This is a genomic window from Serratia sp. GW822-FHT06D09 (assembly GCF_058799515.1).
Map to the genome: position 1 here is coordinate 624,817 of NZ_JBXALO010000002.1, position 112,800 is coordinate 737,616.

115 protein-coding genes, 3 tRNA genes and 1 pseudogene (2 of these 119 cut by a window edge) are annotated in these 112,800 nt (G+C 53.8%); 62 read left to right on the forward strand and 57 right to left on the reverse strand.

Annotated elements, in window-relative coordinates; translation table 11 throughout:
- From AC1RKG_RS06675 to AC1RKG_RS06695, 5 genes are all read right to left on the reverse strand, one after another.
- Positions 1 to 660: the start of a hypothetical protein gene (locus AC1RKG_RS06675; protein WP_493182426.1), read on the reverse strand. It extends 1,365 nt beyond the left edge of the window; the window shows 660 of its 2,025 coding nt (coding positions 1–660); it begins with the start codon at positions 658 to 660; its stop codon lies off the left edge, out of view.
- A complete protein-coding gene (locus AC1RKG_RS06680; RefSeq protein WP_493182428.1) occupies positions 647 to 1,636 on the reverse strand; it encodes a glycosyltransferase family 2 protein in 990 nt (329 codons plus the stop codon). The genes AC1RKG_RS06675 and AC1RKG_RS06680 overlap by 14 nt, the downstream gene beginning before the upstream one ends.
- On the reverse strand, positions 1,633 to 2,019 hold the full coding sequence (locus tag AC1RKG_RS06685; protein ID WP_493182430.1) for a GtrA family protein: 387 nt from the start codon (positions 2,017 to 2,019) through the stop codon (positions 1,633 to 1,635). The genes AC1RKG_RS06680 and AC1RKG_RS06685 overlap by 4 nt, the downstream gene beginning before the upstream one ends.
- A 1,314-nt stretch (positions 2,020 to 3,333) precedes the next feature.
- Complete coding sequence (locus AC1RKG_RS06690) at positions 3,334 to 3,564, reverse strand: biofilm development regulator YmgB/AriR family protein (protein WP_020826240.1); 231 nt, start codon at positions 3,562 to 3,564, stop codon at positions 3,334 to 3,336.
- 245 nt (positions 3,565 to 3,809) lie between these two features.
- Positions 3,810 to 4,952: a MurR/RpiR family transcriptional regulator gene (locus AC1RKG_RS06695; RefSeq protein WP_198639803.1), complete on the reverse strand. Its 1,143-nt coding sequence runs from the start codon at positions 4,950 to 4,952 to the stop codon at positions 3,810 to 3,812.
- A gap of 402 nt (positions 4,953 to 5,354) precedes the next feature.
- Between AC1RKG_RS06695 and AC1RKG_RS06700 the strand changes: the two genes are divergently transcribed.
- From AC1RKG_RS06700 to eptB, 5 genes are all read left to right on the forward strand, one after another.
- Positions 5,355 to 5,660, forward strand: a complete 306-nt coding sequence (locus AC1RKG_RS06700; RefSeq protein WP_122078544.1) for a PTS sugar transporter subunit IIB — start codon at positions 5,355 to 5,357, stop codon at positions 5,658 to 5,660.
- 109 nt (positions 5,661 to 5,769) lie between these two features.
- Positions 5,770 to 6,096, forward strand: coding sequence for a PTS lactose/cellobiose transporter subunit IIA (locus AC1RKG_RS06705; protein ID WP_493182432.1), 327 nt, complete (start codon positions 5,770 to 5,772; stop codon positions 6,094 to 6,096).
- Positions 6,089 to 7,390, forward strand: coding sequence for a 6-phospho-beta-glucosidase (locus AC1RKG_RS06710; protein WP_130015522.1), 1,302 nt, complete (start codon positions 6,089 to 6,091; stop codon positions 7,388 to 7,390). Before AC1RKG_RS06705 ends, AC1RKG_RS06710 begins: the two co-directional genes overlap by 8 nt.
- Before the next feature lie 54 nt (positions 7,391 to 7,444).
- The gene (celB, locus tag AC1RKG_RS06715) at positions 7,445 to 8,806 is read left to right on the forward strand and encodes a PTS cellobiose transporter subunit IIC (protein ID WP_493182433.1); all 1,362 of its coding nucleotides are present in this window, start codon (positions 7,445 to 7,447) and stop codon (positions 8,804 to 8,806) included.
- A 232-nt stretch (positions 8,807 to 9,038) separates the two neighbouring features.
- Positions 9,039 to 10,691, forward strand: coding sequence for a kdo(2)-lipid A phosphoethanolamine 7''-transferase (gene eptB, locus AC1RKG_RS06720; protein ID WP_493182435.1), 1,653 nt, complete (start codon positions 9,039 to 9,041; stop codon positions 10,689 to 10,691).
- Between the two features lie 67 nt (positions 10,692 to 10,758).
- On the opposite strand, the gene AC1RKG_RS06725 is transcribed toward eptB, so the two are convergent.
- The 5 genes from AC1RKG_RS06725 to etsA form a co-directional block, all read right to left on the reverse strand.
- Positions 10,759 to 10,893: a hypothetical protein gene (locus AC1RKG_RS06725; RefSeq protein ID WP_020826247.1), complete on the reverse strand. Its 135-nt coding sequence runs from the start codon at positions 10,891 to 10,893 to the stop codon at positions 10,759 to 10,761.
- Between the two features lie 260 nt (positions 10,894 to 11,153).
- Positions 11,154 to 12,656, reverse strand: a complete 1,503-nt coding sequence (gene proP, locus AC1RKG_RS06730) for a glycine betaine/L-proline transporter ProP (protein ID WP_020826248.1) — start codon at positions 12,654 to 12,656, stop codon at positions 11,154 to 11,156.
- 406 nt (positions 12,657 to 13,062) lie between these two features.
- Positions 13,063 to 14,427, reverse strand: a complete 1,365-nt coding sequence (gene etsC, locus AC1RKG_RS06735) for a macrolide efflux RND transporter outer membrane subunit EtsC (RefSeq protein ID WP_493182437.1) — start codon at positions 14,425 to 14,427, stop codon at positions 13,063 to 13,065.
- Between the two features lie 3 nt (positions 14,428 to 14,430).
- Positions 14,431 to 16,371, reverse strand: a complete 1,941-nt coding sequence (locus AC1RKG_RS06740) for a MacB family efflux pump subunit (RefSeq protein WP_493182438.1) — start codon at positions 16,369 to 16,371, stop codon at positions 14,431 to 14,433.
- Positions 16,368 to 17,552, reverse strand: coding sequence for a macrolide efflux RND transporter periplasmic adaptor subunit EtsA (gene etsA, locus AC1RKG_RS06745; protein ID WP_493182440.1), 1,185 nt, complete (start codon positions 17,550 to 17,552; stop codon positions 16,368 to 16,370). The genes AC1RKG_RS06740 and etsA overlap by 4 nt, the downstream gene beginning before the upstream one ends.
- Positions 17,553 to 17,805: 253 nt before the next feature.
- Between etsA and AC1RKG_RS06750 the strand changes: the two genes are divergently transcribed.
- The 4 genes from AC1RKG_RS06750 to AC1RKG_RS06765 all read left to right on the forward strand — a co-directional run bounded on the left by AC1RKG_RS06750 (position 17,806) and on the right by AC1RKG_RS06765 (position 19,214).
- Positions 17,806 to 17,900 (forward strand) — tRNA-OTHER (locus AC1RKG_RS06750).
- 181 nt (positions 17,901 to 18,081) lie between these two features.
- The gene (locus tag AC1RKG_RS06755) at positions 18,082 to 18,381 is read left to right on the forward strand and encodes a hypothetical protein (protein ID WP_020826297.1); all 300 of its coding nucleotides are present in this window, start codon (positions 18,082 to 18,084) and stop codon (positions 18,379 to 18,381) included.
- Positions 18,382 to 18,510: 129 nt separating this feature from the next.
- Positions 18,511 to 19,014 (forward strand): YlaC family protein, encoded by a 504-nt coding sequence (locus AC1RKG_RS06760; protein WP_020826298.1) that lies wholly within the window; start codon positions 18,511 to 18,513, stop codon positions 19,012 to 19,014.
- Between the two features lie 68 nt (positions 19,015 to 19,082).
- On the forward strand, positions 19,083 to 19,214 hold the full coding sequence (locus AC1RKG_RS06765; protein WP_012006291.1) for a hypothetical protein: 132 nt from the start codon (positions 19,083 to 19,085) through the stop codon (positions 19,212 to 19,214).
- 627 nt (positions 19,215 to 19,841) lie between these two features.
- Here AC1RKG_RS06765 and AC1RKG_RS06770 read toward each other — a convergent pair.
- The 4 genes from AC1RKG_RS06770 to mdoC form a co-directional block, all read right to left on the reverse strand.
- Positions 19,842 to 21,563 (reverse strand): potassium/proton antiporter, encoded by a 1,722-nt coding sequence (locus AC1RKG_RS06770; protein WP_128864202.1) that lies wholly within the window; start codon positions 21,561 to 21,563, stop codon positions 19,842 to 19,844.
- Between the two features lie 301 nt (positions 21,564 to 21,864).
- Positions 21,865 to 22,092 (reverse strand): hypothetical protein, encoded by a 228-nt coding sequence (locus AC1RKG_RS06775; RefSeq protein ID WP_020826300.1) that lies wholly within the window; start codon positions 22,090 to 22,092, stop codon positions 21,865 to 21,867.
- A 302-nt stretch (positions 22,093 to 22,394) separates the two neighbouring features.
- Complete coding sequence (locus AC1RKG_RS06780) at positions 22,395 to 23,411, reverse strand: acyltransferase family protein (protein WP_187962688.1); 1,017 nt, start codon at positions 23,409 to 23,411, stop codon at positions 22,395 to 22,397.
- A 217-nt stretch (positions 23,412 to 23,628) separates the two neighbouring features.
- Complete coding sequence (mdoC, locus tag AC1RKG_RS06785) at positions 23,629 to 24,759, reverse strand: glucans biosynthesis protein MdoC (protein WP_493182443.1); 1,131 nt, start codon at positions 24,757 to 24,759, stop codon at positions 23,629 to 23,631.
- Between the two features lie 258 nt (positions 24,760 to 25,017).
- Between mdoC and AC1RKG_RS06790 the strand changes: the two genes are divergently transcribed.
- From AC1RKG_RS06790 to AC1RKG_RS06800, 3 genes are all read left to right on the forward strand, one after another.
- Complete coding sequence (locus AC1RKG_RS06790; protein WP_020826302.1) at positions 25,018 to 26,586, forward strand: glucan biosynthesis protein G; 1,569 nt, start codon at positions 25,018 to 25,020, stop codon at positions 26,584 to 26,586.
- Positions 26,579 to 29,140, forward strand: coding sequence for a glucans biosynthesis glucosyltransferase MdoH (gene mdoH, locus AC1RKG_RS06795; RefSeq protein ID WP_493182445.1), 2,562 nt, complete (start codon positions 26,579 to 26,581; stop codon positions 29,138 to 29,140). Before AC1RKG_RS06790 ends, mdoH begins: the two co-directional genes overlap by 8 nt.
- A 162-nt stretch (positions 29,141 to 29,302) precedes the next feature.
- On the forward strand, positions 29,303 to 29,548 hold the full coding sequence (locus tag AC1RKG_RS06800) for a YceK/YidQ family lipoprotein (protein ID WP_104410961.1): 246 nt from the start codon (positions 29,303 to 29,305) through the stop codon (positions 29,546 to 29,548).
- A 1-nt stretch (position 29,549) separates the two neighbouring features.
- Here AC1RKG_RS06800 and AC1RKG_RS06805 read toward each other — a convergent pair whose 3' ends face one another.
- Positions 29,550 to 30,098 (reverse strand): GNAT family N-acetyltransferase, encoded by a 549-nt coding sequence (locus AC1RKG_RS06805; RefSeq protein ID WP_115059163.1) that lies wholly within the window; start codon positions 30,096 to 30,098, stop codon positions 29,550 to 29,552.
- Between the two features lie 62 nt (positions 30,099 to 30,160).
- Positions 30,161 to 30,538 (reverse strand): MysB family protein, encoded by a 378-nt coding sequence (locus AC1RKG_RS06810; protein WP_020826306.1) that lies wholly within the window; start codon positions 30,536 to 30,538, stop codon positions 30,161 to 30,163.
- Between the two features lie 206 nt (positions 30,539 to 30,744).
- Here AC1RKG_RS06810 and leuA point away from each other — a divergent pair, with 206 nt between their 5' ends.
- Positions 30,745 to 32,415 (forward strand): 2-isopropylmalate synthase, encoded by a 1,671-nt coding sequence (gene leuA, locus AC1RKG_RS06815; RefSeq protein ID WP_493182447.1) that lies wholly within the window; start codon positions 30,745 to 30,747, stop codon positions 32,413 to 32,415.
- On the opposite strand, the gene AC1RKG_RS06820 is transcribed toward leuA, so the two are convergent.
- The gene (locus AC1RKG_RS06820; protein ID WP_046373925.1) at positions 32,400 to 33,161 is read right to left on the reverse strand and encodes an AraC family transcriptional regulator; all 762 of its coding nucleotides are present in this window, start codon (positions 33,159 to 33,161) and stop codon (positions 32,400 to 32,402) included. The two genes, leuA and AC1RKG_RS06820, sit on opposite strands and share 16 nt — an antisense overlap.
- A gap of 140 nt (positions 33,162 to 33,301) precedes the next feature.
- On the opposite strand from AC1RKG_RS06820, the gene AC1RKG_RS06825 reads away from it, so the two are divergent.
- The 4 genes from AC1RKG_RS06825 to AC1RKG_RS06840 are packed head-to-tail and all read left to right on the forward strand — an operon-like array spanning position 33,302 to position 34,866.
- Positions 33,302 to 33,613: an ArsR/SmtB family transcription factor gene (locus AC1RKG_RS06825; protein WP_046373924.1), complete on the forward strand. Its 312-nt coding sequence runs from the start codon at positions 33,302 to 33,304 to the stop codon at positions 33,611 to 33,613.
- A complete protein-coding gene (locus AC1RKG_RS06830) occupies positions 33,610 to 34,044 on the forward strand; it encodes a YeeE/YedE family protein (RefSeq protein ID WP_493182450.1) in 435 nt (144 codons plus the stop codon). The genes AC1RKG_RS06825 and AC1RKG_RS06830 overlap by 4 nt, the downstream gene beginning before the upstream one ends.
- 4 nt (positions 34,045 to 34,048) lie before the next feature.
- A complete protein-coding gene (locus tag AC1RKG_RS06835) occupies positions 34,049 to 34,468 on the forward strand; it encodes a DUF6691 family protein (RefSeq protein WP_493182578.1) in 420 nt (139 codons plus the stop codon).
- The gene (locus tag AC1RKG_RS06840; RefSeq protein WP_493182452.1) at positions 34,468 to 34,866 is read left to right on the forward strand and encodes a VOC family protein; all 399 of its coding nucleotides are present in this window, start codon (positions 34,468 to 34,470) and stop codon (positions 34,864 to 34,866) included. The genes AC1RKG_RS06835 and AC1RKG_RS06840 overlap by 1 nt, the downstream gene beginning before the upstream one ends.
- A gap of 49 nt (positions 34,867 to 34,915) precedes the next feature.
- Here the strand turns inward: AC1RKG_RS06840 and AC1RKG_RS06845 are convergent, their stop codons facing one another.
- The 4 genes from AC1RKG_RS06845 to AC1RKG_RS06860 form a co-directional block, all read right to left on the reverse strand.
- Positions 34,916 to 36,469 carry a peptide MFS transporter gene (locus AC1RKG_RS06845; RefSeq protein ID WP_020826313.1) on the reverse strand — a complete coding sequence of 518 codons (1,554 nt, stop codon included), beginning with the start codon at positions 36,467 to 36,469 and terminating at the stop codon, positions 34,916 to 34,918.
- 473 nt (positions 36,470 to 36,942) lie between these two features.
- Positions 36,943 to 38,181 carry a multidrug efflux MFS transporter MdtG gene (mdtG, locus tag AC1RKG_RS06850; protein WP_048762076.1) on the reverse strand — a complete coding sequence of 413 codons (1,239 nt, stop codon included), beginning with the start codon at positions 38,179 to 38,181 and terminating at the stop codon, positions 36,943 to 36,945.
- Between the two features lie 199 nt (positions 38,182 to 38,380).
- A complete protein-coding gene (locus tag AC1RKG_RS06855) occupies positions 38,381 to 38,665 on the reverse strand; it encodes a YciI family protein (protein ID WP_020826315.1) in 285 nt (94 codons plus the stop codon).
- A 104-nt stretch (positions 38,666 to 38,769) separates the two neighbouring features.
- The gene (locus tag AC1RKG_RS06860) at positions 38,770 to 39,690 is read right to left on the reverse strand and encodes a Kdo(2)-lipid IV(A) acyltransferase (protein ID WP_044549768.1); all 921 of its coding nucleotides are present in this window, start codon (positions 39,688 to 39,690) and stop codon (positions 38,770 to 38,772) included.
- A 274-nt stretch (positions 39,691 to 39,964) separates the two neighbouring features.
- Here AC1RKG_RS06860 and AC1RKG_RS06865 point away from each other — a divergent pair, with 274 nt between their 5' ends.
- Positions 39,965 to 40,126: a histidine kinase gene (locus AC1RKG_RS06865; protein WP_122078576.1), complete on the forward strand. Its 162-nt coding sequence runs from the start codon at positions 39,965 to 39,967 to the stop codon at positions 40,124 to 40,126.
- Between the two features lie 18 nt (positions 40,127 to 40,144).
- Here AC1RKG_RS06865 and AC1RKG_RS06870 read toward each other — a convergent pair whose 3' ends face one another.
- A complete protein-coding gene (locus tag AC1RKG_RS06870) occupies positions 40,145 to 41,242 on the reverse strand; it encodes an NADH:flavin oxidoreductase/NADH oxidase (RefSeq protein ID WP_142815517.1) in 1,098 nt (365 codons plus the stop codon).
- A gap of 207 nt (positions 41,243 to 41,449) precedes the next feature.
- On the opposite strand from AC1RKG_RS06870, the gene trhO reads away from it, so the two are divergent.
- Entirely contained in the window at positions 41,450 to 42,520 is a 1,071-nt protein-coding gene (gene trhO, locus AC1RKG_RS06875) for an oxygen-dependent tRNA uridine(34) hydroxylase TrhO (protein WP_427690116.1), read from the forward strand.
- Between the two features lie 38 nt (positions 42,521 to 42,558).
- On the opposite strand, the gene AC1RKG_RS06880 is transcribed toward trhO, so the two are convergent.
- A complete protein-coding gene (locus AC1RKG_RS06880; RefSeq protein ID WP_493182455.1) occupies positions 42,559 to 43,137 on the reverse strand; it encodes a YceI family protein in 579 nt (192 codons plus the stop codon).
- Between the two features lie 23 nt (positions 43,138 to 43,160).
- Entirely contained in the window at positions 43,161 to 43,715 is a 555-nt protein-coding gene (locus AC1RKG_RS06885) for a cytochrome b (RefSeq protein ID WP_046373919.1), read from the reverse strand.
- A 426-nt stretch (positions 43,716 to 44,141) separates the two neighbouring features.
- Here AC1RKG_RS06885 and AC1RKG_RS06890 point away from each other — a divergent pair, with 426 nt between their 5' ends.
- The gene (locus AC1RKG_RS06890) at positions 44,142 to 45,194 is read left to right on the forward strand and encodes an AI-2E family transporter (RefSeq protein ID WP_020826322.1); all 1,053 of its coding nucleotides are present in this window, start codon (positions 44,142 to 44,144) and stop codon (positions 45,192 to 45,194) included.
- Here AC1RKG_RS06890 and AC1RKG_RS06895 read toward each other — a convergent pair.
- From AC1RKG_RS06895 to pyrC, 8 genes are all read right to left on the reverse strand, one after another.
- Positions 45,181 to 46,158, reverse strand: coding sequence for a zinc-dependent alcohol dehydrogenase family protein (locus tag AC1RKG_RS06895; RefSeq protein ID WP_493182457.1), 978 nt, complete (start codon positions 46,156 to 46,158; stop codon positions 45,181 to 45,183). The genes AC1RKG_RS06890 and AC1RKG_RS06895 overlap by 14 nt on opposite strands.
- A 4-nt stretch (positions 46,159 to 46,162) precedes the next feature.
- Positions 46,163 to 46,279 carry a DUF2770 family protein gene (locus tag AC1RKG_RS06900; RefSeq protein WP_012006315.1) on the reverse strand — a complete coding sequence of 39 codons (117 nt, stop codon included), beginning with the start codon at positions 46,277 to 46,279 and terminating at the stop codon, positions 46,163 to 46,165.
- A gap of 133 nt (positions 46,280 to 46,412) precedes the next feature.
- Positions 46,413 to 47,039, reverse strand: a complete 627-nt coding sequence (locus AC1RKG_RS06905; protein WP_020826324.1) for a LuxR C-terminal-related transcriptional regulator — start codon at positions 47,037 to 47,039, stop codon at positions 46,413 to 46,415.
- Positions 47,040 to 47,264: 225 nt separating this feature from the next.
- Positions 47,265 to 48,380 carry an N-methyl-L-tryptophan oxidase gene (solA, locus tag AC1RKG_RS06910; protein WP_020826325.1) on the reverse strand — a complete coding sequence of 372 codons (1,116 nt, stop codon included), beginning with the start codon at positions 48,378 to 48,380 and terminating at the stop codon, positions 47,265 to 47,267.
- Between the two features lie 143 nt (positions 48,381 to 48,523).
- Entirely contained in the window at positions 48,524 to 48,778 is a 255-nt protein-coding gene (bssS, locus tag AC1RKG_RS06915) for a biofilm formation regulator BssS (RefSeq protein WP_020826326.1), read from the reverse strand.
- Between the two features lie 199 nt (positions 48,779 to 48,977).
- Complete coding sequence (locus AC1RKG_RS06920; RefSeq protein WP_020826327.1) at positions 48,978 to 49,256, reverse strand: hypothetical protein; 279 nt, start codon at positions 49,254 to 49,256, stop codon at positions 48,978 to 48,980.
- Positions 49,257 to 49,392: 136 nt separating this feature from the next.
- The gene (dinI, locus tag AC1RKG_RS06925) at positions 49,393 to 49,632 is read right to left on the reverse strand and encodes a DNA damage-inducible protein I (protein ID WP_020826328.1); all 240 of its coding nucleotides are present in this window, start codon (positions 49,630 to 49,632) and stop codon (positions 49,393 to 49,395) included.
- 80 nt (positions 49,633 to 49,712) lie between these two features.
- Complete coding sequence (gene pyrC / locus AC1RKG_RS06930; RefSeq protein ID WP_262255236.1) at positions 49,713 to 50,759, reverse strand: dihydroorotase; 1,047 nt, start codon at positions 50,757 to 50,759, stop codon at positions 49,713 to 49,715.
- Positions 50,760 to 50,984: 225 nt separating this feature from the next.
- Here pyrC and AC1RKG_RS06935 point away from each other — a divergent pair, with 225 nt between their 5' ends.
- A complete protein-coding gene (locus AC1RKG_RS06935; RefSeq protein WP_020826330.1) occupies positions 50,985 to 51,272 on the forward strand; it encodes a putative quinol monooxygenase in 288 nt (95 codons plus the stop codon).
- A gap of 60 nt (positions 51,273 to 51,332) precedes the next feature.
- Here AC1RKG_RS06935 and rne read toward each other — a convergent pair whose 3' ends face one another.
- Complete coding sequence (gene rne, locus AC1RKG_RS06940; RefSeq protein WP_493182460.1) at positions 51,333 to 54,752, reverse strand: ribonuclease E; 3,420 nt, start codon at positions 54,750 to 54,752, stop codon at positions 51,333 to 51,335.
- Between the two features lie 552 nt (positions 54,753 to 55,304).
- Here rne and rluC point away from each other — a divergent pair.
- Positions 55,305 to 56,267 carry a 23S rRNA pseudouridine(955/2504/2580) synthase RluC gene (gene rluC, locus AC1RKG_RS06945; protein ID WP_020826332.1) on the forward strand — a complete coding sequence of 321 codons (963 nt, stop codon included), beginning with the start codon at positions 55,305 to 55,307 and terminating at the stop codon, positions 56,265 to 56,267.
- A gap of 11 nt (positions 56,268 to 56,278) precedes the next feature.
- Here the strand turns inward: rluC and AC1RKG_RS06950 are convergent, their stop codons facing one another.
- On the reverse strand, positions 56,279 to 56,860 hold the full coding sequence (locus AC1RKG_RS06950; protein ID WP_493182461.1) for a Maf family protein: 582 nt from the start codon (positions 56,858 to 56,860) through the stop codon (positions 56,279 to 56,281).
- 141 nt (positions 56,861 to 57,001) lie between these two features.
- Here AC1RKG_RS06950 and yceD point away from each other — a divergent pair, with 141 nt between their 5' ends.
- The 8 genes from yceD to fabF all read left to right on the forward strand — a co-directional run bounded on the left by yceD (position 57,002) and on the right by fabF (position 63,120).
- On the forward strand, positions 57,002 to 57,523 hold the full coding sequence (yceD, locus tag AC1RKG_RS06955; protein WP_020826334.1) for a 23S rRNA accumulation protein YceD: 522 nt from the start codon (positions 57,002 to 57,004) through the stop codon (positions 57,521 to 57,523).
- Positions 57,524 to 57,539: 16 nt separating this feature from the next.
- The gene (gene rpmF, locus AC1RKG_RS06960; protein WP_004943042.1) at positions 57,540 to 57,707 is read left to right on the forward strand and encodes a 50S ribosomal protein L32; all 168 of its coding nucleotides are present in this window, start codon (positions 57,540 to 57,542) and stop codon (positions 57,705 to 57,707) included.
- Positions 57,708 to 57,718: 11 nt separating this feature from the next.
- Complete coding sequence (plsX, locus tag AC1RKG_RS06965; protein ID WP_071827011.1) at positions 57,719 to 58,753, forward strand: phosphate acyltransferase PlsX; 1,035 nt, start codon at positions 57,719 to 57,721, stop codon at positions 58,751 to 58,753.
- Positions 58,754 to 58,759: 6 nt separating this feature from the next.
- The gene (locus AC1RKG_RS06970) at positions 58,760 to 59,713 is read left to right on the forward strand and encodes a beta-ketoacyl-ACP synthase III (RefSeq protein ID WP_041414443.1); all 954 of its coding nucleotides are present in this window, start codon (positions 58,760 to 58,762) and stop codon (positions 59,711 to 59,713) included.
- A gap of 16 nt (positions 59,714 to 59,729) precedes the next feature.
- Entirely contained in the window at positions 59,730 to 60,659 is a 930-nt protein-coding gene (fabD, locus tag AC1RKG_RS06975) for an ACP S-malonyltransferase (protein ID WP_493182463.1), read from the forward strand.
- An 11-nt stretch (positions 60,660 to 60,670) separates the two neighbouring features.
- On the forward strand, positions 60,671 to 61,405 hold the full coding sequence (fabG, locus tag AC1RKG_RS06980; RefSeq protein WP_020826338.1) for a 3-oxoacyl-ACP reductase FabG: 735 nt from the start codon (positions 60,671 to 60,673) through the stop codon (positions 61,403 to 61,405).
- A 154-nt stretch (positions 61,406 to 61,559) separates the two neighbouring features.
- Positions 61,560 to 61,796, forward strand: a complete 237-nt coding sequence (gene acpP / locus AC1RKG_RS06985) for an acyl carrier protein (RefSeq protein WP_004719003.1) — start codon at positions 61,560 to 61,562, stop codon at positions 61,794 to 61,796.
- An 82-nt stretch (positions 61,797 to 61,878) separates the two neighbouring features.
- On the forward strand, positions 61,879 to 63,120 hold the full coding sequence (fabF, locus tag AC1RKG_RS06990) for a beta-ketoacyl-ACP synthase II (RefSeq protein ID WP_115059148.1): 1,242 nt from the start codon (positions 61,879 to 61,881) through the stop codon (positions 63,118 to 63,120).
- Positions 63,121 to 63,206: 86 nt separating this feature from the next.
- Here fabF and AC1RKG_RS06995 read toward each other — a convergent pair whose 3' ends face one another.
- Positions 63,207 to 63,782 carry a hypothetical protein gene (locus AC1RKG_RS06995; protein WP_493182465.1) on the reverse strand — a complete coding sequence of 192 codons (576 nt, stop codon included), beginning with the start codon at positions 63,780 to 63,782 and terminating at the stop codon, positions 63,207 to 63,209.
- 162 nt (positions 63,783 to 63,944) lie between these two features.
- On the opposite strand from AC1RKG_RS06995, the gene pabC reads away from it, so the two are divergent.
- The 7 genes from pabC to AC1RKG_RS07030 all read left to right on the forward strand — a co-directional run bounded on the left by pabC (position 63,945) and on the right by AC1RKG_RS07030 (position 70,685).
- The gene (pabC, locus tag AC1RKG_RS07000) at positions 63,945 to 64,742 is read left to right on the forward strand and encodes an aminodeoxychorismate lyase (protein ID WP_020826340.1); all 798 of its coding nucleotides are present in this window, start codon (positions 63,945 to 63,947) and stop codon (positions 64,740 to 64,742) included.
- Positions 64,743 to 64,755: 13 nt separating this feature from the next.
- Positions 64,756 to 65,781, forward strand: coding sequence for an endolytic transglycosylase MltG (gene mltG / locus AC1RKG_RS07005; RefSeq protein WP_259216811.1), 1,026 nt, complete (start codon positions 64,756 to 64,758; stop codon positions 65,779 to 65,781).
- Complete coding sequence (gene tmk / locus AC1RKG_RS07010; RefSeq protein WP_130015538.1) at positions 65,771 to 66,406, forward strand: dTMP kinase; 636 nt, start codon at positions 65,771 to 65,773, stop codon at positions 66,404 to 66,406. Before mltG ends, tmk begins: the two co-directional genes overlap by 11 nt.
- Positions 66,406 to 67,413 carry a DNA polymerase III subunit delta' gene (gene holB / locus AC1RKG_RS07015; RefSeq protein WP_493182468.1) on the forward strand — a complete coding sequence of 336 codons (1,008 nt, stop codon included), beginning with the start codon at positions 66,406 to 66,408 and terminating at the stop codon, positions 67,411 to 67,413. The genes tmk and holB overlap by 1 nt, the downstream gene beginning before the upstream one ends.
- Before the next feature lie 14 nt (positions 67,414 to 67,427).
- On the forward strand, positions 67,428 to 68,204 hold the full coding sequence (locus AC1RKG_RS07020; protein WP_020826344.1) for a metal-dependent hydrolase: 777 nt from the start codon (positions 67,428 to 67,430) through the stop codon (positions 68,202 to 68,204).
- A gap of 338 nt (positions 68,205 to 68,542) precedes the next feature.
- Positions 68,543 to 69,976 (forward strand): PTS glucose transporter subunit IIBC, encoded by a 1,434-nt coding sequence (gene ptsG / locus AC1RKG_RS07025; protein ID WP_020826345.1) that lies wholly within the window; start codon positions 68,543 to 68,545, stop codon positions 69,974 to 69,976.
- 199 nt (positions 69,977 to 70,175) lie between these two features.
- Positions 70,176 to 70,685, forward strand: coding sequence for a hypothetical protein (locus tag AC1RKG_RS07030; RefSeq protein WP_020826346.1), 510 nt, complete (start codon positions 70,176 to 70,178; stop codon positions 70,683 to 70,685).
- Positions 70,686 to 70,832: 147 nt separating this feature from the next.
- Here AC1RKG_RS07030 and mntR read toward each other — a convergent pair whose 3' ends face one another.
- Positions 70,833 to 71,303 (reverse strand): manganese-binding transcriptional regulator MntR, encoded by a 471-nt coding sequence (gene mntR, locus AC1RKG_RS07035; RefSeq protein ID WP_020826347.1) that lies wholly within the window; start codon positions 71,301 to 71,303, stop codon positions 70,833 to 70,835.
- Between the two features lie 229 nt (positions 71,304 to 71,532).
- Between mntR and AC1RKG_RS07040 the strand changes: the two genes are divergently transcribed.
- Entirely contained in the window at positions 71,533 to 72,837 is a 1,305-nt protein-coding gene (locus AC1RKG_RS07040; protein ID WP_493182470.1) for an Nramp family divalent metal transporter, read from the forward strand.
- A 49-nt stretch (positions 72,838 to 72,886) separates the two neighbouring features.
- Here AC1RKG_RS07040 and AC1RKG_RS07045 read toward each other — a convergent pair whose 3' ends face one another.
- Positions 72,887 to 73,162: a hypothetical protein gene (locus tag AC1RKG_RS07045; RefSeq protein ID WP_493182472.1), complete on the reverse strand. Its 276-nt coding sequence runs from the start codon at positions 73,160 to 73,162 to the stop codon at positions 72,887 to 72,889.
- A 360-nt stretch (positions 73,163 to 73,522) separates the two neighbouring features.
- Positions 73,523 to 74,434, reverse strand: a complete 912-nt coding sequence (locus tag AC1RKG_RS07050; protein WP_046373907.1) for a LysR family transcriptional regulator — start codon at positions 74,432 to 74,434, stop codon at positions 73,523 to 73,525.
- Between the two features lie 155 nt (positions 74,435 to 74,589).
- Here AC1RKG_RS07050 and AC1RKG_RS07055 point away from each other — a divergent pair, with 155 nt between their 5' ends.
- Entirely contained in the window at positions 74,590 to 75,108 is a 519-nt protein-coding gene (locus AC1RKG_RS07055) for a YybH family protein (protein ID WP_493182474.1), read from the forward strand.
- Positions 75,109 to 75,164: 56 nt separating this feature from the next.
- Here AC1RKG_RS07055 and AC1RKG_RS07060 read toward each other — a convergent pair whose 3' ends face one another.
- Positions 75,165 to 75,911 carry an SDR family oxidoreductase gene (locus tag AC1RKG_RS07060; protein WP_493182475.1) on the reverse strand — a complete coding sequence of 249 codons (747 nt, stop codon included), beginning with the start codon at positions 75,909 to 75,911 and terminating at the stop codon, positions 75,165 to 75,167.
- A 99-nt stretch (positions 75,912 to 76,010) separates the two neighbouring features.
- On the opposite strand from AC1RKG_RS07060, the gene AC1RKG_RS07065 reads away from it, so the two are divergent.
- Positions 76,011 to 76,388, forward strand: a complete 378-nt coding sequence (locus AC1RKG_RS07065; RefSeq protein ID WP_075207786.1) for a winged helix-turn-helix transcriptional regulator — start codon at positions 76,011 to 76,013, stop codon at positions 76,386 to 76,388.
- Here the strand turns inward: AC1RKG_RS07065 and AC1RKG_RS07070 are convergent.
- Complete coding sequence (locus AC1RKG_RS07070; RefSeq protein ID WP_020826354.1) at positions 76,385 to 77,290, reverse strand: ABC transporter substrate-binding protein; 906 nt, start codon at positions 77,288 to 77,290, stop codon at positions 76,385 to 76,387. The two genes, AC1RKG_RS07065 and AC1RKG_RS07070, sit on opposite strands and share 4 nt — an antisense overlap.
- 242 nt (positions 77,291 to 77,532) lie before the next feature.
- Here AC1RKG_RS07070 and hinT point away from each other — a divergent pair, with 242 nt between their 5' ends.
- From hinT to AC1RKG_RS07115, 9 genes are all read left to right on the forward strand, one after another.
- A complete protein-coding gene (gene hinT / locus AC1RKG_RS07075) occupies positions 77,533 to 77,883 on the forward strand; it encodes a purine nucleoside phosphoramidase (protein WP_020826355.1) in 351 nt (116 codons plus the stop codon).
- A gap of 12 nt (positions 77,884 to 77,895) precedes the next feature.
- Positions 77,896 to 78,285, forward strand: a complete 390-nt coding sequence (locus tag AC1RKG_RS07080; RefSeq protein WP_020826356.1) for a YcfL family putative periplasmic lipoprotein — start codon at positions 77,896 to 77,898, stop codon at positions 78,283 to 78,285.
- 27 nt (positions 78,286 to 78,312) lie between these two features.
- Complete coding sequence (gene lpoB / locus AC1RKG_RS07085) at positions 78,313 to 78,897, forward strand: penicillin-binding protein activator LpoB (protein ID WP_020826357.1); 585 nt, start codon at positions 78,313 to 78,315, stop codon at positions 78,895 to 78,897.
- Positions 78,878 to 79,753 carry a thiamine kinase gene (thiK, locus tag AC1RKG_RS07090; protein WP_493182478.1) on the forward strand — a complete coding sequence of 292 codons (876 nt, stop codon included), beginning with the start codon at positions 78,878 to 78,880 and terminating at the stop codon, positions 79,751 to 79,753. Before lpoB ends, thiK begins: the two co-directional genes overlap by 20 nt.
- Positions 79,754 to 79,901: 148 nt before the next feature.
- On the forward strand, positions 79,902 to 80,921 hold the full coding sequence (gene nagZ, locus AC1RKG_RS07095) for a beta-N-acetylhexosaminidase (protein ID WP_046373903.1): 1,020 nt from the start codon (positions 79,902 to 79,904) through the stop codon (positions 80,919 to 80,921).
- A 72-nt stretch (positions 80,922 to 80,993) separates the two neighbouring features.
- Positions 80,994 to 81,536, forward strand: coding sequence for an alpha/beta hydrolase YcfP (ycfP, locus tag AC1RKG_RS07100; RefSeq protein WP_020826360.1), 543 nt, complete (start codon positions 80,994 to 80,996; stop codon positions 81,534 to 81,536).
- Between the two features lie 332 nt (positions 81,537 to 81,868).
- Positions 81,869 to 83,173: an NAD(P)/FAD-dependent oxidoreductase gene (locus tag AC1RKG_RS07105; RefSeq protein WP_020826361.1), complete on the forward strand. Its 1,305-nt coding sequence runs from the start codon at positions 81,869 to 81,871 to the stop codon at positions 83,171 to 83,173.
- 358 nt (positions 83,174 to 83,531) lie between these two features.
- Positions 83,532 to 84,068 (forward strand): glycine zipper 2TM domain-containing protein, encoded by a 537-nt coding sequence (locus AC1RKG_RS07110; RefSeq protein WP_169534192.1) that lies wholly within the window; start codon positions 83,532 to 83,534, stop codon positions 84,066 to 84,068.
- Between the two features lie 292 nt (positions 84,069 to 84,360).
- Complete coding sequence (locus AC1RKG_RS07115) at positions 84,361 to 84,846, forward strand: RrF2 family transcriptional regulator (protein WP_020826363.1); 486 nt, start codon at positions 84,361 to 84,363, stop codon at positions 84,844 to 84,846.
- A 229-nt stretch (positions 84,847 to 85,075) separates the two neighbouring features.
- Here the strand turns inward: AC1RKG_RS07115 and sdeB are convergent, their stop codons facing one another.
- Positions 85,076 to 88,219: a multidrug efflux RND transporter permease subunit SdeB gene (gene sdeB, locus AC1RKG_RS07120; RefSeq protein ID WP_116690743.1), complete on the reverse strand. Its 3,144-nt coding sequence runs from the start codon at positions 88,217 to 88,219 to the stop codon at positions 85,076 to 85,078.
- A gap of 22 nt (positions 88,220 to 88,241) precedes the next feature.
- Positions 88,242 to 89,429, reverse strand: coding sequence for an efflux RND transporter periplasmic adaptor subunit (locus tag AC1RKG_RS07125; RefSeq protein WP_020826365.1), 1,188 nt, complete (start codon positions 89,427 to 89,429; stop codon positions 88,242 to 88,244).
- Between the two features lie 296 nt (positions 89,430 to 89,725).
- Here AC1RKG_RS07125 and AC1RKG_RS07130 point away from each other — a divergent pair, with 296 nt between their 5' ends.
- Positions 89,726 to 90,082: a helix-turn-helix domain-containing protein gene (locus AC1RKG_RS07130; protein WP_122078607.1), complete on the forward strand. Its 357-nt coding sequence runs from the start codon at positions 89,726 to 89,728 to the stop codon at positions 90,080 to 90,082.
- Between the two features lie 158 nt (positions 90,083 to 90,240).
- Here the strand turns inward: AC1RKG_RS07130 and AC1RKG_RS07135 are convergent.
- Together AC1RKG_RS07135 and AC1RKG_RS07140 are read right to left on the reverse strand one after the other, a co-directional pair.
- Positions 90,241 to 90,330, reverse strand: a tRNA-Ser gene (locus tag AC1RKG_RS07135).
- Between the two features lie 392 nt (positions 90,331 to 90,722).
- A tRNA-Ser gene (locus tag AC1RKG_RS07140) sits at positions 90,723 to 90,812 on the reverse strand.
- Positions 90,813 to 91,243: 431 nt separating this feature from the next.
- Here AC1RKG_RS07140 and AC1RKG_RS07145 point away from each other — a divergent pair.
- The 6 genes from AC1RKG_RS07145 (at position 91,244) to AC1RKG_RS07170 (ending at position 98,191) form a co-directional block, all read left to right on the forward strand.
- Positions 91,244 to 92,728 (forward strand): peptide MFS transporter, encoded by a 1,485-nt coding sequence (locus AC1RKG_RS07145; RefSeq protein WP_048762105.1) that lies wholly within the window; start codon positions 91,244 to 91,246, stop codon positions 92,726 to 92,728.
- Between the two features lie 127 nt (positions 92,729 to 92,855).
- Entirely contained in the window at positions 92,856 to 93,797 is a 942-nt protein-coding gene (gene ghrA, locus AC1RKG_RS07150) for a glyoxylate/hydroxypyruvate reductase GhrA (RefSeq protein ID WP_116690741.1), read from the forward strand.
- A gap of 87 nt (positions 93,798 to 93,884) precedes the next feature.
- Positions 93,885 to 94,622, forward strand: a complete 738-nt coding sequence (locus tag AC1RKG_RS07155) for a phosphatase (RefSeq protein ID WP_122078614.1) — start codon at positions 93,885 to 93,887, stop codon at positions 94,620 to 94,622.
- A gap of 42 nt (positions 94,623 to 94,664) precedes the next feature.
- The gene (locus AC1RKG_RS07160; RefSeq protein WP_020826370.1) at positions 94,665 to 95,252 is read left to right on the forward strand and encodes a TorD/DmsD family molecular chaperone; all 588 of its coding nucleotides are present in this window, start codon (positions 94,665 to 94,667) and stop codon (positions 95,250 to 95,252) included.
- Positions 95,253 to 95,435: 183 nt separating this feature from the next.
- On the forward strand, positions 95,436 to 96,089 hold the full coding sequence (locus AC1RKG_RS07165; RefSeq protein WP_020826371.1) for a tellurite resistance TerB family protein: 654 nt from the start codon (positions 95,436 to 95,438) through the stop codon (positions 96,087 to 96,089).
- Positions 96,090 to 96,157: 68 nt separating this feature from the next.
- The gene (locus AC1RKG_RS07170; protein WP_493182482.1) at positions 96,158 to 98,191 is read left to right on the forward strand and encodes a S9 family peptidase; all 2,034 of its coding nucleotides are present in this window, start codon (positions 96,158 to 96,160) and stop codon (positions 98,189 to 98,191) included.
- Between the two features lie 34 nt (positions 98,192 to 98,225).
- On the opposite strand, the gene exoX is transcribed toward AC1RKG_RS07170, so the two are convergent.
- Positions 98,226 to 98,894 carry an exodeoxyribonuclease X gene (gene exoX, locus AC1RKG_RS07175; RefSeq protein WP_020826373.1) on the reverse strand — a complete coding sequence of 223 codons (669 nt, stop codon included), beginning with the start codon at positions 98,892 to 98,894 and terminating at the stop codon, positions 98,226 to 98,228.
- Positions 98,895 to 99,332: 438 nt separating this feature from the next.
- Here exoX and dksA point away from each other — a divergent pair, with 438 nt between their 5' ends.
- Positions 99,333 to 99,758: an RNA polymerase-binding protein DksA gene (gene dksA, locus AC1RKG_RS07180; protein WP_020826374.1), complete on the forward strand. Its 426-nt coding sequence runs from the start codon at positions 99,333 to 99,335 to the stop codon at positions 99,756 to 99,758.
- A gap of 172 nt (positions 99,759 to 99,930) precedes the next feature.
- Positions 99,931 to 100,884: a prolyl aminopeptidase gene (gene pip / locus AC1RKG_RS07185; RefSeq protein ID WP_020826375.1), complete on the forward strand. Its 954-nt coding sequence runs from the start codon at positions 99,931 to 99,933 to the stop codon at positions 100,882 to 100,884.
- 30 nt (positions 100,885 to 100,914) lie between these two features.
- Here the strand turns inward: pip and AC1RKG_RS07190 are convergent, their stop codons facing one another.
- Positions 100,915 to 101,145 (reverse strand): DNA polymerase III subunit theta, encoded by a 231-nt coding sequence (locus tag AC1RKG_RS07190; RefSeq protein WP_020826376.1) that lies wholly within the window; start codon positions 101,143 to 101,145, stop codon positions 100,915 to 100,917.
- Between the two features lie 372 nt (positions 101,146 to 101,517).
- Between AC1RKG_RS07190 and ftnA the strand changes: the two genes are divergently transcribed.
- The 4 genes from ftnA (at position 101,518) to AC1RKG_RS07210 (ending at position 104,031) form a co-directional block, all read left to right on the forward strand.
- The gene (gene ftnA / locus AC1RKG_RS07195; RefSeq protein WP_493182484.1) at positions 101,518 to 102,036 is read left to right on the forward strand and encodes a non-heme ferritin; all 519 of its coding nucleotides are present in this window, start codon (positions 101,518 to 101,520) and stop codon (positions 102,034 to 102,036) included.
- Between the two features lie 315 nt (positions 102,037 to 102,351).
- Positions 102,352 to 102,735 carry a CopC domain-containing protein YobA gene (yobA, locus tag AC1RKG_RS07200; RefSeq protein WP_020826378.1) on the forward strand — a complete coding sequence of 128 codons (384 nt, stop codon included), beginning with the start codon at positions 102,352 to 102,354 and terminating at the stop codon, positions 102,733 to 102,735.
- A 3-nt stretch (positions 102,736 to 102,738) separates the two neighbouring features.
- Positions 102,739 to 103,620, forward strand: coding sequence for a copper homeostasis membrane protein CopD (gene copD, locus AC1RKG_RS07205; protein ID WP_116690737.1), 882 nt, complete (start codon positions 102,739 to 102,741; stop codon positions 103,618 to 103,620).
- A gap of 69 nt (positions 103,621 to 103,689) precedes the next feature.
- Positions 103,690 to 104,031 (forward strand): YebY family protein, encoded by a 342-nt coding sequence (locus AC1RKG_RS07210; RefSeq protein WP_201895383.1) that lies wholly within the window; start codon positions 103,690 to 103,692, stop codon positions 104,029 to 104,031.
- Between the two features lie 292 nt (positions 104,032 to 104,323).
- Here AC1RKG_RS07210 and AC1RKG_RS07215 read toward each other — a convergent pair whose 3' ends face one another.
- The 11 genes and pseudogenes from AC1RKG_RS07215 to AC1RKG_RS07265 form a co-directional block, all read right to left on the reverse strand.
- The gene (locus AC1RKG_RS07215; RefSeq protein WP_493182486.1) at positions 104,324 to 105,403 is read right to left on the reverse strand and encodes a phage integrase; all 1,080 of its coding nucleotides are present in this window, start codon (positions 105,401 to 105,403) and stop codon (positions 104,324 to 104,326) included.
- 119 nt (positions 105,404 to 105,522) lie between these two features.
- Positions 105,523 to 105,726, reverse strand: a complete 204-nt coding sequence (locus AC1RKG_RS07220) for an ogr/Delta-like zinc finger family protein (RefSeq protein ID WP_493182488.1) — start codon at positions 105,724 to 105,726, stop codon at positions 105,523 to 105,525.
- A gap of 88 nt (positions 105,727 to 105,814) precedes the next feature.
- A pseudogene (locus AC1RKG_RS07225) lies at positions 105,815 to 106,911 on the reverse strand (phage late control D family protein).
- On the reverse strand, positions 106,908 to 107,372 hold the full coding sequence (locus AC1RKG_RS07230) for a phage tail protein (RefSeq protein ID WP_493182490.1): 465 nt from the start codon (positions 107,370 to 107,372) through the stop codon (positions 106,908 to 106,910). Before AC1RKG_RS07230 ends, AC1RKG_RS07225 begins: the two are co-directional and overlap by 4 nt.
- Positions 107,369 to 109,402: a phage tail tape measure protein gene (locus AC1RKG_RS07235; protein ID WP_493182491.1), complete on the reverse strand. Its 2,034-nt coding sequence runs from the start codon at positions 109,400 to 109,402 to the stop codon at positions 107,369 to 107,371. Before AC1RKG_RS07235 ends, AC1RKG_RS07230 begins: the two co-directional genes overlap by 4 nt.
- A gap of 26 nt (positions 109,403 to 109,428) precedes the next feature.
- Entirely contained in the window at positions 109,429 to 109,866 is a 438-nt protein-coding gene (locus AC1RKG_RS07240) for a hypothetical protein (RefSeq protein WP_493182493.1), read from the reverse strand.
- Positions 109,859 to 109,978: a GpE family phage tail protein gene (locus AC1RKG_RS07245; RefSeq protein WP_493182495.1), complete on the reverse strand. Its 120-nt coding sequence runs from the start codon at positions 109,976 to 109,978 to the stop codon at positions 109,859 to 109,861. Before AC1RKG_RS07245 ends, AC1RKG_RS07240 begins: the two co-directional genes overlap by 8 nt.
- A 14-nt stretch (positions 109,979 to 109,992) precedes the next feature.
- On the reverse strand, positions 109,993 to 110,283 hold the full coding sequence (locus tag AC1RKG_RS07250; RefSeq protein ID WP_126178866.1) for a phage tail assembly protein: 291 nt from the start codon (positions 110,281 to 110,283) through the stop codon (positions 109,993 to 109,995).
- Positions 110,284 to 110,343: 60 nt separating this feature from the next.
- Complete coding sequence (locus AC1RKG_RS07255; RefSeq protein WP_493182496.1) at positions 110,344 to 110,859, reverse strand: phage major tail tube protein; 516 nt, start codon at positions 110,857 to 110,859, stop codon at positions 110,344 to 110,346.
- 10 nt (positions 110,860 to 110,869) lie between these two features.
- Positions 110,870 to 112,045, reverse strand: a complete 1,176-nt coding sequence (locus AC1RKG_RS07260) for a phage tail sheath protein (RefSeq protein ID WP_493182498.1) — start codon at positions 112,043 to 112,045, stop codon at positions 110,870 to 110,872.
- A 448-nt stretch (positions 112,046 to 112,493) separates the two neighbouring features.
- Positions 112,494 to 112,800, reverse strand: partial view of an AAA family ATPase gene (locus AC1RKG_RS07265; RefSeq protein ID WP_493182500.1) — the 3' portion only. Its footprint extends 1,439 nt past the window's final position; only the last 307 of its 1,746 coding nucleotides appear in the window; its start codon lies off the right edge, out of view; it ends in the stop codon at positions 112,494 to 112,496.

Consider the following 112,800-nt stretch of genomic DNA (forward strand, 5'->3'; position numbering starts at 1 on the left):
AAGGTTGTGCTTACCATTATTGTAAATGAAATAATTAAGGACTGGTAAGGACATATATAGTGATACCACTGTATATGCATACCATCTTCTTAATAAGAATGGAGACCATAGCAGAAATCCAGTAACAAGTGCTTTTTTAAGCTCTCTTTGATTGCTGAGATCATTATTTGATACGTATAATATAGCGGCGATAATGGGGATTAACCCTGAAATATCTGGATATCCTTTCAGTGTTGGAGACCAGAATGCCACAAAAGTTATAGGTAGAATAAAGGTGATTGATAACCAAGCAAACGATCTGTCTTTAGAAAAACTTTTGCATAACAAGTGAAAAAGAATCACTGTCGGGAAAAGATACGTTACTGACAATGAAGTAATGTAAGACAACCTTGATGGCACATCAAGAATATAGAACCAAGAAGTTAGTGCTACGGGAAGTGAATTGTAGTCATCATGTCTGACTGAATGAAATACTGTACGAATGGAGTTTATGGGGTCATGTGGAAAACTCATGCAGAAATCTTCCCACATCCTCCAATATCCATTGTAGTCCCAATAGTAAATGTTTTGCTCAGAAGATATAAATGCAGCTGTCTGGAAAATTATCACCAGTAAAGCAAGTACCCATAGAATGGATGGATAAAACTTATTTAATTTCATTTTTATCACCCACATTATCTTCGATAAAGAATTTTGGTCTATTTTTACTTTCCATATAAATTTTCCCTACGTACTCACCAATGATGCCTAAAGAAAGCATCTGGACACCACCAAGAAAGAAAATGGCAATCATGACGGATGTCCATCCGGCAACGGTAGTTCCCTGAATTTTCTCAATGACCGCATAGATCGCTGCTATTGAAGATAGTAAACATGTAACAATCCCTGCCACGGCGATCATGCGTAATGGGGTAATTGTCAGGGATGTTATTCCTTCTAGCGCCAGAGAAATCATTTTTTTTAAAGGGTACTTTGAGTCGCCTGCTACTCTCTCGTCCCTGCTATAATAAACATTGGAAGACTTGTAGCCAAGTAGGGGGATCAGGCCTCTTAAATATACATTTTGCTCTTTAAATTTATTTAAGGCATCAAGTGCAGTGCGGCTTAAAAGTCTGAAGTCGGCATGATTAGGAACTTGGTTAACACCTAATTTAGCCATTAATGAATAAAATTTATTTGCCGTCATTCTTTTAAATGCTGAGTCACTATCTCTGTTGTTTCGCACTCCATATACAATTTCAAAACCTTCATTATATTTGTCAACCATCGCTTCTATACAGCCAATATCATCTTGCAAATCTGCATCAATACTTACAGTGACGTCTGTATCCGTATTTGATAAACCAGCCATTAGAGCTATCTGGTGCCCACGGTTTCTTGATAGTTTCAGACCGTGAACTAAATGGTTTTCTAGTGAAGCAGACTTAATTTGCTCCCAAGTATCGTCTTTACTTCCATCGTCTACAAAAAGAATATAACTATTATCGCTGATCTTTCCTTTAGAAATGAGTGAAGATAACACTGTAGTGAGTCCATCCAGGCAGTATGGAAATGCGTCCTGTTCATTGTAACACGGCACGACAATTGCTAGTGATGGGGTTTTGGATATCATAATGTCCATATTAATCTCGTTCATTTCATTGACCAAAATTTATTCAAAATAAAGCCGGTTGATGTGTAAAAAAACATACCTATAACTTGTGCCGTATAGACTTTCTCCGGCATAATTATGAAGAATGTCTTCATTGCCATTATGTTTAATATGTAACAAATAGCGCATACTGATATAAATTTAATAAACCTCATTGAACTCAATGAAGTTGAGAAAGTGAACTTTGCATTCATAACGAAACTGAAAATAATACCTGCGATGTAACCAGATGCATTGGAAGGGTATACCCCAACACCGACCTGCATCAGTCCAAAGATCACTATGGCTGTTAACGCTGTGTTCGCCAAGCCCACACAAGCATACTTAACAACTTGTAACTTAGTCTCATTTAACACTAACGACCTCATTCAACTTATTGATATTTAATGGTTTTATTGTGATCGATTTATGCGCTTTGGGTAAAGCATCAATATCCATAGGAAATATCCTTAAATTTTAGGGCGATAGCATACCATTTGACGAAACATCAAAAAAGACCATCAAACCAATAGTGTCTTTTTCTACCCTTTATTGACGTAATGTTAGGGGTGGCCCATTTTTGATCTCGATGTGAAAAGTTGACGTTACTCAGGCATCAATCCACTATTAAGAAGGTATATCCTTTGGACCACGACAAGGTGGCAATATGGAGCCGAGTGAGGAAAGAGCTGTGTTTATCGCTAACGAGATTGGAGCCGCGGTGATCGATCTGAGCGCTAATGACGTGGCTGTGAACCGCCCTAATATTACTGATTATTTACAGATGAAGCGGAAAAACGTTGGCAACGCGCTTTAGAAAGGTGCGTTGTGAGATGCGGCAGCCCTTGCTCGGGAGATGTAGTGGGAGGTCAGAGCCCTGTCGCCAAAGTGGAAACTCGGTCTCTCGGGGCTCATATGCATGGTATCGTTCAGAAGATGGGTTTCAATCATGCGATATTACATAAATTCGCAGTGTATGATTATTAATCCACGTGCTAATTTTATACGTAAATTATTGTTTTTAATAAAATAAATCATGAATTTAAAATCCCTCGGCTTATGGCTGTGCGGGTTCAAGTCCCGCCCCGGGTACCAGGAAAATAAATTCCAGAATAATCAAAGCAATAAGTAGTAATGTCGTGACCGCCGGAAGGCGGTTTTTTTGTGCCTGAAATTCCATTTCGTCATATCACATCATAATATTCTTCTGCTATCACTGTTATCTTGTTGTCGGGCAAGGACCATTTTTCAAGACGCTTGGTAAGAAGTGATCTATAACCAGAGAGTGCAATAGATAAGGAGTGTGGGATGAAAGGGGGATTATTTTTATTGGCGATTGTCATGCTATCTGGCTGTTCAGGGTCTTTTGGATCGATTCTGGGCGTGATCCCGCAAAGCTCCGATGTTTGCCCACAAGGGAAAAATGCGATTACCGGCGAATGCCGTTAGCTCGCATTATCGGCTTTTTGTCGGCCTAAACCCTGCGGCCAGCCTGAAACTATGGCTGGCAAGCTAATCAAGCCATATCCGGCTGTTTGATCGCTGTGCCGATCGCCGGATACTGCCTGTTACGGGCGTTAGAACCTAGCCTCCACTTCCCAGTAGCGGAAGCCTATCCGCACTGCAGTTTGCCACCCACATCACGGCCACGACGACGGCGATGGAAATGATCGCGCACAGATCCGATTTGCGCATGTTTCTCCTTAGCGAGCGTTGATCCCAATAACCTCAATTGCTGCTCTGTGCAGTTTCTGACAGTACTCGTCGGGTTGTCTTTCGATTTCAGCGATGAGATAGGCGAGAATGTTTTGCTTGCTGATGGGTTTGTTCGCGGAAAGCACCTGAATAACGCCTTTGCCGAGCAGGCTGTATATTTGTTCACGGTATGTCTCAATATCTCTATCGTGGAGACCGTAAAGGGAGTAATCGATCATAGAATTTTACCGCTGGTGAAATTTAAAGTGCCAGCCGAAGCTGGCAGAGAAGCCATTAAAAAAATAAAGTCGTGCAAATTTCACTTAGGGTGATATCTAAGTGGAATGTTAACGATAACGTAGTAAGAATATTCCCATCAATAGGCAGTTGTAACCCAAACCGCTAATTAGGAAAAACCTCAGGCCAGCGCCGCAGCGGTGATATTTACCGTTGAAGGCCCGGCAAACGGCGCTGTGGCAGAGACTCAATCTTCTGTCTGTGACCCCAGGCTTTCGGGCAATAACTGCGCCAGCAGCAGGTCGAGAGTCAGCATCAGTCCATAGCGTGCCGTACTGCCGCCGCTGAGCGGCAACACCTTATCCGCCAGCCCGGCCAGCGTAGTGCCCGCAGGGGTTAGGGCGATGCGATAAGCACCGGTCGCGCCGGCCAGTTTGGCCGCGTTCAGCAAATCGCTGTTTTCCCCACTCATAGACAGCAGGATCACGCACTGTTGCGTGCTGAGCGTGGAGGCCGTCATGCGCATCAGCGCCGCGTCCTGGCAGATAAATGCAGGGTAACCCAGGCCCACCAGGCGCTGTTGCAGCTCATTGGCATAAAGCGCCATGCTGTTTACGCCGAAAATATGCACGCTCTTAGATTGGCTCAGCTGTTGGCAAGCATCGATCAGCGCTGCATGTTCTACTTGCTGCAGCTGTTGATGCAAGGTGGTTTCCACGTCGTTGACGCGCTGTAGCCACAGCCGCGGTGGGCCATTAGGCGTGGCTTGGGCGGTCAAATAGCGTGAGCCGCTCACGCTGGCCTGAGCCAGTTTCATGCGCAGATCGCGAATATCGTCGCAGCCAATGGTTTTGGCAAATCGGGTAATGGTGGCCGGGCTGACCCCCGCTTGGCTGGCCAGCAATTCGATGGTGGCGGAGGAGGCGAAGGCAATATCGTCCAAAATGGTCTGTGCGACTTTGGCCTCCTGCTGACTGAACTGATTTTGTCGTGCGCGGATCTGATAGACGATGTCGCCAATATCTTCACAACCGATGGATTTAGCAAAACGGCTGAGGGTGGTGGAGCTGACGCCAGGCAGTTTGCCGATGCCGGCCGCGGAGGCAAAGGCGATATCCATGCCGCCGAGCACGGGTTGGGCTACCTCAGTAGGAGGAGGTGTTGCCGTCGACGGGGAGCGCATTAGCGCGATAAAGTCGTTAAGATCCTGACAGCCAAGGGATTGGGCAAAATGAGCGACGATCTCAGTGCTGACACCTGCTCGCTCTGCCAATTGCTCAATGGTTGCTGTTGATGTAAACCCCGGGTTGTCCAGTATGGCTCGGGCAACTTTTGCTTCCTGGCGGCTGAACGGATCCTGGCGAAACTGAATGTGGTAAACGAGATCCATGACTGCAGTGTCCCTTCTGTAATGCCAACCGGCGATCTGGGCTTCAAATTAGCCTGTTTTTCACACGGCATAAAGCGATAACCAGAAGAATAAGCTAATGAAAATAATTTTCAATCAGGACAGATTTGAAACGAGATGCTCTTCGCATTGTTTATCGGTCAGTGATTTATCACTTTGTTTTTAAACGTTAAAGACAGGTTTTAAATTTTGTGGTTATGAAAAATCAGATCGCCGATCACAGTGTTGAAAAAAATTTTCACGACGAAAAATCTCTAATACATTGTTTTTAAAGGATTAGCCAAAAGTCATAATCAAATCGTATGGAATCAAGGTATTTACAAGCGTGTTACGGAACTGTTTTATATTTGCATCGCCAAGTGGCTAACAACCGGGATACTGAAAATGCAAACCATCGTCTTATGCTGCGCAGCAGGCATGTCGACCAGCATGCTGGTACAAAAAATGAAAGCTGAGGCGCAAAAACGGGCGCTGGATATCGTGATTGAAGCCGTGCCGGTGGCGGATTTCGAGCGCATCGTCGAGCGTGCGGACATTGTACTGCTGGGGCCGCAGGTGAAATATGAACACGCACGTCTTTGCGAACTTGCTGCGCCCTTGGGTAAAACTGTCGCGGTGATCGACATGATGGATTACGGCACTATGCGTGGAGACAAGGTGCTGGATAAGGCGCTGGGCTTGTTAGCCTGATAACACTCTGAGGGACTTGGCCCCTTTTATCCTTTATTTATTCATCGACCGCGGGTTATTTCATGACTCTCGGCGGGATCGCTGCGCCTGAAATAAGGCCGGGGAGGTGATGGTGGATTTGGAAACTAGCGTTATGGAGTTGCTGGTTCATGCCGGCAGCGCTCGCAGTTCGCTGCTTTCGGCGCTGCAGCTGGCACGTTGCGGTCAGTTCGCAGCCGCAGAGATTAAGTTGGAAGAGGCGAAGGCCGGCATCGGGAGGGCGCACGGCATGCAGACGGAGCTGATTGGCATGGATGAGGGGGTTGGGAAAATACCGGTCAGTCTGATTCTGGTGCATGCGCAGGATCATTTGATGAATGCCATGCTGATTCAAGATCTGGCCACCGACATGATCGAGCTTTATCGCCGTTTACCGCAGGGGCAAAGCAATGACTAAGATAACCGTAATTGGCGGGGGCAGCAGCTACACGCCGGAGTTGGTCGAGGGGCTGATCGCCCACTATCAGGACGTCCCGTTAACCGAACTGGCGTTGGTAGATGTAGAGTCCGGCCGCGAGAAAGTGGGCATCATTGCCGAACTGACCAAAAGAATGCTCAAGAGAAACGGGCTGGAGCAGGTGGTGGTGTCGGTACATTTCGAGCTGGAACCGGCCATTCGCGGTGCCAGCTTTGTACTGACTCAACTGCGGGTCGGGCAACTGGCAGCCCGTGCTGCCGATGAACGCCTGGGTTTGAAATACCAGCGTCTGGGGCAAGAGACCACCGGTGTCGGCGGCTTCGCCAAGGCATTGCGCACCATTCCTGTCATGCTGGAAGTGGCGCGTACCGTAGAAGCGGTAGCGCCGGACGCCTGGATCATCAATTTTACCAATCCGGCCGGTATTGTCACCGAAGCGGTCTCCCGTTACAGCAAGGCGAAGATTATCGGCTTGTGCAACGTACCGATCACCATGCACCACATGATCGCCGACATGCTGAAGGCACCTCATGATCAGGTCGATCTCCGTTTTGCTGGACTGAACCATATGGTGTGGGTACATCAGGTAACGCAAAGCGGCAGGGATGTGACCGCCCAGGTGTTGGAGATGCTGAGCAATGGCGAAACGCTGTCGATGAACAACATCAAGGATCTGCCTTGGCCGCCGGCGTTTTTGCAGGCGCTGGGTGCGATCCCTTGCCCATATCATCGCTATTTCTACCAAACCGCCGGCATGCTGGAAGAAGAGCTTGAAGCCGCTGCGGCCCAGGGAACCCGTGCTGAACAGGTGATGAAGGTAGAGGCAGAGCTATTTGCACTGTACGCCGACCCAACGCTGGATAAAAAACCCGAGCAGTTGAGCTTCCGTGGCGGTGCTTTCTATTCAGAAGTGGCGGTCGAGCTGATCCGTGCCATTCACAATAACAGCGGCAAGGTGCTGGTGGTGAACACCCGCAATAATGGTGCGATTCAGGGCCTGCCGGATGACGCAGTGATTGAAACCAACTGCGTGATCGACGCACAGGGCGCTCACCCGCTGAGCTTCGGGCCGCTGCCGCTGGCCATGAACGGGCTGACTCAGCAGGTGAAAGATTTCGAGCGTTTGACCATTGAGGCCGCGGTGCATGGCGATCGTCACAGTGCGCTGTTGGCGCTGGTGGTGAATCCGCTGATTGGCGGCGTCGGTATCGCAGAACCTTTGCTGGATGAGGTGCTGAACCTGAACCAAGCCTATTTGCCGCAGTTCAACTAAGTCGATATTCCATAATAATAATCACGATGCCGGCTTGGCCGGGCAGGGGGAATGATGGCGGGTTTAAATAGCATTCTGGAACGTTACGTATTGCCGGCGGCGTTAAAAATCGCCGGGCAAAAACACATTTTATCGGTACGCGACGGCATAATTCTCAATATGCCGTTTATGTTGATCGGGTCATTTTTCCTGATCTTCGCCTACTTGCCGATCCCGAGCTATGCCAACCTGATGGGGGAGGTATTCGGTGCGGCCTGGCGCGACAAGCTGTTGTATCCGGTCAAAGCGACCTACGACATCATGGCGATTATCTCCAGCTTTGGCATTGCCTACCGGCTGGCGGAAAAATACCGTGGTATGGACCCGCTCAGTACCGGTGCGGTTTCGTTAGTGGCGTTCATCATGACCATTCCTCAACACACCCTTTTTGCCCCGGTGAAAGGTGCCGCGGAGCAGATTGTCAAAGGCGTGCTGCCGATGAACTTTATCGGCAGCCAGGGATTGTTCGTGGCAATTGTGGTGGCGCTGTTGTCGACGGAAATCTACCGGTTCGTGCATAACCGCAATCTGGTGATCAATATGCCTGAAGGGGTGCCGCCAGCGGTGGCGAAATCCTTCCTGGCGTTGATTCCGGGGTTCTGCGTGTTGGCGGTGATCCTCGTGCTGCGCCTTATCGTCGAAGCCACGCCGTTTGGCGATATCAACACCATGATCGCTACGCTGATCGGTATCCCGATGCATCACGTAGGCGGAACGCTGCCGGGAATGATTTTCTCAGTGATCCTGATTGGCCTGTTGTGGACGTTGGGGCTGCACGGTGATGCCATCGTATTGGTGTTCATTCAGCCGGTGTGGTTGGCGAATATGTCGGAAAACCTGGTGGCGTTTCAGAACAACCAGCCTATTCCACACATTATTACCCAGCAATTTTACGATTTATGGATAGCGCCCGGCGGAACCGGTGCCCTGTTGGGGTTGGTGATCTTCATGCTGGTGCGCAGCCGTAGCGCGCAGATGAAGCAGTTGGGGAAAATCGCCGCGCCGGGTTGCCTGTTTAATATCAGTGAGCCCATGGTGTTTGGCATCCCGTTGGTGATGAACCCGTACTTCTTCCTGCCGTTTATCCTGACACCAGTGGTGCTGGTGATCGTGACCTACAGTGCGATGGCAACCGGTTTGGTGACGCCGCCGGTTGGTATAGCCTTACCGTTTACCACGCCGATTTTCATTAGCGGCTATCTGGCAACCGGAGGCCATATTTCGGGAACGGTGATCCAGGTGGTCAATCTGCTGATTTCAATGGCAATTTACTACCCGTTCTTCCGTGCCTGGGATAAGCAGAAGTACCGCGAAGAAAATCAGGCCGCGGCATCGGCACCCAGCGCTGCGGTTGGTGAACAATCCCTGACGCCATAGCGGGATAAACCATCTTCCTGCGGCAGCGCACCTAACCGCTACCGCAGGAAGGATAAAAGCCGTTTTGCACACGAATTGTTACATCATAACAACGTTATTTTTCTCCGCGCTGGCAACGCCCGCCTAAATTACCTGTCAGATAACCACCCAGTAGCAGGGGGAGAGAAACTCTCACAACAACCTGTATCTGGCAGATGGCTATGAACTCACATTGGCAGGAATGGTATCAATAATGCAGAAGTTCCGACGTTGGACCCAGTTGCAGGTCTCTTTTTTTATCGCTTTCTATCTCGGTATATTACTCAATATCCCTATTTTTTATCGTCGTTATCAACAGCTTCATAACGATAACCTGTTGTCGATTGGCATTGAAATTGTCGCGGCCTTTTGCCTCGTATGCTTTATCACGCTGCTTATCTCCTTTTTGGGGCGCCGGTTGTTTCGTGTTTTGGCCACGCTGCTGGTCCTGAGCTCGGTTGCTGCCAGCTATTACATGGTGTTGTTCCACGTCGATATCGGCTACGGCATTCTGGCGGCGGTGATGACCACCGACGTTGATTTATCCAAAGAGTCGGTAGGCTGGCATTTTGGCGTATGGATGGTGCTGGTGAGCCTGTTGCCGCTGCTGTTGATTTGGCTGGCCCCGATGCACGAAGCCGCATTCAAACGCGGCAATCAGCTGGCATTGGTCAAAAAAGGCGGGATTATGCTGGCCGCTGGCCTGTTCTGCTGGCTACCGCTTCAGTTGATGGGCCAGGTGCAGGATCAACACGACCGTGAAAATAATCAGATGATGGCGAGTTATGGCGGGGTAGTGGCCAGCAGCTATTCACCGTCTAACTGGCTTTCGGCCCTGGGGCTGCTGACTTACAGTTCCTACAGCCAGGCGGAGGACAGCCGGAATCTGTTTGATCCGGCGGCGCATTTCACCTACCAGCCGCCAAAAGACGTGAATGATCTTTATGTGGTATTCGTGATTGGTGAAAGTGCCAGACGCGATCATATGGGGGTTTACGGTTACCAGCGCGACAATACGCCGAATCTGGATAAGGAAGCCAACCTGGCGGTGCTGCAAGGCTATTCTTGCGACACGTCAACCAAGCTCTCTCTGCGTTGCATGTTCGTCAGAGAAGGCGGGGCATCGGAAGAGCCGCAGCGCACACTGAAGGAAATGAACGTCTTCTCGGTGCTGAAGAAGCAGGGGTTTTCCTCCGAGCTATTCTCAATGCAAAGCGAAGCCTGGTTTTATAATAAGACCCAGGCGGACAGTTATGCTCTTCGAGAAAGCATTCAGGCGGAAAAACGCAATGCCGGTAAACCCGTTGATGATATTGCGTTGATCGATGAACTGCAGGATTCGCTGGACCGCCATCCTCAGGGAAAACACTTGGTGATTTTGCATACCAAAGGCTCACACTATATGTACACCGAACGCTATCCGCGGGCTTTTGCTCGCTATCAGCCGGAATGCCAGGGTATTGACGATACGTGTTCAACGGAATCGATGATCAACTCTTACGACAACAGCCTGTTGTACACCGACTATGTTCTTGAGCAGGTGTTCAATCAGTTGCGCAACCGTAACGCTATCGTGTTTTACGCCTCTGATCACGGTGAGTCGATCTCGGAAAATATGCATTTTCACGGCACGCCGCGCGATCACGCGCCGAAAGAACAGCGTACCGTGCCAATTATGGTCTGGGCATCCGACAAGTTTCTCAGTCAGCCCGATCACCAGGCGGCCTTTAATCAGTTAAAGGCGCTGCAAAAGGCAAAAACGCCGGTGTTTCATGAAAAGCTGTTCGACAGCGTGCTGGGTTGTATCGGCTATACCTCGCCGGACGGCGGGATTGTGAAGCAGCGTAACTGGTGCCAGGTCAACTGAGTTGCCAGCCGTATGACTAACCGCCGAAAGGCGGTTTTTTTATGCATTAAGCTGGCGGAAAGCCCCCTTAACGAAGACTCTCAATCCAGTGGAAGATCCGCGCCAGGGCGTGCGTGATATCGCCAATGTTAAATAACGCGCCTATCCATATCGCAATCATGATGGCTACGGCAATAACGATCGGCATATCCATTCTACTCATTGGCTATCTTCTTCAATGGGTTAACTTGATTTCAAGCCTAGCATCAAACCTCGCCGGGATAAAATATCAGGCTAATAGTGTCAAAATCCGGTTTGCCGAAATCACACTGTGGCCGCTTATACCCCGATGATTACTGCCGGTGAAAAACGGCGGTCGCGCATGGGGCGCAGAAGGAAGGTTGTGCAAATTTACGCTCGGACGTTGACCGGATTACGGCAATAAAAAAGCCACCCAAAGGTGGCTTGTCGTTAGAACGCTGTTTAGTCCAGTTTTGGATGCTGGTCGATCAACGTCTGTTTTTTCTTTTCCAGCTCGGCAATCTGCTCGTTGATGTCTTCGACTTTCTGTTCGATGTTGTCGTAGTTTTCTTGCAGCAGCTCTTTGGCTTCTGAACGATCCGAAGCCGCCGGAGTGGCACCGCGCAGCGGTTTATTGGCGGTTTCTTTCATGTACAGGCCGGTGATCAGACCGATGACGGCGACGACCATCAGATAATAAGCCGGCATATACAGGTTCCCGGTCGCTTCGACCAGCCAGGCGGCAACCGTCGGCGTCGCACCGGCAACCAGTACCGAGATGTTGAATGAAATCGCCAACGCGCTGTAACGAATATGCGTCGGGAACATCGCAGGCAGGGTGGAGGCCATCACACCGGTGAAGGAGTTCAGCAGCACCGCCAGCACCAACAGACCGACGAAGATCAGACCAATCACGTTACTGTTGATCAGAATAAAGCAGGGGATAGACAGAGCCAACAGACCGACGCTGCCGCCGATAATAAACGGCTTACGGCCGATGCGGTCACTGGCCAGGCCTATGACCGGCTGCACGAACAACATACCGATCATGATGGCGATAATGATCAGTACGCCGTGATCTTCCGAGTAGTGCAGGTTATGCGACAGGTAGCTCGGCATGTAAGTCAGCAACATGTAATAGGTCACGTTGGTTGAAATCACGATACCGACGCAGACCAGCAGGCTTCTCCAGTGCTTGGCCGCGATCTCTTTGAAAGAGGTCTTCGGCGGGTTTTCGATGGCGTTGCGGTCGTCTTTCTCCATCTTTTCCACGTGCTGCTGGAAGGCCGGTGTTTCTTCCAGCGCATGGCGCAGGTACAAACCGATCAGACCCAAAGGCGCTGCGATAAAGAACGGAATACGCCAGCCCCAGTCGAGGAAGTTGGTTTCACCGACAATGCTGGAGATCAGTACCACCACGCCAGCACCCAGGACGAAACCGGCAATGGAGCCAAAATCAAGCCAGCTGCCCATAAAGCCGCGTTTTCTGTCCGGTGAGTATTCGGCTACGAAGATAGCCGCGCCGGAGTATTCGCCACCTACCGAGAAGCCCTGTGCCAATTTGGCCAGCAACAGCAGAACCGGTGCCCAGATGCCGATAGAGGCATAGGAAGGGATCAGGCCGATACAGAAGGTACTGACCGCCATGATAATAATGGTGATGGAGAGTACTTTCTGGCGACCGAATTTATCGCCCATCGCGCCAAAGAAGATACCGCCTAATGGACGTACCAGGAAGGGAACGGAAAAGGTCGCCAGTGCGGCAATCATCTGTACGCCAGGGGTGGCGCCAGGGAAAAAGACTTGCCCAAGGGCGTAGGCCACAAAGCCATATACACCGAAGTCGAACCATTCCATTGCGTTACCTAATGCGGCCGCGGTAATGGCTTTTTTCAGCTTGCTGTCATCGATGATGGTGATGTCATTAATATGCATCGGTTTATGTCGTTTTTTTCTTAACTTCATATAATCATCCCTTAATCAATTTTAGTCGTACGTGAATTCGCAATCCTCGTTCACTTCTTCTGCCCAGTTATCAGCGTGGCTAATCTTATTGCGATGTTGCCAGATTCGCCATTGCCTTTTTTGTGTGATGCGAGTCACGTAATAAGTCAATTTCACCGGGAATATGTCATTTAGGTGACTAATTATTTTGCATCTATAGCTTAGCGTTATATCTTGCGGCGATCAAATTTAGCAGTTTATCTTATCAATTTGCACCGATTTAGCGCATAAATAGATTAATTATTGTTCATAATGGTGGTTTTTTGTCTGGGAAGGGATGAAGCAAGTATAGAAAGAACTACAGTAAAAACGGGCAAAATTAATGCATTCCAGATGAAAAAGCCTGGCGCGATTGCCAGGCTCAGCCTTACTGCGCAGATCCACCAAACTCCAGATAGAGTTGCGCCAGGTTTTGGTATTGAGCGAACCGGTTTTCATCCACGACCAGCTCCGCGAACCGACGGCGATTTTGCGCATCCAGCCAGAAATTAATCGGCACCGAGCCTTGCCGGTAGCGGCTTTCATTCAATCGTTCAGATTTACGCGCCAGCGCCAATGCCGCTTGCAGGTGTTTCTCCTGTGCCATCAGTTGCGTACGTAACGACAGGGCATCATCAATGTCGGCCATGGCTTTATACAGCGCCTGCTTGAATTCCAGCACCTGCAGTTCATAGTCGCTGCGGGCGATTTTGATATCGACGTCCATTTGCCGCCATTCGAGGAACGGCAGCGACAGTCCGGCACCTACCGTTGCCAGCGGATTACGCAAAAACTCCAGCAATGCGGTGCTGCTGGCACCTAATGAGCCCGTCAGGCTGAAGGCCGGGTAGTACTGGGTGCGTTTGATGTCCACGTTAGCCAGAGTTTCACGCAGTCGCCACTCTTTGGCACTGATATCCGGGCGATGGCGCAGCACGCTGGCCGGGATGCCGGCATTGATTTGCGGCAATGGACCGGTCGGCAGGCTCTCGGGCTCAACCACCGTGTTTCCCGGCGGCGCACCCAGCAGTACCGTCTGTTCGTTCAGCGCCTGTTGACGCTCACGCAGCAGTGCCAGATGGCTGCTTTGCTGATTAATCAGGTTCTGTTCGGCATCCACCACGTCCAATGAAGAGACGCTGCCCGCGCGGTAGCGTGCCTTGACCAGCCCCAGGGTTTGTTGGGAATAGTCGATGCTTTGCTGACTGACGCGGATTCGCTGATTGATAAAGCCGATACGCCAGTAATTCTTGCTGGCGCTGGCGAGCAAAGCCAGACGCGCACTTTGCAAATCCTGTTGCGTGGCCTGGCTGGCCCATTCCGCGGCGTCACGTTGCCGCGCCAGTTTGCCCCATAGATCGACCTCATAGCTGACGCCGAGATTGGCGCTGCTGTTTTTATTCCAGGCTGAGGAGCCTGAAAGGGCGGTATTGGCTCCGCTGCTGAGCGTTGCGTTCACACTTGGCGCGGTGCCGATATCAGCCCGCTGCGCCGCCAGTTGGGCACGGTAGACGCGCAGTGCGGCGGCGGCCAAATCGTTATTGGCCGCCATCACCTGCTGCAGCCATCGGTCCAACTGGGGATCGCGGAAATCACGCCAGTTGAATGGTTCTGACGTGTCGGCTTCGGCGTTTTGCTGCCAGTCGGCCGGATACTGCACCTTTGGAGATTGATACTCGCTTTTCAGCGCATTCCCGCAGCCGGTACTGAGCAAGGCCGCGAGGCATAACGCGAGAGGGGATAAGGTTTTCATAAGTTACTCGCTGGCCAGAGAAATGACCGGATCCATCCGCGCCGCTTTGCGGGCAGGGAGATAACCGAAGATCATGCCAATCAGGGTGGAGCAGCAGAAGGCCGCGGCGGCGGCCTGCCAGGAATAGATGGCGGTGAGCATGCCCCCCGCCAGCAGGGTAAACAGCGAGCCGGCAGCGAACGAAAGTAAAATGCCCAATGCGCCACCGATCAGGCAAACCAGTACGGCCTCGATCATAAACTGCTGCATGATATCGCTGCGACGTGCGCCAACGGCCATGCGCACGCCGATTTCGTGCGTGCGTTCGGTCACTGACACCAGCATGATATTCATCACGCCCAGGCTGCCAATAATCAGGGAGATAGAGGCGACCATCAGGATCAGCAAGGTCAGCGTCATCGAGGTGTGTTCAATCGATTTTCGGTATTTGTCGAGATTGAACAGCATAAAATCCTTCACGCCATGACGTTGAGTCAGCAACTGTTTAATCGCGGCGACGGCGGCTTCGTTGGAGACGTCCTCTTTCAACCGGACATTAATGCTGCTCAGCGTCGATTTGCCCACCATGCGATACATCACGGTGGAGTAGGGCATCCATACTCTGATGCGGTTGGGGGCCGAATCCTGGTTACTTTGGACTATGCCGACCACCCGGGCCGGTACCGCACCGAGGAACACGATCTGGCCCAGAGGCTCAACGCCGAAATCGCCGAACAAAGCCTGCCGCGCGTTTTCGTCAATGATCACTTCCTGCAGCGCATTGCGGTCATCAAGGAAGTTTCGACCCTGTATCAGCTTGAGGCCGCTAACGCGCAGGTTATCGCGGCCCACGCCGCTGATCGACGCGTTGGCCGATTTGCTGCGAAAGCGAATGCTCTCTGAGGCGCTGACTTCAGGGCTGACGCTGTCGACAAAGCTCTGGCTGGCCAGCGCGTCGGCGTCCGCCGGTATCAGGGTGCGGATGCTGTCGATGCTGTCGTCAAAGAAATCACGCCCGGGATAAATGCTGACGACGTTAGTGCCCAGATCTTTAATGCTCTCCAGCGTGCGTTGTTTTGCGCCTTCGCCCAGGGCGACCACCGTAACCACGGCGGCGATGCCGAAAATGATGCCGGTCATAGTCAGCGCTGTGCGCAAGCGGTGGGCGTTCATCGCTTTCAGCGCCATCTGCAGTGACTCCCGGGTGCGGTCGAGCAAGCTTTGCCAATAGCCTTGTGCAACTGGCGCGCTCTTTTTCATCACCGGGGGAGGCACCGGCGATTTACGGCCGCTGTCGGCGACGATCTCGCCATCCTGCAGTTCGATAATACGCTGTGCGTGCTGGGCGACTTTCATGTCGTGGGTGACGATCACCACCGTGTGGCCACGCTGGTTCAGTTCGCTGAGGATCTCCAGCACTTCCTGCCCGGATTTGGAGTCCAAAGCGCCGGTCGGTTCATCCGCCAGGATGATTTCCCCGCCGTTGATTAACGAGCGGGCGATACTGACGCGTTGTTGTTGACCGCCGGACAGTTGACCGGGCTTGTGATGCTCACGGCCCTCCAACCCCAGGCGCGCCAACAATTGTGCCGCGCGCAGGCGACGTTGGTCGCGCTTGCTGTTGGCGTAGATCGCCGGGATTTCGACGTTGCCCAATGCGCTGATGTCCGGCATCAGGTGATAGCGCTGGAAGATAAAACCAATGTGTTCCCGACGAAGCCTGGCCAATTCGTCCGGCGACAGGTGTGCGGCATTATGGCCGCTGATGAAATAGTCCCCCTGATCCGGCACGTCCAGACAACCGATGATGTTCATCAGCGTTGATTTGCCCGAGCCTGAGGCACCGATAATGGCAACCAACTCACCGGCGGCGATCTTGAGGTTGATGTTTTTCAGTACGGTGAGCGGCTCGCTGCTGTTGGTATAGGTGCGGCCAATCCCTTTCAGTTCAATAATGGTGTTCACAGTAACAGGCCTTCTTCGCCCGGCTTGGCGCTTTCTTGCACCAGCACTACGTGTTCACCCGCCTTTAATCCAGAGAGGATTTGTATATCGACGTTATTGGTAATACCGGTTGTCACCTCACGTATTTCCACCCGGTTATCCCCGGTCAGCACTTGTACCTGCTGTTTTTTGTCCGCGTTTTTATGCACTGCCTGAATCGGAACCAACAGCGTGTTTTTTGCCTCACCCAGCAGCAATGAAACCTGAGCCGTCATGGCAATGCGCAGCCGGTTTTGCGGATTGGGCACGTCGAGCAGCGCGTTGTAATACACCGAAGCGTTGGCGCTGCCGGAGCCTGAGGCGGAACCGCCGCCGCTGAGCGAATCGTCTTTCATGATGGACTCAGGCGCCAATTCGACGGTGCGCAGCGTGGCATCGTACTTTTTGTCCGGTTCGGAGAAAATGGTGAAGTAGGCTTTTTGCCCTTGGGTAACGCGGGTAATGTCGGCTTCGGAAATCTGCGCCTTGATGGTCATCACATCCAACTGCGCCAGTTTGACGATGGTAGGGGCGCTCTGATTGGCGTTTACCGTTTGGCCTTGCTGGGTAATGACGGCAATGACAATGCCGTCCATCGGTGCCAGGATGCGGGTGTAGCTCAGATCGACCTTCTTCTTGTCCACCTCAATTTGCGCCTGCACAATACGTGCATTCAGCGCAATCAGTTCGGCGCGGGTAGCGGCAAGCGTGGCCTCGGCCGCTTCAAAATCCTCGCGCGAGCCGGCTTCGTCTTTCAACATGCGTTTCTGGCGTTTAAAACGGGATTCCGCCTGCTTCAACAGCGCCTGTTTGGCCTGTAAATCCGCGTTTGCCACGTTCAGCGCCGCTTCGGCATTACGCAAATCGTTACGTTGTGGCAGGTCGTCGATGTCGGCAATCGGCTGGCCTTTGGTCACCCGGTCGCCAAGTTTGACCTTCAGGGACTTCACCTGGCCTGAAACTTGAGCGCCGACGTTGACCCGTTCGAAAGCATCCAGCTTACCGGTGGCCAATACCGCGTTTTCGATATCGCCAAGCCGAACCGGCGCCGTGACATAGGGGGCCGGTGAGGGGCTTCGCAGTGAGAGCAGTGTAACGACGGCAGTAATGACCAGCAGGACGCCGACCAGAGTAAACGCCAAACGGCGCGGATTGACTTTCATAATGTTATCCGTAACAGCAACGTTGATCCCAGAAGCCGCTATAGTGGCATCCAGCGCTTTAACTAACAATAAACATGCCGCAGACGGCGAGGGAAAAGTGCCACTGATTAACTATCGCGGAATGAAAGTAATTGGCGGCTGAGGGAGGAATAGGCGAAAAAAACAAGATTTCTCTTAAAATTCAGTTGTTCATAGTTACTTGTGTTGAATCCATAGCATTAATATGGATAATAACGCCCCGAAGCAAAGGAATGCGCTATTAACTCAGTTGGCAGAGTGGTTGGTTTTATGATGCTTTTTTGGCTACAAAATTGATAGACGCGGGTTCGAGTCCTGCATAGCGCGCCAGCTTCCTTTACGGACCCGTTATCATAAAGCGCACCCGGGTTGATTTGCACTATCGGCTCCTTGTTGGGATTTTCGGGTGTGCTTTACCCTAACCGGTTCTTTTCTTAATCTTCCTCTGTTGTAATCGATCTTTGCTAGACTCTAATCAGGCAGGTTCGCTGCCCGGCAACAGGAGATCGCCATGTCTGAGTCCGATCAACTGCAGGAGTTATTGCAACGTGTTGCGGCGCTCGAAGCCAGAGAGAAGTCGCTTACCGCCGCCTCCAACGCCTATCAGGCAATTATCACCACCATGCTGGGCAACCTGGCTCAACAGGAGCGCGACAAGATTATTGCGATGATCGATCAGGCGCATGAACTGGCTTATGCGCGCGCTATTCAGCGCTGTAACGAACCGCAAAAGCAAAAAATCAAACAGGCCGACGATATCGCCCAGCGGATGTTTATGTTTGCGCAAGGCAAAAACTCGCTGCAGCGCTAGCCGCAGAGGGTATAACAGTTACCGATATTAAATTGCATAACTGATCTACCTGGGCAAACTGTACCTGTGTTAGTTTGAGGAATGATTATTGATAGCAATAATGTCCCCCCAAGGCATAAGGTTGTAGCTATGGACGCGATTAAAAGCATCTTGGTAAAAGAAATCGAACGGATCAATCGACAGGAAGGACGTGACGGCAAGTTGCGCTTCAATAGCGAATTTGCGCGCGATCACCGCTATCTGTGTCTCGCCATGTTTGCCGGTTATTTTGCCGTGATCGCCGTGATGTATCAGGTTCCTTACATGGGCTTCATCGCGTTTTTGGCTTTCACCGCCTTCGTTCTGTTCATGTTCGCCATGCTGTTGATTGAAATCAAACCGGTCTATCGCTTTGAAGATATTGGCGTGCTGGATCTGCGCGTTTGTTATAACGGCGAGTGGTATTTCACCCGGGCGCTGTCGCCGCAGTCGGTGAAGGCATTGCTGGATGAACCGACAATCGGTGCCGCGACGAAAAATCGCATGCAGGAAATCATCGCCAATAAAGGCGAGATCGATTTCTACGACGTCTACGATCTGGCGTACTCAAAGAAGCCGCAGGATGAGCAGCCGCAGGTGGCCGTGCTTAACTGAGGGTTTCCGCTCGCGCGGTTGTCGATTATACTCACGCATTGAAGTCAGATAAGCCTGAGGAATTTACGATGAGTGATGATATTTTCGATTTTGATATCGATGCCGAATTGGCGCAAGCAGAAGAAAAAGCGGCGCAGAAAGTGAAAGAACTCCCCGAGATCCTTGAGGACGAGGCGGACTGCGAAGGCTGTAAAATCTGATCGCCATCGCCTTTAAAGAACCGCTTCGGCGGTTTTTTTATGCTCCAAATTTGGGGTTGCGGGCAAAAAAAAAGCCCGTTTCAGGCGGGCCAACACTTAAGTCGTATGAGGGATTATTTTTATAACTCTCTGCGTCTAGCTTACGTGCAATGGCCGGTAAGTGATTTCGGTGTTTTGTAACAAAACGGTAGTTGTAGTGTTGCTATGTTACTGCGCCTGGCTGGGGATTAATCCAGTACAAATCCCCATATCAGCAATACCGCCACAATAATCACGCAGAGTGCGGAGACGGTAACCAGTATCTTTCCCAGAATGTCTTTTTCTTGCTGCTGTGCCACGTTAACGTTATCCAATTAAGAGTCTATGGACCAAATCGGCGACGCCCAGGTCCAGCACTATAACAGTCAGTGCGAGCCCCAACATGGCCGATAGAAATCGAATTTTACTGTTCAAATCGATACCCATCACCGCGATGCGATGTTCCCAGAGTAAAGGTTAAAACGCCGGAGCTGAATGCCCGGTTTGGGTTATTCCAGAGGTTAAGAACCTTCCCAGGCTTATAAGTTCCGTCTGTTTGAAAGGTCCGCTACGGGCATGGCCGCACAGCAGACCGGTTATGCGGAGGGATCAGTCAGTAACAATTCTTACGCCGACTTTACTGATCGCATTGCCATCCATTTCGGCGATGGTCCAGGTCAGGCCATCCCATTCGATCTGATCGCCCACTACCGGTTCGCCGCCAATCAGTTGAATGACGAATTGGCCGAGGGTTTGCTGTTCATCCACGCCTTCGTGCAGATTCAGACCATAAACCTGTGAAATATCGCTCAGGCGCGCGTCCGACTGCAGGATAAAATCACCGAAGAAGCGTTCATCCAGCGTAACCACCGGCGCCTGGCTAAATAACTTACCCAGCACCGGCAGGTCGTGCTCGTGACCGATAACGCACAGAATGTCATCTTCGCGTAGTCGTGTGCTGCCGCTGGGGTGCAACAGCTCTTTGCCTCGGAACAATGCGGCAATGCGCGTACCCGGTGGCATTTTCAGCTCACGCAGCGCGGCACCGACGCACCAGTTTTCGGACGACAGCTGATAAACAAACTGCTCCCACTGGTTTTCAGGATGAACATCCAGCCCAACCCGTGAAATCGGCGCTAGCGCCGGCGGAACGATCACCTTGGCTTTCTTCGCGGCGAACGACAGGGTGGTGCCCTGCAGCAACAGGGAAACCAACACCACAAAGAAGGCGACATTAAAGAACAGCTGAGCATTGGGCAGGCCGGCCATCATCGGGAAGACGGCCAGAATCACCGGTACGGCCCCGCGCAGGCCGACCCAGGAGATAAAGCTGCGTTCGCGTAAGGTAAAACTGCGGAACGGCAACAGCCCGATAAATACCGACAGCGGTCGGGCAAACAGGATCATCCACAGCGAAAGCAGTAGGGCAGGGATGGCGATCGGCAGCAGCTCATGCGGATTCAGCAATAATCCCAGCACCAGGAACATGCCGATCTGGCTCAGCCATGCCAGGCCGTCGAAGGTTTGCACGATGCCGTGCCGGTTGCGGATCGGGCGATTACCCAGCATCAGGCCGCACAGGTATACCGCCAGAATGCCGCTGCCGTCCAGTGCGGTGGTCAGGGCAAAAATCAGAATGCCGCCGCTGACGGCCAGCAGTGGATACAGCCCTTCTGCCAGTTTAATGTGGTTGATTAACGTCAGCAGCAGCCAACCGCCGCCAAGACCAAAGACAACCCCCATGCCGAACTGCTGCAGCAGATGGAGAGGGAACATCCAGCTCAGCGTGGTTTCGCCTGCGGAGATCATCGCAATCAGCGTAATGGTAAGGAACACCGCCATGGGATCGTTGCTGCCGGATTCGATTTCCAGCGTGGCGCTGACGCGTTCGTTCAGTCCTTTGCCGCCTAATAGCGAGAAGACTGCCGCGGCGTCGGTGGAGCCGATAATGGCGCCAATCAGCATGCCCTGCAGCAGATCGAGGTTGAACAGCCAGGCGGCGGCCAGCCCGGTCAGCCCGGCGGTGATCACCACGCCGATAGTTGCCAGCGAAAGTGCCGGCCATAGCGCGACGCGGAATGAGCTGACTCGGGTACGCATCCCGCCGTCCAGCAGGATCACCGCCAGCGCCAGGTTACTGACCAGATAGGCCACCGGATAGTTGCTGAAAACGATACCGCCCGGACCATCGACCCCCGCCAACATGCCAATGGCCAGGAAGATCACCAGAATAGGAATACCCAGGCGTGACGAAAATGAACTGAGAAGAATACTTGCTCCCACCAACACGGCACCGATGATGAACAAACTGTTAATGGTGCTGGCATCCAAAATGACGTTCTCCTGCAGGCTGGGGGGAAGGGCGTTGCGCGCTAGCGCAGATACCCCCTGATGATAGCCTGTTTTTCAGGTAAAACGCCAAGGCTGATTCATAAAACAGTTTGACCTTTATTGTCATTTAAGCGGAGAAGCATGTGGAAGTGGGGAGAAACCGGTGAACTTCTTTCTTTTATCTATATTTATCAGCTTGCTGTGATTGCGCTTAGGCAATAAATGGTGGGCGTTTCCATACCCAGAGAAGGAAAAACCATTAAACCCCCTCCAGGAGGCTTAATGGTTTGCAGGCGAGGCGTTATAAATGATCGAGTGACTGCAGGGCCCGTCTGATCAACTCGGCAGCCAGTTTTCTTTCTGACTCTGAAATACCGTCAAGGTTAAGGCTGGAAAGTTCGGCGACCAGAATGCTGCGATCCTTGCCGCTGATCGACGAATCCAGTGCGGAAAGCAACCGGCCAAGAATTTTCAGCAGCGTGGCGTTTTCTGGCACGGCTTCCTGAGCCGAAGTGTCTTTATCAGTCATTAAAAATCCTCTCTGTCGTGACGGAAGGGAGATGCTGCAAGCATTGTCGCGATGGTGACAATGCCGTCCCTTAGGGTTCATTGAGACCAATCGCTACCGTAAGGCAGGGATGTGGATTTCCACTTATGCATTGCCGTTATAACAACTCACGGCAATATGCTCCAGCATAACTTTGCCTTAACTTTCGCCACGGGGGTGAGCAATCTGTGCTCCAGACAGACAGTGATAGAAAAACTTGATAGTAATCATAACGGTAAAATAGAGTATGAGGGCGTTGGTATCGCCCTCATATATTCAATTATTCAGAGGATTTTTTCTTTACGCTGTACGTTATGAAAACGCGGTCGCTCCAGTAGAAAATTGAGGTGCATCTTTTGAATAAAGTAATAAGCAACCATCGGGACAATAAGACCAAATAAGGTGCCAGCAAGCACATGTGCCGACCAGTTGTTAACATGTAAAAACTTAGCCAGTACAATACGTAGGCCACTGGCGGCAAGAATATGCATGAGGTAAATAACCATGCTCAGCTCACCCAATCGCCGTAACCAGACAATATCTGCCTTTGCCAGCAAAACGGACAGGCTAATGATAAAGATAATTGCTGCTATGGCCAGGATCATGGAGTACAGACCTGTATCGGTATACGTTAGGCCTAAGTAGCCATGAAATACCCATTCAAGCAAAACAAAGACGAGCGCGGCGATAAGACTGGTAGTGATGTTGATTCTTGCAATGGCGGCGGAATAATGAATTGCGAACGCCCCGAGAAGGAAGAAGACCATGAAACTGGTTATATAACCGAAATGATAGGATTTGCTGAGGCTGTCTTGGTACACATACAATCCTGCACTGATAACAATCAAAACAGGAAGGATGTAGTTGAATTTATTCTTTTTATACAACAGCGTAGCGATGAAAAACACCATAAACAAGGCATATAGAAACCAAAATTGTGCCCGAGGATGTGTAAACAATCCTAGCAGATCCTTGAGGCTGGCTGCATTGTTGGTATAGCGCGACAGGACAACTTCGACAGTGCCTTGCAGCAATGACCAAATGATATAGGGATACACAATGGTATCAATTTTACTGATAATGAATCGACTTTTACCCTTTCGGTCTAATGATTGAACAAAAAACAAACCGGATAGAAAAAAGAACAGCGGCATGTGGAAACTGTAGATAACGCTGTCAGTCAGTTGGTAAAATGATTCTGAAAGATGAATGCCAGCACTGTATAAACCGCGGTTTACGTGGCCAAAGACCACCAAAATGATACCAACTCCTTTCGCATAGTCGACCCATGCTTCTCTCATATGAATACCCAGCCCTAAAAAGAACAAAAATAACTTATAAGTATGCTTAATGAGCGTAACAGGTGATCGTCATTTTGCAATGTGATGAGAGGGCTAGGATGATTATTAGGAAAATACTCATTTTGAAAAGATGGGTAAAATATTCAAAAAGTTAGCAAGATGGAGGTTGCAGGCTTCAGGGCGATGGAGATTCGCCCTGAGAGTACTTCTCGATGAATTATTGCGGTTTACCAGAGAACAGAAAACGGAACAGCGGGATACGCTTGTGCAGTTCATATAACAGGAAGGCGCAAGAGAAGACAAACACCAATCCGGCCAGAAAACCCAGCAGGTTATTGTTGATATGTGGCGTCACAAAAGCGCCATATATCAGGGTTAGCGGATGGTGCACCAGATATATAAACAGCGATGCATTCACCAGATAAGTGATACGCGGTGAGTGATAGTTCAGCAGATTATGTCCGAATGAGAAAATCACGTTGGCCATCAGGATCCCCAACAGGGTTTTGATCAGCACTTCCAGCTCAAACATATAGCTGCTGTGAGCCAGAAACTTCTGATTCAGCATATAGGCAATGAACAGCAACAGCGAACCGAGCAGCGCGCCGAGGGACGGTTTGAGGAAAATCTCTTTCAGCCACACGTACTTAAAGGCATAGGCGCCCAGGATGAAGAACGGCAGGTAGAACATCGTCTCCATCACCACAAAATTGAACAGGCCATTAGAGAGTAAAGCTGGCGAAAAAATTAAAATAATACGGTGCGCGGCCGAATAGCATAAAGCATAAATAAGAAAGAGCAGTGAGATGTTTCCTAATCCGGTCATTTTATTTATCGGGTAGGGAACGGTATTATTTTTAAGTGCCTTGATTTTTTTGAACAGATAAAAACATAGGGTGGTCAGCAATGACAGAGTTAATAAAAACCACAGGTGAGAAACCAGTTCCCAAACTGTTACATTTATTTTCTGATAGAGCGAAAAATTTTCCCAACCGTTTAATTTGTCCGTGAAGTATTTCAGCATGAAAAACTGCGGCACCGTTATTAACGGAATCGAACTCAGCAGGGGGATCGCCACTCGCTCAAGCCTGACCTTCAGCCACTGGTGGCGCTCGTAGCGCTCATAGAGCATGTAAGAGAAGTAGCCGGAAATCACGAAGAACACCTGCATGCGGAAAGCATGGATGAAGTCGTTCAGCACCGTCAGCGAGAAGGAGGGGCTGGCGCTGTTTACCGCCCAGCTATGGCTGGAATAAATCAGAGAAAGATGAAAAGGGATGCCGAGCAACATCAAATAAGCCCGGATCGAATCGAGGAAAAACTCGCGTTGGTTGCTGCCTTTAGTCATAGGTTACCGCTGGTGATTTTATCGAGTGGTCATTAACACGCTTAATAAGTCGGCAATGGTTAAATCGAATCACAAACCCTACTATACCGTTTCACATTTTTCCATAGCGTCTTGATGCGCGGCTTGCTACGCTGGTGTTTAGTCAGCTGCTTAAACTATGAGCCATAAACATGAACCATCCATTTATCATGTTGTCGGAAAGCTGAATAATCCATTAATATGGATTTAAATGATTTGAGCACACGAATAGGGGGGGATGTGCTAGTTAATATATTATCCAAAAAACCACGCGCCGCGAGCGTACGTTGGTTAGGTGCGACCGTATTGTTCACGCTGTTTACTTCGCCGGCATGGGCTTTTTCTATAGATGATGTGGCCAAGCAGGCGCAGGATCTGGCAGGAAAAGGCTTCGAAGCCCCGAAGAGCAACCTTCCTTCTCAATTCCGTGAGATGAAATTCGCGGATTACCAACAGATTCAGTTCAATCACGATAAAGCCTATTGGAGCAAACTGAAAACCCCTTTCAAGCTTGAGTTTTATCATCAGGGGATGTACTTCGATACGCCGGTGAAAATCAATGAAGTCACCGCGACCAGCGTAAAACAGATCAAGTACAGCCCGGACTACTTTAACTTCGGTTCGGTAAAACACGATCCGGAGTCGGTAAAAAACCTCGGTTTTGCCGGTTTCAAGGTGATTTATCCGATCAACAGTGCGGATAAGAACGACGAAATTATGAGCCTGCTGGGCGCGAGCTACTTCCGCGTGGTAGGTAAAGGGCAGGTTTACGGGCTTTCCGCACGTGGCCTGGCGATTGATACTGCGTTGCCGTCCGGCGAAGAATTCCCGCGTTTCCGCGAATTCTGGGTTGAACGTCCGAAGCAGGGCGACAAGCATCTGGTAATTTACGCGCTGCTGGATTCACCGCGTGCTACCGGGGCTTACCGTTTTGTGGTTTATCCGGGCCGCGACACCACCGTGGACGTTGAGTCCAAAGTGTTCCTGCGCGACAAAGTCGGCAAACTGGGCATGGCACCGCTGACCAGCATGTACCTGTTCGGGCCGAGTCAGCCATCGCCAACCCTGAACTACCGTCCGGCGCTGCATGACTCCAACGGTCTGTCTATCCATGCCGGTAACGGCGAGTGGATCTGGCGTCCGTTGAATAATCCGAAGCATCTGTCCGTCAGCACTTACCAGGTCGAAAACCCGAAAGGTTTCGGTCTGCTGCAGCGCGGCCGTAACTTCAAGGATTACGAAGATCTGGACGATCGCTACGATCTGCGCCCAAGCGCCTGGATCGAGCCACGCGGCGACTGGGGCAAGGGCAAGGTTGAGCTGGTGGAGATCCCGACAGCGGATGAAACCAATGACAACATCGTTGCTTTCTGGACGCCAGACGTTCTGCCGGACGCCAAAACTCCGCTGGCGTTGAGCTATCGCCTGCATTTCACCCGTGACGAAGACAAACTGCATTCGCAGGACATTGCCTACGTCAGCCAGACCATGCGTTCAACCGGTGACGTGAAGCAGTCCAACCTGATCCGCGAGCCAGACGGCAGCGTGGCATTCCTGGTTGACTTCGTTGGCCCGGTACTGAAAGGCTTGGACGGCGCTACGCCGGTTGCCTCTCAGGTGAGCATCGGTGACAACGGTGAAATGGTAGAAAACAATGTCCGCTATAATCCAGTGACCAAAGGCTGGCGCCTGACGCTGCGTCTGAAAGTGAAAGACGACAAGAAGCCGGTAGAAATGCGCGCAGCGCTGGTCAATGGTGATAAGACCCTGTCGGAAACCTGGAGCTATCAGCTACCTGCCAATGAATAAGCCTACTCAACTTGCCCAGGATTATCTTGCGGCAATGCCTCTGACCGCTGAGCGGTCAGAGGCGCTTAAACCACAGCCGGGGGCGGATGACGCCCAGGCTTTTGAGGCGCTGCATCGCAAGATGGGCGCTGATGATGCCAACGTCAATTCGCTGTCTGCCGATGACGTCACGCTGGCCTCGGTCAAAACACGAATCGAAGACGCCTGGCCGGATGCGGTTAGCGACAAAGATTTCGATACCGACGTGGAAGGGCGCAGCATTCTCAAGGCTACGCCGCCAATCAAACGCACCAGCATGTTCCCGGAAGCCTGGCGAACCAACCCGGTAGCGCGCTTCTGGGATTCTCTGCTGGGACGCACGCCACACAACCGTCACGCCTCCAAAGAGGAAGCCGCGGCGGAAAACCGCTGGCGCGTGGTCGGCTCGATGCGTCGTTATGTGCTGTTGGTGCTGATGCTGGTGCAGACCGGCATCGCCACCTGGTACATGAAAACGATTCTGCCGTATCAGGGCTGGGCGCTGATCGACCCGATGGCCATGTGGGATCAGGATCTGATGCAGTCGGTGCTGCAACTGCTGCCTTATGTGTTGCAAACCGGCATTTTGATCCTGTTCGCGATCCTGTTCTGTTGGGTCTCGGCCGGTTTCTGGACTGCGCTGATGGGCTTCCTGCAGTTGCTGATCGGCAAAGACAAATACAGTATTTCTTCCACCATCAAAGGCGATGAGCCGATCGACCCGACGCATCGCACCGCGTTGATCATGCCAATCTGTAACGAAGACGTCGAGCGCGTGTTCGCCGGCCTGCGCGCGACCTATGAGTCCGTCGCGGCCACCGGCCAGCTCGAGCATTTCGATATCTACGTGCTGAGCGACAGCTACGACCCGGATATCTGCATGGCGGAACAGAAAGCCTGGATGGAACTGTGCCGCGACGTAGATGGCCATGGCCGTATCTTCTATCGCCGTCGCCGTCGCCGCGTGAAACGCAAAAGCGGCAACATCGACGACTTCTGTCGTCGCTGGGGTGGCGAATACAGCTACATGGTGATCCTGGATGCCGACAGCGTGATGAGCGGTGAGTGTCTCACCGGTCTGGTGCGCCTGATGGAAGCCAACCCGAACGCCGGTATTATTCAGTCTGCGCCGAAAGCATCAGGCATGGATACGCTGTATGCCCGCGTGCAGCAGTTTGCCACCCGGGTTTACGGGCCGCTGTTTACTGCCGGTCTGCATTTCTGGCAGTTGGGTGAATCGCACTATTGGGGCCATAACGCCATTATCCGCGTGAAGCCGTTTATCGAACACTGTGCGCTGGCACCATTGCCTGGCGAAGGCTCTTTTGCCGGCTCCATCTTGTCGCATGACTTTGTGGAAGCCGCGTTGATGCGCCGTGCCGGTTGGGGCGTGTGGATTGCTTACGATCTGCCGGGCAGCTATGAAGAACTGCCGCCGAACCTGCTGGATGAGTTGAAGCGTGACCGTCGCTGGTGCCACGGTAACCTGATGAACTTCCGCCTGTTCCTGGTCAAGGGCATGCACCCGGTACACCGTGCGGTGTTCCTGACCGGTGTAATGTCCTACCTGTCGGCACCGCTGTGGTTTATGTTCCTGGCGCTGTCTACCGCACTGCAGGTGGTGCATACCCTGATGGAGCCGCAGTACTTCCTGCAACCGCGCCAGCTGTTCCCGGTGTGGCCGCAGTGGCGTCCTGAACTGGCGATAGCGCTGTTCTCTACCACGCTGGTGCTGCTGTTCTTGCCTAAACTGTTGAGCATTGTGCTGATCTGGGCGAAGGGTGCCAGGGAGTACGGCGGCGGTATACGCCTGTTCCTGTCGATGCTGATGGAAATGCTGTTCTCGGTGCTGCTGGCGCCGGTGCGCATGCTGTTCCACACGGTATTCGTGGTCAGTGCCTTCCTGGGTTGGGAAGTGGTATGGAACTCGCCACAGCGTGACGATGATGACACCCCTTGGGGCGAAGCCTTTAAACGCCACGGTTCACAGATGCTGCTCGGTCTGGTCTGGGCTGGCGGTATGGCCTGGCTGGATCTGCGCTTCCTGTGGTGGCTGTCGCCAATCGTCTTCTCGCTGATCCTGTCGCCGTTCGTTTCGGTCTTGTCGAGCCGTGCGACGTTAGGTATCAAGAGCAAGCGCGCCAAGCTGTTCCTGATCCCGGAAGAGTACTCTCCTCCTCGCGAACTGGTGGCAACGGAAGAATATCTGCAGCTTAACCGTGAACGCGCACTGAGCAATGGCTTTATGCACGCGGTGGTCAATCCGTCATTCAACGCATTGGCGACGGCGCTGGCTACTGCGCGTCACCATCTGCGCGGTGCCATCGAGCGTAATCGTGAAGAGCGAGTGAACGAGGCGTTGGAGCTGGGGCCGGAGAAGCTGGTGAAAGGCAAACGTCTTGAGCTGCTGAGCGATCCTGTCGCGCTGTCGCGTTTGCATCAGCGGGTTTGGCTACTGCCGCAGGGCGCCGCCTGGCGCGAGTTTTATCAGCAACTGCCGCGCAATGAGCGGGCTCATCCGGTGGGTCAGCGTTAAAGGCTGATCGGGTGACCTGAACGGGGAATACGCATAGCGTGTTCCCCGTTTTTTTTGGTATTTGGCTTACGCAACGCCGACAAACTCGCGTGAAAAACTGTGTTAAAATTCGCGCCGGGCGTTGTGGCCCCACAAAACAAACCCGGGGCAAAAATCATTTTGGTGAATCTCTCTTCTCTTCTTCGTCTGGTATTGCTGGTGGCAGGAGTCACGGCGTTAACCGGCTGCGGCAGTATTATCAGTCGCACAGTGCCGGGGGCCGGGCACGGCCATCAATATTATCCGGGCGTTCAGTGGGATCTGCGCGATAGCCCCTGGCGGTATATCACGGTCATTGATGTGCCGCTGTCGATGGTGGTAGATACCTTTATGCTGCCGTTTGACGCCCAACACGGCCCCTACGAATAAGCTAATCCCCGGTAGCAAATACCACCAGTTGGTAACCCTGATCACCACAGCGGAACGGAGCCAGCGCCGTCATCTGCAAGCCCTGTACATGGGCCGCCAACGAATGCGGGTTACTGTCGTCAATAAAGAGCGCGCCAACGTCGAACTCCTTGCGGGTACGCGCCTTGACGGCGGCGTAGAGCTGCTTCAGCACGCCTTTGCCACGCCAGGCGCTGTCAAGGCACACCGGACCATATAGAAACACCCGCTGCTCACTCAGTGGCCGTCCCTTGAATGATTGGCCGGCCAGCGTGTCCAGCATTGCATCCACCACCGGCGGGTGCGGTTGCGCATTCGTTGGCATCAGGCAGACAAACCCGGCCAGGGCTTCACCTTCGACCGCCACCAGAATGCCCAGCCCCTGGTTAATGCTTGTGAGCTGCGCTTCATTCATGCGCGAGACGATAAATCCCTGGCGCTTTTGGCTGTCGCTCAAGTTTGCCGGGGTGTTTTGTGTTTGCAGTTGCAAAATCGCGGGGAAATCTTCGGGACGCGCCTGGCGGATAATCATGCAGCCTCTCAGAAAATCATAGGGTGAAGGGCGGGGGATTGTCTGCTCCCGCCCGTGATCATTCAACGCTCATCCCACTCGTCGGCGGCTGTTTGGCCCTCTTCGGTATCCAACGGCGGATCGAGCTGGAAGTCTCCTTCTTCCCACTCGTGCAGCGTATTTTCCTCAATCCATTCGGCGCTGATTTCGACTTCGTCATAATCCCCGTCGAAAATAGCCTGAGCGGCAGCGCCGCTGCGTAACGTCAGGCATTCGACCGATTCGCCTTCTTGTTCAAAGAATTCGGCCTGCCACATGATATCACCATCAAGCATCACGTATTTTTGCAGATTGAACTGTTGCGGCACCGGCGGTTCGTCGTCGTTACCGCCTTCGGCAGACTCGATAAACTCCTCGCGCGCCGCTTCAACGGCTTCTTCCAGGGTTGCATACAGGCTCATATTTTTCTCCAGTCAGGATAAGCATTGCTCAGGGCTGGGTGCGCCGAAGCGCCATGACAAACGTCAGAAGTAATTGTTGCCGCACTGGCGCAGGATGCAAATTTTTTTGTTGTCCGTTTCGCGACGATGGTTGTCCGCTAAGCGGGAGCAGGAGGGATCACGGCAGGAAATAATAGGGCATTGCTTATTACCGCCAGGAGAGTGCCATGTTAACCGACCCTTCAATCAAATACCGTCCGTTCCCGCCCGTGACCTTGCCGGATCGCCAGTGGCCGGGCCGCACTTTGCAGCAGGCACCGCGCTGGTGCTCCAGCGATCTGCGTGACGGCAATCAGGCGCTGGCGGAACCTATGGATAACGCCCGCAAACACCAGTTCTACCAGATGCTTCTGGCGTGCGGGTTCAAAGAGATTGAGGTGGCGTTTCCTTCTGCCTCGCAAACGGACTTCGATTTTGTCCGCTCGCTGATTGATGAGCAGTTTATCCCGGATGACGTCAGTATTCAGGTGCTGACCCAATCGCGAGACGATTTGATCGACCGTACCTTCGACGCGTTGCGTGGTGCACCACGTGCCATCGTGCACCTGTATAACGCTACCGCACCGATGTTTCGTGAAATCGTCTTCAAACAGGACAAGGCGGCAACGGTAGCGCTGGCGGTTAATGGCGCGCTGCGTATTCGACAGCAGTGCGAGCAGCAGCCGGAAACGGCATGGACCTTCGAATATTCACCGGAGACTTTCTGCTTTACCGAGCTGGAGTTTGCGCTGGAAATCTGTGAAGCCGTTGCCGATGTCTGGCAGCCTGGGCCGGGGCGGCCGATGATCATCAACCTGCCAGCCACGGTGGAGGTCAGTACGCCGAACGTCTACGCCGACCAGATTGAGTGGTTCTGCCGCCGTTTCAGTCAGCGCAACCGGGTGACCATCAGCGTGCATCCGCATAACGATCGTGGCACCGGAGTGGCCTGCGCCGAGCTGGCAATGCTGGCCGGTGCCGATCGGGTAGAAGGTTGTCTGTTCGGCAACGGTGAACGCACCGGCAATGTCGATCTGGTGACGCTGGCGCTCAACCTGTATACCCAGGGCGTTGCGCCGGGGCTGGATTTCAGCCAACTGAAGCAGGTGGTGGAGGTAGTTGAGCAGTGTAACCAACTGCCGGTTCATCCGCGCCATCCTTACGCCGGTGAGTTGGTGTTCACCGCCTTTTCCGGCTCTCATCAGGATGCGATTAAAAAAGGCTTTGCCGCCCAACAGCAGAGGCAGGACGGTCTGTGGCAAGTGCCTTATTTACCGCTCGATCCGGCGGACGTCGGCTGTAGCTATGAGGCGGTGATCCGGGTTAACAGCCAGTCGGGCAAAAGCGGCGCTGCCTGGTTGTTGGAGCAGAACCATGGGTTGTCGTTGCCGCGTGGATTGCAAATTGATTTCAGCAAGGTGGTGCAGCAGGCGACCGACGGCAGCGGCAAAGAGATGACCACCGCCGAGCTGTGGCGGCTGTTTAGAATCAGCTATGGTTTGGTGGAACAACCGCGACTGCAGTTGCTGAGCTATCAGACCGAAAGCCACAGCATCGAGGCTTATAGTTTCAGCGCCAGGGTGTTGTTCGAAGGGCAACAGCAACGGCTGCTGGGGGTAGGGAACGGTTTGTTGTCCAGCGCGGTGGATGCGCTGCGCCAGCGCTTTGGCTTGAATTTGGCGATAGAGGACTACCATGAACACACGCTGGGGCATCAGAGCCAAAGCCGTGCCGTGGCCTATATTCGCTGTACGCTGGCGCACGGTGAGGCGGCTTATGGGGTCGGCATCGACGTCGATTCTGCCAGCGCTTCCCTGCAGGCGTTGTTCAACGTGGCTGCGCGTTATTTAGCGAAATAAGTGCTGGGTGCAACGCCCAGCTGGCGGCGGAACATGGCGCTGAAAGCACTGGGGCTGTCATAGCCCAAGTCCAGCGCCACTTCCAGCACCGAATGCCCGGCGGCCAGGGCATTCAATGCCGCCAGCAAACGGGCGCGGCGCACCCAGTCGCCAAAACGCAGCCCGGTTTCTCGTTGAAAACGTCGTGACAGCGTGCGGCCGCTGACGTTGATGTAACCAGCGGCCTGTTCTAACTCCCAGGGGTGTGCCAGCGATTGCTGAATATGCCGGCACAACCTTAATAGGGCATCGCTGCGCGGTTCGGGCAAATTCAGCGGCAGGATTGGCAGCACACGCAGTTCATCCAGGATCAATTCCATGATCCGTTCTTCACGACCTCCCGCCGGATAATCCGCCGTAATGTCCATCGCACAGATAATCAGCTCACGCAGCAACGGGGATATTTGCACCACTTCGCAGCTTGCCGGCAGGTCGGCTCGTGCCAGCGGATCGACTAACAGCGCTCTTGCCGCCACTTTACCGGTGATCTGCAGACTGTGTTCTACGCGCGCAGGCAGCCAAACGCCACGCCCTGGGGGGACCACCCAACTGCCCAGACGAGTATTCACTTGCACTACGCCGCTCAGGCTATGAATCAACTGTGCACAGTCGTGGTAATGGAGCGGTTCGAACTCGCCGTGCTGATAATCTTTGGCGACCGGCACAATCGAGCGGTTCGCGGGCACAGCATCATGAAAAAGCAGCATTTCTTGGGGCATCCCCGGTCCACGGAAAATCATAATGGCAGCATGCCACGCCGATACCTTTCATACCAGCCTCTGGTACGGCGAGGCGTTATAGTCTATAAATAAACAATATATAATTTAGTAAATTGTTTGGAGGGAAGATGGATATCGACAGTATGCGGCAGGCGGCAACGCAGGCCGGGGCATTGCTGCGGGCGCTGGGCAATGAAGATCGTTTACTGCTGCTGTGCCAACTCAGCCAGGGCGAGATGTCGGTGGGGGAGTTGTCACAGGCGCTGGAGATCCGCCAGCCGACGCTTTCGCAACAGCTTGGGGTATTGCGTCAGGAAGGGCTGGTATCAACGCGGCGCGACGGTAAACAAATCTACTATGCCGTTTGCGATCGGAAGGCGCTGACGCTGCTTAATACTTTATATCAACTCTTTTGCCCGGCACGGGAGGAGAGGCCATGACCGTCGACTGGTTGCATTTTACCCCGCTGTCCGCGCTGGTCGGCGGGGGGATAATCGGCAGTGCGGTGGCGCTGTTGTTGCTGTTTAACGGCCGCGTCGCCGGCATCAGTGGCATTACCGGTGGCCTGCTGACGCCGCAGGGCAAAGAGAAAGGCTGGCGGGCCGCATTTCTTGTCGGGTTGCTGATTTCGCCCTGGCTGTATCGTATCGCCAGGCCTTTACCGGACATGCCGGTTGACGGCAGCAGTTTATGGCTGATCGCCGCCGGGATATTGGTCGGGCTGGGTACTCGCCTGGGCGGAGGCTGTACCAGCGGTCACGGTGTTTGCGGCGTGGCGAGATTGTCTCCGCGTTCGTTAGTGGCCACGGCGGTATTTATGCTGTTGGGGTTTATTACGGTATGGGCCGTCCGCCAGTGGGGGGGAGTTTAACGTGATGTACCGATCCGTGTTTGCCTTACTGAGTGGCGCCATCTTTGGCCTTGGTCTGATCGTCGCCGGAATGGCCAATCCCGCCAAGGTGCTGGCCTTTCTCGATGTCACCGGCCACTGGGATCCGTCACTGGCCCTGGTGATGGTGGGAGCGATTGCGGTGGCGGCACCGGCGTTCTTTTGGGTTCGCCGCCGACCACGTACCTTGTTGGGTGAAACAGTACAACTCCCATCTTCCCAACGCATCGACCGCCGCTTATTGGCAGGCAGCGCGCTGTTTGGCATCGGGTGGGGAATGGCGGGCATCTGTCCCGGCCCGGCCTGGGTGCTGGCCGGTGCGGGCTCGTCAGCCGGCTGGCAGTTCGTTGCGGCAATGCTGGCAGGAATGGCGTTGTATGAAGTTATTCTGTTTTGGAGAAAATAATGCCGATAGCTAACGCGGTGTTGCGCATTGCCCGCCCGACCGACAGGTTACAGGAGATTGCGACCCTGTACTGCCAGGGCTTGGGCTTCGAACGGCTGGGTGAGTTCCGCGATCATCAGGGTTTTGATGGCGTAATGGTCGGGCACCCGCAACGGGGTTATCACCTTGAGTTTACTCATCATCGGGGAGTGGAGGTGCGGCAGGCGCCGACGCAGGATCATCTGCTGGTGTTTTATCTGCCGGATGAACAGGAGTGGGTTACAGGATGCAAACGCATGCTGACCGCCGGTTTTCGGCGCGTTGCGGCCTACAATCCCTACTGGGATGCCCATGGGCAGTCGTTTGAAGATCCGGACGGTTACCGGGTAGTGTTGCAACAGCAGGTGTGGGGGCAATAAAAAAGCCAGCGCACCGGACGCTGGCTGAAAGGGTCAAGCGAAAAGGCTATCAGGCGTTGGTCGCCGGTTTCTGCGCGCTTTTACCCTGAGTATTTTCCATCATGCGACGGATAGGGACGATCAACAGGGTCAATACCGCGGCACAAATCAGCAGCGCAATCGAGCAGCGTGCGAACAGGTTAGGCAGCATTTCCAGTTGGTCGGCCTTAACATGGCCACCGATCAGGCCGGCAGCCAGGTTACCCAGCGCGCTGGCACAGAACCACAGGCCCATCATCTGGCCGCGCATTCTTTCCGGGGCCAGCAGAGTCATGGTCGCCAACCCGATTGGGCTAAGGCAGAGTTCGCCCAGCGTCAGCATCAGGATACTGCCCACCAGCCACATCGGCGACACACCGGCACCGCCGTTGCTCAGCACGTTCTGCGCAGCCAGCATCATCAGGCCAAAGCCTGCTGCGGCGAACAGAATGCCGATAACGAACTTGGTGATGCTGCTCAGGCGTACCTTGTTACGTGCCAGCGCAGGCCATGCCCAGCTAAATACCGGTGCCAGCAGGATAATAAACAGGGCGTTGATTGACTGGAACCACACCGCCGGGATCTCGAAATCGCCGATCATACGGTTGGTGTAGTCGTTGGCGAACAGGTTGAACGAGGTCGGTTTCTGTTCGAATGCGGACCAGAAGAAGGCGGCTGACACCAGCAGGATAAAGCAGACCAGCAGGCGGGCACGCTCTTTGCGGCTCAGGCCGGCAAACACGAACAGATAAATAAAGTACAGGGTCACCGAGGCGGCAATCACGTAAACCAGCATGCTGGCTACTGCTACCGGGTTAATCACGATGATGCCTTGGGCAATCAGGGTGATAACCACCGCCACGCCGACGGCTAACGCCAGCAGCCAGCGACCGACGCCGTTTTTCTTGGCGACCGGGCTGTTCCAGGTGGAGTCCAGGCCGACTTCGCTGTCATAGCGTTTCATCGCCGGTACCGCAAAGACGCGGAAGATCACCAGCGCCACCAGCATCCCGATCCCGCCGATGCCGAAGCCCCAATGCCAGCCGTGGGAACGGATCAACCAACCGGAGATCAGCGGGGCGATGAACGAGCCCATGTTGATGCCCATATAAAACAGCGAGAAACCTCCGTCGCGGCGGTTGTCGCCTTTCTTATACAGCGTGCCGACCATCACCGAGATACAGGTCTTGAACAGCCCAGACCCCAGCACGATAAACATCAGGCCGATGAAGAACAGGTTATTGCCCATGACGGCAGACAGCGCGATCGACAGGTGGCCCAGCGCGATCAGAATCGAGCCGTACCACACCGCTTTCTGCTGGCCAAGCCAGTTATCCGCCAACCAACCGCCCGGCAGGGCAGCCAGGTACATGCTGCCAGCGAAAATACCGACAATCGCCGAGGCGTTTTCACGTGCCAACCCCATACCGCCGTCGTACACGGTGGCGGCCATGAACAGGATCAGTAATGGGCGAATGCCGTAAAACGAGAACCGCTCCCACATTTCGGTAAAGAACAGGGATCCGAGCGGATAAGGATGGCCGAAGAAGGTCCGGCTTTCTTGTTTATTAACAGAGGATTGCATAACGTCTTCCCAATAAAATGCGCCGCAATGATGCAGCTTATACTGTGGTATGTATGTGTATTTAAGGAAGGTGATCCACCCAATGTGGATTACCCGACAAAACCGTTGCTGCAGCGCCCGTTAACCGTGGAAAGCGCGTTAGCCTTTTTTCACTTGGCCAATGATTTACAACTGGCGTGATATTATTTAACCATTTGATAACTGGATGATGGTTTTGTCTAGTCCCTGTATCCCATTTTTTAGATGAAAAGTCGACAAACATCTCCTTTCCTGGTTTTTATGTTGGTTAAGGCGGGATTGTTATTGACAGCTGGTTTATTGCGCTAAAAGTTAATTATCTGTTCAAAAACATGGAATTACATTGAGATTATTCTTATGGGAATAGGGTGAAGAGGCACAGAGGGTATCAATACTAAAAGTAAGGTAAACAGGGACTCGGCTCTGTTTGAGCACAGAACTGGTGATAAATACGGCTATTGCTCTTCTTGCAGGGTGTCTTCACGCATTCGCGTCGGGCGTCGTTGCAAACACCACCAGGAATAAATTGCATTGAACAGCACCACCATTGCGGTCACGCAGAACACCGCCCGGAAGCCGTAACTGGCAGAAACCGCTGCGCCCATCAGCGGGCCGCTGACGTTGCCTATATCCCGGAATGACTGGTTATAGCTAAAGATCCGGCCGGCCACCTGATTGGTGCAGTTATAAATCAACAGTGTTTGTACGGCCGGCAGCAGTGCGCCATCGGCGGCGCCAAGCAGGAAGCGCAACACGCCGAGCTGCCATGGGGTTTGCACAAAGGCCATGGGGATCAGCAACAGCACCGATACGATTAGCATAAACACCAGAATGCGCTCCGGACCTATCCGGTCGCCCAGCTTGCCTAACCGCGGTGCGCTCATCAGCGCGGCGACGCCGGGGACAGAAGCGATCAGGCCGCTGACAAAGGCCAGGTTATGGATATTGCCGGCCAAATCGCGCACGTACAGCGTCAGAATCGGCGCAATGGATCCTGTGGCAACCTGAATAATCATAGTGGTCACAAACAGACTGAGGATAAGCTTGGGGCTTTTCAGCGCTGCGAAAACCTGGCGAGCATGCAGCATGTCTTTCTTCTGTACCGGGGTGAATTGTTCTTTAACGTACAGCAGCGTTAAAACAAAGCAGGCCAACAGCACGCCGGCGGTGATGTAGAACACCGGTCGCAGGCCGTACTGGTCGGCCAGTAAACCGCCGATCAACGGGCCAATCAATGCCCCGCTGACGCCGCCGGTGGACAGGGTGCCCAGCGCCCAGCCGCTGCGATTGCGCGGTACCTGGGTGGCAATCAGCGCGTTGGCGTTGGGAATAAAGCCACCGAGCAGGCCCAACACCGCGCGCAACGCCAAGAACTGCCAGATATTCTGCGCCATACCCATTAAAAGCATCACAATCGACATGCCCAGCGCCGATCGCAACAGCATCAACTTACGCCCGCGGCGGTCGGCCAGACCGCCCCAGAAAGGGGAAGCAATTGCTGAAAACAGGAAGGTGATGCTGAATACCAGACCGGACCACATGTTCAAGGCTTCGTGACCGGTAACACCGAGGGTTTCTACATAGAGTGGCAGGAAGGGCATGATCAGGCTGAACGCGGCACCGGTCAGGAAGCACCCCAGCCAGGTGACGAAAAGGTTGCGTTTCCAGTTGATGGGTTCTGGTGCCGAAGCCATAAATTCCTGCTGCAAAAGGAGGAGCGCTTTGCGCGTGTGCACAGGCAATGGGGCAAAGCAAAAAAGTTAGCCTGGTAAGTATGCGCTTAATTATAGGCGGCATCAATCGATGTGGCAGGGGATATTCTGAAAATGAAATAAAGTTTTAAAAATTGAATATAGACAGTATTCCGCGCTGTGCGCGCGGAAAAAAGCTTACTTAAAGCCCGGCGAGCAGTTCAAAACCGCTGGAGGTTGTCGAGAGGGCTACGTCGGTTATCTCATAGTGAGCCACGGCATTGAAGGGATCTTGCGCCACGATGGTATCCAGCTGTGAACGATCTATCCCTTTCACCAGGATCACACCACCGGTGCGCGGGTTTTTGCGACCGGAGGCGATAAAGGTGCCGTCCTGGAAGTATTTTTTCAACCAGGCGATGTGCCCCTCGAGGTGGCTGTCGACTTCTTCTATCGGGCGATGGTAGGTCAGGCTAACGATGTACATAACGGCTCCAGGATGAACGACGAAGGCTTTACCATCCCACCGTTGCCGTCGTTTCTCAAGATCTGCGGCATAAAAAACTAACCCGCCAAATGGCGGGTCAGAAGTCAGTAGAGTGAAGGCTCGCCTTCTGGGCGGGTCTTGAAGCGACGGTGTAGCCACATGTATTGATCCGGTGCCATCAGGATCTCTTTTTCGACCACTTTATTCATAAACGCAGCGGCCTCGAGCTCATTATCCAGCGGGAAGTTTTCCACCGCCGGCTGCATAATCAGCTCATACCCTTTAGCGTCCGGCAAGCGGCGTGGGGTAAAGGGAATAATGGCCGGTTTGCCCATTCGTACCAGCACGTAGCTGCCGGTGGTGGTGGCGGCTTTTTCAACGGCGAACAACGGGGCGAACACGCTGCTGCGCGGGCCGTAGTCGTGGTCCGGAGCGTACCAGATAATATCACCCTGTTTCAGGGCCCGGATCATGCCTTTCACGTCTTTGCGGTCCAGCATGGATTTGTTGGAGCGCATGCGGCCCCAGGTTTGCAGCCAGTCCATCAGCTTGTTGTCGTGCGGCCGATAAACGCCGATGCCCGGATTGTGAATGCCAAAGATGCGGGCGCCCAGTTCCAGCGTCAGAAAGTGCAGACCGATCAACAAAACGCCCTGATGGTTGTCACGTGCTTTTTGAATATGCTCCAGTCCGCTGACTTTGAACCAACGCTCGATACGCCAGTTCGGCCAAAACCACGCCATGCCGGTTTCAAACAGCCCCATGCCGACGGATTCAAAATTCTGTACCACCAGCGCATCGCGCTCGGCCTGTGGCATATCCGGGAAGCACAACACCAGGTTACGTTGGGCAATCGCCACGCGGCGCTTGAGAAAACGCATGGAAAAACGGCCAAGTCGAGTGCCAAGACGATAAATAATCGGGTAAGGCAGCAAGACCAATAAGTAGAGCAAACCGATACCGAACCAGGTAAGCCAATAACGCGGATGCAGTAAAGAACGATTAAAAGAGGGAACTTGAGTCATGTGTTCTCAGCTTAGAAGCAGTCATTTAATGATAATAACAGAGTGATAGTATGGCTGACATCCAGAAGAGATTTGGCCGTCTATCCATTTTCTGCCGTTTATAACCGAGTATTGTGGCACTTTTATCACGCAACGTGAAAAAACACCGCATTAAAACATAATTTTTAGTGATGAATGGACATGATTTGGCGATTAATTGGGCTGATGCGCTCAAAAGGATAAGGTTGGCAGTCGTGGGCGGCGTATAATTTTGCCCAAATTTTTAGGGGGATGTATGTTGGCTTCATGGTTAAGTGCGGGTTTATTAGTCTCAGGAGCACTGTTGGGCAGCGTTGGCGCACACCTGCAGTTAAATCCGTTACTGCTGGTGGCAGGTGTCGCATTGCTGGCAGGTATCGTGATTTCCGGTTTTACCGAATGTCGGGGCAGAGGCTGAGCATCTACCCCAGAATCATCAGTCGTTTTTGAACAACCCTTTCAATACGTGCGGTTCAGAACGCCAATATTGCGGTGGCGCGCTGACCTTCTCGCCCAATTTGGCGGCGGCGTGCCATGGCCAACGTGGGTTGTAAAGGATACCGCGCGCCAGCGCCACCATATCCGCCTGCCCGGTGGCGACAATCGCTTCCGCCTGTTCCGGCTCGGTGATTAACCCCACGGCAATGGTCGGCAGCCCACTTTCCCGCTTGATGGTCTCGGCGAACGGCACCTGGTAATTCGGCCCCACCGGGATTTTCTGCAATGGCGAAAGGCCACCGCTGGAAACATGGATGTAGTCGCAACCCAGCTCCTTCAGTGCTTTTGCCAAGGCTACCGACTGCTGTTCATCCCAGCCGCCCTCGACCCAGTCGCTAGCGGAAATACGCACGCCAAGCGCTTTTTGTGCCGGGAATACGGCGCGCACTTCATTGTAAATCTCCAGCAGTAGACGCATGCGGTTTTGCAATGAACCGCCGTACTGGTCGTTACGTTGGTTAGACAGCGGTGACAGGAACTGGTGTAGCAGATAACCGTGTGCGCCATGCAGTTCAATCAGTTCAAAACCTAGCCGATCGGCGCGTTTCGCCGCGGTAACGAACTGCGCTTTCAATTGTTCAATTTGTTCCAGGCTCATTGCTGCCGGAGAGGCATCATGCTGGGTGAAGGGGATGTCCGAGGCGGACAGCGTCTGCCAGCCGCCGTCTGCCCTGTTCAGTTGGCCCCCACCGGCCCAGGGAACGGCACAGGATGCTTTGCGCCCGGCGTGGCCGAGCTGAATGCCCAGTGGCAAAGTGGCGTGTTTTCTTACCGCTTGTACCACTTCTGCAAGCGCCTGTTCCGTCGCGTCGTCCCACAGGCCGAGATCGTTGGGGGTGATGCGTCCTTCGGGGGCGACCGACGTGGCCTCGACAATCAACAGGCCTGCGCCGGACAATGCCAGATGACCGAGATGCATCGTATGCCATTCGGTGGCCTTGCCGTTATCGGCGGAGTATTGGCACATCGGTGCGATAACTATACGGTTGGGCAAACTCAGTTTCCCCAGCGTAATCGGGGTAAATAGCTGACTCATGACGTCCTCCAGGTCCGTGGTAAAAATGGGATAAGCTCCCTTAAGGCTTATCGAGATTTGTGAGCGACGTCAAGCTTCCAGCCTTTGTTATCACCGGTGCGTTAATGCTGTTTTGAGCTACATTTTCGGGTATTATGTGCGCCGCGCGTGGGCCGGCGGCCGGCGCGCATCAAAATCAGTCACCTCCGAAAGACAGGAAAGTACACCATGCCAGTGTTACATAACCGAATTTCTAACGAGGAACTGAAGGCGCGCATGCTGGCGGAAACCGAACCGCGCACCACAGTTTCTTTTTATAAATACTTCACCATCGACGATCCCAAAGCGTTTCGCGACAGCCTCTACGTTCAGTTCGACAAGCTGAAGGTGTTTGGCCGCATTTATGTGGCGAAAGAGGGCATCAACGCGCAAATCAGCGTACCGCAGAACAAGTTCGAGGCGTTTAAAGCCGCGTTGTTTGCCTCGCATCCGGCGTTGGATCAGGTGCGTCTGAATATCGCACTGGAAGACGACGGCAAATCCTTCTGGGTACTTCGCCTGAAGGTGCGCGATCGCATCGTCGCCGATGGCATTGATGATGAAAGCTTCAACCCAGCGAATGTCGGTGAGTATTTACAGGCCGATCGCGTAAACCAGATGATTGACGATCCGGATACGCTGTTTGTCGATATGCGTAACCACTACGAATATGAAGTCGGCCACTTCGAGAACGCCATCGAAGTGCCTTCAGATACTTTCCGCGACCAGTTGCCGATGGCGGTCGAGATGCTGCAGGACAATAAAGACAAAAATATTGTCATGTATTGCACCGGCGGTATTCGCTGTGAAAAAGCCAGTGCGTATATGCTGCATAACGGCTTCAAAAACGTCTATCACGTGGAAGGCGGCATTATTGAGTACGCGCGCAAGGCGAAAGAGCAGGGGTTACCGCTGAAGTTCGTCGGCAAAAACTTTGTGTTTGACGAGCGCATGGGCGAGCGGATTTCTGACGATGTGATCGCCAATTGCCACCAGTGTGGTGCACCCTGCGATACCCATACCAACTGCAAGAATGACGGCTGTCACCTGCTGTTTATTCAGTGCCCGAGCTGTGCTGCCAAGTTTGAAGGTTGCTGCAGCGAGATCTGCCGCGAAGAGCTGAAGCTGCCGCGTGAAGAGCAGCGTGCACGCCGCGCCGGCCGTGAGAATGGCATCAAGATTTTCAATAAGTCGAAAGGGTTATTGCAGACCACGATGCATATTCCGGCACCGGAAGAAGATAAAGGCTCAGCCAGCTGAGCCTGAAATAAGCGCGGCGTTCTTGCCGCGCTTTTGCATTACTTCACGCGAACGCCTTCCACGGAAATAATCAGCTCTACGTCCTGAGACGCCGGGCCGAGATCGGTAGTGATGCCGAAGTCTTTAAGCTTGATTTTACCGTTGGCTTCGAAGCCGGCACGGTAGCCGCCCCAAGGGTCATTGCCTTGACCGATCAGTTTAGCGTCCAGCGTTACCGGCTTGGTCACGCCGTTCAGCGTCAGGTTACCGACAACCGCATAACCTTCGCCGTTCTTTTTCACTTCGGTGGATTCAAACTTGGCTTGTTTATTCTTTTCGACGTTCAGGAATTCTGCGCTGCGCAGGTGTTTGTCGCGCTCAGCGTGGTTGGTGTCGACGCTGGCGGTGTTGATGGTGACGCTAACCTTGTCCTTGGACGGATCTTTTTCGTCGAAGGTGAAGCCGCCGTCAAAGTCCTTAAAGGTGCCGTACAGCCAGCTGTAGCCCAGGTGCTGGATGCGGAATTCGATAAAGGCGTGCTGGCCCTGTTTGTCAATTTTGTAGTCGGCAGCCAGCGCGGAACCAGCGCTCAGCAGCAGGGCACCTGCGGTCAAGCCCAGTACGGTTTTCTTCAACATAGCAATCTCCATAAGTCCAAAGGTTAATCGGCGCTGCTACCCAGCATCCGTTTCAAAGTAACATCACGATCAACGAAGTGATGTTTAAGCGCAGCCAGAGCGTGCAGTACTGACAGCACCACGACGGCCCAAGCCAGGTAAAGATGAATGGTACCGGCGGTATCGGCCTGCTCCGCCATGCCTGTGGCGGTCGCGGGGATATCGAACCAGCCGAATACGCTGATTGGTTGACCGTCGGCGGTCGAAATCAGATAGCCGCTAATCAGGATACTGAACAGCACCACATACAGCGCCAGATGGGCCAGAATCGCACTGACGCGCGTAAAACGACCGTAGCTGGCCAGCGGTTTGGGCGGCGGCGAAACAAAACGCCAGATCACCCGGACCACCATCACGATGAACAGCAGCGTGCCGATACTTTTATGAATTTCCGGTGCCTGGTGATACCAGACATCGTAATAGCCCAACGTGACCATCCATAGGCCCAGGGCGAACATGCCGTACACCGTCAGCGCAACCAACCAGTGGATCAACACTGAAATATGACCAAAGCGGTTGGCGGTATTTTTCCAAAGCATGGTGTTTCCCTACTTTCAACATTTTCTGGCTGCAATAATTAAACTTTAAGAAACATAAAATCAATAATAAATTTAACTATGTTACTTCTTTAAAATATTAATCAGTGAATTTGGCTGAGATAGCGTCAGGTTAATCAGTGAAATCGTTGAAGGTAATAATTGTGATTGTGTATTGTTGGATTGTTATTGATTGAAAAATAATGGTTTTATTTATTATTGTCAGCTTTTGTCATTTTACGTAAATAGCATGAGTTGTTCTGGCGAATAAATCGCTAGTCAAGTTTGTCGATTATTTCCAGTCAATGTTCCGCAAAAGTGGGACGTTTATTCATACAGCAATACCTCTGCGGCAGGACAACAGAGTTTGCTAACATAAGACACATCGGATGGCCCGCAGGGTCACACCATTAACACAAAGGAAATGTCATGGGCCGAACCCTGTTGACCGATCGAAGCCTGCGTCTGGCTATCTTGTTGGCAATGTTGGTCATTATTCTCGCCGGCGTCAAAGCGGCTGCGGATATCGTGGTGCCATTCTTACTGGCGGTGTTTCTCGCTATGGTACTGAATCCGCTGGTAACGCAGCTAGAACGCTGGCGTATACCGCGCGTGCTTGGTGTGACTTTACTGGTGGTGCTGGTCGTGGTGGCGTTAATGTTGTTCATCGGCATATTGGGCGCATCGCTGAACGAATTTGCCCGTTCGCTCCCCCAGTACCGCGGCATGATGATGGAAAAACTGAGTGAGCTGCAGCATTACGCCGATCGCCTCAACATCACCATATCCCCCGAAGCGATGCTGCAGTATGTTGACCCCAGCTCGGCGATGAATTTGATCACCCGCCTGTTAAGCCGTTTCTCGGGGGCCATGACCAATATTTTCCTGTTGCTGATGACCGTGGTATTTATGCTGTTTGAAGTGCAGCTGTTGCCTTACAAACTGCAGCAGGCGCTGGATAAACCTAGCGAAGGCATCGCCAATATTCGGCGTGCGTTAGACGGCGTCACGCGTTATCTGGTGATCAAAACGGCGATCAGTCTGGCAACCGGCGTCATCGTCTGGGGATTTTTGGCTGCGGTCGACGTGCGCTTTGCCTTTATTTGGGGGCTGCTGGCGTTTTTGCTGAATTATATTCCCAACATCGGCTCGGTGATCGCCGCGGTTCCGCCACTGATCCAGGCGCTGCTGTTTAACGGTTTTGGTGATGCGCTGGTGGTAGCCGCAGGTTTTATCGCGATCAATCTGGTGATTGGCAATATGCTGGAGCCGCGCGTCATGGGGCGAGGACTTGGGTTATCGACGCTGGTGGTTTTCCTGTCGTTGATCTTCTGGGGCTGGCTGATGGGGCCGGTAGGGATGTTACTGTCGGTGCCGCTGACCATTATTACCCGCATTGCCCTGGAGACCACCGAAGGGGGACATAAATTGGCGGTTATTCTCGGCGATGGTCAGCCAGGCAAACCGGTTACTCCGGAGTAAAGAAGACTTTCCCCTGGGTTTTGCTGTCGGCGGCGTGTTGCAGTGCCAGTTTATAATGCCGCAACGGATAAATAGCCGCCGGACTTTGCAACACCAATTGGCCGCGTCTCACCAGATTGAACAGCTGTTGGAATGCCGCCTGCCACTGCACCGCAGTTGCCTGTGCGTTCCATTTGCGCAGGTGAAACAGGGAAGTGCGAAGCCGGAGTTGGCGAGAAATATACTGCCAGTCCACCTGCCGGTTGCCGAGCAACCCCAGGGCGACAAAATCGCCGGTCACGCTGACCGAAAGTGCCAGATGCAAGCCATCTTCACCGCCGACGCAGTCGATCGCGGCACGCGCCGCATGGCCCGTTAGCTGTTGCAAACGATATTGCTGCAGTAATTGTCCTTCTATAACCCGCCAGGCACCGGCATTCAGCAGCGCCTGGCGATGGGTGGGATTACGCACCACAACCACCAATCTGATACCGCGCAAAGCCGCCAACTGGCAAAACAGCAGGCCGATCGCCGAACCGCCGCCGTTAATCATCAGGATGTCCCCCGCGTTTAGCTGCAACCATTGTGTCAGTAATACCCAGCAGGTCAGTGGATTAATGTAGATTTGTGCCGCAGTGGCGTCGTCGATGTCGTCCGGTACCCAAATGGCTTTGGCGCTATCGATCGTGACAAAGCTTTGCCAACTGCCATTGCCCATGACGGTGAGCGCGCGTCTGTCGGTAGGTTGACCGCGAGGATCAACCGCGACCCCAACCCCTTCGTAGCCAGGAACCTGAGGCAGGAGAGTACGGTGTGCATACTGACCATAGATGGGAATCAAATCGGATGGATTTATTGGTGCGTAGCGCATCTGCACTAGCAGTTGATTGGGCTGCAGTGCAGGAATGACGGCATCTTCAAGGGCAATCACCTGTTCCGGTGAACCGAATCGGCTAAAGCGCAAACGGGGAAAAGTCTGCGGCATGGGGTTAAGGCATAAAGAAGAAATAGACATCCAGCGCCAACAGCACCAGCCACAGGCAGATATACAGCACCAGATGTTCGCGGACGTTGTTGACGATCGCCGACAGTATTTTGTTTAGCATTCTCAGCAGCCAAAAGATAAGGACGGGCTGATTATAGTATTTTTGCAGCCAGCGTTAATACTGCCGAGAAGGTAAAGTCGGGTATCAGGGGGAATCCTCGTGTGAAAACAGCCTGCTTTGCAGCAGGCTTCGGTTATACCGCCATCAACGAAGGTGACATAGCGCTGACGGGAACGCTCGGCGGATAAAAATAGCGCAGCACGTTATACAGCGAATAAAATTCTAGCCGATTACGGGCGTTGATTTTCTCTGTGATGTGGCGTTTGTGCACATAAACGGTGTGCGAGCTGATTTGCAGCTTTTTTGCGATGCGGTAATTGGGCATTTCCGCCATCCAGTGTTTCATCACCGTCAGCTCCTGCGGGCTGAACAGAGAGTGTTCCACGCTGCAATCCATCAGTGAGACCGGCTTTTCCCGCATCATGCGCAGGGTGACGGGTAATGTGGCTTTGTTGAACAGGAAAGCGTGGTCAGCGATGCGCATTGGTGTTTCGCTGTATGGGTACGGCGTGTCCAGATAAATAAACAACAGCGCGGATGGGGTGGCCTCGATAAAAGCCTGCAATTGAGCATCATCCTCACTGTAACGACAGTGTTTGGTAAGGTTGACCAGGATATGGCTTGGGCGGTAGTGATCCAGCAGCGGAGTTGCTTGTTCCAGGCTGTGGCAACATTTTACCTGGCTGAAAACATTGTCCGTAAAATAGTTATCGATACCGACCCGGGTGAAGCAGCATTCGTCCACGACAAGCAGTTTCATGGTGACGTCCTTGTTGAGCGAGAAATTACCAGGGGCATATCAGCTGTAAAATAGAACTTACACCACGGGGGATCAATTCGGAAATCCGGATACTTGCGCCAGAAATTTCCGTTGAAATATTATTCCCACTATATTTCAAATTGATACGCTAAATTCAGCGTGTAACTGCGGGGCATAACCGCCTCCGAACGTGTTGACGGGGGCGGTTGTGTCCATTGAGGAGGGTTATTTAAAGCGTTTGAGCGTAAAGGCAGAGATATCTATCGGTAAGGTTTTGTCCTCGGCAAACAGGGCGGCAATCTCGCCTAGCACGCTGGCAAATTTGAAGCCGTGGCCGCTCAGGCCGCTGATAACCATCAAGCGATCGCAGTCCGGCAGGGTATCAATAATGAAATCTTCATCCGGACTCATATCATAGCTGCATGCTTCACCGTGTAAACATACCCCTACACCCGGCAAGAATTGACGCAGGAAGTGGAAAACCTCGGTTCCGTCACTGGTGAAACTGCCAAAGGGCTTGCGCTGATCCGGCGTTTCCATCGGTTGCCCGCCATCGTGCTTGCCGATTTTCAGCCCGTCGTTATCGGCAGGGAAGCCGTAATAATGGCTGCCGTCTTGCGCTTCGACGGTGAACGCCGGGAAACGGTTGTTTATGCTGTAGCGGCCGTCGGCCTGATGCCAGGAAAATACTTTGCGCAGCGGCGAAATCGGCAATTGCGGCAGCAAAGCCTTGACCCAGGTACCAGTGGTGACCACGGCCTTACGGCCCTGAAAGCGACCTTCGGAGGTGACCACTTCGACACCGCCCTCGACAGGTTGCACCCCCGTGACCGGACAATTGAACAGCTGGCTGCAACCGGCTTCTTTGGCAAGCTTGATCAGGCTGGCAACCGCCTTTTCAGAACGCAGGAACCCGGCATCAGGTTCAAACACGCCGACGTAACCTTCCGGTGCATTGAATTCCGGCCAGCGTTGGTTAATCTGTTCTGCGCTCAGAAATTGTGTGTTAAGGCGGAATTTCTTCGCGCTGTTTTGCGCATTGTGGATGAATTCAGACGGCTCTGGACCCATATTCAGCACGCCGCAGTCCTGAAACAGTTCTTCGCCGGTTTGTTTTATCAACGCATTCCATAAGGCCTGGGCGCGGAGAATGAGCGGGACATATTTTTCGCCTTCGCCATAGGCATGGCGGATGATGCGGGTGTCACCGTGGTGGCTGCCGTTACGGTGTGGAGGCATGGCGCTGTCTATCATTAACACTTTCAAGCCGGCTCGAGTCGCATAGTAGCCTGCCGCCGCACCTACCGAACCGCTGCCCACAACAATTAAGTCATATTCCACGTGCCGTAACCTCTCTGTTATACGTTTCTTATTTCGTTATGATAAAAGGTTGAGCGCCGCAATGCACCCGTTGCGCTGCCTGTCGGCAAAGAAAAAGGCGCCAGAGAAAATCGCTGGCGCCTTAGGTTTTTTGGTGCGGTGAATTAGTGTTTTCTACGATCAAGGTCCTGGTAATCCGTTGCTTCAATCTTGGCGATGCCGGCTTCTAAGATATTGATTAATTGACGTGCGACATCTGTGGTGAGCCAAAGCGTTCTGTCTACTTGGGCGTCTTCGGGCGTCTGGTCTAGTGAAGACAGGTAATGAAGGCGTATCATCATGGCGTCATAAACGTCGACAGTACTGATATCCCAACCAACAAGCGGGTGCGTCTGAATTACTTCATCATTTCTGTCCATAAAGACCCCTTATTGAGTAGTAACTACCGTGAGTGACTAACGAGGATCAATGCGGCCCATCATCATGTGGGCCTTTACAGTATACGCATCTGATTTCGCGGGTGGAGCTTTTCCCTGCTTATTTTGTAAAATAAATATTTATTTGAGTGATTATTCTGCAGCACGCCATGAGAATACATACAGCATGGGGACGTCGCCGTCATTCAACAGCAGGAGGGGGCGGGGCGGCATGTAACCGTTTTTCCAGTTCTGCGGCCAGATGGGCAAAGTGATTCTGCGTTTCCGCATCACGATTTTGATTCTGCGATTCCAGCTTCAGGCTGTGAATCAATAGTTGATTGGCTTTGTCATCCAAACCAAAGGCCAGGTAGGAAAATGCCACTTCAAGTACGCTCAGCCGGCGTTTTTGATCGGCAATCAGCGCCAGCAGTTCGCCAAAGGTCATCGTTTCTTCGGTTTTAACCTTGTCCGGGGCCATGTCAAAGATCTCCTGTTAAAGCATTCAGTACAGACCAGATAAGGCTTTTCTTCCAGCAGAAATTTAACCGCGCGTTGCCAGGTTTCAAATACAAAAAAGCCGGAGAGCGACCCCCGGCAAAAACTACCTTGCAGTATTATTCTGCGCTAAACCAATCGTCGGCACTTTCCCAGGTTTCCTGGAGAATTTCCTCGATCAGGTCTTTATCTGTTTTCAGGCCGCCCAGTACTGAGAGCCCGTTGGAACCGGCATAACGCACCTGAACCACGGCATCTGGAAATTGGCGGTTTACCCGTTTGCCCAGCTCGCCGGTCAGCGCTTCAATGGCGCCTGCCGGTAGCGGTTTGGTTTTATCTATAGTGACTTCAACACGCATAATTGCCCCCGAAGCGATTTACTGGGTATTTATACAGTTAACCGCGCGTGGGGGCAATAGGCTGCGTTAAAAAAAGAAGATTATGCTTTCACTGACCACTTCAGCGTCTCTCCGGCAAGGAAGGGCACCACCGTTTCGCTGCCCATGGCGATCTCTTCTGCTTGAGTGGTTGGCACGCGCTGCAGTTCGATGAAGTCGGCATTCACCGGCAGACCATAGAAGCCTGGCCCGTTCAGGGAACAGAAAGCTTCCAGGTGCTCTAATGCGCCCAGTTCTTCGAACACGCTGGCATAGGCCGGAATAGCGTTAGGCGCGTTGAATACGCCTGCACAACCGCAGCTCGATTCCTTACGGTGTTTGGCATGAGGGGCGGAGTCGGTACCGAGGAAGAAACGATCCGAACCGCTGGCAACGGCTTTGCGCAGCGCATCCTGGTGAATATTACGCTTGAGGATCGGCAGGCAGAACAGGTGCGGACGAATGCCCCCCACCAGCATGTGGTTACGGTTAAACATCAGATGCTGCGGGGTGATAGTCGCGCCAAGGAATCGATTGCCTTCTTGGACGTACTGCGCCGCTTCTTTAGTAGTGATGTGCTCGAAGACAATTTTCAACTCCGGGAACTGGCGACGAATCGGCTCCATAACCTGTTCAATAAAGCGAGCCTCGCGATCGAAAATATCGACGGCGGCATCGGTCACTTCACCGTGAATCAGCAGTGGCATGCCGATTTTTTGCATTTGCTCAAACAGCGGGTAGATGGCCTTCACATCGCTGACGCCATGGCTGGAGTTGGTCGTGGCATTGGCAGGGTAGAGCTTAGCCGCAGTGAAAACGCCTTGCTCAAACCCATTAACCAGTTCTGCCGCGGCCAGTGAATTAGTCAGGTAGCAGGTCATCAGCGGGGTAAAGTTGTGCCCCTGAGGGACGGCTGCCTGAATGCGATCGCGATACGCTCGGGCGGCTTCTACGGTAGTAATTGGCGGAGCCAGGTTGGGCATCACAATCGCCCGGCCAAATACCTGACTGGTATAGGGCAAAACCGTTTTCAGCATATCGTCGTCACGCAAATGGATATGCCAGTCGTCAGGGCGGCGGATTTTCAGGGCTTGAGGCTGTGCGGTCATGTTACAAGGCTCCGGCGGTTAGATTCGGGTCTAAGTAAAAGCGAATAATGGGGCTTATTCACGCCGGGGCATAAGGATAAGCGGAAAGTGCCTGCGATGCATCTGTTTGTTCACGGCAAGTTGAAATCAATTGGTTATCGGGTGCATAGTGACAAGGATTCTAATGATCCCCGAGCCAAAACTTTCGGGTTATCAACATTAATCACATTGGAATGGGAGAATAAAATGGAAGTGCGAGTTATTGCCACCCTGCAGGCTAAACCCGAGTTTGTTTCGGCCGTCAGCGATGCAGTGCATGAGATTATCGATCCAAGCCGCCAGGAATTGGGCAATCTGCAATATGACCTGCACCGCGATCTCGAGAAGCCAGGAACTTTCGTGTTCTTTGAACGCTGGGCAAGTGCAGAGGCGCTGGAAAAACACAACGCCACCGAGCATTTTAAGCGGTTTGTCGCCAGTATTGACGGCAAGCTGGATTTGCTGGATATCAAACAATTGAAAAAAATTGCCTGAGTTTATTTCGGCAATAAAAAACCCGCCATCAGGCGGGTTTTTTTATCGAAGCAGATTACCTTATTCGTTAACCGGCTGCGGTTTGGTTGCCGGTGCGGTAGCTTGATTTACCGCCGCATGGCCACCGGCTGAGCCTTTACCTTCGAAGGCGAAGGAAGGACGCTGCCAATCGCTGTGTTGCTGCTGCTCAGGCACATAGTCCGGAGCAGGGGCCTTGGTCATTGGCGCCGTAGCGATATGCTTGTACAGCGTACCAGCCTGTACCGGTGCGGGTTGCTGTTGCACTGCCGGCGCTGGTTTTTCAACAACGGCCGGAGCTACAGTTTCCTGAACCGGGGCAGCTTCAACGACAGGTGCAGCCGGCTCGGTGACGGCTTCTGCCACGGTTGCCGTTTCTTCCACCACCAAGACTGGTGTTGCCTCTGCTACTGGGGTTTCTTCAACCTCAGGAGCAGTTTCAACCGCTGGTGCAGCCTCAATGGCTGGGGCTTTTTCGACCGCAGCGGCTGCTTCAACCACTGCGGTTTCTTCAACTGCTGGTGTTTCAGCTGCTACCGGAGTTTCTTCAGCCTGAGCAGTAATGATTGGCTCGGCGGTTTCAACAACCGGTTGGGCTTCTTCAACTGCTTCAACCGCGACTGCCACAGCTTCCGGCTGGTTAACCGGTGCGGTTTCCTGCTCTGCGACCGCGGCAACCACCGGAGCGGCCACGCTGACGGCTTCTGGTGCCATGACGTTGTCGGCAGCGATTTGGCTAGCTTCAGCCTGAACTTCAGCCTCTTCAACCATTTGCGCAGCTTGTGTGACAGGGTAACTCACCCAGACCTTGCCTGACGCCATTTCTGGTGAGGCAAAAGCCCCCGCCAGTGGCATTGGCGACTGAGTTGGGTAACGCTCGTCACGGTAACGACGACGACGCTGACCGCTAACGCGCAGGTGGCGAGGTGAACGACGTGAGCGGCGTGGCATGCCGTTTTCGCCATTAGCGCGGTTGTCACCCTGTGCATCGTCTTCGGCCTGCGCTTCAACGGTTTCCGGCAGCAGTTTAACGCTGTCTTCGGCCTGAGCAGGTTTCGCGTCCTGAGCTTTCGCTACCGGCGTTTTAGGTGCCAGCAGCTCTTCCGCTGCGCGATGCAGCTCTTCTTCCGCGGACAGCACACGAACCTTCTGCGACAGAGGACGACGTTGACGACGCTGCATGTTCTGCATCTGACGTTCTTCGTGATCTTCATCGCTGGCGGTGGTGGCAGTGGCAGCTTCTGTACTTTCCAGTGCGGCCACTTCTTGCTGAGCCTGACGCTTTTCTTCCTGACGACGGCGTTGACGCTCGGCACGCTGCTCACGGCGCTGTTGCTGCTCTTCGCGCTGTGCCTTGGCGGCTTCTTCAGACTGCGGCTCATCGGTAACCGTGGCAGTGGTTTGCTGCGCATTGCGACGGTTGCGGCGCTGCTCGTCACGCACTTCACGTGTTTCACGGCCTTCGCGGTTATCGCGCGGTTCGCGATTTTCACGCGGCTCACGATTATCACGATCGCGGTTATCACGGCCTTCACCGCGCTCTTTGCGTTCACCGCGTTCTGGACGATCGCTACGTTCACCGCGCTCACCACGGTCTTTACGACCGGTACCCTGACGACGTTGACCGCGACGATCCTGGCGACGGTTTTCACCGTTGCTTTCGGTCTTAGGCGCTTCAACCACAGGTTTGGCTTCGACAACCGGCTGTTCTTCACCGGCAAACAGCGCTTTCAGACCACCAAACAGACGGCCCAACAGACCAGGTTTGGCAGCGGCTGGTGCAGCTTGTTTGGTTGCTGTTGCCGCAACGGCGGGCTGAGTAGCAACGGCTTCTTCAGCCGGTGGTGGTGCATCGGCGGCCAGCGAGAACGAGGCCAGAGCCGGCTGTTCCGGGCGTTTGCGCTCCATCGGCGCATCTTCCAACGGCTGAGCCATCTCTTCTTCGTGCAGTTTCGGCAACAGGTAGCTCAGGGTTGGTGTTTCTTCACCCTTACGTACGCGCAGCACAGAGTAGTGTGGGGTTTGCATCTGATCGTTCGGCACGATGATCGCTTTCACGCCACCCTGACGTTTTTCGATCGCGCTCACCGATTCACGTTTTTCGTTCAGCAGGTAAGAAGCCACCTGAACTGGCACGATAGCGTGAACTTCTTTGGTGTTTTCTTTCAGCGCTTCTTCTTCGATCAAACGAAGAATGGACAGCGCCAGAGATTCGTTATCACGGATGGTGCCGGTGCCGTTACAGCGTGGGCAAACGTGATGGCTGGATTCACCCAGTGACGGGCTGAGGCGCTGACGCGACATCTCAAGCAGACCGAAACGGGAAATGCGGCCGATCTGGATACGCGCACGGTCTTGACGCACGGCATCGCGCAGGCGGTTTTCAACTTCACGCTGGTGGCGAACCGGGGTCATATCGATAAAGTCGATAACGATCAGACCGCCGAGGTCACGCAGGCGCAGCTGGCGAGCTATCTCGTCTGCCGCTTCCAGGTTGGTGTTGAACGCAGTTTCTTCGATATCGCCGCCGCGGGTTGCGCGCGCGGAGTTGATGTCGATAGCGGTCAGCGCTTCGGTAGAGTCGATAACGATCGAACCGCCGGAAGGCAGGCGAACTTCACGCTGGAAGGCGGATTCGATTTGAGATTCGATTTGGTAGTGGCTGAACAGAGGGATTTCACCGCTGTACAGTTTGATTTTGCTGCTGAAATCCGGACGGCCCAGGGCAGCGATGTGCTCTTTGGCCAGATCGAGAACTTTTGGATTGTCGATCAGGATTTCGCCGATGTCCGGGCGCAGATAGTCGCGGAATGCACGTACGATGACGTTGCTTTCCTGATGGATCAGGAAGGGCGCAGCGCGGCCTTCAGCGGCTTTTTTAATCGCTTCCCAGTGCTTCAGGCGGAAAGAGAGATCCCACTGCAATGCATCGGCCGATTTGCCAACGCCTGCGGTACGAACAATCAGGCCCATGCCATCCGGGAGTTGTAGAGAAGAAAGCGCTTCTTTCAATTCAGTGCGGTCGTCACCTTCGATGCGGCGTGAAATACCACCGGCACGTGGGTTGTTCGGCATCAGAACCAAATAACTGCCGGCCAGGCTGATGAAGGTGGTCAAGGCGGCGCCTTTGTTGCCACGTTCTTCTTTATCAACCTGAACGATCACTTCCTGTCCTTCGCGCAGCACATCTTTGATGTTCGGGCGACCATGGGAGGAGTAGTTACTTGGGAAGTATTCGCGAGCGATTTCTTTAAGAGGGAGGAAACCATGTCGTTCGGCGCCGTAATCTACGAACGCTGCTTCAAGACTTGGTTCTATACGAGTGATTTTGCCTTTGTAAATATTCGCTTTTTTCTGTTCATGACCCGGACTTTCAATATCCAAATCATACAGCCGCTGTCCATCTACGAGGGCAACACGCAACTCTTCCTGCTGAGTTGCGTTAATCAACATTCTTTTCATCTTAACTTACTCGTTATTTTTACATTATCGACAAAGCTGCGGGCAAAATAACCTCATGGCCGGATTAAAACCGAAAACCCCGTGTCTTCTCGCAAAGCCGTCAACCTCACGGTTGTCGCCTGCATAGGGGCGCATTATCTCGGTAAGCCTGTATTTCTTTGTGAAAAACAGCACTTTTACTAGGGGAATAGCCTCTGATTTACGTCGACAGATCTGATTCCATTTGCCGGCCAAGCTGCAACCCGCAGCCCGCTAATTGTTTGATTTCACATTACGTCTTACGCCATTGCTGCGTTTTTGCGCCATCAGACAAATTTTATAATTCCACCGTTTTCCCTGTTTAACGAGAATCAACGTGGAAAGTAAACGCATTATTCCACTGCTGATACTGTTATAGCAAGGTGACTTTTCCTTAACTGCGGAAGAAATCGCAAACGTTCAAACCGGCTTGCTGCCTTATTGTCCGTCAGGGTTTCTCCTGCAGTCAGAGAGACAGTTAAGCACAGAAAAAGAAGTGGCGCTATTTACGCGCTCTATTTAGAATCCCGCTCCATGAAAACGAACATTCCTGCAGTACAATTAATCACGATTTCTGATGACGAAGCCGGTCAACGAATCGACAACTTTCTGCTTGCTCGCCTGAAAGGCGTGCCGAAGAGCATGATTTACCGCATCGTACGCAAAGGCGAGGTACGGGTTAATAAAGGACGCATCAAGGCTGAATACAAGCTGGCGGCTGGTGACGTGGTGCGAGTACCGCCGGTCCGCGTTGCCGAACGTGAAGACGCGCCGGTTTCCGCCAAGCTGGACAAAGTGGCGGCACTGGCCGATTGCATTTTGTATGAAGACGATCATTTGCTGCTGCTGAACAAGCCTTCAGGCACCGCGGTGCACGGTGGCAGCGGCCTGAGCTTTGGCGTGATTGAGGGCCTGCGCGCGCTGCGCCCGGAAGCCCGTTTCCTGGAACTGGTGCACCGACTGGATCGCGATACTTCCGGCGTGTTACTGGTGGCGAAAAAACGTTCTGCACTGCGTTCGCTGCATGAGCAATTGCGGCTGAAAGGCATGCAGAAGGATTATCTGGCGCTGGTGCGCGGCCAATGGCAGTCGCATTGTAAAGCCGTGCAGGCACCGTTGCTGAAAAACATTCTGCAAAGCGGCGAACGTATCGTGCGCGTCAATAGCGAAGGCAAACCGTCGGAAACCCGCTTCAAGGTAGAGGAACGTTTTGAGCATGCCACGCTGGTCAAGGCGAGCCCGATTACCGGGCGCACCCACCAGATCCGCGTTCACACCTTGCACGCAGGGCACCCGATAGCCTTCGATGACCGCTATGGCGATCGCGAATTCGATCGCCAGTTGGCCGGTACCGGGCTCAAACGCCTGTTCTTGCATGCCGCGGCACTGCGGTTCGAACATCCGGGCACTGGCGAAACCATGCGTATCGAAGCGCCGATGGACCAGGAGTTGCGCCACTGCCTGCAGGTATTGCGCAAGCAGGCCAAAGGCCAGTAAGTAAAAGTATTTTATACCAGCGGGTTGATGCCTTCAGCCCGCAGCATCTCCAGCAGGGCTATCAGCGGCAGACCGATCAACCCATTCGGATCTCGCCCCTCCAGTTTATCGAACAACGCAATACCCAGGCCTTCACTTTTAAAACTGCCCGCACAGTTGAGCGGCTGTTCAAGGCGCACATAAGCGCTGATTTCTGCGTCGCTCAGCACACGGAAATGCACATGGAAGGGCTCGCAAAGCGCCTGCAGGTGATGGCTGCGGCTGTTGTACAGCGCCAGACCGGTATAAAACGTCACCCTTTGGCCGCTGGCCTGGCGCAATTGGGCACAGGCGTTCTCTTCGGTATGCGGTTTCCCGGTTATTTTACCCTCGATCACGCAGACCTGGTCGGAACCGATAATCAAATGGTCAGGATAGGCGATGGCCAATGCCTGGGCTTTCGCCGTCGCCAGCCGTAAGACCAGCGCTTCGGCGGTTTCCCCGGCCAATGGGGTTTCATCGACCTGCGGCGCGTCACAGGTAAAAGGCAGATGCAGTTTTTCCAACAGCATCTTGCGGTAGGTCGAGGTGGAGGCGAGGAGTAGTCTCTGCATAATTTTTTTCGTAAACCATAGCGTAAATGGAGAGGTCATTTTAAACTGTCCGCCGCTGAGGAAGCGAATATTGGTGAAAGGTGCCGTTTTACGGCCTTTTTCTTTGACTCTAAGTCGTTACAAAGTTAATATGCGCGCCCTATGCAAAAGGTAAAATTACCCTTGACCATTGATGCGGTACGTACCGCTCAGAAACGCCTGGACTATGTTGGTTCCTATGCGCCTGAGCAGGTTACACGTGTTGCTGCCTCTGTGGTCAGTGTGGACAGTGATGTTGAGGTCTCGTTATCTTTCGATATTGATAACCAGCGCCTCGCGGTGATAACAGGGCATGCGGACGTCCAGGTAATGCTGATGTGCCAACGCTGCGGAGTCCCGTTCGAACACCATGTTCACACAACATATTGTTTTAGCCCGGTCGTCAATGATGAGCAGGCTGAGGCATTACCGGGGGCGTACGAGCCGATCGAAGTCGATGAGTTTGGCGAAGTTGATCTGCTGGCAATGATTGAAGACGAAATTATTCTTTCACTGCCTGTCGTCCCGGTACATGAATCTGAACACTGTGAAGTGTCCGAAGCGGACATGGTCTTTGGCAAACTGCCTCCAGAGGCGGAGAAACCAAACCCATTTGCCGTATTAGCCAGTTTAAAGCGTAAGTAATTAAGGAGTAAGGTCCATGGCCGTACAACAAAATAAACCAACCCGTTCCAAACGTGGCATGCGTCGTTCACACGATGCTCTGACCACCACCACTTTGTCTGTTGATGCGACTTCTGGTGAAACTCATCGTCGTCACCACATCACTGCCGACGGTTTCTACCGCGGTCGCAAGGTTATCGGCTAAGTAGCGGTACCTTGACTCGTCTAACCCTGGCGTTAGATGCAATGGGCGGGGACTTCGGTCCCTGCGTCACAGTGCCTGCTTCATTGCAGGCACTGGCCTCTAATTTACAGCTTCATCTTCTGCTGGTCGGCAATCCCGACACCCTCTCTCCTTTACTTGCCAAAGCCGATCCGGTTCTTCTGGAACGTTTGCAAGTCGTGCCCGCTGAATCTGTGATTGCCGGCGACGCCAAACCCTCACAAGCGATTCGTGCCAGCCGTGGCACTTCCATGCGCATTGCGCTGGAACTGACCAAAAACGGTGATGCACAGGGCTGTGTCAGCGCGGGTAATACCGGTGCGCTGATGGGGTTGGCGAAGATGCTGATTAAGCCGTTGGACGGTATTGAACGTCCGGCGCTGATGACGGTGATCCCGAATCAGCTGGGCGGTAAAACCGTGGTGCTGGATCTGGGCGCCAACGTCGAATGCGACAGCACCATGCTGGTGCAGTTTGCGGTGATGGGCGCGGTGATGGCCGAAGAGGTGGTGGGGATTGCGCAACCACGCGTGGCGCTGCTGAATATTGGTGAAGAAGAAACCAAAGGCCTGGATAATATCCGCGAAGCGGCCGCCGTGCTAAAAAATACTCCGGCAATCAACTATATTGGTTACCTGGAAGGCAACGATCTTCTCACCGGGAAAACCGATGTGATGGTCTGCGACGGCTTTGTGGGTAACGTCACCCTGAAAACCATGGAAGGGGTGGTAAGAGTATTTTTATCGCTGCTGAAATCATCCGGAGACGGTGGCAAGCAGGCGTGGTGGTTAAAATTGTTGGGCCGTTGGTTGCAAAAACGGGTGGTAAAGCGGTTCGGCCACCTGAACCCCGACCAGTATAATGGCGCATGTCTGTTAGGATTGCGCAGCACCGTAATCAAGAGCCACGGCGCTGCGAACCCGCACGCGTTTGCAGTTGCAATCGAACAGGCTGTGCAGGCGGTGCAGCGGCAAGTCCCTGACAGGATTGCTGCGCGCCTTGAAGCTGTATTACCTAAGAGTGACTGATCGTACATGTATACAAAGATTCTCGGTACGGGGAGTTATTTACCCGTACAAGTGCGCACCAACGCTGACCTTGAAAAAATGGTGGATACCTCTGACGAGTGGATCGTCACTCGCACCGGTATCCGTGAACGCCGCATTGCCGCCGCTGATGAAACCGTGGCGACGATGGGCTTCCATGCTGCTGAAAAAGCGCTGGAAATGGCAGGTGTGGCTAAAGAAGATATCGGGCTGATCGTTGTGGCGACCACCACTTCGAGCCACGCATTCCCAAGTTCTGCCTGCCAGGTGCAGCAGATGCTCGGGATTAAAGATTGTGCGGCTTTCGATCTGGCTGCAGCCTGCGCCGGTTTCACCTACGCGTTGAGCGTTGCCGATCAGTACGTTAAGAACGGCGCGGTGAAGCGTGCACTGGTGATTGGTGCAGACGTGCTTTCTCGCACGCTGGATCCTGACGATCGCGGTACCATCATCCTGTTTGGTGATGGCGCTGGCGCAGTGGTGCTGGGCGCTTCTGAAGAGCCGGGCATTCTGTCGACTCACCTGCATGCGGACGGCACCTACGGCGGCCTGCTGACGTTGCCATTCAAGGATCGTCAGGATCAGGAAAAGCCGGCCTATGTCACCATGGCAGGCAATGAAGTCTTCAAGGTTGCGGTTACCGAACTGGCTCACATCGTTGACGAAACGCTGCAGGCCAATGATCTGGACCGCAGCCAGCTGGATTGGCTGGTGCCGCACCAGGCCAACCTGCGCATTATCAGCGCAACGGCAAAAAAACTGGGTATGGGGATGGATAAAGTGGTGGTGACGCTTGATCGTCACGGTAACACCTCTGCCGCCTCGGTCCCCGCAGCGCTCGATGAAGCGGTGCGCGATGGGCGGATCCAGCGCGGCCAACTGGTGCTGCTGGAAGCCTTCGGCGGCGGCTTTACCTGGGGCTCGGCGCTGGTTCGTTTCTGATTAACAGGAAGAAAAAATGACGCAATTTGCTTTTGTTTTCCCAGGCCAGGGCTCACAGTCCCTGGGCATGCTGGCCGATTTGGCCGCTCAATATCCGATCGTTGAAGCGACTTTCAGCGAAGCCTCTTCCGTTCTGGGTTACGACCTGTGGCAACTGGTGCAGCAAGGGCCGGCGGAAGAACTGAACAAAACCTGGCAAACGCAGCCGGCATTGCTGGCCGCCTCAGTGGCGATTTTCCGCGTTTGGCAGCAGCAGGGCGGCAAAATGCCGGCCATCATGGCCGGCCACAGCCTGGGTGAATACTCGGCGCTGGTTTGTGCGGGCGTGCTGGATTTCCAGGCGGCAATCCGTCTGGTTGAGCTGCGCGGCAAACTGATGCAGGAAGCGGTGCCGGAAGGCACTGGCGCGATGTCCGCCATCATTGGTCTGGACAACGCGGCTATCGCCAAGGCTTGTGAAGAGTCTGCCCAAGGGCAGGTTGTTTCCCCGGTGAACTTCAATTCCCCGGGCCAGGTGGTGATCGCCGGCAATAAAGAAGCGGTTGAACGTGCAGGCGCAGCCTGTAAAGCGGCTGGCGCCAAGCGTGCGCTGCCGTTGCCGGTGAGCGTGCCTTCGCACTGTGCACTGATGAAGCCGGCTGCAGACAAACTGGCCGTGGCGTTGCAGGACATCACCTTCAGCGCTCCGCAGGTGCCGGTGGTAAATAACGTCGACGTGCGTGCTGAAAGCGAGCCAGAAGCGATCCGCAGCGCGCTGGTGCGTCAGTTGTACAGCCCGGTACGTTGGACCGAGAGCGTTGAGTTTATGGCAGCACAGGGCGTTACGTCGCTGCTAGAGGTTGGTCCGGGCAAGGTTCTGACCGGTCTGACTAAACGTATTGTTGATACCCTGACGGCGGCGGCGGTGAATGACGCTGCCAGCCTGACAGCGGCGCTTGAACAATAAAGAGGAAAACAATGAGCTTCGAAGGTAAAGTTGTTCTGGTCACCGGCGCGAGCCGGGGTATTGGCCGGGCTATTGCAGAAACGTTTGTGGCACGCGGCGCTAAAGTGATCGGCACCGCCACTAGTGAAAGCGGCGCTGAGGCTATCAGCAGCTACCTGGGCGCGAACGGCAAAGGGTTTGCATTGAACGTGGTCGATGCTCAATCTATCGACAGCGTTCTGGCATCTATTCGTGCTGAATTTGGCGAAATCGACATTTTAGTGAATAATGCCGGCATTACGCGTGATAACCTCCTGATGCGTATGAAGGACGACGAGTGGCAGGATATCCTGAACACCAATCTGACTTCCGTATTCCGTCTGTCAAAAGCGGTAATGCGAGCTATGATGAAAAAGCGGTTTGGCCGGATCATCACCATCGGTTCCGTTGTTGGTACCATGGGGAACGCAGGGCAGGCTAATTACGCGGCGGCTAAAGCCGGTCTGATTGGCTTTAGTAAGTCTTTGGCACGTGAAGTTGCTTCGCGTGGCATTACGGTCAACGTCGTGGCACCTGGCTTTATTGAGACGGACATGACACGGGCGTTGACAGATGATCAACGCGCAGGCATTTTGTCATCAGTTCCAGCCAATCGGCTGGGGGATGCTAAAGAAATCGCCAGCGCTGTTGCATTTTTAGCCTCTGATGAGGCTGGCTACATCACCGGTGAAACGTTACATGTCAATGGCGGCATGTACATGATTTAAAAAATGCGAAAACTATTTGCGTTATTTGGGGTAAAAACCGCAAAATAGCGTAAAATCGTGGTTTGACCAGCCGGGATTTAGTTGCATCTTTTTCAACATTTTATACACTACGAAAACCATCGCGAAAGCGAGTTTTGATAGGAAATTTAAGAGTATGAGCACTATCGAAGAACGCGTTAAGAAAATCATTGTTGAGCAGTTGGGTGTTAAACAGGAAGAAGTTTTAAATAACGCTTCTTTCGTTGAAGATCTGGGTGCTGATTCTCTTGACACCGTTGAGCTGGTAATGGCTCTGGAAGAAGAGTTCGACACCGAGATTCCAGACGAAGAAGCTGAGAAAATCACTACTGTTCAGGCAGCTATTGATTTCATCAACGCCAGCCAGCAGTAAGAGAACATATCTAGGCGGTCACTCGACCGCCTAAGTTTTTTCTATCCCTAGTGTCATATTTTTCCCTCCTTGGAGGACAAACGTGTCTAAGCGTCGAGTAGTTGTGACCGGACTGGGCATGTTGTCTCCTGTCGGCAATACGGTAGAGTCCACATGGAACGCTCTTCTTGCCGGTCAGAGTGGCATCAGCCTGATCGACCATTTCGATACCTCTGCCTATGCGACCAAGTTTGCAGGCCTGGTAAAGAATTTTAATTCAGAAGATTTCATCTCCCGCAAAGATGCGCGCAAGATGGACGCCTTCATCCAGTACGGTATCGCAGCCGGCATGCAAGCCATGCAGGACGCACAACTGGATATCACCGAGGCTAACGCCAGCCGCATTGGTGCCGCTATCGGCTCCGGTATTGGCGGCCTGGGTTTGATTGAAGAGAACCACAGTTCACTGGTTAACGGTGGCCCACGGAAAATCAGTCCGTTCTTTGTGCCGTCAACCATTGTAAACATGATTGCAGGCCACCTGACTATCATGTACGGCATGCGTGGCCCGAGCATTTCGATCGCCACCGCCTGTACCTCAGGTGTGCACAACATCGGCCACGCCGCGCGTATCATTGCTTACAATGATGCTGACGTCATGCTGGCCGGTGGGGCAGAAAAAGCCAGTACCCCGTTGGGCGTCGGCGGCTTTGGCGCAGCACGCGCGTTGTCGACCCGCAACGAAGATCCGCAGGCAGCCAGCCGCCCTTGGGACAAGGACCGTGATGGTTTTGTTCTGGGTGACGGTGCCGGCATGATGGTGCTGGAAGAGTACGAGCACGCCAAAAAACGCGGCGCCAAGATTTATGCTGAAGTTGTTGGCTTTGGGATGAGCAGCGATGCTTATCACATGACGTCACCACCGGAAAACGGTGCGGGCGCTGCACTGGCGATGGAAAATGCGTTGCTTGATGCCGGTGTGACCACGTCACAAATCGGCTATATCAATGCACACGGTACCTCAACGCCGGCCGGCGACAAAGCCGAAACGCAGGCGGTGAAGTCGGTATTTGGCAGCGATGCGCAGCGCGTGATGGTCAGCTCGACCAAATCGATGACCGGCCACCTGTTGGGTGCGGCGGGTGCAATTGAGTCGATCTTCACCGTACTGGCATTGCGTGACCAGGCCGTTCCGCCAACCATCAACCTGGATAACCCGGATGAAGGTTGCGATCTGGATTTCGTTCCGCACGAAGCACGCCAGGTAAGCGATATGCAGTACACGCTGTGTAACTCCTTCGGTTTCGGCGGCACCAACGGTTCTCTGATCTTCCGCAGAGTGTAACGCTCTTTGTTGGCGGTCAGCAAAAAGCCCGGTTTTTAACCGGGCTTTTTTATGTCAGTTACTCAGGCTGAGATTGTTTGAAGGCATTATTTTATGCTTTTCCCCGCAGTGAATACTGTTTGATTGCCGAGAGTCGCCTGCCACATTTCAAACTGGGTTCGCCATTCTGCAAAGGGTGGACTTAGCTGGCGGGGATCGCCGCTCATGGAATAGGCCATTCCTTCGATTAGCCATGAGGGTTTGGTCAGCATAGCGAGATTGCCGAATGATTCTGCCTGGCGATAGTGGATCATTTCATGAGTCAGATAGAATGTTGTCCAACCGCGTGGCGCAACAATCAGGCCAATATTGCCGACTGCGACGGCCGCACGCTTTCCCATGCCGAACCTCTCGGCACAAGCTTGAGTGCTGCAAAATACCACCCGTGGGTTACTGGAAAAGGGCCCGACCGCGGTGCGAGTGTGCGCATAAGCGGTTTGATAAAGCTTTTGGGCATCGCCAAATCTTGCAAGATTGTCCGTGCAAATGGTCACCGTTGGGCATGAGATCCCCGGCATCAGAGCCGGAACGGCAACGCGCAGCTGTTTTATCGCGACCAGTCCGGTAATAATCAGTATGCTGAATGTAATGAGTGAAATTATAAATATCCGTTTATATTTCATGATGATACCCGATGCTTTCAAGATCGGCAGCATAGCATCGGTTAATGCGGATGAAAAGTGAGCGCACGGGTGTTCAGGTTTATTACTCGCGTTAGCGGCGGCTGCTAATGGCGTCGGGGCCTGTTATTCTGTAGTGGAAACCAAAGCGGTCAGGGGAAGTCTATGTACTGGATAAACGGGCAGCAACACGATGCGCTGGCGCCAAGCGATCGCGGCTTGCAGTTTGGCGACGGCTGTTTCACTACCGCACGAGTGGTTGAGGGCAAGATTGATCTGCTGCCCTGGCATATCGAACGTCTGCAGCAGTCGGCACAGCGGCTGATGCTGCCTGCCTGTGACTGGGATGCGTTGGAATATGAAATGGTGCGCGCGGCAGAATCTATCCCGCAGGGCGTGGTCAAAGCGATACTGACGCGCGGCAGCGGTGGGCGTGGTTACAGTCCAAAAGGATGTGAGCATCCCACGCGGATTGTTTCTCGCAGCGCCTACCCGATGCACTATTTGCAATGGCGCGAGCAGGGCATCAGCCTGGCGCTTAGCCCGGTAACGCTGGCTCGTCATCCGCTGCTGGCGGGGTTGAAACACCTGAATCGTTTGGAGCAGGTGTTGATCCGCGCGCATCTTGACCAGACGGCCGCCGACGAGGCGCTGGTGCTTGACACTGCCGGTATGCTGGTGGAATGCTGTGCGGCTAATTTGTTCTGGCGAAAGGGAAAAGCGGTCTTCACGCCGGATCTGAGCCAAGCGGGCGTGGCTGGACTGATGCGGCGCCGGGTGATTGAGCTGCTCGCGGGCAGCCGGTACTCATTACATTACGTCAGTGAGCCACTGGAGACGCTGGCCGACGCCGAAGAAGTGCTGGTGAGCAATGCGCTAATGCCATTGCTGCCGGTGAACATCGCGCAATCCTGGCATTACTCTTCGCGCCAACTCTATGATTTTTTGCGCCCACACTGTTAACGATGGCTGATTGATGAAGAAAAGAAAGCTGAAGTTCGTTTCTATTATTGTTGTTCTGGTATTGGGCCTGCTGTTGTGGGGATATCAGAAGGTTGAACGCTTCGCGGATACGCCTCTGGCGATCCAGCAGGAAGCCATTTTTAAACTGCCGGCGGGTACCGGGCGGGTAGCGCTGGAAGGGCTGCTGGTTCGTGACAAGCTGATCCGCAACGGCATGTGGTTCCCGTGGCTGCTGCGTGTGGAGCCGCAGCTGGCGGAGTTTAAGGCCGGTACCTATCGCTTTACGCCTGGCATGACGGTGCGCGAGATGCTCAAACTGCTGGCCAGCGGCAAAGAAGCCCAGTTCAGCGCGCGCTTTATCGAAGGCTCTCGCCTGCGTGACTGGCTGACGGTGCTGCAACAGTCCAAATACCTCAAACATACGCTGGCGGGCAAAAGCGAAACGGAAATTGCCGTGGCGTTGGGCTTGCCGGAGGGGACTCATCCTGAAGGGCGCCTGTACCCCGATACCTACCTGTACACGGCGGGCATGAGCGACATTGCGTTGTTAAAGCGAGCTCATTTGCGAATGACCAAGGCGCTGGAAGATGCCTGGCAAGGTCGCGACACCAGCCTGCCATACAAAACGCCCGAAGAGCTGCTGACCATGGCCTCGATCATTGAGAAAGAGACCGCCGTGCCGGAAGAACGCACCAAGGTGGCTTCCGTCTTTATTAACCGCCTGCGCATTGGCATGCGTTTGCAGACCGACCCAACGGTGATTTACGGCATGGGCGATAGCTATAATGGCGATATCACCCGCAAAGATTTGGAAACGCCGACGGCGTACAACACCTATGTGATCAACGGCCTGCCGCCAACGCCGATTGCCATGCCTGGCAAGGCTTCGCTGGCCGCCGCCGCCAATCCGGCGAAAACCCCTTATCTGTACTTTGTTGCCGACGGCAAAGGCGGGCATCAATTTACCACTAACCTGGCCAGCCATAATCAGGCGGTGCGCGCCTATCGCCAGGCGTTGAAGGAAAAGAATGAAAAGTAAATTTGTGGTTATCGAAGGGCTCGAGGGCGCGGGCAAAACTACCGCTCGCGATACCGTGGTTGACGTACTGCGCCAGCACGGCATCAACGATATTGTCTTTACCCGTGAACCTGGTGGTACGCCGTTGGCAGAAAAGCTGCGCGACCTGTTCAAGCGCGGCGTGGACGGTGAGCTGCCGACCATCAAAGCCGAGGTGCTGATGCTGTACGCAGCCCGCGTGCAATTGGTGGAAACGGTGATCAAACCGGCGTTGGCGCGTGGTGCCTGGGTGGTTGGCGATCGTCACGATTTGTCTTCTCAGGCCTATCAGGGGGGCGGTCGCGGAGTCGATCAGCAACTGATGGCCTCGCTGCGTGACACCGTGCTGGGCGATTTTTACCCGGACCTGACGCTGTATCTGGATTTGCCGCCGTTAGTGGGGCTGCAACGTGCCCGCGCACGCGGCGAATTGGATCGCATCGAACAAGAGGCGCTGCCGTTCTTTGAACGCACCCGCGCGCGCTATCTGGAACTGGCGGCGCAGGACGAGTCCATTGTCACCGTTGACGCGGCCCAATCGCTGGAGCAGGTGACGGCAGCGATTCGTCACAGCGTCAGCCAATGGCTGCAGCAGGAAGGCGCGTAATGAACTGGTACCCGTGGCTGAATACCCCTTACCGGCAGTTGGTCGGGCAATATGCTGCCGATCGCGGTCATCATGCCTTGCTGCTGCACGCGGCGGCGGGCAATGGCGAAGAAGCGCTGGCCTATGGGCTGAGCCGTTGGCTGATTTGCCAGCGCCGTAACGGAGAGAAAAGCTGCGGTGAATGTCATAGCTGCCGGTTAATGCTGGCGGGCAATCACCCGGATTATCATGTGCTGACGCCGGAAAAGGGCAAAAGCAGTCTTGGCGTGGAGCCCATTCGTCAGGTGATTGAGATCCTTTACTCCCATGCTCAGCAGGGCGGAGCCAAGGTGATCTGGTTGCCGCAGGCGGAGCTGCTGACCGAGGCGGCTGCCAATGCGTTGTTGAAAACATTGGAAGAGCCGCCGGAAAAAACCTATTTCCTGCTGAGCTGCCGTGAGCCTTCACGCCTGTTGGCGACGTTGCGCAGCCGCTGTTTGTACTGGCACCTCGCCAGCCCGGACGAACAGCTCAGCCTGCAGTGGTTAAACCGACAGACGTCGGGAAATCAGGTCGATCTGCTGACCGCATTGCGTCTGCATGATGGCGCTCCTCTGGCCGCCGAGCAGTTGTTGCAGCCGGAACGTTGGCAGCAGCGTAGCGCGCTGTGTACCGCCCTGAGCGCTGCTTTGCCGCAGCATGACATGCTGTCCTTGCTGCCGGTGTTGAATCACGAAGACGTCGCCGAGCGGCTACACTGGTTATGCGCATTGCTGGTCGACGCCATGAAATGGCAACAGGGGGCGGCGAGTTTTGCCCTCAACCAGGATCAGCAACCCTTGGTGTATCAACTGGCTAGCCGTTTGAGCAGCAACTCGCTGCAGCAAGTGGTGCAACAATGGCTTAATTGCCGCCACCAGTTGCTCAGTGTGGTCGGCGTTAACCGTGAACTGCTGCTGACCGAACAGTTACTTGGCTGGGAGCAGATGCTCGGCGCTACCGGCTATTCTCACCCTCATTCGCTGTAAAAGAGTTAAATATTATGTTGTTAGTAGATTCTCATTGCCACCTCGATGGCCTGGATTACCAAACCCTGCACCAAAACGTGGATGACGCACTGGCCAAAGCCAAGGCGCGCGATGTCGGGTACGTGCTGGCGGTCGCTACCACCTTGCCGGGCTATCAGGCCATGACGCAGTTGATTGGCCAACGCGACGATGTGGCTTTCTCCTGCGGTGTGCATCCGCTCAATCTGGAAGGCGGCTACGACTATGCCGAACTGCGCCGTTTAGCGGCGGCAGAGCAGGTGGTGGCGCTGGGGGAAACCGGTCTGGATTATTTCTATCAAAAAGACAATCTTGAACTGCAGCAAGCCTCGTTTCGTGAGCATATCCGCATCGGTCGCGATCTGAACAAACCGGTGATCGTGCATACCCGTGATGCGCGTGAAGACACGCTGGCGATCCTGCGGGAAGAAAATGCCCAGGACTGTGGCGGCGTACTGCATTGCTTCACCGAAGATCGCGCCACGGCCGAAGCCCTGTTGGACTTGGGGTTCTACATTTCCTTTTCCGGCATCCTGACCTTCCGCAACGCCGAGCAGCTGCGTGATGTGGCGCGTTATGTGCCGCTGGACCGCATTCTGGTGGAAACCGACTCGCCGTATCTGGCTCCGGTGCCGCACCGCGGCAAAGAAAACCAACCTGCCTACGTGCGCGATGTGGCTGAATACATGGCAGTATTGAAGGGCGTGAGCCTGGAAACGCTGGCCGAAGCCACCACCGCCAACTTTTCACGCTTATTTCACATCGAACTCTGATCTTTGGCCTAGGCTATAGCTGTAGTCATCGATTCTGGAATTTTTTTTAAGCTCGTAATTAATCGCCGAAACGGGTAATGTTCCCACCCGTTTTAGGGCGAGGTGCGGGCGTTTTTTCCTCTTTTTTGACAAAAAATAGGCGATTTAAGAAAAATACCCGGTTTTGTTCATTGAAACGTGACTGCCATCAAACATTGCGCAGCCTATTTATTTTACTCTGCGTAAAAATTCAAGGGGTGCTCAGACACCCTGAATTGCAGGGGTTTTTTCTCCCCCCCTTGCAACGCGAAGAATCGCGGAAAGTAGCAAAGCACTATTACTCAGGAGCACACTCAACTATGTTCAAGAACGCATTTGCAAACCTGCAAAAAGTAGGTAAGTCGCTAATGCTGCCGGTGTCCGTATTGCCTATCGCAGGTATCCTGCTGGGCGTCGGTTCCGCCAACTTTAGCTGGCTACCTGCGGTAGTCTCCCACGTGATGGCGGAAGCCGGCGGTTCCGTTTTCGCCAACATGCCGCTGATCTTCGCCATCGGTGTTGCCCTGGGCTTCACCAATAACGACGGTGTCTCCGCGTTAGCCGCAGTAGTGGCTTACGGCATCATGGTGAAAACCATGGCGGTAGTAGCGCCTTTGGTGCTGCACCTGCCGGCTGAAGAGATCGCGGCCAAACACCTGGCGGATACCGGTGTGCTCGGGGGGATTATCTCCGGCTCCATCGCGGCCTATATGTTTAACCGCTTCTTCCGCATTCAATTGCCGGAATACCTGGGCTTCTTTGCCGGTAAGCGCTTTGTGCCGATTATCTCCGGCCTGGCGGCAATCGTTCTGGGCGTAGTGCTGTCCTTTATCTGGCCTCCTATCGGTACGGCTATCCAGACCTTCTCCCAGTGGGCTGCGTATCAGAACCCGGTAGTGGCATTTGGTATCTACGGCGTGGTTGAACGTGCGCTGGTGCCGTTTGGTCTGCACCACATCTGGAACGTACCTTTCCAGATGCAGATTGGTGAATACACCAACGCGGCGGGCCAGGTATTCCACGGCGACATCCCACGTTATATGGCGGGTGACCCAACTGCGGGTAAACTGTCCGGTGGCTTCCTGTTCAAAATGTACGGTCTGCCTGCTGCTGCGATTGCCATCTGGCACTCGGCCAAGCCGGAAAACCGCGCAAAAGTCGGCGGTATCATGATCTCCGCTGCGCTGACCTCGTTCCTGACCGGTATCACCGAACCGATCGAGTTCTCCTTCATGTTCGTTGCGCCGATCCTGTACGCAATCCACGCCATTCTGGCTGGCCTGGCGTTCCCGATCTGTATCCTGTTGGGGATGCGTGACGGCACCAGCTTCTCGCACGGTCTGATCGACTTTATCGTACTGAGCGGTAACAGCAGCAAAATCTGGCTGTTCCCAGTGGTCGGTATCATCTACGGTCTGGTGTACTACACCATCTTCCGCGTGCTGATTGCCAAACTGGATCTGAAAACACCAGGTCGCGAAGACACGGCTTCTGAGCAGGTTGCCCAGGGCGGTTCTGAAATGTCTGCAGCACTGGTTCAGGCTTTCGGTGGTAAAGAGAACATCACCAACCTGGATGCCTGTATCACTCGACTGCGCGTTAGCGTGGCGGACGTGAGCAAGGTTGACCAGGCTGGCTTGAAAAAACTGGGTGCTGCCGGCGTTGTCGTCGCAGGCTCGGGTGTTCAGGCTATCTTTGGCACCAAATCTGACAACCTGAAAACTGATATGGACGAGTACATCCGTAACCATTAATTCAGGTCAGGCAGGGGAGTTTTAAGGGAGGCGAAAGCCTCCCTTTTTTATTGGTTTTTTGTCGGCTTTTAAATAAATCTCTGAAGGCCACTTTCTACTAACGTGGTGCAACCCGTCGGGATGATTGCATGTGGCAGTGCCAACAAAGATAATGGTTTTACTTCAATGAGTAGGTGATCTGCCAGAAGGATTTTGGAGCGTGAAAAAGTATTCTTATCCTTTTCTCTTTTCTGCGACCATCGCTTTTTTAGGGTTGGTGTATGGAGTGATGTGGTGGCATAGAGAGGTTTACCGCATTACTTTTCTCAGTGTCTCGACAACGCGCTATATGATCGTTGCAGCGATGATACTGGCTTTGTTTATTTCAATTTACGCTATTGGCCGTGGCGCCGTAAAAAGCAATAAGCACATTGATTATCTCAAGTTTTATGGCGGGGCCTGCATTGTTTTGTTCTTTGTCTTTGCTATGGCATTAATCACCATGACCTACCTGCTGCCAGGGCCGGTCGTGACCTACACGGCGGCTTACTCTTATGCTGAAGGTAGCAGGAAAAGTTGTTCTGGCGCCGATGTTGACGATCCGGACCTGGGGACGAACATAAGAATATGTCATCCCGCGGGTAACTATGCGTTCGATAACGAGATCTTTGTAGAGAAGAGAAACAATGCCCTTGGTTCGGTAGTCATGTATGCAATGACTTCCCCTTAGCACTGCTACTCAAATGTAGAAGTTGAGTATTCCAGCCTCTGCATTTCACCCAGCGTTTTCTCACTGGGTGAAAGACCTATTGGATCTCAAGCCGCCGGCGCAGCCAGGGGTCCTTAAGACTGAAGAGAAAGCAAGAGCCGGGAGGCGCTATTTTTCCGCGTGTTTTTGCAGGAACTGTTCAAACACCGCCAGAGTGTCGCTGGAAATGTGGTGCTCGATCCCTTCGCTGTCCAACTCCGCCGTTTCGTTCGGTACCCCAAGGCACACCAGCAGGTCGACCACTATCCGATGACGACGGCGTACCTTCTGCGCCAGTTGTTCACCTTCCTCCGTCAGGAAAACCCCTCGATAAGGCCGTGACTCCACCAGACCTGCACTCTTCAGCCGGGCAATGTTCTTGATCGCGGTCGGGTGCGACACACCGAAACGTTTGGCGATATCGGTGGTTCTTGCTTCGCGGGTGGTGACCAGCAAGTCGGCTATCAGCTCGACATAATCTTCAATCAGCGCATTGGACTGCGCCTCTCGAGCGCGGGTGAAGCGCAGGGCATGTTCAGCCTCGTCTGGCATTTCGGCCACGACGGGGCGGTCGGCGTCATCTGGTGCGCTTGTTGCCATATTCTGAGACGTCCTTTAAACGTAAATCCAGTGAGTTGCAGATTAATGCAGTTCCGCCATACGTTAGTCCAAAGGCGACGCATTATCAATTCGCCAGACGCATTGGGTGGAAATTAGAAATATTTGTACACAAAGGTAGAGTATCTTCCATTTTGCATAAAGTGTAGCCGATGCTACATTGCTGAGAGTGTTGGGTGAAAAATAACCAGAAAAAGATTGAGGGTAAACCATGCGTGATGCGGCAACCACCACATCGTTAACCGAACGAACCAATACGGCGATAGGTAACGCGCTTGCCGGGCGCAAGCGTGGCGCATTCACGCCGCTGCTGTTCGCCGGGCCTGCGGTGATTGCCTCCATTGCTTATATGGACCCCGGTAACTTCGCCACCAATATTCAGGCCGGCTCGAAATACGGCTATAGCCTGCTATGGGTGGTAGTGATGGCCAACCTGATCGCCATGCTGTTTCAGGCGCTGTCGGCCAAGTTGGGTATCGTCACTCAACGCAATCTGGCAGAGATGTGCCGCGATCAATTTTCGCGCCCGGTGGTGATCGGCATGTGGCTGCTCAGTGAAGTGGCGGCGATGGCAACCGATCTGGCGGAGTTCCTCGGCGGGGCTATAGCGCTTGCCTTGCTGTTCCATATGCCGCTGTTGCCGGGAATGGGGGTGACCGCGGTCATTACCTACGCTTTGCTGATGGTGGAGAAAAAAGGGTTCCGCCCGGTAGAGCTGATGATCGGCGGCCTGGTCGCGATTATTGCCCTGTGTTACCTGGTCGAGATGTTCATTGTACCGGTGGATTGGGCTGCGGCGGGCATGGGCATGGTTACGCCGCAGTTGCCGGATGCACAGGCGTTGACCATCGCGGTGGGGATTATCGGTGCTACGGTGATGCCGCATGCCATCTTCCTGCACTCAGGGCTGACTCAGCACCGTGCGCCAGCCAGTGACAGTGGTGAAAGGCGTAAACTGCTGCGTTTTTCCAATATTGAGGTGGTGATTGCCTTATCTGTCGCCGGGCTGGTGAATATTGCCATGGTGATTATGGCCTCCAGCGCCTTCCATGCCGGTAACAGCGACGTGGCGGAGATTGGCACCGCCTACCATACGCTGACGCCGCTGTTTGGCGCTGCGGCGGCGGGTATCTTCCTGATGTCGCTGATTGCTTCCGGCATTTCCAGCTCGGTAGTGGGGACGATGGCAGGCCAGATGATCATGCAGGGCTTTGTCGGTTTCCGTATCCCGGTATGGGTACGCCGCATGGTCACCATGGTGCCGGCGTTCATCGTGGTAGCGCTGGGGGTTAACGCCACCGACGCACTGGTTTACAGCCAGGTCGTATTGAGCCTGGCGCTGCCGGCGCCGATGATTGCCCTGGTGATGTTCACGCGTCGCCGCGACATCATGGGCGAGTTCGTGAATAGCCGCCTGACCAGCCTGGTGTCGATCATCGGTACGGTGATTATTATTCTGCTCAACATGGTGCTGCTGCTGCAAACCTTCGGTGTCTCCATTCCCGGTCTGGGCTGATACCAAGCCGTGCAACCCAGTGTCACGGCCTGGCAACGGCGAGCTCCCGTTAAGGCGTCGTTTTTGGCGTTGGGTTTTGTCCCTGGGTCAGAGCCTTCTCATCGTCGGAGATGCTGCCGGTATTTGCCGCCCATACGCCTTCCTGAGTCTTGGTGACCTGTTGGTGAGCGGCATTCAGGTTTTGGCCAACGGCAGCAATATGATTAGACTCCACACCGCCGGTATTTTCCGCCCAGGGAATGGTTTGATCGTTGGCCCGCGCGAGCCCGCTTAACAACAGAGGCAGGATGACCAGTGTGGCATGAGTAACGGCTTTCATTTTCATGATCTCAATGTCCTTTAATGCGTATGGCATACGGTGGCTTGGCCATAGCGTTATCAGTGATAAACAATTGAGGGGGAGGGATAGCCTTAAGTCAGTCTACTAACGGCTGGCGGTTTGGGATCCGCAATACGCCCTGTTCATACAGTCTAGGCCTGGCTTCCAGCGGCTGCGGTGGCGTTGATGTAAACGGAATCATTCATTTCTAAGCGGACATGTAAAACTGTTTCATGAGAAATAATTTGCATGTTTATAATGTTCAAGATCCAGCAAGCGGTTTTATGGCCTAACCTTTCATTTAAGGTAGAAAAGGCAGGGTTGGCGTAGTTATCCGTCTCATCTCATTGAGTTTTTTACCTCAGATTACGCCGCTCCCTTTTCTTGCTTCCCGGAAAAAAGCGTGCTGATAAAGTCGACGAATACGCGTATTTTATGGCTGCGGTCGCGCAACCGTGGGTAAAGGATATTGACGGGGGCGCCAACGGGAGCCCATTCCTGTAAGACCGGCTCCAGTGTCCCCGCCAGCAGGTAACTTTCTAACGTGCAATCCAGCAAATAGACCAGTCCGAGATGGTTTTTGGCCACTTCGCATAAAGACTGCGAATGATTAAAACTCAGCAGTGGGCTGGGGGACAGTTGATAGACTTGCTCGTTACGAATAAATTGCCACGGATCTGCCATTGCTTCACCTGAGCGGATAAAACCAAGCCGCACATGTTGTTGCAACTGTTGCGGGTGTTCCGGCCGGCCATAATGGTCAAAATAGACACTTGAACCGCAACACAGGTAGTGCGGTTGGAATAGTTTGCGGCTGACCATATCCGGAACATCGTTGGCGCCGATTCGAATAAACACGTCTGCACGATCCTCTACCGGATTGACCAGCCGATCGCTTACCGACACGCTGAGCTGTATTTCCGGATACTGTGCCAGAAATGCCGGCAGTGCAGGGGCGATATGCATACTGCTGAGCATCGAGGCAATCTCAACGCGCAAGGGGCCGCGGGGTTGTTCAAATTCATCCGACATATCGTTCTTCAGTCGATCAAACTGCTGCAATATCTCTTGCGCCGAACGATAGCAGCGCTCACCGGCCGCAGTCAGCGAAAAACGGCGGGTTGAGCGTTTAAAAAGCGGCTGTTGAAACTGCTTCTCGAGCTGGTTAATGCTGTAAGTGATGCTGGCGGGTGATAAACCCAGTTTAGTTGCAGCCTGGCTGAACCCTTCCATTTCCACTACCTGACAGAAAACGCGCAGGGCGTGTAATTCATTCATTTTGGCTACGTCCATTATTTAAATTTTTAAAAGAATATTTTTAAATTTGCCCACTGTCAATCAGGTGCGAAGTTGATTAAATTATTTTCATCATCTGTCGTTTAATGATGACGTAATTTACCACATGGTTAAATATAATATGTTAAGGATATTCAATGAAAAAAATAATCGCTGCTTTATTGCTGATGGGGCCAGGTTTGTTCACTCAAGCCTACGCGGCTGAAAATAATCTGGCGCATCAAAGTTATAAAGTTTCTGCTGATGCTGGTATAGCGGCGGAACAAAAAGCCGTTTACGATACGATAAATCGCTACCAGACTGCGCTTAATGCGGGTGATACCAACACTATTTTATCGTTGTTCGCGAGTGAGAGTTACTCACAATGGAATGAAAAGCCAACCGCGGACACTAGCGAAAAACGCCGCCAGCAATATGACGAATTATTTAAGAAAGAGAAGTTTGAAACAGAATTCGCCTATGACAGCGTTCGGGTTAATGGCAATATGGCTTATGTGCGTACTCATCATCACCGTGGGGCGACGGTTAGTCGAATTAGCGATTGCGCAACGCTAATTGATTTGAATCGGGAAGTCTTTATTTTAGAAAAACAGCAGGGGCATTGGAAAATTGTAGTTTATACATTTAACACCAACCCTATTCAGGGAGTGGGCTGAGTAATTATTAAATAAAGACCGCGAGAGCGGTCTTTATTTTCAGATTATCAACACGACTAAAGATTCCCTACGCCACCGTCGATCAGCAACTCACTGCCCACCATAAAGGCGGACTCATCCGATGCCAGGAAGACTGCCGCCTTTGCCAGCTCCCATGCCGTACCCATGCGGCCGATAGGCACCAGAGCGCGGATCTCGTCGCGCAGGGCCTGTTCATCGGCATCATTTAACCCCAGCTTGCCCAGCGCCGGGGTTTCTGTCGGGCCGGGGCTGAGGCCGTTAACCCGGATGCCGCGCGGATGCAGTTCGCCGGAAAGCGTTCGGGCCAGCGACAACAGCCCGGCCTTGCTGGCGGCGTAAACGTTGCTTAACGGCAGCCCGATATGTGCACTGACCGAGCCGCACAAAATAATCGACGCCGGATTAGCCAGCTGTGGCAGTAGCGCCTGTATCAGGAAGAACGGCCCCTTCAGGTTGATGTCCATCAGTCGCTGATAACTTTGTTCATCCCACTCCTGCAAAGGATTGTGCGTGACGTCACCGGCGTTGATATACAGCACGTCGAGGCGCGGCCAGTGGTTGGCCAACTGCTGCGCCAATGTACGTTGTTCATCGATATCTCCGGCGTCGCTGCGTAACAGCAACACGTCACCCAGTTCTTTTCCCGCTGCCTCGAGGCCGCTTTGGCTGCGGCCGGTGATCGCCACGGTGGCTCCCTCGGCGATAAACTGACGCGCCGTTTCCAAACCAATGCCGCTGGTGCCGCCGGTGATCAACGCGTATTTGCCTTGTAGTCGTGACATAGCCCACTCCTGTTTATTGTCGATACGGCCATTATTTGCGCTATAGTATCCTTTGCATAGTAGGCACCTTTTGGATACTAACGGGCGAAGAGGGATGAAATGAGCAAAGCTGGGCTTTCTGCTACGGAAAAAAATTTAGCCGGGTTGCCGACAGCGGGCGAACCTTGTCCGATGGTGGACTTCGTGAATCTGGTTGCAGGGAAGTGGGCGATTCCCATCCTTTACCGATTGATCTTGATCGACAGCCCGGTGCGTTTCAGTGAACTGCAACGTGCGGTAGCGCCGATTGCTCAGAAAGAGTTGACGCGGCAACTGCGACAGTTTGAGCAGCGCGGTCTGGTCACGCGGCAGGTGTTTCCGGAGGTCCCGCCGCGTGTTGAATATCAAATTACGTCGCTGGGCAAAACGCTGCGCCCGACGCTCGACTCTTTGGCTAACTGGATGCGGACACACGCACCCCAGTTAATTGAGGATTAGTCGCCGATACCCGGCGGATTGATGGCTGAGCGCGGGACCTTTTCATCGTGCTCACCCCAGCGATCCAGCACCTGGGCGTATTCGCCGCTGACGATCACCCCATTGATGGCGGCGTTGATGGCCGCCACCAGGCCGTTGTCTTTTTTAGTGGTGACCGCCACATAGGCCACGTTCGGGCCGATGCCAACCATTTTGGTTTTGCCGGTCAGCGCCGCCTTGTAGGCTCCGGTGGAATGGGGGCCGAAGTAGGCATCGACGCGCCCGGACTGAATGCTCAGGTTGGCGGCAGCATCGTCGGTGACATAAATCGGTTGCACCGGCGGCAGGCCGTTGGCGCGGTTCTGCTTGTCCCAGCCGAGCAGGATGTTTTCCTGATTGGTGCCGGAACCGACAATGATTCGCAGCCCTGCAACGTCTGCGGGTTGATTGATTGAATTGATTTTACTGGTGGATTTTACGTAAAAGCCCAGCGTATCCACCCGATAGGTAGCGAAATCAAACTTGGTTTTGCGCAGTTTGGTCACGGCAATATTGAAAATTGCGGCGTCATACTTGCCGGAACTGATCCCGAGTGGCCAATCCTCCCAGGAAGTGGGCACCAGATTTAATTCCAGCCCCAAGCTGTCTGCCACCAGTTGTGCAATATCCGGGTCGCTGCCAATCAGCGTTTTATTGTCTTCGGCAAACAGCGCCAGCGGCGGGGAATTTTCAGACGCCACTGCGACGGTTAACTTGCCCGGCACGGCAAAAGGGTAATTGGCTGGGATCAAGGCGATGGCAGCCGGGTTCTTCGCCGCTCGCACATGTTGTTGGTTGGCTTGCAGATCGATAATGCTTTGGGGTTCAGCCACGGCATGGCCGCACAGCAACAGCGCCCCCAGCGCCAGTGTTTTGAATTGCATGTTATTTCTATCCGTTGCTAATCATAGGGTTACTATTGGCGGCGGCCGCGGCCAAGTAAAGCAACAATAGTGAATAACCAAAGTGAAAAAATCGGATATGCGCTGCCCGGAACGGCGTAATTATTCTGGCTGGTTGCCTGATTCTGCATCACTCAACGCGGAAAGTGCGCAATCAGGTTGAAAGCAGTAGAATTTGTCACTCATACTGCGTACAGCTTTTTTCCCTCTACAAGGAACGCCAGATGGCCGAAGAAACGATTTTCAGTAAAATTATCCGCCGCGAAATCCCTGCTGATGTGGTCTACCAGGATGAACTGGTCACCGCTTTTCGCGACATTTCACCTCAGGCTCCGACCCATATTTTGATCGTCCCGAATGTGCTGATCCCTACGATTAACGACGTGACTGTCGAGCACGAAGCGGCTCTCGGCCGCATGATCACCGCCGCGGCAAAAATTGCCGAGCAGGAAGGCATTGCCGAAGATGGCTACCGTCTGATAGTCAATTGCAATCGCCATGCCGGCCAAGAGGTCTATCATATTCATATGCATCTGGTCGGTGGCCGTTCATTGGGGCCGCTGCTGTCACGCTAACCGAGGTCAATCATGCGCTATAGCAAATCCCTGCGTTGTCTGATGGCGCTGGCGTTACCCGCCGTTATTTTAATGGGCTGCAGCAGCCCGAAAGGCATCGCGGTCAACGACCGACAGACGGTAGTGATGGATTCGCCGGTGCTGACCGCGGGCATTCTGGCCGATAATCCGTCGATTTCGGACGCTTCCGGGCGCGTGATGGCTACCTCGGAACTCAGTAACAGCCAATCCACACCGGTAACGGTACACTATCGTTTTTACTGGTATGACGATCAGGGGCTGGATATCCGGCCTTTTGAGGCGCCGCGCACCATCACTATTGCGCCAAATTCAGACGCCACTATTTACTCGCTTAACGGCAACCTCGATGCCAAACGCGTGCGTCTGTATCTATTCTTGTAAACTCTTGGTTCAGTGGGAGAGGGATTAATGAAAAAGTATCTATTTGTGGCGCTGGCCGCGTTGACGTTAACCGGCTGTTTATCGCGTCCGCCGGAACCGGAGCAACCGCAGCCGCCGGTGACGGTTGAGCCGGTAACGCCGCCGATCGAGCAGCCACAACCGCCGGTTAGCGAGCCGGTACCGCAACCGCCGAAAATTCAGCAGCTCGATTGGCTTGGCAGCGTACAGCCGCTGGTGAACCAGATGCTGAAAGCCGATGGCGTCAATCCAGGCAGCGTGCTGTTGCTCGACAGCGTGAAGAACAACACCAACGGCGCATTGCAGACGGCGAAAGCGACCTCGGCACTGCACAAGGCGTTGGCATCCAATCAAACCTTCTCCATCGTGCCGGAAGCGCAGTTGGTCAGCGCCAAACAGACGCTGGGCCTGTCGGCGGATGACAGCCTGGGTTCACGCAGCAAAGCCATTGGTCTGGCGCGGATCGTCAGTGCACAGTACGTGTTGTACAGCGACGTCAGTGGCGACGTGAAGTCCCCAACGTTGGATATGCAACTGATGCTGGTGCAAACCGGTGAAATCGTCTGGTCAGGCAATGGCACCGTCAAACACTGAAGCCACGTTGCGAGCACTGATTGAGAACGAACTGCCGGCGGTGAAAACCGCCGGTTGTCGTTTCAGCCCGGTGCAGGGCCTGACCGGTGAAAGTTGGCGTATTGAAGGCGAAGGTGTGCAACTGTTGGCGCGTCAGCAAAGCCCAGAGAAAAGTGCGCTGGGCGTCAGCCGTCGGCGCGAGGCGCGAGTGCTGCATCGCCGTGGGAAGGACATCGGGCCACAGGTTTTAGTGCAAAATAATCAGTGGATTATCCTGCAGTGGCTTGATGGTGACGTTGTCACAGGTGCGGATTTTTCTCGCCTCAATGAGCAGGGCGATTTGGCGGCGTTGCTGGCCGGTTTGCATCGGCAACCTCCCAGCGGCTACCCGTTGAACCTGCCTTGGCAATTTGCCCGTTATTGGCAGCAATTGGATGGTCGGCGTTTGACGCCGGCCTGGCTGCGGTTGCATCAACACTTTCAGCACCGCCGCACACCAACGCCGTTGAAACTGGCGCCGCTGCATATGGATGTTCATCCGGGTAATCTGATCGTTCAGGGCGAAAATCTGCGGCTGATTGACTGGGAGTATGCGGCAGACGGCGATATTGCGTTAGACATCGCCGCGCTGTTTTGCAGTAACGCCTGGTCTCCCGCGCGCCGACAGCAATTTTTGCAGCATTATGCTCGCATCGGTTACCTTGATTTGCCCTTGCTGCGCAGGCAGGTTCAGCGCTGGCTGCCGTGGGTGGATTACCTGATGCTGCTCTGGTTTGAAGTGCGCTGGCAACAGACCGGCGATCCTGAATTTTTGCGCTGGGGCGCAGTGTTGCACCGGCGTTTTTGTTTAACATCCCATGTTCTATACCTAAAATAATTGGAGTTGCATTGAGGCGGCAAGTCTGTAAGTCCCCAGGAGCATAGATAACTATGTGACTGGGGCGTGCAGGCGCAGCCAACAAAGAGGCAGATTCAAGTAGACAGGTATAAATGAATAATGAAGTGAGGTGGCCGTGGGCCCAGTAATGTTAGATGTCGCCAGCTATGAGCTGGACGCAGAAGAACGTGAGATCTTAAAACACCCGCTGGTGGGCGGCCTGATCCTCTTCACCCGCAATTTCCACGATGCACAGCAGCTGCGTGAGCTGGTGCGGCAGATCCGCGAGGCTTCCCACGATCGGCTGGTGGTGGCGGTGGATCAGGAAGGCGGCCGCGTTCAGCGTTTCCGCGAAGGTTTTACCCGCCTGCCGGCGGCACAGTCATTTGCCGCCCTGAATTCTGCCCATGAGGGCAAGCGTCTGGCGCAGGAGGCCGGTTGGCTGATGGCAGCGGAAATGATCGCGCAGGATATCGACATCAGCTTCGCGCCGGTGCTGGATATTGGCCATGTCAGCGCCGCGATTGGTGAACGCTCGTTCCACAGCGATCCAACGCAGGCGTTGGTGATGGCTGAGCAGTTCATTTTGGGCATGCACAGTGCCGGTATGAAAACCACCGGCAAGCATTTCCCGGGGCACGGTGCCGTCAGCGCTGATTCGCACAAAGAAACGCCGCGCGATCCACGTCCACTGGCGCAGATCCGCGAACATGATATGGCGATCTTCCGCGAATTGATTAACCGTCAACTGCTGGACGCCGTAATGCCGGCGCACGTCATCTATACTGAAGCCGACCCGCGTCCGGCCAGCGGCTCCCCTTATTGGTTAAAGCAGATCCTGCGTCAGGAGTTGGGCTTTGACGGCGTCATTTTCTCGGACGACCTGTCAATGGAAGGGGCGGCGATCATGGGCAGTTATGCCGAACGTGGCCAGGCGGCGCTGGATGCCGGCTGTGACATGATCCTGGTGTGCAATAACCGCGCAGGGGCGGTCAGCGTGCTGGATAACCTGTCCCCGGTCAAAGCAGACAGGGTGAAGCAGTTATATCATCGCGGTCAGTTCACCCGTCAGGCGCTGCGTGATTCTGCGCGCTGGCAGCAAGCGCATAAGGAACTGAATGCGCTCAGCGAACGCTGGGAGGAGCACAAACAGCGTAATGCGGGGTGAACCCAGGGCGTCGTAATACGGCGTAAACGATGAGGGCTGCGGCGCGGCCCTCAGCTTGTTGCGAGGATCCACATGATTATCTATCTACATGGCTTCGATTCAACCAGTCCCGGCAATCATGAAAAGGTGTTACAGCTCCAGTTTATCGATCCGGACGTGCGCTTTATCAGCTACAGCACCTTGCATCCACGCCATGACATGCAGCATTTGTTGAAAGAGGTGGACAAGGCGGTTCAGCAGGAAGGGGATAAACATCCGCTGATCTGTGGGGTGGGTTTGGGGGGCTTTTGGGCCGAACGTATCGGCTTTCTGTGCGGCATCCGACAGGTGATCTTCAACCCCAATCTGTATCCTGAAGAACATATGCAGGGCAAAATCGACCGGCCGGAAGAGTACCGTGACATCGCCACCAAGTGTGTCGAAGACTTCCGCGAGAAAAATCGCGATCGCTGCCTGGCGGTGCTTTCCCGCCACGACGAGGTGTTGGACAGCCAGCGCAGTGCGGAACTGCTGCACAAATACTATGAAATCGTCTGGGATGAACAGCAGACGCACAAGTTCAAAAATATCTCGCCTCACCTGCAACGTATCAAGGCGTTCAAGACCCTGCTTTAACAGTTTTATAACGCGCGATGTCGCCGCAATGCTTGCTTTTTACAGGCAGACATTGCGGTATTTTGCGGTCAAAAAGCACCGTTTGGCCCGTTGGACGGTAAAATTTGAAACTGTGACCCAGCGCTAACTATTTGAATCACAATCCTCAAAATTTCCCTTCGTCCAGCCTTTAACCAAAAAAGTTTGATGTACATCAATTTTGGTATTACCAAATAACCCCCCATGCTATTCTGGCTTTAGATAGCAGGTTTAATTTACGCGAACCCTATGTATTCTAAGGATATTATTTCTTTACCCTTGGGCAACAATTGGTTCACATTTAGGGGGTTATTTTGACAACGCCAAAGAAAAAAATCGTCATCGTGGGTGGTGGCGCCGGTGGTCTGGAACTGGCGACCAGCCTGGGCCATAAACTCGGTCGTAAGCATAAAGCTGAAATCACGCTGGTGGACCGTAACCACAGCCATCTGTGGAAACCTTTGCTGCATGAAGTCGCAACCGGTTCCCTTGATGATGGCGTTGACGCGCTGAGCTACCTGGCGCATGCGCGCAATCACTCTTTCAGCTTCCAACTGGGTTCGCTGACCAACATCAATCGTGAAACTAAAACGCTGCACCTGGCGCAAATCTGCGACGAGCAGGGTGGCGAATTGGTGCCTGAGCGCGAGTTGTCTTACGACATTCTGGTCATGGCGCTGGGCAGTACCTCGAACGACTTTGGCACTCCTGGCGTAAAAGATCACTGTATCTTCCTGGATAACCCGCACCAGGCGCGACGTTTCCACAACGAGATGCTGAACCTGTTCCTCAAGTTCTCGGCGCAGCCGGGGCAAAAAGAGCGGGTGAATATCGCTATCGTTGGGGGCGGTGCCACTGGCGTTGAGCTGTCCGCCGAACTGCATAATGCGGTGAAACAGCTGCACAGCTATGGTTTTGAAGGCCTGGACAACAGTGCACTGAACGTGACGCTGGTCGAAGCGGGCGAGCGTATTCTGCCTGCGTTGCCGCCGCGTATTTCGGCTGCTGCACATCAGGAACTGAACAAATTGGGCGTGCGCGTGCTGACCAACACCATGGTCACCAGCGCGGATGCCAACGGCCTGAATACCAAAGGCGGCGAATTTATCGATGCCGATCTGATGGTGTGGGCGGCCGGTATCAAGGCGCCGGACTTTATGAAGGACATCGGCGGGCTGGAAACCAACCGCATCAACCAGCTGGTGGTAGAGCCAACGTTGCAAACCACGCGCGATCCGAACATTTTCGCCATCGGCGACTGCGCTTCCTGCCCGAAAGAGGGCGGTGGTTTTGTACCGCCGCGCGCCCAGTCGGCGCACCAGATGGCATCACGCTGCTTTACCAACATTCTGGCGCTGATGAACGGCCAGACGCTGAAGCCGTACGTGTATAAAGACCACGGTTCGTTGGTGTCTCTGTCCCGCTTCAGCACCGTGGGCAGCCTGATGGGCAACCTGATGCGCGGCTCGATGATGGTGGAAGGCCGCATTGCGCGCTTTGTTTACATCTCGCTGTACCGTATGCACCAGGTCGCTTTGCACGGCTACATCAAAACCGGCCTGATGATGCTGGTTGGCGGCATTAACCGGGTGATCCGCCCGCGTTTGAAAATGCACTAACCGCCCCGTTATCGACCACCCACGCCGGTTCGCCCGCGTGGGTTTTTTTATGCCTACAGCCGCAAGAACGGGGAGGCAGCAGCTGATTATTCAGCACAATGTCCCGTCGTTATGGGTAAAAGTCTTAAGAATCCTCCTAAACACTGGGGGTAAGTGGGATTTCCGGCATTTTTGGTCACATTGTCTTATTGCGAGGTTCTGGAACATTGTGCAGACTTTCTCTCGTTTACAGACGGCGCGTCGCGCACGCCGTAAACCGGAATACCACGTGCCGCCAATGCGCAAAATAATAAGCGCGGTGCAATGTCGGTAAAATCCCCGGTACAAATGCGTGGTAACACTTTCAGGAGGATTTCCTGTGAACAAGTCAATGTTAGCCGGTGTGGGTATTGGTATTGCAGCCGCTCTGGGTATTGCTGCGGTTGCCAGTCTTGACGTTTTCTCTTCCGGTCCGCAATACGCGCAGGTACTCGCTGCCACGCCGATCAAAGAAACCATCAAGACCCCGCGTCAGGAATGTCGCAATGTGACCGTCACTCACCGTGCGCCAGTACAGGACGAAAATCGTCTTGCCGGCTCCGTGCTGGGTGCGGTCGCCGGCGGCGTCATCGGTCATCAGTTCGGTGGGGGTCGTGGACGTGACGTCGCGACGGTCGTCGGCGCATTGGGCGGCGGCTATGCCGGTAACCAGGTGCAGGGGGCGATGCAGAATAACGACACCACCACCAGCACGCAGCAGCGTTGTAAAACGGTCTACGACAAATCACAGAAAATGCTGGGTTACGACGTGACCTACAAGATTGGTAATCAGCAGGGCAAGATCCGCATGGATCACGATCCCGGCACCCAGATCCCGCTGGATAAAAGCGGCCAGCTGGTGCTGAACAAAGCCTGATCGCCCGATAAGAATTAAACCCGCGAACAGTGTTAGTTCTGATCGTTTAACTCAGTTAAGCGAGCGGCATTAATATTGGCGCGGGTTTCTGTCTATTTACTCCCCGCCGTTTTGCCGTCAGGCCAGTACTGACGCTATTTCCCGCACTAATGTATCCGTGCGATTTATCCGGGCATAACTTCAATAGTGCAACAGTGTTTGTTATATTATTGTGCAATTGAGCGGGTGTTGTGGCGTGATGCCACCCCGGCCAAACCTGAGAATTGGGTCTCCCGGAGACAGAGATAAAAACATGTTAGATTTTCGCTTTCCGACAGCGTTGCAAATGGTACTTAGCGTAGCCGTGGCTGAAAAGCTGGGCGTGCGTTCGACCAGCGCGGTCCTTGCCGCCGGTCTGGAAGCCAATCCCAGTTTTATCCGCAAGCTGATGGTGCCCTTGACCAAAAATGGCATCATCGTTTCTACCCTCGGCCGTAATGGTTCGATTCACCTGGGGCGCCCGGTGGAGCAGATCACCCTGCGAGATATTTACCTGTCCGTGATTGACGATAAGCGCATCTGGGCCGCCCGCCCGGAAGTGCCGGCCCGCTGCCTGGTCAGCGCCAATGCCTGTTGGTATTTCAAGTCGGTGGTAAACGAAGCGGAAGAAGCGTCGCTGGAAGTACTGGCGCGCCATACGGTAGCCGACGCGTTGGCCGAGCTGGAGCGGGGCGACAAGCGTGCCTGTGCGGAATATATGGCGCGTGCCGGTCAGGATGCAGAGACAGCGGAAAAATAAATCACGCTAAACGCTAAAACAAAGAAAAAGCCCGGTGTTTAAACCGGGCTTTTTTATGGCTGACAAAGTCCTTTGCCGTTAAAAAATCTGATCTTGGGACGAATAAAAACAAAGAATTATGTCTTCTGAACTACCTCAAACATCCGAAAATCCCATTTTTCGGGTGTTTGTCATCAGACTAAGCCCGGTGTTTAAACCGGGCTTTTTTATGGCTGATACAAACGGAAGATTAGGCCGTTTGCTGACGTGCCTTACGTGTGACCATACGACGCAGGGTCACGTAGAACACCGGGGTCAGGAACAACCCGAACAGCGTGACGCCCAGCATGCCGGCAAACACCGTAATACCGGTGACGCCGCGCACTTCGGCCCCGGCACCGTGCCCCAGGATCAGGGGAATGGTTCCGGCGATAAAGGCGATAGAGGTCATCACGATCGGCCGCAGTCGCAGACGGCAGGCTTCCAGCGCCGCTTCCATGATGCTTCTGCCCTGTAGCTCAAGTTCGCGGGCGAACTCGACAATCAAAATGGCGTTTTTACAGGCCAGCCCCATCAATACCACTAACCCTACCTGGACGAACACGTTGTTGTCGCCGCCGGTCAGCCAGACGCCGAACAGCGCCGACAGCATGGTCATCGGCACGATCAGGATCACCGCCAGCGGCAGCGTCCAGCTTTCGTACAGCGCCGCCAATGCCAGGAAGGCCAGCAGTACCGCCACCGGGAACACAATAATCGCCGCATTGCCCTGGGTTGACTGTTGGTAGCTCAGGTCGGTCCATTGGATGTTCATACCGTTCGGTAACAGCTTATTGGCCATGCTGGTCAGTTCACTCATTGCCTGTGACGATGACAACACCCGTGGATCGGCATCGCCAATCAGGTCCGCCGCCGGGAAACCGTTGTAGCGGATCACCGGGTCCGGGCCGTAGGTGGTGCTGATGCTGACCATGCTGCCAATCGGCACCATTTCACCCTTATCGTTACGGGTGCGCAGGTTGGCGATATCCTCCACGCTGTCGCGGAACTGACCATCAGCTTGGGCCATCACTTTCCAGGTGCGGCCGTAGCGGTTGAAGTCATTGATGTATGACGAACCAAGGTAAGTCTGCAGCGTGCTGAACAATGCGTTAAGCGGTACGCCTTGCGCCTTGGCCTTGTCACGGTCAATTTTTGCGTCCAACTGCGGCACGTTGGCCTGATAAGACGAAATAGGGAAGCCCATGCCCGGCGTTTGCATGATGGCACCCGACATCGTATTGATCGCAGTCTGCAGCGCGCCATACCCCAGACCGGCACGATCCTGAATATACAGTGAATACCCGGAGCCCTGACCGATGCCGAGAATGGGCGGTGGCATGATCGAGAAGGCGAAGCCTTCCTGGATCTGTGAAATCTTGGCGTTAATTTCGGCGTTAATCTGCGCCGCACTGCGGGTGCGGGTGCTTAACGATTCAAGCGCAAAGAACACGGTACCGGTGTTGGGCGTATTGGTGAACTGCAACGCATTCAAACCGGGGAAGGAGACTGCATCGGTTACGCCGTCGACGCTCAGGCCGATAGCGCTCATCTTGCGGATCACCGCATCGGTACGCTCCAGTGACGAACCTTCCGGCATTTTCACCCCGCCAATCAGGTAAAGTTTGTCCTGAGTCGGGATAAATCCGCCCGGCACGGTTTTAAACATCACCCCGGCGGCACACAGCAACAGCACGTACACCACAAATACCGCGCCACGCTTGCCTAACGCACGTGAAACCCCACGCTGATAACGTTGCGAACTGTTGGCAAAGAAGCGGTTGAACGGGCGGAACAGCCAACCGAATAACCGATCAATCAGGCGTGACGGCATGTCCTTCGGCGCACCGTGCGGTTTGAGCAACAGCGCTGCCAATGCGGGTGACAGGGTCAGCGAGTTGATGGCGGAAATCACGGTCGAAATGGCGATAGTGACGGCAAACTGCTTATAAAACTGGCCGGTAACGCCGGAAAGAAACGCCATCGGGACGAACACGGCGCACAGCACCACGGCGATGGCAATAATCGGGCCGGAGACTTCGCGCATTGCCTGATGCGCTGCCGCCAGCGGCGACAGACCTTCTTCAATATTACGCTCGACGTTTTCCACCACCACGATGGCATCGTCGACCACGATACCGATGGCCAGCACCAGCCCGAACAAACTCAACGTATTGAGCGAGAAACCCAACAGATAGAGCGCAGCAAAGGTGCCGACAATGGAGATCGGAACCGCCAGCAGCGGGATGATCGACGCGCGCCAGGTCTGCAGGAACAGGATGACCACCAGAACCACCAGCAGCACCGCTTCAAGCAGGGTATCTATTACCGAGCGGATAGAATCGCGCACGAACACCGTAGGGTCGTACGGCGATTCCCAGCTCATGCCGTCCGGAAAGCGGGTCGACAGCTCGGCCATTTTGGCCCGCACCGCATTGGACAGTTCGATGGCATTGGCACCCGGTGCCTGGAAGATACCAATCCCGACCGCGTCTTTATTATTGAGCTGGGCACGCAACGCATAGCTGCCGGAACCCATTTCAATACGTGCTACGTCACGCAGGCGGACGATCTCGCCGTTGTCGCCGCTTTTGAGAATGATATTACCGAACTCTTCCTCGGTCTGCAGGCGGCCCTGCGCGTTGATCGACAGCAGGTAATCGCTGCGGGTCGGCATAGGTTCCGCCCCCAACTGGCCGGCGGAAACCTGCACGTTTTGCTCCTGCATGGCGGTAACCACGTCAGAGGCCGTCAGCCCGCGTGAAGCGACCTTGTTCGGATCCAACCAGATGCGCATCGCATATTCGCCCGCACCGAAGATCTGTACCTGACCGATCCCCGGCAAACGGGCCAGCTCATCCTTGACCTTCAGGGTGGCGTAGTTGCGCAGGTACAGTGAATCGTATTTGCCGGAAGGGGAGACCAGATGCACCACCAGCGTCAGGGCCGGCGATTGCTTCTGGGTGGTTACCCCCTGGCGACGCACATCCTCCGGCAGGCGCGCTTCGGCCTGCGCCACGCGGTTTTGTACCTGCACCTGTGCCTGGTCTGGATCGGTTCCCGGGCGGAAGGTGACGGTGGTTACCAGGACACCGTCGGAACCGGCTACCGATTTCATGTACATCATATTTTCGACGCCGTTGATCGCTTCTTCCAGCGGCGTTGCTACCGTTTCGGCAATCTCTTTCGGGTTGGCGCCCGGGTATTCTGCGCGCACCTGCACGCTGGGCGGCACGACGTCAGGGTACTCGCTGATCGGCAACAGCGGGATGGCAATCACGCCGCCGACAAAAATCAGGATCGACAGCACCGCGGCAAAAATCGGTCGGTCGATGAAAAAACGGGAAAAGTCCATGGCTCAGAATTCCTGCTGGGGCTTAGTTAAGCGCGGAAGCATCGGCGTTGATCGCCACGGTTTTTGCTGCAACCGGCATGCCCGGCATAAACACTTTTTGCATACCGTCGACGATCACCCGATCGCCCGCAGACAGGCCTTTGCGGACAATGCGCAGTCCGTCAGCCACGCGGCCGACCTCGATGTCTCGGCGCTGCGCCTTGCCGTCTTTATCGACGATATAAACAAACTTGCGGTCCTGATCGGTCATTACCGACTTGTCGTCAATCAGCATGGCGTTGAACACGGCGCTGCCGGGCATCTGCACCCGTGCAAACAGCCCTGGCGTAAAGCGGCGCTCGGCGTTTTCCAGCAGGGCGCGCATACGAATGGTGCCGGTGCCGGCGTTCAGTTGGTTATCGGTGAAATCCACCACGCCCTGATGCGGATAGCCGTCTTCGCCCACCAGCCCGACCTTCACCGGCAGTTTTGCCGTGCGTCGGCCATCGTTTTGGTACCGCAGGAAGGTGGCTTCATCGACGTCGAAATAGACATACACCTTATCGAGCGAGACCAGCGTGGTGAGCACGCTGGCGCTGTCGCCGGCGGTGACCAGATTACCGGCAGTGATCATGGCGCGGCTGGCGCGACCGTCGATCGGGGCGATCACTCGGGTAAAGTCGAGATTTAGCTGTGCCATGTCGAACTGGGCCTGGGCCGCTAAAACGTTGCTCTGTGCCTGTGCGGCGGAGGATCGACGTTGTTCCCATACCTCGGTCGAAATCGCCTGGCTGCCAATCAGCTTCTCGGTACGGCTGGATTCGCTGCGCGCCAGCGCGGCCTGGTTGCGCGCCCGCACCAGTTCGGCCTGAGCCTGTTCGCGCGCGGCGCGGTAGGTACGATCGTCTATGGTAAACAGCACCTGACCTTTCTTGACTTCATCGCCTTCGGTGTAATTCACCTTGTCGATATAGCCGGAAACTCGCGGACGCAACTGCACGCTTTGCACCGCTTCGATTCGGCCATTAAAGGTATCCCATTGGCTGATGGGTTTGATTACCACGTCGGCGGCGCTGACGGCAGGCGGCGGGGGGGCCGCATTCTTGGCGGCGCTGTTATCACACCCGGCCAGCAACGTGACCAGCAGCGCAATCGCCGAGAGGCGTGCGCCGAAACCGATGGCGTTATGACGGCCTGGAGAGGGGAACAATGAGTTTGGCTGGCTTGGCATTCTTTTTATTTCCAGTGGGTAAGCACGATCAGGCCATACACCCGGCCCTGTTATCCGGGTAACGACTCTGGCCTGGGGCCGACGGCAGTGCGGTTGCACCGTCATCGGCGCAACGGTTAGGTTTTGAAACACATTGTTGTCACATTAATGTATCAATATCGGTTACATTAATTGGGTGGATTATAGAAGTGCCCCTCCGTTAAATGCAATAATAAAAATTGCATTTAGTGCGAAACTGCTGCAACGTAATGACATCGGGCAGCGGATTTACCTGCCAACGTCATGGGAGCGTCAGCATGAATAGCACGGGCTTTATTACTGATTTGATTGAGTGGATTGACAACAATCTGGAAGAGAAGCTGGATATCAACACCGTGGCGGGGCGCGCGGGGTATTCCAAATGGCATCTGCAGCGTATGTTCAAGCGCCAGACCGGCTACGCGCTGGGGGAGTATATCCGTATGCAGAAGCTGAGGCTTTCAGCCGAGCGCCTGGCCAACAGCGGCGAGCCGATCGTCAGCGTGGCGATCTCACTCGGCTTCGATTCGCAACAGTCCTTCAATCGCAGTTTTAAACGCCATTACGGCCAAACCCCGGGTGACTGGCGCCGAGGTGGAATGCAGCCGCACATGACGGCCAACCGACCGCACTGAGGCGGATTGCAGACAGCAAAAAAGCCTGAACTCGCATTCAGGCTTTCTCGTCAAATAGGGCGGTGAGGGAGGGTTTGATTCGCTGCGTTCAGCCTCCCGGTCGGTATGAGATGCAAAAAAAAAGTCTGGAGGTTAATCCAGACTTTCTCTTTAAAATATGGCGGTGAGGGAGGGGTTCGAACCCTCGATACACTTTCGCGTATACACACTTTCCAGGCGTGCTCCTTCAGCCACTCAGACACCTCACCGTATTTTGTTGTTGCGTACTCACTGGTGCAACGGGGCGCTACTATAGGGAGAGAGGGCGATCCGGTCAAGCAGAATTTCTTGGTTTCGACGCGTCCGGTTAACCTGTGTTCGCTTTGCTGAAAACTACGGCGAACCGCACGCACAGGCAGTTTCGCCAGGGCGTTTCCTGCGCCGCAGGCAACAAAAAAGCCTGAACTTGCGTTCAGGCTTTCTCTTTAAAAGATGGCGGTGAGAGAGGGCTTGATTCGCTGCGCTCACCCTGCGGGCCGCCTTTGGCGGTCCAAAACACGTAGCGTTTTGTCAAACCCTGTCGAGGGTTCTTACCCTCTCGGATCCTGCTTTATAAAAGCAAAAAAGCCTGGACGCGAATCCAGGCTTTCTCTTTAAAATATGGCGGTGAGAGAGGGGTTCGAACCCTCGATACACTTTCGCGTATACACACTTTCCAGGCGTGCTCCTTCAGCCACTCAGACACCTCACCGTTTTACTTCATCGCCAACGCGTTGCGCTGTCGACGGGCGCTAATGTAGGAGAATCTGATCCCAGCGTCAACCCTCTTGTGACATAACCATGATTGTTTAGCTAAACTTGCAGCAATTTGCTGATTTCCCGAGCAATCGACCACCGCGCTACACACATCCGCTGGACCCTCATGGGGCTAAATTGCCTTGCAGGTTAATATTTGTACATTTTGGTGTTGGTTAGCTCAATATATCAGCAGTGGGATTATCCATGGTGAAGTTATATGCATTAATACTGGATTATTAGTCATATGTGTCGCTAAATAGATTGGTGCAGGCACGGCGGTTTTGGCAAGGAATATCACACCGCCGCGCAGGTTGCCGGGCAAGACGCCGGCGATAACGCAGACAGGGACTGACCTATTAAATAATAATGCAGTAGAGGTTCATTTTGACTCCATCGGACTCCACAACGGCAGCGCCGCAGCGCCATGCCATCCCCCCGGGCGCCGGGGCACTGTTCTTTATCCAAATCTTTGCCACCCTGGGTTTTGCCGTGCTGTATTCCACGCTGGTGCTCTACGCCACCAAGCGCCTGGGCTTCAGCGAAGGCAGCGCCAACGCCATGATGGGCGTATTTGGTGCGTTCAACTACGGTTTGCATATGTTTGGCGGTTACCTGGGCGGGCGCTTCCTCAGCAACCGCAACCTGTTCGTGCTGGGCATGGTGCTGCAGGTGATCGGTTGTGCATTGATCGCCGTGGCGGGCGTTTGGGGGCTTTATTGGGGGCTGGCGATGTTCCTGACCGGCAGCGGGCTGAACGTCACCTGCATTAATATGATGCTGACCCAGCGCTTTAAACCGGATGACGATCGGCGCGAATCGGCCTTTTTGTGGAACTACGCCGGGATGAACCTGGGGTTCTTTGTCGGATTCACCGTGGCCGGCTATTTCCAACTGACCGAAAACTACCGCGCTCTGTTCCTGTTCGCCACGTTGGGCAATGCCGCGGCGATCATCGTCGCCGTCAGCCGCTGGCGCATTCTGGCCGATCTCAACACCCCGCTGCACGATGCCAGCCGTTCGCAATACCGCTGGCGCATGCTGGTCGGGCTGGCAGTGTTGGTGGCACTGGTACCCATTATCCGCGTGATGCTGACCCATGCCGAATTCAGCGGCCACTTCGTGATTGGCCTCGGAGTACTGATTTTCCTGATGTTATGCGTGGTGACGTTGCGCCACCACCCGCGTGACGAGCGTCGCCGGATGACGGCTTACCTGATCCTGGCATTAGGCTCTCTGGTGTTTTGGGCGCTGTATCAGCTGGCCCCAATGGGGCTGATGCTGTTCTCCGAGCACAATATCAATCTGAACGTTTATGGCATTCAGGTGGCGCCGCAGTGGATCCAGAACATTAATACGCTGGTGATCGTGGTGGGTGGCCCGCTGATGGCCTGGTGGTTCAATCGCCTGCGCGCTCGCGGCTGCAATATCGATATTCCGATGCAGTTCTCCGGTTCGCTGTTTTGCATCGGGCTGGGCATGCTGGTGTTGCCGTTGGGCATTAGTCTGGCCGGCGGCGACGGGCTGGTGGCGTTCAAATGGATCGCGATCAGTTACGTGTTGCAGAGCATCGGCGAACTGATGATTTCCCCTATCGGTTACGCGATGATCGGCAAACTGGCGCCACCGCGTTATCAGGGCGTCATGATGGGCTGCTGGATGATGGTCACCGGCGTTGCTTCGGTGCTGGCAGGCTATGTCTCCGGCCTGATGCCGGAAAACAGCGGCAGTACCCCGTTGCAAACTAACCCTGGCTACAGCGAGGTGTTCAGCGTACTGGGTTGGGGCGCCGCGGGCGTTGGCGTGGTGATGCTGATTTTGATCCCGCTGTTGCGCAGGCTTATCCGGCATGACGCTCCTGCCGCAGCCTGAGATCCCACGGTCTAAAAACAGCCCCACTGGTCGGGGCTGTTTTCATTTTGAGCTTTAGCGCTTGCATCTGCTGGCGAATCGCGGAAGTCTGGATGCAAATGCATAAAAACAGACGGGAGCCGCACAGATGAACATCATTTTTTATCACCCTTTCTTTAACGCCCAGGACTGGCTGACAGGCCTGTCGCAGCGTCTGCCACAGGCGACGGTACGTGCCTGGCAACCAGGCGACGATCGCCCGGCGGATTATGCGCTGGTGTGGCGGCCGCCCTATGAGATGCTGGCGAATCGCGGCAAATTAAAAGGGGTTTTTGCCCTCGGAGCGGGCGTTGATGCCATCCTGGAACAAGAGCGCCAGCATCCCGGCACTCTGCCGGCAGGCGTTCCGCTGGTGCGCCTTGAGGACACCGGCATGGCGCAACAGATGCAGGAATATGCGCTTAGCTATGTGCTGCGTTATTTCCGCCGTTTTGATGAATATCAGTTACTGCAACAGCAGCAGAAGTGGCAACCGCTCGATCCCCATCAGCAGGAGAATTTCACCATTGGCATTTTGGGGGCGGGGGTGTTGGGGAAAAGCGTGGCGCTGAAACTGGCGGAGTTTGGTTTCAACGTGCGTTGCTGGAGCCGCAGCCCTAAACAGATTGCCGGCGTGCAGAGTTTTGCCGGTGCAGAGCAACGCGCCGCGTTTCTCGATGGCGTGCAATTGCTGATCAACCTGCTGCCCAATACGCCGGAAACCGCAGGTATCCTCAATCAGCAACTGTTTGCGCACCTGGCGCCTGGCGCTTACCTGATCAATCTGGCGCGTGGCGCGCATCTGGTTGAGGACGATTTACTGCAGGCGCTGGAGCAGGGGCAAATCGCCGCCGCTACGCTGGATGTGTTCGTTGACGAACCGCTGCCACAGGCGCATCCGTTCTGGCGTCATCCGCGTGTCACCATTACCCCGCATATTGCTGCCATCACCTTGCCGGAAGCGGCGATGGATCAGATAGCGGCAAACATCCGTGCGCTTGAATCCGGCCAAACACCGGCTGGCGTGGTGGATGTGCAACTGGGTTACTGATCTTTCGGTGATGCACCTGCTAAGCTAATTGAATAATAAACCGCGCCTGCCGCCGTATTTACGGCAGGCCGCCAAGAAGGAGAAGTAATGTACCCCGTTGATTTACATATGCACACCGTCGCCAGCACCCACGCCTACAGTACGCTGCATGACTACATCGTCGAAGCCCGGCAAAAGGGCATCAAACTGTTCGCCATCACCGACCATGGCCCGGATATGGCCGATGCGCCGCATTATTGGCACTTTATGAACATGCACGTGTGGCCACGTTTGGTGGACGGCGTGGGCATATTGCGCGGCATCGAGGCCAACATCAAAAACCTGCAGGGCGATATCGACTGCACCGGCCCGATGCTGGATAAAATCGACGTAATTATTGCCGGTTTCCACGAGCCGGTATTTGCACCGCAGGATAAAGCGGCCAATACCGAAGCGATGATCGCCGCGATGGCGCAAGGTGACGTGCACATAATCAGCCACCCTGGCAACCCAAGATATCCGATCGATATTGCGGCTGTTGCTGCCGCCGCGGCCAAATACGACGTGGCATTGGAACTGAACAATTCGTCGTTCACCCATTCGCGCAAGGGCAGCGAGGATAACTGCCGGGCCATCGCCGCCGCGGTTCGTGATGCCGGTGGCTGGTTAGCGCTGGGCTCGGATTCACACATTGCTTTCTCGCTCGGCGGTTTCGAGCACTGCGAACGCATCATTGCCGAGGTGGAGTTCCCGCAGGAGCGTATTCTCAACGTGAGCCCACGACGCCTGCTCGATTTTCTCGAGCGTCGCGGCAAGCCGGCGATTGCGGAATTGGCCGATTTGTGACATCGTCCCGGCAAATTTTTCCGTATTGTATAAGGCATTATCATGAATGAGTTTTCCGTTGTTTGCCGCGTGCTGGGTACGCTTTTTTATCGCCAGCCGCAGGATCCGTTGCTGGTGCCGCTGTTTACGCTGATCAAAGAAGGCAAGCTGCAACAGCACTGGCCGCTGGAACAGGACGAACTCTTGGTACGCCTGCAGCAGGGTTGTGATGTGAACCTGCTGTCCAGCGACTTCAACGCCATGTTCGTCGGCAGCGAATGCAGCGTGTCACCTTTCCGTTCGGCCTATGTTGAAGGGGCAACCGAAGCGGAAGTGCGTACTTTCCTGCAACAGCGCGGCATGCCGCTCGGAGAAGCGCCGGCCGATCATTTCGGTTCTTTGTTGCTGGCGGCCTCCTGGCTGGAAGACCAGTCTCAGGAAGACGAAGCGCAGGCGCAAATCACGCTGTTTGACGACTATCTGCTGCCATGGTGCGGCCGTTTTCTCGGCAAAGTAGAAGCTCACGCCACCACCGGTTTTTACCGCACTTTGGCGCTGTTGGCTCGCGAGTCGATTCAGGCAATGCGTGACGAACTGGCGGAATACGAACAGGAAGAAGACCAGCCGGGCGAAGAGGGCGAACAGCCTTAATCCGCGAGTGGCCGGCTAGCGCCTGATGGCGAAGTCGGCCTTTTCCCACCATCAATGTTCCCCGCTACACAGGTTTTCATCCCCCATACGTAAACTGACAAAAAATCCCCTAATCTGACGCTTTACCGGCGGCCTGGCCTTTTTGTGCCTGCACGCCTTGTTTCCTCACGCAAAGGGTAAAGCATGAAAAATAACTGGATGCAGCAGATCCAATCGATGATTGGGCAAAAGGCCGGTTCAATCGGCGGTTCGGAAGGTATCGGCAAGCTGCTGGCCCCGACTGCGCTGGGTGGCCTGGTGGGCGTTTTGCTGGCGAATAAGTCTTCGCGCAAGCTGGTCGGCAAATTTGGTAAGAATGCGTTGATTATCGGCGGCAGCGCAGCGGTTGGTGCAGTGCTGTGGAATAAGTACAAACAACGGGTGAAAGAAACCCACCAGAACGAACCGCAGTTTGGCCTGCAGACCACGCCGGTGGACTTGCGTGCCAAACGTCTGGTGCAGGCGCTGGTGTTTGCCGCCAAAAGCGACGGGCATATCGATGCGGAAGAAAAGCTCGCCATCGACCACAGCCTGGAACAGCTGCAGGTGGGTGAAGAAGCGCAAAAATGGGTGCAAGAGGCGATCGACCAGCCGCTTAACCCGGATTTGATCGCCCAGAGCGTCAAGAATGAAGACGAAGCGCTGGAGGTATATTACCTGAGCTGCATGGTGATCGACGTGGATCACTTTATGGAGCGTGGCTATCTTGATGCCCTGGCGCAGTCGTTGAAGATCCCGGCGGACGTCAAGCAGGGCATAGAAAACGACGTGAACGAGAAAAAACGCGAGCTGGCATAGCGCCGCTTGGCAAGCCGGGGGGAATCGTGTCACTCTTGCCTTAATCAAGGTAAGCGGATGATTTAACAATGATGACCCCCCCTAAGGCAGAAAAACGTCCTTATCCCATTACGGTTCACGGCGACACGCGTGTGGACGACTACTATTGGCTGCGCGACGACGATCGCGCAGACCCGCAGGTGTTGGACTACCTGCAGGCGGAAAACGCCTTCACCGATGCGGCGCTGAAACCGCAGCAGGCCCTGCGCGAAACGCTGTATGAAGAAATGGTGGCGCGCATTCCTCAGCAGGAACATTCAGTCCCCTATGTCAGAAACGGCTACCGCTATCAGACGCGCTTCGAACCGGGCAATGAATACGCGATTTATGTGCGTCAGCCGCAGACGGAAAGCGAACATTGGGACCCCCTGATCGACGGCAACCAGCGCGCCGAGCAGCGAGAGTTTTATACCCTTGGCGGGCTGGAAGTCAGCCCCGACAACCAACGGCTGGCGGTAGCGGAGGATTTCCTCTCCCGTCGCCAATACGACATTCGTTTCAAAAACCTCAGCGACGACAGCTGGACCGACGAAGTGCTGGAAAACACCTCCGGCAACTTCGAGTGGGCCAATGATTCAGCCACCGTGTATTACGTGCGTAAACACGCTAAAACGCTGTTACCGTATCAGGTCTATCGCCATGTGGTAGGTACCGATCCGCAGCTTGATGAATTGATCTACGAAGAGCTGGATGACACCTTCTACGTCGGGTTGGAAAAAACCACCTCCGAACGTTTCATTTTGATCCACCTGAGCAGCACCACCACCTCGGAAATTCTGCTGCTGGATGCCGATCGCGCCGACAGCACGCCGCAGATGTTTGTGCCGCGTCGCAAGGATCATGAATACGGTATCGATCACTATCACCAGCACTTCTACATCCGTTCCAACAAGGACGGCAAAAACTTCGGCCTGTATCAGAGCGAGCAGGCGGACGAAGCGCAGTGGCAGACGTTGATTGCTCCCCGCGTGGAAGTGATGCTGGAAGGCTTTAGCCTGTTCCGCGACTGGCTGGTGGTAGAGGAACGCAGCGAGGGGTTGACCCAACTGCGACAAATTCACTGGCAGAGCGGTGAAGTGAAGCGCATTGCCTTTGACGATCCGACCTACACCACCTGGCTGGCATACAATCCGGAGCCGGAAACCGAGCTGCTGCGCTATGGTTACTCCTCGATGACCACGCCCACTACGCTGTATGAGTTGAATCTTGACAGCGGCGAACGTGTGATGCTTAAACAGCAGGAAGTGAAAAACTTTACCCCGGAAAATTACCGCAGCGAGCGAGTCTGGGTGAAGGCGCGCGACGGTGTCGAGGTGCCGGTTTCGCTGGTTTATCGCCCGGATAGCTTCGTGCACGGCAGCAACCCGCTGATGGTGTATGGCTACGGCTCTTACGGCAGCAGCATGGATCCGGCCTTTAGCGCCAGCCGCTTGAGCCTGTTGGATCGTGGTTTTGTCTTTGCGCTGGCGCACATTCGCGGCGGCGGCGAATTGGGGCAGCTGTGGTACGAAGACGGCAAGCTGTTCAACAAGCAAAATACCTTCAACGACTTTATCGACGTGACGGAAACCTTGATTGCTCAAGGCTACGGCGATGCCAAACGGGTATTCGCCATGGGTGGCAGCGCCGGCGGCTTGCTGATGGGCGCGGTGATTAACCAGGCACCTCAGCTGTTCAACGGCATCGTGGCGCAAGTGCCGTTTGTCGACGTTGTCACCACCATGCTTGACGAGTCCATTCCACTGACCACCGGTGAATATGACGAGTGGGGCAACCCGAACGAACGAGCTTATTACGACTACATTTTGCAGTACAGCCCGTACGATCAGGTCAAGGCGCAGGATTACCCGCATATGCTGGTCACTACCGGCCTGCACGACTCGCAGGTACAGTATTGGGAACCGGCCAAGTGGGTAGCAAAATTGCGTGAGTTGAAAACTGACGACCGCCAACTGCTGCTGTATACCGATATGGATTCCGGCCACGGCGGCAAGTCGGGGCGTTTCAAGGCCTACGAGGATATCGCGCTGGAGTACGCCTTTATTTTGGCGCTGGCGGAGTAACCTTCTGGCGGGCGGCTGGCGCTGCCCGCTTTATTCAGCCGATCAGATAGTATTTCAGCGTGTGTTTCATGTCCGGGCTGAGATCTTCAATGGATTTCAGCATCCAGCGCAAATAGCCGGGATCTTCCTGCGCAATGCGATCAATTTCCTGCCCACGGTATTTTCCGAACTTAAACTTCTTCAACAGCACCGGCTGCTCGGTGATTTGCGCCATTTGCTCCGGCGTCCAGCCTGAATCCTTGATGATGCGTTGCAGCAGCGCGGCGGTCACGTAGCAGTCATACAATGCGCGGTGCGGATACAGCGTCGTGTCCTGCGGCAATTGCACATCCAGATTGAGCGCGTAGCGCAGATATTGGTTGCCGTATTTGATGTCCGGGTACAGGTTACGGGCCAGCTTCATGGTGCAGATCCAGGCGCCGTTCATTTCAGGCAGTACGCCGCGATCGAAAGCCGCATTGTGAGCGACATAGTAGGGGCTGCCGAGATAACGCCCGATCGCCACCGCGATCCGCGGTTTCCCTTCGACCATCTGCTCGGTAATGTGGTGAATGGCCATGGCTTCAATGCCAATTGGCCTGTCAGGGCTGATCAAATCGCTCATGGGATTGGTGATTTGCCCGTCAATCAGATCGACAGAGGCCACTTCGACCACGCCGCCTTCCAGCCCGCAGGTTTCAGTGTCTATTACGCGTAAATTCATGGTTTCCTCAGGATGGCTGCACAGGTTTAGCTTAACGGGCCGTTACGCCAATGCCAACCGTTGAAAGCGGGGACGTTATTTCAGGCAACAAAAAACCCGCCTTGGCGGGTTTAACTCTACGGTTAGAAGTTCGCTTACTCGCCGGACGTTTGCCCTTTCTTGGCGCGTTTGCCTGCGCGTTTTTCAGCAGGGGTTTTCAACGGCTTCTTCTTCGCATTTTTTTTGCTATCCATTCCCTTACTCATGATGGCCTCTCAGTTACCTATGGTTGGGTGGGTTGCTCAGCCATTAACCCCCTTACGCCTGTCGGATGCAAGCATGAAAGCAGGTGTTTTAGTTAATCGATTGTTTATAGGTTGAATTTTGTTTTTCAGGAAAGGCTGCTGAAAATATTTGATATGTTATAATATAACAATTAAATCCTAACCGGAGAGCGCCATGACAGTCGTTTCCATGTTAAACCAGCAACAGCTCCTGGCCATGCCGGAGTCTGACTACATGAACCCGGCGCAGCGGGCTTTTTTTCGCCAGCGCTTGCTGGAAGAGCAGCAAAAACTGCTGCAGCACATCGATGCGTTGAAGCGGGATATCGACAGCGGTGAAGTTTCAGGTGACGAAGCGGACAAGGCCGCGCGTGAAGAAGACTTGCGATTGCTGTTTCGCCAGTTGGATCGCGAAAGCCGTTTGCTGCCGAAAATCAGCGCGGCGCTGACGCGTTTGTATAACGGCGACTATGGTTATTGCCGTGAAAGCGGAGAGCCTATTGGCCTGGCGCGCTTGCTGTTGCGGCCAACGGCGGAACTGAGCATTGAGGCCAAAACCGCGCAGGAAATGCGCGAACCGCATCTGCGTAAGCGAGGTTGATTCTACGGCTGGCTCCCAACGGCCAGCCGGTATTTTGCCGGCAAGTCGTATTCATTTTAAGCAAACGAACCTTAACTTGTTGGGGAGCGTAGGAGTTTTCAGGATTTACCGTTGACCAAATGAGTGGCTTCGGCTTTGATGAGGGTATGACCCACAGAGAGACGGAAGCGCCATGGAACAATTACGAGGTTTGTACCCGCCGTTAGCAGCATATGACAGCGGTTGGCTGGACACCGGGGATGGCCACCGGATCTACTGGGAACTGAGCGGCAACCCGAACGGTAAACCGGCAGTCTTTATTCACGGTGGGCCGGGGGGCGGCATTTCCCCTTACCACCGGCAACTGTTCGATCCGCAGCGCTACAAGGTATTGCTGTTCGATCAGCGTGGCTGTGGCCGTTCCAAGCCGCATGCCAGCCTGGACAACAACACCACCTGGCACCTGGTGCAGGACATCGAACGGCTGCGCGAAATGGCCGGTGTCGATCAGTGGCTGGTGTTTGGCGGCTCCTGGGGCTCAACGTTGGCGTTGGCCTACGCACAGACTCATCCGCAGCGCGTCAGTGAAATGGTGCTGCGCGGCATCTTTACCCTGCGTAAGCAGGAGCTGCATTGGTACTATCAGGACGGCGCTTCGCGCTTCTTCCCGGAGAAGTGGGAACGTGTGTTGTCGATTCTTTCAGAGGAAGAACGCAAGGACGTGATTGCTTCTTACCGCCAGCGCCTGACCTCAACGGATCCGCAGGTGCAGCTGGAAGCGGCCAAACTGTGGAGCGTGTGGGAAGGGGAGACGGTGACCTTGCTGCCCAGCAGCGAGTCGGCTTCTTTTGGCGAGGACGATTTCGCGCTGGCGTTCGCCCGTATCGAAAACCACTACTTTACTCATCTGGGCTTCCTGGACAGCGACGATCAACTGCTGCGCAACGTTCCGCTGATCCGGCATATTCCGGCGGTGATCATCCATGGTCGTTACGATATGGCTTGTCAGGTACAAAACGCCTGGGATCTGGCGAAGGCTTGGCCGGAGGCGGAGCTGCATATTGTTGAGGGGGCCGGACACTCATTCGATGAGCCCGGCATCCTGCACCAGTTAATGCTGGCGACCGACAAATTTGCCGGCAAATGACACCGAGCCCGCCACTACGGCGGGCTTTTATTATTTGGATTTCGGTTCGTACGGCAGGCGCGAATACTTGTGCGATTCGGCACGGTAGTGCGCCACGCGTTCGCGGAAATAATCACGCAGGTGTTCGGGCTGTTCACGCTCAACCATTTCGGGGATCACCGGCATGTTGTAGCGCTCTTTGAACGCCACGCCGGAAGCTGCGAGATCAACGTTCACTTTGTCCATCTCTTCTTTGGAAAGCTCTGCCAAATTGTAACCCACCGTATTCTCCTTACTGTTACCGCATTGGATCAGCGCAGAAGGTAATCCACCCGGCGGCGCTTGGCAAGCCTGAAGCGCGCAGGGGGGGAAGGTCACCAATAATCGGTAACGGAAAAGGTTATTTATTATTCGTTCAGCAATGCAATTCATTTATTATTTTAAATAAGAATGATTCGCTTTTTGATTAAATTTACAGATGGAAATAGTTATCATAATTATTTAAATGAATAATTGGTATTTTTTATAACTATTTGATTTTATTTTAATTTAAAATTAAATCATCGATGATGTAAATCAGGTGTGTTTATTTTGTTTTCGTCAGGGCATAATGCGGAAAAATTAAGTTGATACCTGCAAAATAAAGGAATGATTATGCTGACGCCTGAAATGACCAAAAAGCTGAATGAGCAACTGAACCTGGAGTTCTACTCTGCCAACCTGTATCTGCAAATGAGTGCCTGGTGCAGCGATAAAGGCTTTGAAGGTGCCGCGGCATTCCTTAAAGAACACTCTCAGGAAGAGATGCAGCACATGCAGCGCCTGTTCGAATACCTCAGTGATACCGGTGCACTGCCGCTGCTGGGCACCATCGCCGCGCCGCCGGTTGAGTTTGGTTCCCTGGCAGAGGTGTTCCAACAGACGTACGAACATGAGCAACTGATCACCCGCCAGATTAATGAACTGGCGCACGCGGCAATGACCGCTCATGACTATTCAACCTTCAACTTCCTGCAGTGGTATGTTGCCGAGCAGCACGAAGAAGAGAAGCTGTTCAAATCCGTACTGGATAAACTGGCGCTGGTGGGCAACAGCGGCAATGCCCTGTTCTTCATTGATAAAGATCTGAAGAAAATGGGTGTGGCCGGCGAAAACGGTAACGGCCAGGCCTAATCCTTTTGTAGAAAACCGCGTGTCGGCGTTGGCCGGTGCGCGGTTTTTTTATGCCCTGCATTTATCGCGGTTTTACAGCGATATGTGCTACTGGATCGCAAAATGCCAGCGTTCTGCTCGACTTGCATAATGACACTCGTTATCATTTGACGCGATACGCTACAGGGAAGGTTGAGAGTCAAAACAGGGGGTTACTCCCATAATTCTGTTTACCCGTGGCGCAATCATCTGCGGTGGGTTGGGCTGCTGATACATCGCCCTGGCGGTTAGCCTGGCTCCTTATCACCCTCGATTATTGCTTTAAGGGATATCACTGTGATCGGTAAAATTCGGACTTCTTATCGCCTGCTTTCCACCATTTTCGTGCTGTTTGTCGGGCTGTCCTCACAGCAGGCACTGGCGCATGCCCATTTAAAAGTTGAAACGCCGGCGGCAGATGCCAGCGTGAGTCCGGCACCCAAGGTGCTGACGCTCAATTTCTCCGAGGGTATTGAGCCCAACTTCAGCGGCATTAAAATCACCGGCCCAGACAACGCCGAAGTGAAAACCGGCAAGCTGCAGCTCGATGCGAACAACAATACCCAGGTCAATCTGCCTATCGAAGGCGATCTGGCGGCAGGCAAATATAACGTCAGCTGGCATGTGGTGTCGGTCGACGGTCATAAAACCAAGGGCCAATATAGCTTCACCGTAAACTGACCCATGAGTCTGGCGACCCTGTTTGTCCTGTGTCGCTTTGTGCACTTTGCGGCGGTGATGCTGATGTTTGGCTCCAGCTTATTCACCGCCTTATTGTCGCCGCAGCGCCTTTCTCCGTATCTCACCCGTGATGTGCGTCCTTTATTGGTCTCTTGCACCTGGCTTGCCGGGCTTTCCGCTATTGCGTTGCTGGCTATTCAGGCCGGGCAGATGGGGGATGGCTGGGCAGATACCTGGCGGCTGGACGTGTGGTGGGCGGTACTGGGCACCACCTTTGGCGAGGTTTGGCGCTGGCACCTGGGCATTTCAATGCTGGCGTTGCTGAGCCTGTGGCTCGCCGAGCCACGTCGTACACAACTGCTGGCGCTGCTTTCCACATTGCTGTTGGTCAGCATGGCGTTTATCGGCCATGCGGCGATGCATGGCGGGGGGCTTGGCGCACTGCATCGTTTCAATCACGCGCTGCACCTGCTGGCGGCCGGGTACTGGTTTGGCAGCCTGTTGCCGCTGCTGGTCTGTTTGCGCTATCTGGCCCAACCGCAGTGGCGCAGCGACGCGGTGACCACATTGATACGCTTCTCGCGCTGGGGACACCTGGCTGTGGCGCTGGTGCTGCTGACCGGCGTAATCAACAGTTTGATCATTCTCGGCAGTTGGCCGTTGGACGTAGATTCTCCGTACCAACGCCTGCTGCTGTTTAAAACCGCGCTGGTGGCGCTGATGGTTATGGTGGCATTAGCCAACCGCTACGCCGTCGTCCCGGCGATGAGCAGCATGCCACGGCTGGCGCAGCGCGGGCTGGTGCTTGCCTGCTGGGCGGAGTTGGGGTTAGGGGCGGTGGTGCTGCTGTTGGTCAGTTTATTTGCAACCTATGCGCCGGTATAACATTCCGGCTTGCCGGATGCCCCCAAACTGCGGGAAAATTGAATCAAATAGCAACCCTAAGGCCATAACATGAAATCGGTATTACTTGGCATGACGCTGCTGGCAACCGCGACCGGTGCTTTGGCAGCAGACCAACTGGTGAACATCACCAAGCTGGAATACGGCAAGCAGTGGGCGTTCACCAAAGAAGAAGTGACGCTGCAGTGCCGCAGCGGCGGTGCGTTGTTCGTGCTCAACAACAGCACGCTGATGCAGTACCCGCTTAACGCGGCCGCAGAAGCGCAGGTGAAAGCAGGGCAGCAACGCGCTCAACCGCTGGACGTGATCCTGCTCGATGACGCCGCCAATCCGGGCCATAAGATGAGTGTTGAGCCGTACCGCGAACGCGCCGAGAAGCTCTGCGCGAGCTAATCGCTTATCCCCCAATGGCTTAGTGCGAGGTTAACCGGTGATGGATAATTGCACGAAATTAATTCCGCAATGAAACTATCACCGGCCGTGCGGCTGGCTGGCAAAAATAGCGCGGTAAGCTACTCTTAAAGTGCACGGCTGAACAAGCCTTGCACAAAATGCCAACTTTTAGCGCACGGCTCTCTCCCAAGAGCCATTTCCCTAGACCGAATATAGGAATCGTATTCGGTCTTTTTTTGTTTATCATTTTAAAACAGCAAGTTACAAACAAAACAACCACTTATCACGCCTCCTATTCTACCGTATTACACCCTTTTTCTTCTTCAGTCGCCACTTTGCCGCCACTGTCCTTGTACGTCTGTGTCAGTGGGTTGAGCGCTATTGCCTCCTCTAAATGGTCTGGCGCGAAATGGGCGTAGCGCATCGTTACCCTGATATCTGAGTGCCCAAGGATGCGCTGCAAGACTATGATATTCCCACCACCCATCATGAAGTGGCTAGCAAAGGTATGGCGGAGCACATGCGTCATTTGTCCTTCTGGCAAGGTTATATTCGCCAGTCTCAGAACTCGATAAAATTGCTTGTAGCAAGGATCAAACTCCTTTTCATCCAGTATTGTGAGCTCGTCATATAATTCTTTCGAGATGGGTACAGTTCTGTTTTTCTTCCCTTTGGTGTTGGTATACGTGATTTTATATTTTGATATCTGCGATGGCCTTAGTTTTGCGGCTTCATTCCATCTGGCGCCAGTTGATAGGCATATCTTTACGATGAGGGTTAGCTCTGGGTTGCCATGAGTATGGCAGGCGTTTATCAGTGCTTTTATTTTCTCATTGTTCAGCCATGCCATTTCCTTTTCTGGCTGATCAAACTCTCTGATGTTTTCTAGGGGGTTCGGCAAAGACCATTCCCCCAATCTTTTTAATTCGTTGAATACAGCCCGCAAAAAAGCTTGTTCACAGTTAACCGTTCCCGTGCTGACCTTCCTTGTTTCAAGACTGGTGCTATAGCCGTTATCGATTTCTCCGCGCAGCCGCTGATCGCGATAATGGGCCCAATCCCGTGGGGTAATCTCCGATGCTACCGGATCACCCATGCCGTTACAGATAATGACCAATTTGCCAAGTCGGCCTTTTTTGTCATTTAGCGAGCAGCCATGCAGCCTGTACCACAGATCGATCAACTCGCTAAGTTTTCGCTTGTCTTCCTTATCGCCCAGCCAAGGCTTGGACTTTGCCTGGTCGAGCTGATAGCTCTCGAAGGCGAGCGCCTCCCCCTTGGTGGCGAATTGCTTATGGGTACGCTTGCCGCCCCTCCCGTTGTGATAGAACTCGCACAGCCACTTGCCGGTGCTCAATTTTCTTACGGTCATACTCGTAGATCCAGTGAACCAAATTAGACATTGAATACTGTATATAATAACAGTATTCAATGTTTGTGTGCGGCTGGTTTAAACATGGATCAAAAAAACCGCCGTCGGCGGGTTTATGGTTAGAAGTGCAGGGCGGTTTGGCCAGACTTGGATGGGTGCGGTGGCGCCGGGTCAACCTGACCGGGCTTAACAATGGAGCGCACAAAAGTTTCCATCGTGATAAAGACATGGCTGCAATTCACGTTTGTGCATTGGTTGTAACGCTCTTTTGTCGTTGCTGTCACTTCGTTACTACTGCGGGTGTGCGCCGCATGGCCACACAAAGGGCATCACATCATGGTATTAGCCTCTACTGTATCGATATACATACAATAGCACGATGTTTGAAAAATCGAATATTAAACTTGCATATCACTCCATGTTGAGGTCGGTTATCTTCACTTCAAGTTCCAGTGCCGTGGTAAATCCGCCATCTGCCACTGTGTGCGTTACCGTTGTAATTGTCCAGTTTGCAGCGTCGATCTGGCGCTTGAAACCTTTACTGATACCGGTACTTCGGGGTAAAGCTCTGCCCGGCCCTTGGCCAGCGCAATTGAGAATTGCGCGGCGCCGCGTTGGATTCGTTCCCAGTTTGCCTTGGCTGCCCGGCGAGCGTTGGACGCATTTGCGTAGGTCCGACTCAATACATAAACGTTATCGTCGGTGCCTACCAGGTATTCTCCCTGTTTATCCTGGGCTGGCACTTTTGCGGTGGTCGTCTTACGCTTGCGCTTCCTCTTTACCTTTACCGTTTGTGGTTTTGCCGTTTTTGTGTCGAGCCAGCTGGCAGAAACGCCGGTATATGCATCTCTGTCGGCCAGGGTGAATTGGTGCTCATCACCGTCAGCTCGCACAATTGTCATTGCCGATAGCGGCTTGCCGCTGGCGTTCACGCCTTGGCCCTGCCTGATGAATAGCAGTCTTCCATATTTTACTGCAGCAATCGCACCTACGCGGCGCGCCAGGCGCATCAGGAAGCTGCCATCTGATTCATTCGTTTGGTCGATGTGGTCGATAGTCATGGCGGCCATTTGCGGACTGATGGCCTGCTCCAGTTTATGGCGGGCTGCAAATTGTTTAACGATCTCGCCGATGGTGGTTTTTGAATATGACTTTTCACGCTTGATATTAAGCGTGTTCCTGAAGTCGGCGCTTCTGCCGCGCAGTGTCACCTTGTCAGGCGCGCCGGAATGGCCAATCTCGTCAATGGTGAAGGCGCCTTTATTGATCATTGGTTCGCCTTTCCAGCCCAATTGCAGCTCCAATTGGACACCGCGCGAAGGCAGATCAACAGCGCCATCGGCATCGTCAAGTTCGATATCAAGCTGATCCGCCTCGAATCCGCGGTTGTCTGTCAACGTGAGGGATATCAGCCGGCTTTCCAGTCTTGTGGTTATATCCTTGCCATTAAGAGTGATCTTGAACGCGGGCGTGCTATCCCGGCCGCTTAACCAGTCTGGCGTGGTCATGAAAGAAGCCCTCCAATAGCTGTTGCCGCCTGATCTTTCATGATGCTCAGTTGCTCCTGGAGGTCGCCGAGCATGGTGCCCAGGTCATCATCTACGCGCTTTAACTTAAGCGTGAACTCAATGCGCCTGGCGCCGCCATCCTTTAAGAATACGGACTTGTTAAGATCTAGCCCTTCAATGACAAACATCCCGTAAATGGTCCCACTGCCATCCAGCAAAGACCACGCCTTGCCGAGATCGGCGATTGTTTGCAGGGCTAGCAATGACAGGCGGCCGCCGGTGATTTCCGGTAGCAACACGCCACTGAGTGTAATGGTGTCGTTTTCTGGACCAACATACTGCGCTGAGGGTCGTTTCCCTACACGGTTGTTAGTAGGGTAGCGCCAGGCCATTTGATGCTGCAGCTCCTGATAGGGAACCGTTTCAAGCATAAAGACGTATAACCCTAGTGCCATCATCATAATTCCCACCCCAGATCTCGATCAGAAAAATTACTGCGCGCCTTGGCCGCGTCTTTTTGCATGTGCTCCCGGAGCGCTTTCACCGCGTCTGTTGCTACAGCTTTGCCGTTCTGGTTATTCCTGGCGTCAACACTGAGATCGATCTTGGGCTGGTAGTAGAAGTTACCGCCGCTTGGTGCCTTAACTGGTTTCATGCTGGAGCCAGTAAAACGAATGGCCATATCATTGGCCGTGTAGCCTGTGGGGGCTGGCTCGCCCACAGAACCATATTTCTGGGCGATGGGGTTATTTTTTAGCAGCTCATTCGTCTGTGCCAATGCCTCATTTTTTTGCGGCAATAGGTCCAGCTTTTCAAGCAACCATTTAAATCCATCCATGACGGCGCGCAGTGGGGCGGTGATAACGTCCAGTCCTCGCTTCAGGCCAGTGCCAATTTTTTCAGCAGCAATACTGGCCGACCGTTTTATTTCTTCCCAGGTTTTGCTGGCTTTGACGCTTATGCTGGTCCAGAAACCAGAAATATAATCCTTGATGGCCTGCCACTTCTCGCTGGTATATGCACTGATGCCGTCCCATAGTCTTTTTATTTTCGGGCCTAGGGTGTCCCAATTCATCCAGATGTAGATGGCTGCAGCGGCGATAGCGGCCGCCACTGCAAGGATAGGATTTGCGAGCATCATACGCCCCATCCATAGAATTGCGGCTCCAACCCCTCTGATAGCTTTAGCCAATAACATCATCACTGATGGCCCTTTGATCCCCAGAATGGACAAAGAGAATCGCAATAGAGCAAATGGCCCTAGGATTGCCGCAACACCTAACATTAGCCCACCAAGCGCCACAGTGATCGCCGTAACTGCAGCTGCCGTTTTAATTAAAACTGCGGCCATTCTGGGGTGTGACTCGATAAATCTACGAGTCCATCCGATGATGTTTTTAAACCAACTCATGATGTCCATTAACGCCGGGCGTAACTTTTCGCCCAGATCGCTAAACATATTTACAGCGCCAGTTTTTAGAAGCAGGAATTGAGATGATAGGGAATCTTTATCGATATTTGATTCCCTTTGCATTGAACCCTTCGCATTTCCGCCTTGAGTCAGGTTTAACTGCCTAATAAATTCATCAACCTGTAAACCAAGTTTCTGAGCATCATCGCCAAATTCTTTACCAAACAACATTGTCATGACGCTGAGTTGTCTCTCTTTAGAGAGCCCCTTAATTCTGCCAAGCACATCCTTGATCGTATCTACAACGTTATATGCAATCCCTTTCTCAAGTTTATTGGCGTTCAAACCCAGAATTTTCATTCCTTGCAGGAACCTTTTTCCCTGCATCGAAGCTATACCCAATTCACGAACCATAGCTTTACTTGCTGAAGCTGCAATTTCTGGCTGGGCGCCCAACGAAAGGAATGTAGAACCAAGGGCTGCAGCTTGTTTGTAATTTAACTTATCCGCAGTATCCCCCATCCTTTGCAGTACATTTATAATGTCTGCACCCTTTGCCTGGGTATTGTCGTCCAGATAATTAAGTGTGTCTCCGAGCTCTTCTATTTTCTTAGTCGGCACACCATACAGGAATGCTATCTTTCCCAGGTCGTCAGCCAATTGGTCGGCGGGTAACTCAAATGCTTTAGCAGCTTTCGCCGCAGTCATTGCGAACCCAAGGAGATCGGCTTTCTGCTTTAACCAAGGGTCTTTATCGCTAGCGACGCCCATTCTTGCGCCGCCCTCAACCAAAGCAGCGAAGTCTACAGCCCCATTTTCCATTGGTTGTAGTTCTGCCGCTGCCTTGATTGCCTTCTGAGTTTCGTAATATTTTGCGGTGCGATTCCCATTGCCATCCAACAGGGGGTTTACCTGTTTGGCTACACCCTTCATTGCATCTTCCAGGTTACTGTAGCTCTTGATTGCTGCCACAACTGGCAAGCCTGTCGAAACCCCGGCGGCCATTGTTGCGGCTCCGGTTCCCGCGATGTTGTTTCTCAACTCTCTGGTTTTGTCATATTGCGCTTTTGCAGCATTCATTCTGCGCTGTTGCTCGCCAGCCCGTTTTAGTTGGCGATTCTGTTTGTAGCACCGGCGCCATCGGTGGCATAAATCCCCATACGGTAAAGCTCTGAGCGCACCCGGCCCATCTGAGCGACTTCGCTCTTTTGCCTTTGCTCCAGTCGGTCTACCGCGCGCCACTGATCCTCTAGGGCTTTTGTCTGCTTTTTGGTGGGATTTTCAAGCGCGCCCATTTCGCGCGTCATCATCTGGGCTTTCAGCTTGGCGCCGGCCAGCTCTTCGGCTGTTTTCTTAATGGACGTCTGCAGCGAATTGAAGGTGTTCACCTGGTCGCCAGCGGCGCTCAGTCGCTTCAGTTCATCACGGGAGTTTTTGACGGCAGCGGCCAGCGCTTTATTGCTGGCCTGCATGGTCTTAAAGGGGCGGGTGATTTTGTCCACCGCGTTCAGGATAACCTGCAGTCTTAGATTGCGGTCACTCATCACTTTCTCCGCTTCGAATCAGTGCCCGGTGCCGCCAGTCCCAAAGTTCGGTTAAGGTGAACTGGTACATTTCCGACGGCGGCCAGTGGAAGATGGCGGCGATATCCGCCATCAGGTCTTCAACGGTTAAACCGGCCGGGATTCCAGCGCCGATTTCGGCAACAAAAAACTGACGATGCCGCCCGCCAGCTGCGTAAAGTCAGCCGGATCCATTTCGCTGATTTCCTGCTGCGTCAGTGAGGGTGTGGAAACGCGCGGCAAGACGGTTGCCACCGCGGAATAATCCATTTCCAGTAGGTCGGCCAGCTTCACACCACGCAGCGCGCCAGACTGCGGCTTGGTTAGGGTGATCTCGGTGATTTCGGTCTTGCCGCGCTGAATTGGGGTGTCCAGTGTCACCTTGGTCGGTTCGGTCATTTGGTTGTGCTCCACGATTTTCAGAAAGAAGAGGGCGCCGGCGTTCCGGCGCCGAAGGAATTACAGGCCGATGGCTTGGCGGTGCTCAGCCAGGCGGTCGACGCCGCCAAAGCTTTCGATCATGTTCACCGTGTCGATCTCGCAAATTTCCTTGCCAGCGATGGTCAACTTGAAGTAGGTCACGGCGGTAGAAATTTTGGTGGTCGAGTTTTCGCCCTGCTTGTGCTCGCCAAAATCCAGCTCTTTATGACGGCCGCGGATCACCGCTTCGACCGCCTGCACTTCGCCGGTGTCGTCGCGCTGAATTGAGCCGGTATAACGCAGCATGACGCCATCCAGTTTTGCGACGCCCATTTGCTTAATCGGCAGTGCTTCGATGCCGCCAATTGTCCATTCAATATCAAGCGCGTCGTCATCCAACCCCAGATCGACTTTGGCGCTACCGCTCATGCCGCCGCCGCGGTAGTTCTCAAGCTTGCGCGTCAGCTTTGGCAGCGTCAGGGACTCAACGATCCCCTGCCAGTTGTTCCCCTCATTGAAGAGGTTCAGGTATTTCAATTTGCGTGGTAATGCCATTGCGTGCCCCTTAGCTGTTCACGTTCTGGGTGAAATTGACCAGGTACTGATCAGTGATGCGCTGGCGTAACAGCAGGTTTTCCAGCGGTGGGACCGGCGTATAGTCGTAATCAATGACCAGTTTCCCGGCTTTCAGCGTGTCCTTGTCGTTGGCTGCATCATCGATCCAGGCATTACCGTCAATGATGTAGCCGGCAGATTTCAGCTCACGGAATTTGGCCTTGATACCTTCCAGGATATCTTTGGCCAGTGATGGGTGCAGTGGCATGTCAACGGCCCACATGTGCGCCTCTGCCATTGTGTCCGCCAACACCTGCGCAGTGCGGGTGTAGTTTTCAAACTGGAACAATGGATCATCGGAACAGGTGCGGGAGCCCCAAAACTTAAAGCCATCTTTGCGGATTAGCGTGGTGACGTCGTTCTTGTTCAGCAGGTTGGCATCGGTTGCGCTGTCCTGCAGGTCCCAAAACACATCCGCACTGATGCCGGTCACGCCATTAACGCCGACGTTTGACAGCGTTTTGTGCCAACCGGTCTGCTGGTCAATTTTGGCGCGCAGGCCCAATGCGCGGGCGGTAGCGAAAGCCTTCGCGTCTGCATTGGTCACAGTGTCCCAACTCAGAAAATCTGGCCAGATCAGCATGGCCTCGCGCTGACTGAAGTTCTCGCGATACGCGATAGCTTCGGAAACCGTCTTGCAGCCATAGGCGCTCAGATAGGCGAAGGCGCGCAGGTTCTGCGCCACTGACAGCAATTCAGTGGCGACGGCCTTACTGTCGTGACCAGGCACACCCAGAATGAGCGGCTTCACACCTAACAGACTTTGCGCAGCCAGTAGGGCTTTCATGCCGGTTTTCTTGCCGGTGGTGGTGTCGACGCCGCCGATAATGTTGGTTGTGGTTTCCGCCTCGGTGTCGCCCTGTTCCACACGGACAACAACGGTGACAGGTTTTGCCTGATCGGCAATTGCGTCCAGGGAGCGGGCGAGGGTGCCGGTTTCGCCGGCCTTGCCGCTGGCGGCCAGTACGTCGGTCAGCAATACGGGGGTGTTGAGCGGGAAGGCCGCAGCATCGGCATCGTCGGCGGTGCAGACCATCCCCACAATGGCGGTGCTTACGGTTGTGATTGTGCGGGTGCCCTCGTTAATTTCGAGGACACGAACGCCGTGATGATAATCTTCAGCCATCGGGCGGATCTCCGGTTCCGGTTAAGGTTTCTCCGCTATGGTGTTCGCTGATGGCGTCAAGTGCATGCGCTGGGCATTGTGTGGCGGCTGGCACAATGGCCAGGTGTCTTGCTGTGGGGGCTATGTTTTCCCGGTATGGCCAACACAGTCAATGATGGCTGTGCTGCAGGAAAAAATGAAGCCTCTGAATGGGGCTTATGTGTATCAGCTCAAACTTAACCTGACAGTTACCACTGGCATCACTTAAACAAATCTGGCAGTCAGTTTTGAGCGAGAAGCTGAAATTATATATCAACGTGAACAGTATTATGTATAGATGACTGATTCAATTCAGATTCGTGCGTAACCTGAAACGAGTTTCTTAGAAAAAGGTCCTTAGAAATAAAGGACCATGTTTGATATGGTTTTTCTCAGCAAAGAATCAAACGTAAAATGCGCCTTAGTTCGACTAAAGAGGCTTCTGTAGTAGAATACTAAGCTGTTTTTCAAAGTGGTTCCAACTATCGGTCAATCTTTCTTCGCTGCTGGGGAATACTTCACAAAGATGAGAAACTAAATCGTTAACCACTACGTTTTCTCTCATGTTACTGGTCAACAGTTTCCATAGTATTTTCCCATCTGCATCATAGGAATTCAAAGAGGGAGGAATGTTTTTGCTCTTAAATTTTTCGGAGGAAAAATAATCGCCTGCTTTAGCTTCATACTGTGATATTAATTCAGAGATAGATGAGTTAGTAAAATAGTTTAAGTTCTCT

Coding starts and splice junctions, on each gene's coding strand:
- AC1RKG_RS06755 (WP_020826297.1), top strand. CDS start 18,082: ATGTCTGAGTCCGATCAACTGCAGGAGTTATTGCAACGTGTTGCGGCG.
- sdeB (WP_116690743.1), bottom strand. CDS start 88,219: ATGGACTTTTCCCGTTTTTTCATCGACCGACCGATTTTTGCCGCGGTG.
- eptB (WP_493182435.1), top strand. CDS start 9,039: ATGCAGAAGTTCCGACGTTGGACCCAGTTGCAGGTCTCTTTTTTTATC.
- etsA (WP_493182440.1), bottom strand. CDS start 17,552: ATGAAAGTCAATCCGCGCCGTTTGGCGTTTACTCTGGTCGGCGTCCTG.
- AC1RKG_RS06895 (WP_493182457.1), bottom strand. CDS start 46,158: ATGCCGCAGACTTTTCCCCGTTTGCGCTTTAGCCGATTCGGTTCACCG.
- AC1RKG_RS07080 (WP_020826356.1), top strand. CDS start 77,896: ATGCGCTATAGCAAATCCCTGCGTTGTCTGATGGCGCTGGCGTTACCC.
- AC1RKG_RS07235 (WP_493182491.1), bottom strand. CDS start 109,402: ATGAATGCTGCAAAAGCGCAATATGACAAAACCAGAGAGTTGAGAAAC.
- AC1RKG_RS07060 (WP_493182475.1), bottom strand. CDS start 75,911: ATGTCACGACTACAAGGCAAATACGCGTTGATCACCGGCGGCACCAGC.
- AC1RKG_RS06885 (WP_046373919.1), bottom strand. CDS start 43,715: ATGCTTTGGAAAAATACCGCCAACCGCTTTGGTCATATTTCAGTGTTG.
- AC1RKG_RS07210 (WP_201895383.1), top strand. CDS start 103,690: ATGAAATCGGTATTACTTGGCATGACGCTGCTGGCAACCGCGACCGGT.
- ghrA (WP_116690741.1), top strand. CDS start 92,856: ATGAACATCATTTTTTATCACCCTTTCTTTAACGCCCAGGACTGGCTG.
- AC1RKG_RS07240 (WP_493182493.1), bottom strand. CDS start 109,866: ATGAGTGACCGCAATCTAAGACTGCAGGTTATCCTGAACGCGGTGGAC.
- AC1RKG_RS06890 (WP_020826322.1), top strand. CDS start 44,142: ATGGGCCGAACCCTGTTGACCGATCGAAGCCTGCGTCTGGCTATCTTG.
- AC1RKG_RS06775 (WP_020826300.1), bottom strand. CDS start 22,092: ATGACTGATAAAGACACTTCGGCTCAGGAAGCCGTGCCAGAAAACGCC.
- fabG (WP_020826338.1), top strand. CDS start 60,671: ATGAGCTTCGAAGGTAAAGTTGTTCTGGTCACCGGCGCGAGCCGGGGT.
- AC1RKG_RS06935 (WP_020826330.1), top strand. CDS start 50,985: ATGGAAGTGCGAGTTATTGCCACCCTGCAGGCTAAACCCGAGTTTGTT.
- AC1RKG_RS06760 (WP_020826298.1), top strand. CDS start 18,511: ATGGACGCGATTAAAAGCATCTTGGTAAAAGAAATCGAACGGATCAAT.
- AC1RKG_RS07045 (WP_493182472.1), bottom strand. CDS start 73,162: ATGAAAATGAAAGCCGTTACTCATGCCACACTGGTCATCCTGCCTCTG.
- leuA (WP_493182447.1), top strand. CDS start 30,745: ATGTTAACCGACCCTTCAATCAAATACCGTCCGTTCCCGCCCGTGACC.
- nagZ (WP_046373903.1), top strand. CDS start 79,902: ATGTTAGATGTCGCCAGCTATGAGCTGGACGCAGAAGAACGTGAGATC.
- AC1RKG_RS07155 (WP_122078614.1), top strand. CDS start 93,885: ATGTACCCCGTTGATTTACATATGCACACCGTCGCCAGCACCCACGCC.
- AC1RKG_RS06705 (WP_493182432.1), top strand. CDS start 5,770: ATGGTGGATTTGGAAACTAGCGTTATGGAGTTGCTGGTTCATGCCGGC.
- AC1RKG_RS06830 (WP_493182450.1), top strand. CDS start 33,610: ATGACCGTCGACTGGTTGCATTTTACCCCGCTGTCCGCGCTGGTCGGC.
- rpmF (WP_004943042.1), top strand. CDS start 57,540: ATGGCCGTACAACAAAATAAACCAACCCGTTCCAAACGTGGCATGCGT.
- AC1RKG_RS06835 (WP_493182578.1), top strand. CDS start 34,049: ATGTACCGATCCGTGTTTGCCTTACTGAGTGGCGCCATCTTTGGCCTT.
- AC1RKG_RS06970 (WP_041414443.1), top strand. CDS start 58,760: ATGTATACAAAGATTCTCGGTACGGGGAGTTATTTACCCGTACAAGTG.
- celB (WP_493182433.1), top strand. CDS start 7,445: ATGGCGGGTTTAAATAGCATTCTGGAACGTTACGTATTGCCGGCGGCG.
- mltG (WP_259216811.1), top strand. CDS start 64,756: ATGAAGAAAAGAAAGCTGAAGTTCGTTTCTATTATTGTTGTTCTGGTA.
- ycfP (WP_020826360.1), top strand. CDS start 80,994: ATGATTATCTATCTACATGGCTTCGATTCAACCAGTCCCGGCAATCAT.
- rluC (WP_020826332.1), top strand. CDS start 55,305: ATGAAAACGAACATTCCTGCAGTACAATTAATCACGATTTCTGATGAC.
- pyrC (WP_262255236.1), bottom strand. CDS start 50,759: ATGACCGCACAGCCTCAAGCCCTGAAAATCCGCCGCCCTGACGACTGG.
- AC1RKG_RS06900 (WP_012006315.1), bottom strand. CDS start 46,279: ATGCTAAACAAAATACTGTCGGCGATCGTCAACAACGTCCGCGAACAT.
- AC1RKG_RS06870 (WP_142815517.1), bottom strand. CDS start 41,242: ATGAGTCAGCTATTTACCCCGATTACGCTGGGGAAACTGAGTTTGCCC.
- bssS (WP_020826326.1), bottom strand. CDS start 48,778: ATGGACAGAAATGATGAAGTAATTCAGACGCACCCGCTTGTTGGTTGG.
- AC1RKG_RS07020 (WP_020826344.1), top strand. CDS start 67,428: ATGTTGTTAGTAGATTCTCATTGCCACCTCGATGGCCTGGATTACCAA.
- AC1RKG_RS06995 (WP_493182465.1), bottom strand. CDS start 63,782: ATGAAATATAAACGGATATTTATAATTTCACTCATTACATTCAGCATA.
- AC1RKG_RS06695 (WP_198639803.1), bottom strand. CDS start 4,952: ATGGATCTCGTTTACCACATTCAGTTTCGCCAGGATCCGTTCAGCCGC.
- AC1RKG_RS07050 (WP_046373907.1), bottom strand. CDS start 74,434: ATGAATGAATTACACGCCCTGCGCGTTTTCTGTCAGGTAGTGGAAATG.
- ftnA (WP_493182484.1), top strand. CDS start 101,518: ATGCTGACGCCTGAAATGACCAAAAAGCTGAATGAGCAACTGAACCTG.
- AC1RKG_RS06765 (WP_012006291.1), top strand. CDS start 19,083: ATGAGTGATGATATTTTCGATTTTGATATCGATGCCGAATTGGCGCAA.
- rne (WP_493182460.1), bottom strand. CDS start 54,752: ATGAAAAGAATGTTGATTAACGCAACTCAGCAGGAAGAGTTGCGTGTT.
- proP (WP_020826248.1), bottom strand. CDS start 12,656: ATGAAGTTAAGAAAAAAACGACATAAACCGATGCATATTAATGACATC.
- yceD (WP_020826334.1), top strand. CDS start 57,002: ATGCAAAAGGTAAAATTACCCTTGACCATTGATGCGGTACGTACCGCT.
- copD (WP_116690737.1), top strand. CDS start 102,739: ATGAGTCTGGCGACCCTGTTTGTCCTGTGTCGCTTTGTGCACTTTGCG.
- AC1RKG_RS06865 (WP_122078576.1), top strand. CDS start 39,965: ATGTTGGCTTCATGGTTAAGTGCGGGTTTATTAGTCTCAGGAGCACTG.
- AC1RKG_RS07040 (WP_493182470.1), top strand. CDS start 71,533: ATGCGTGATGCGGCAACCACCACATCGTTAACCGAACGAACCAATACG.
- dinI (WP_020826328.1), bottom strand. CDS start 49,632: ATGCGTGTTGAAGTCACTATAGATAAAACCAAACCGCTACCGGCAGGC.
- hinT (WP_020826355.1), top strand. CDS start 77,533: ATGGCCGAAGAAACGATTTTCAGTAAAATTATCCGCCGCGAAATCCCT.
- AC1RKG_RS06700 (WP_122078544.1), top strand. CDS start 5,355: ATGCAAACCATCGTCTTATGCTGCGCAGCAGGCATGTCGACCAGCATG.
- holB (WP_493182468.1), top strand. CDS start 66,406: ATGAACTGGTACCCGTGGCTGAATACCCCTTACCGGCAGTTGGTCGGG.
- AC1RKG_RS07260 (WP_493182498.1), bottom strand. CDS start 112,045: ATGGCTGAAGATTATCATCACGGCGTTCGTGTCCTCGAAATTAACGAG.
- AC1RKG_RS07125 (WP_020826365.1), bottom strand. CDS start 89,429: ATGCCAAGCCAGCCAAACTCATTGTTCCCCTCTCCAGGCCGTCATAAC.
- etsC (WP_493182437.1), bottom strand. CDS start 14,427: ATGAAAACCTTATCCCCTCTCGCGTTATGCCTCGCGGCCTTGCTCAGT.
- AC1RKG_RS07130 (WP_122078607.1), top strand. CDS start 89,726: ATGAATAGCACGGGCTTTATTACTGATTTGATTGAGTGGATTGACAAC.
- AC1RKG_RS07230 (WP_493182490.1), bottom strand. CDS start 107,372: ATGATGATGGCACTAGGGTTATACGTCTTTATGCTTGAAACGGTTCCC.
- mdoC (WP_493182443.1), bottom strand. CDS start 24,759: ATGACTAAAGGCAGCAACCAACGCGAGTTTTTCCTCGATTCGATCCGG.
- mdtG (WP_048762076.1), bottom strand. CDS start 38,181: ATGGCTTCGGCACCAGAACCCATCAACTGGAAACGCAACCTTTTCGTC.
- AC1RKG_RS07170 (WP_493182482.1), top strand. CDS start 96,158: ATGATGACCCCCCCTAAGGCAGAAAAACGTCCTTATCCCATTACGGTT.
- thiK (WP_493182478.1), top strand. CDS start 78,878: ATGGCACCGTCAAACACTGAAGCCACGTTGCGAGCACTGATTGAGAAC.
- AC1RKG_RS06855 (WP_020826315.1), bottom strand. CDS start 38,665: ATGTACATCGTTAGCCTGACCTACCATCGCCCGATAGAAGAAGTCGAC.
- AC1RKG_RS07215 (WP_493182486.1), bottom strand. CDS start 105,403: ATGACCGTAAGAAAATTGAGCACCGGCAAGTGGCTGTGCGAGTTCTAT.
- AC1RKG_RS06920 (WP_020826327.1), bottom strand. CDS start 49,256: ATGGCCCCGGACAAGGTTAAAACCGAAGAAACGATGACCTTTGGCGAA.
- AC1RKG_RS06825 (WP_046373924.1), top strand. CDS start 33,302: ATGGATATCGACAGTATGCGGCAGGCGGCAACGCAGGCCGGGGCATTG.
- AC1RKG_RS06685 (WP_493182430.1), bottom strand. CDS start 2,019: ATGAGGTCGTTAGTGTTAAATGAGACTAAGTTACAAGTTGTTAAGTAT.
- fabD (WP_493182463.1), top strand. CDS start 59,730: ATGACGCAATTTGCTTTTGTTTTCCCAGGCCAGGGCTCACAGTCCCTG.
- acpP (WP_004719003.1), top strand. CDS start 61,560: ATGAGCACTATCGAAGAACGCGTTAAGAAAATCATTGTTGAGCAGTTG.
- AC1RKG_RS06845 (WP_020826313.1), bottom strand. CDS start 36,469: ATGCAATCCTCTGTTAATAAACAAGAAAGCCGGACCTTCTTCGGCCAT.
- AC1RKG_RS07065 (WP_075207786.1), top strand. CDS start 76,011: ATGAGCAAAGCTGGGCTTTCTGCTACGGAAAAAAATTTAGCCGGGTTG.
- AC1RKG_RS06950 (WP_493182461.1), bottom strand. CDS start 56,860: ATGCAGAGACTACTCCTCGCCTCCACCTCGACCTACCGCAAGATGCTG.
- dksA (WP_020826374.1), top strand. CDS start 99,333: ATGACAGTCGTTTCCATGTTAAACCAGCAACAGCTCCTGGCCATGCCG.
- AC1RKG_RS06840 (WP_493182452.1), top strand. CDS start 34,468: ATGCCGATAGCTAACGCGGTGTTGCGCATTGCCCGCCCGACCGACAGG.
- AC1RKG_RS06805 (WP_115059163.1), bottom strand. CDS start 30,098: ATGATTATCCGCCAGGCGCGTCCCGAAGATTTCCCCGCGATTTTGCAA.
- exoX (WP_020826373.1), bottom strand. CDS start 98,894: ATGAATTTACGCGTAATAGACACTGAAACCTGCGGGCTGGAAGGCGGC.
- AC1RKG_RS06710 (WP_130015522.1), top strand. CDS start 6,089: ATGACTAAGATAACCGTAATTGGCGGGGGCAGCAGCTACACGCCGGAG.
- AC1RKG_RS06905 (WP_020826324.1), bottom strand. CDS start 47,039: ATGAAACTGCTTGTCGTGGACGAATGCTGCTTCACCCGGGTCGGTATC.
- AC1RKG_RS07070 (WP_020826354.1), bottom strand. CDS start 77,290: ATGCAATTCAAAACACTGGCGCTGGGGGCGCTGTTGCTGTGCGGCCAT.
- tmk (WP_130015538.1), top strand. CDS start 65,771: ATGAAAAGTAAATTTGTGGTTATCGAAGGGCTCGAGGGCGCGGGCAAA.
- AC1RKG_RS06880 (WP_493182455.1), bottom strand. CDS start 43,137: ATGTTGAAGAAAACCGTACTGGGCTTGACCGCAGGTGCCCTGCTGCTG.
- pabC (WP_020826340.1), top strand. CDS start 63,945: ATGTACTGGATAAACGGGCAGCAACACGATGCGCTGGCGCCAAGCGAT.
- AC1RKG_RS06725 (WP_020826247.1), bottom strand. CDS start 10,893: ATGAGTAGAATGGATATGCCGATCGTTATTGCCGTAGCCATCATGATT.
- AC1RKG_RS07115 (WP_020826363.1), top strand. CDS start 84,361: ATGTTAGATTTTCGCTTTCCGACAGCGTTGCAAATGGTACTTAGCGTA.
- AC1RKG_RS07255 (WP_493182496.1), bottom strand. CDS start 110,859: ATGGCATTACCACGCAAATTGAAATACCTGAACCTCTTCAATGAGGGG.
- AC1RKG_RS06810 (WP_020826306.1), bottom strand. CDS start 30,538: ATGAGCCTGTATGCAACCCTGGAAGAAGCCGTTGAAGCGGCGCGCGAG.
- AC1RKG_RS07055 (WP_493182474.1), top strand. CDS start 74,590: ATGAAAAAAATAATCGCTGCTTTATTGCTGATGGGGCCAGGTTTGTTC.
- AC1RKG_RS07250 (WP_126178866.1), bottom strand. CDS start 110,283: ATGACCGAACCGACCAAGGTGACACTGGACACCCCAATTCAGCGCGGC.
- mdoH (WP_493182445.1), top strand. CDS start 26,579: ATGAATAAGCCTACTCAACTTGCCCAGGATTATCTTGCGGCAATGCCT.
- AC1RKG_RS07165 (WP_020826371.1), top strand. CDS start 95,436: ATGAAAAATAACTGGATGCAGCAGATCCAATCGATGATTGGGCAAAAG.
- AC1RKG_RS07160 (WP_020826370.1), top strand. CDS start 94,665: ATGAATGAGTTTTCCGTTGTTTGCCGCGTGCTGGGTACGCTTTTTTAT.
- ptsG (WP_020826345.1), top strand. CDS start 68,543: ATGTTCAAGAACGCATTTGCAAACCTGCAAAAAGTAGGTAAGTCGCTA.
- AC1RKG_RS06860 (WP_044549768.1), bottom strand. CDS start 39,690: ATGACTCAAGTTCCCTCTTTTAATCGTTCTTTACTGCATCCGCGTTAT.
- AC1RKG_RS07245 (WP_493182495.1), bottom strand. CDS start 109,978: ATGGCGGATATCGCCGCCATCTTCCACTGGCCGCCGTCGGAAATGTAC.
- lpoB (WP_020826357.1), top strand. CDS start 78,313: ATGAAAAAGTATCTATTTGTGGCGCTGGCCGCGTTGACGTTAACCGGC.
- trhO (WP_427690116.1), top strand. CDS start 41,450: ATGCCAGTGTTACATAACCGAATTTCTAACGAGGAACTGAAGGCGCGC.
- mntR (WP_020826347.1), bottom strand. CDS start 71,303: ATGGCAACAAGCGCACCAGATGACGCCGACCGCCCCGTCGTGGCCGAA.
- pip (WP_020826375.1), top strand. CDS start 99,931: ATGGAACAATTACGAGGTTTGTACCCGCCGTTAGCAGCATATGACAGC.
- AC1RKG_RS06780 (WP_187962688.1), bottom strand. CDS start 23,411: ATGAGAGAAGCATGGGTCGACTATGCGAAAGGAGTTGGTATCATTTTG.
- AC1RKG_RS06690 (WP_020826240.1), bottom strand. CDS start 3,564: ATGATCGATTACTCCCTTTACGGTCTCCACGATAGAGATATTGAGACA.
- AC1RKG_RS06820 (WP_046373925.1), bottom strand. CDS start 33,161: ATGCTGCTTTTTCATGATGCTGTGCCCGCGAACCGCTCGATTGTGCCG.
- AC1RKG_RS06680 (WP_493182428.1), bottom strand. CDS start 1,636: ATGAACGAGATTAATATGGACATTATGATATCCAAAACCCCATCACTA.